This is a genomic window from Saccharophagus sp. K07 (assembly GCF_014336955.1).
In the GTDB taxonomy this organism is placed as follows: Bacteria; Pseudomonadota; Gammaproteobacteria; order Pseudomonadales; family Cellvibrionaceae; genus UBA5868.
Genome location: NZ_QRAI01000006.1, coordinates 1 through 115343, shown reverse-complemented (window position 1 = coordinate 115343; position 115343 = coordinate 1). Strand labels below are relative to the sequence as shown.

Below are 115343 nucleotides of genomic sequence, written 5' to 3'. Positions count from 1 at the left end.
AATTGCAGGCGCGGCGGACGAAAAATCCAGGAAAAAATTTGCAGCGCGCGGCGCAGATTGGTTTTGGGCGTCTGCAAAATGGCGGCGCCCAATGTGCCGCCTATGACGATAAGTGCTGCGGGGCCATTGACGAGCGACTGCCAGGAGCCCCCCTCCAGGAAATTGCCGCCGATCAGCGCGGCAAATCCAATTATGACTCCGAGAATACTGAGCATGTCCATGCTAGAGATCCTGTGCCAACCGAGGCCCTATTTGTGCCAGAGGCAAAACTTCATCAGTCAAGCCTGCACTGGCAACTGCTTTCGGCATTCCGTATACCACCGAACTGGCTTCATCCTGTCCCCAGATTACCGCTCCGCGCTCTTTTAACAAACGTGCACCCTCGCAACCATCCGCCCCCATACCCGTCAGCACCACCCCCAACACAGCGCCGCCGTAAATATTGGCGGCGGAAGCGAAGGTGATATCCACTGACGGCCGATAACTCACCCGGTTGTCGCCGGGGAGAATTTTGATTGTGCCGTGACGATCAAAAATTAATTGTTTACCACCCGGTGCCACCAAAACATGACCCGGTCGCAACATATCTCCGTTAGCTGCCTCGGAAACTCGCACCGAACATACTTTATCGAGACGCTCGGCAAATGCCCGGGTGAAATTTTCCGGCATATGTTGAATGATGACGACTGGCAATGGAAAAGATGCAGGCAATGCCTGAATGACTTCCGTCAGCGCCACAGGTCCACCGGTGGACGCACCAATAATCAGAATTTTGATTTTGCCTTTCAGATTTCTATGCGCGGTAGCAGGCGCCTCTACCTTCCTGTGAAACGGTGCAACGTGCACAGGCTCAGTGAATCTTGACTGCGGCGGCGCAGGTGTTGGAGATGTGGGAACAGGTACTGGTCGAATTGGTGCGGGAGATCGGGGTTGCGCCTGCTTGGCAAAAGTCAACAAGGTGTCGTGCAACTTTTTTTTCAGTTGCGCTGAATCGCGCGAGACTTCCGCAAAATTTTTCGGAATAAAGTCCACCGCTCCAGCGTCCAATGCATCCAGCGTAACGCGCGCACCTTCGTAGGTAAGAGACGAAAACATGACGATGGGAACTCGGCGTTTCGCCATAATGGCGCGCACCGCAGAAACACCGTCCATCAGCGGCATTTCATAATCCATTGAAATAATATCCGGATGAAGTTGTTCGGCCATTTCCACAGCATCGCGTCCATTGGAGGCGACGCCAACAACCTTCAGCTCCGGATGTTCATTAATAATCTCTTTCAGGCGCGCCTGAAAAAAATTGGAATCGTCGACAACTAAAACTTTGTAAACCACAGCCACCTCTGCGTTTGCTGCCGGGGAGGGTTCCGAAACTTTAGCCGATCCTCTTCGCTCGGAGCCGAAAAAATAAAATGGAAAGCTGCCTCACAATTCAGCTGCACGCAGACGTTGATAAAACAAGGTCTAGTGGCCACCAGCGTAACGTTTCAATAAGCTCGGCACGTCCAGAATCAACGCAATAGTGCCGTCGCCGGTAATCGTTGCTCCGGCCATACCCGGAGTTCCATGCAGCATTTTGCCCAAAGGCTTGATGACCACTTCTTCTTGGCCAATTAATTGGTCGACAACAAAGCCGACGCGCTGCGTGCCGACTGTTACTATTACAACATGCGCCGTCGAAGATTGTTCCGGGTCGTATTGACCGCGTACCAACCAACGTTTCAGATAAAAAATCGGCACCGCTTTATCGCGAATCGTGACGCACTCCTGCCCATCTACTACATGTGCTTTGGTCAAATCCATTTGGAAAATTTCGTTGACATTGACCAATGGCAAGGCAAACGCCTGGCGACCGAGCATAATCATCAAGGTCGGCATAATGGCCAAAGTCAAAGGCACTTTAATGCTGATGCGTGTGCCTTCGCCTTTTTTCGAATGAATCTCAATAGTGCCGTTTAATTGCGATATTTTGGTTTTCACCACGTCCATGCCGACACCGCGGCCGGACACATCGGAAATTTCCGTTTTAGTGGAAAAACCCGGAGCAAAAATCAAATTGAAGGCTTCGGTATCAGACAGGCGCGCCGCAGCGTCCGCATCCATAAGGCCCTTTTCCACGGCTTTTTCCCGCAGTTTTACCGGATCCATACCCGCGCCATCATCAGTGATGGATAACAGAATATGGTCGCCTTCCTGTTCGGCGGCCAAAATCACTTTGCCCACGCGCGGTTTGCCGACACTCTCACGTACGGATGGCAATTCAATGCCGTGGTCGACAGAATTTCGCACCAAGTGAACCAGTGGGTCGGCAAGTGCCTCCACCAGGTTTTTATCCAGATCGGTTTCTTCACCGATCAGCTCGAGATTAATTTCTTTTTGCAGATTGCGCGCTAAATCACGCACCACCCGAGGGAAACGCCCGAAGACTTTTTTGATCGGCTGCATGCGGGTTTTCATCACCGCTGTTTGCAAATCGGCGGTCACCACATCCAGATTCGCCACGGCTTTGGCGAGCGATTCATCAGTGGAATCCAGGCCGAGGCGCACCAAGCGATTACGCACCAGCACCAGTTCGCCCACCATATTCATGATGTCATCCAGGCGCTGGGTATCCACCCGCACGGTGGTTTCCACCTGCGCGGCGGCATTGTTAGTAGTCGATTCTTTGGCGCGCGCGCTATCAGAGTCACGCAATTTAGGGGCAGCACTTTCTTCAGAGCCGTCGTGTTCTGCGGATTTTTTCGCCTCAAGCGGTTTGGCTGGCGGTGCTTGTTTTACTGACGGGCCTTTACCGCGACCGTGCAACTGATCAAGCAGATTTTCGAATTCCGCGTCTGTAATGGTATCCGCACTACCTGCTTCAGCATTTGCTGGCGTATCAACTGTTTTTGCTGGCGTACCTGTTTTGGCTATATCAGCGGGCGGCGATGTCTTTTCGCTCTCACCAGCATTTTTGCCCGGCGCTTTGCCTACGCCATGTAATTGATCCAATAAGGCTTCAAATTCGTCTTCGGAAATTTCATCGCTGCCCTTTGTGGAAGCCACTGGGGTAGCTTCGGATTTTTGCGGCGCAGGTCCTGTCGGGCGTTTACCAGGGCCGTGCAGCTGATCCAATAAGGACTCGAATTCATCTTCGGAAATTTCATCACTGGCCGCAGGTGCAGAATCAGCCGGAGCATTTTTAGTAGCAGCTAAGGCATCATGTTTCGGCACGCTGATCGCGTCGAGAAACCCTTCAAATTCGTCATCGGTGAGATCAAGTGGAGCTGCGCTATTCGCTTCAGCCTGCTTCGCCGGAGCAGCGCTCAATTCCACAGGATCTTCCGCTTTGGCGGGAATCTCAGCGGCAGCGCCACCGCTGGAAACCACTTCCTCGCCCGCCACCAAAGTGGCCAAATTGGCTAACAACTCTCGCGGCGCGCGCGACGGCTCTTCGCGTTCGGAAATCTGGCGGAATTGGGAATTAATGGTGTCCAGCGCCTGCAGCACAACATCCATCAAAGATGGTGTCACGCTGCGTTTACCGTTGCGCAGACTATCGAAAAGATTTTCCGTGGCGTGGCAGCATTCCACCATGGCGTCGAGCTGCAAAAAACCCGCACCGCCTTTTACGGTGTGAAAACCGCGGAAAATAGCATTGAGCAGATCGCGGTCGTCGGGCCGCTGTTCTAGCTCGACCAGCTGCTCGGATAATTGATCAAGAATTTCCCCCGCCTCCACAAGGAAGTCTTGAAGAATCTCGTCATCTTCTCCGAACGACATTCTGTACCTCTCAGAAACCTAAACTCGACAACAGATCATCCACTTCATCCTGGCCTTTGACTACATCGGCATGTGCGTGGATTTGCGGACCTTCAGCACTATGGGGTTCGCGAACTTTGGCAGTGCGCTCTAGCGGCGTTATGCCAGTCACTTCTTCAACCTGACCTGCAATACGCACCAGGTTGACCAATTCTTTTTCCACATCGGTAATCAAACCGATCACTTTTTTCAGCAACTGCCCGGTGAGATCTTGAAATCCCTGCTCCAGAATGATGGCTTGCAGATTTTGGTTGAGTACATCCGTGCCTTCACCCATCTGTTCAAGAAATTCATTAAGGCGCTTATACAGACGCGCGAAGTCATCTTTATTTAATTCCCGGCGGCGCAATTTTTCCCATTCGGCTTTCAGAGCATGCGCTTCCTGGCCGAGATTCGCCGCAATAGGTGCAGCGGTTTCTACCCGATCCATGGTTCTATTGGCTGCGTCCTGGGTCATGCGAATGACATATTGCAAACGATCCGACGCATCGCGAATTTCGGATGAAGATGCCTCTGGATATAAATTCACATCAACATTGAAATTCACAATAGCGTCGTGCAGTGCGCGGGTGAGTCTCCCAACCGACTGAAAAATATGCCGGTCGCGAGATGCGTAAAGCGTACGAATCAATTTCGAAGCGTCTTCGAAACGATCATTCTGCAATGATTCGATCAGCAGCTTCGCGCAGTCCTGTAATTCAGCGACAAACTTCTCGTCGCTCTCGGAAAGCCTATTTGTATCCATTGAGGAACCCACTATGCGTCCTATACGGACTTGTGATTATCCGTTGCAGCTGCATAAACGCCCGCAACGGAAATATAACCATCCATAAAAGACTTATAGCTATCCATAAAGGGCTGATGACTATCCATTAAGGATTTACGCCCCATACAAGATCAGCCGCCGACGCGCTCAAAAATCTTGTCGATTTTTTCTTTGAGAACCTGCGCCGTAAAAGGCTTCACCACATAACCGTTGACGCCCGCCTGCGCTGCTTCAATGATCTGGTCGCGTTTCGCTTCCGCCGTCACCATCAGCACTGGCAGAGACGCCAGTTTGGGATCAGCGCGCACATGCCGGAGCAGATCAATGCCGCTCATGCCGGGCATATTCCAGTCGGTCACCAGAAAATCAAAATCGCCGTTGCGCAACATGGGCAACGCCGTGGTGCCGTCATCCGCCTCCTGGGTGTTGGTAAAACCCAAATCCCGCAGCAGATTTTTGATGATCCTGCGCATCGTCGAAAAATCGTCAACGATGAGGATTTTCATGTTTTTGTCCAACGTCGCCTCCACATTCCCACATCAATTGGTTGAACGACGGGTTCTGCAATCCGTTTTCGATCCCGCCCGGGTCCAATTTGGGACTCATCAACAAGTTTAGTTCGTCACCGTCGAATGGTCGGAAAATTTATAAACGAGCCATAACGGCGGATTTTTTTATGCAGCTGAGTTTAGTACGTCCTACCAACCGCTGAGTTTTTTCTTGAGCTTAAGCGCAGCTTGCGAATGAATCTGGCAAACCCGCGACTCGCTCACGCCGAGCACCAGGCCGATCTCTTTCAGATTCATTTCCTCTTCGTAATAAAGAGACAACACCAATTTTTCGCGCTCCGGCAATTCGTCGATCGCGCGCGCCAACGCCGCTTGCATTTCCCGGCGTTGGGTCACTTCCGCCGGACCTTGAAGCATTTCGCTGACGGCAATCTGGGTGGTGTTGATTTCTTCGTCGTGCAGGGTTTCATCCAGGCTGAAAAGCCGTCCGCTCAAGCTGTCGTTCGCCATGGTGTGGTACTCATCCAAACTCACACCCAACTCCTCGGCGATTTCGGCGTCGGTCGCTTCGCGCCCTAGCCTGCCTTCCAGATAATGCATGGCATCCGTAATTCGGCGGGCGTTGCGATGGACGGAACGCGGCACCCAATCACCGCGCCGCATTTCGTCCACAATCGCACCGCGAATACGAATACCGGCATAGGTTTCGAAAGACGCACCTTTACTCGCGTCAAATTTTTGTGCAGCTTCCAATAAACCGAGCATGCCTGCCTGAATCAAATCATCCAGCTGAACACTCGCGGGCAGACGCGCCATTATGTGAAGAGCGATTCGTTTAACCAGGTAGGCGTACTGCTCCACCTGTACCTGCGGTGCAGTCTCGGTGATTTGTTCTTGGGTTCGCCCGTACACCATGCAATTAGCCGTCACACAATTCGCCGTCACTGACTTACCAGAATAACTCGCCTGACTCGTCAGCCGCCAATCGCATTATTGTCACCGGCATTGCCGTGACGGAAATCGTTGCTGGAGACCCTGTTGCAAGAAACAAGGCACCAGCACTTGCGGTGGCAGAACCGGCAGTTCCGTCGCCGCATCGAAGCAAGGAAGAGATAATGTTCATTGGTTTTTCTACTGACTCTTGGCAGCTGCGGTTAGGTTCCCACGGACTGCAACAGCCGTTCGAAGAAGAATTCCAAATGACCGCGCGCAGTGTTTGATGTCGGCCATGTATCAATTTTTTGCGCAATTGCGCGAATGGCTTGCGCGGCTTTGCACTGCGGCGCGAATTCCAGCAACGCTTTGCGTTTTTGTAAGGCTTTGCGCACGTTTTCGTCAAAGGGCACAGAACCGACGTATTGCAGAGAAGCGTCGAGAAAACGCTCGCACACACCATTTAACTTGTTAAAAAGGTTAGCCCCTTCCTGTTGCGTGCGTGTCATATTTGCGATAACCCGAAAGCGGAAAACGTCGTGCTCGGTGTTGAGCAATTTAATCAATGCGTAAGCGTCAGTAATGGACGAGGGTTCGTCGCACACCACTACAATCACTTCCTGCGCGGCGCGCACAAAACTGACGACTGTATCGGAAATACCGGCCGCGGTATCAATCATCAAAACATCGAGTTGATCGCTGAGTTCGCTAAAAGAATGAATAATTGCTGCGTGTTGTGCTGGCGACAGGTTCGCCATTTGCTGCACGCCGGAGGATGCCGGCACGATTTTCATACCGCCGGGGCCCGTCAACAAAATGTCGCGGATACTGCGTTCGCCGCTCAGTACATCAGACAAGGTGTAACGCGCCTGCAGGCCGAGCAGCACATCGACGTTAGCGAGGCCCAAGTCGGCGTCCATCAGAATGACGCGCCGCTGCATCTCGGCCAGTGCCACGCTCAAATTGACTGACAGGTTGGTTTTACCCACTCCCCCTTTGCCACCAGTGACCGCGATAACTTTGACTGGGCGATTTAAACTCATGCAACACCGTTACCTTATGGTGAAACACCCGACACTGCGTCGGGCTGGCCTTGGCCTGTAAATGTTTTCAGTATAGATGCTAAATCCGCTGTATCTGGGCAGAACCTCAAACCGCCGACCCGGCAGCCACAATCCCCTTCTGCGCTTTCATCATGCCCACGGCTTTCGCTACCAATTGCGCGGCGGAGCCGACGGACAGGTCGTTGGGGATAGCTTGGCCATCGGTGAAGTAATGCACTGGCAGGCGCTGTTGGATCACCACGCCGAGCGCCTCGCCCAGACTCGCGGTTTCGTCCAGCTTGGTCAGGACACAGCCGCTGACACCGCCGTAGGCGTGAGCAGAGGCTTTAAGGGTCTGAACCTGGCTGTTGCAGGCCAAGACCAGGATGCGCTCGACACCTGGACAGCTCGCCAGCATGGCTTCTTGTTCTTTCAGCAGTGGATCGCCCTGCCGGAAACCGGCGGTATCGATCAGGATCAAGGGGTAGTTTTTCAAACTGGCGATCACGGAAGGCAGGCTGCGTTCCTGATCCACCACGCGCACTGGCACGTTCAAAATACGGCCCAGTGAGCGCAGTTGATCATGGGCGCCAACCCGGTAAGTGTCGGTAGTCACCAGTGCGACTTTGCCAAGACCGTGTTCTAGCACATAACGCGCGGCCAATTTGGCGATGGTGGTGGTTTTGCCAACGCCGGTTGGGCCGACGAACGCAAATACCCCGCCCTTCTGAATTCGGTCGGAGGAATCGGTCGCGATTTGTTTGGTCAAGAGCGCCAGCGCATCTCGCCAGGCGGCGTTGAGACGTTTGCCGGGTTTGGCGGCCAGAGCCAGTTTTTTGCTCAGAGTCGCCGGCAGGCCGAGAGCGCCGAGGTGCGTCAATAAAGCGTCTTGTACGGGCGAGGTCGCCACCGCAGCTGCGGTAACGGCGCTCTGCTCTTTCATACGCCACATTTGCTGTTCGAGCAGCATGCGCATATCCGCAAGTTCGCTCTGCAGAGATGCCAGGCGTTTATCGTCCACCGGATTGGTGCGAGCTTGCTCCTTCGCCATACGTTGAACCTGCTCTTGCAAGCCGGCAATTTGGCGGTCGGTGGAGCGGGTTTCTACCGGGCGAGTTTCTGGACGGGTGCGGCTTTTGGCGTAGGGTTCATTACCGTAAGCACGTTCTTCACCATAGGCGCGCTCTTCGGCGTAGAAGCGCTCTTCCTCATAGTGACGCTCAGCAGGGCGACTGCGGGTCATTTCCACGCGCTCATCAACATAACGCTGCGACGGTTTGGCAGGCGCTGCTGCGGGAGTTTTGGTTGCCGCAGTTTTGGCTCGGTCTTCCCAGCGCACTGTATCGGTCACCGGCGGAATCGCAACCTTGGCTGGTTGGCTGGTTCGGGGAGCGTCGGGGCCTCGCAGAGTTTCGGGGCGTTGAGCAGCCAGCATGCGCTCGCGTGCGGCTTCAATTTCACGAGCCAACTGTTCACGGCGTTTGCCATCAATGGTTGAGGCGGCATATTGACGCGCGGCTTCCGCGATACCGTCCTGGGTTTTCCAGGCGTTGTCGCTCGCCAGTGGTTGATCCAGTTCTTCGTCAAAACGACGGCCAAACTCTTTACGCTCTTCCGCTCCGCGCACCACCACGTCGAGTTCCGTGGAGGTGATAATTTCCACTCCTTCGCGGGTACGCTGGCTGGACAGAATAATCGCGTCGGGTCCCATTTCCTGGCGAACCAGATCCAGAGCTCGACGCATATCCGGCGCAACAAAACGTTTGACTGTCATTTTTTTCTCCCGGCATGAATGCCATCAAGAATGATTTATTTCGTCAGATCGGCTCCGACAGTCGCTTCAACGGTGATCTGCTTGTTATCCGGAATTTCGTTGTATCCGAGTACATGCAGATCCGGCAGATTGAAGCGCGCAAGTCGAACCATCGTCATTCGCAGTGGTGCAGCGACCAGTAATACCATGGGTTTTCCTGCTGCTTCCTGTCTGCGCGCTGCATCAATTAACGCGATATTTAATTTCTCTGCGAGCCGCGGTTCTATGAAGCTCGTGCTATCTGCGCCAATTTTTTGTGCTTGCTGAACCGACTGTAGCAACAACTGTTCCAGCGTTGGATCAAGGGTAATTACGGGAATATTGGGGTCAGCTCCGACAATGTTCTGCACGATCTGCCGAGCAAGTGCGACGCGCGCATGACTGGTGAGCGTATTGGTGTCCTGGTTTTTATCGCCGTGCGACGCGAGCGCTTCAGCAATCGTGCGCATATCGCGGATCGGCACCTGCTCGCGCAACAGGTTTTGCAGCACTTTCAGCAAGATATTAATGGTGATGGTGTTGGGCACCAGTTCTTCCACCAGCTTGGGCGATTTTTCTCCCAGCAAATCCAGCCACTTCTGCACTTCTTCGTGACCGAGCAATTCATGGGTGTGTTGCTGCACGATTTGGTTGAGATGGGTCGCCACCACAGTAGCCGCATCCACCACCGTATATCCCAGGGTCTGCGCGTTATCTTTTTGACTTTCATCGATCCATACAGCGTCGAGGCCAAATGCCGGATCTTTGGTTTTGGTGCCTTGCAAACTGCCAAACACCTGACCGGGATTGATCGCCAAAAATTTGTCAGGAAATACCTCGCCCTCGCCCAAAGCAACGCCCATCAAAGTCACGCGATAGGCATTGGGCAATAAATCGAGGTTGTCGCGAATGTGGACGGGAGGAACCAGAAAGCCAATATCCTGGGAAAGTTTTTTGCGTACACCTTTGATGCGGCCGAGCAATTCGCCGCGTTGGTTGCGATCCACCAACGGAATCAGGCGATAACCCACTTCCAGACCGAGAACATCCACGGGCGTCACATCATCCCAGGACACTTCTGCCGGTTCCTGCGTGCGATCGGATTTGTTTTCCAGCGCCGGTGGCGGTGACGCAAATCCGCCGCCAGTCGCTCCTGCAGCAGCTGGTGTGATAGTACGAAGCTTGGGCGCCTCCTCCACCACTTCCGCCACGTTTTTGCGGAAGTGAATGTAATAGGCAAGCCCGCCACACAAAGCCGCAAAACCTAAAAACGCCAGATGCGGCATACCGGGAATAATGCCCATGATGAACAGGATCAGAGCCGTTACGGCCAGTGCGCGCGGGGAGTTGAACATCTGCCCGATCACTTGCTGGTTCATATCCTCGGAACTGTTGGCGCGGGTCACCAGAATTGCGGATGCGGTGGACAGCAACAATGAAGGAATCTGCCCGACCAGACCGTCACCAATGGTGAGCAATACGTAGATTTGCGAGGCGTCTTTGAAGGTCAGGTCGTGCTGCATCATACCGACGGCAAGGCCGCCGATAATGTTGATAAACAGAATCAAAATACCGGCGACGGCATCGCCGCGTACGAATTTGCTCGCACCGTCCATAGCGCCGTAGAAGTCCGCTTCGGACGCCACTTCCGCACGGCGTTTTTTCGCCTGCTCTTGATCGATGATGCCCGCGTTCAAATCGGCGTCGATCGCCATTTGTTTACCGGGCATGGCATCCAAGGTAAACCGCGCACTCACCTCGGAAATCCGGCCAGCACCCTTGGTCACCACGACGAAGTTGATGATCATCAAAATGATGAACACCACTATACCAACGGTGTAGTTACCGCCGATTACCACTTCGCCGAACGCTTGAATCACTTTACCAGCGGCGTCGGACCCTTCATGCCCTTCCAGCAACACCACGCGGGTGGAGGCGACGTTCAAAGCGAGACGAAATAAGGTCGACACCAACAGAATGGTCGGGAAAACGGCAAAATCCAGCGGCCGCATGGTGTAGACACTCACCAGCAAAACCACAATGGACAGCGCAATATTGAAGGAGAAAAAAGCGTCGAGCAGGAACGGCGGCAACGGCAAAATCATCATGCCGAGCAGCATCAACAGGAGTATGGGGATCGACAGATTGCCGTGCCATAACTTCCTGGCGCTACGTAGAGAGGACTCGCGGGTCATGGAACCCGGAACCGACTTTAAGTGTTCGAATAAGGTAACTGCCATAGCCTTCCCACGACGGTTTTTTGACTGCGCAGGCTGAAAAAAGCCCCGCTTCGGAGGCTATGGCAAAAAGCGTTCCCGCATTTCCAATCGCTGAAACAAAAGAGTTTTTGCGTTGATTGGCCAGGGAAAAATGAATGATCTTAGAAGGTAAAACTTTAAGCGGTCGGCCGCTCCGCATATTGCGGCAGGTCATCGGTGATGACATCCCAATCAGCCTTGGACGCCACAAATATATGTCCGCGCGGGCGTTTGCCGACGGGGGTATCCAGCGTTCCCAAACGAACCGTCAACATGCGCGGCTCTGTCCGCTCACTGATGATGGGAGAGCCGCACACGCCGCAAAATTTGCGGGTCAGCCCAGAGGCTGGGTTGAAATAGCTTTTCAAAACATCCTGCCCGGTCAGCAAGGTAAATTGCTCCGGGACAATTTTGGCATTCGAAGCAAACGCCGAACCGCTCGCCTTACGGCAGCGCTCGCAATGACAAAAATAGGCGTCGCCCAACTCCCCTTCCACCTGAAAAGTCACAGCGCCACATAAACAGCTTCCGCGATACATAAGTTATCTCCCGAAGGATTGGATAAATGAGGGATTGTATTAATGAGAGGTTGCAAAAACCTCGGGGATTATCCACCAGGCGGGGAAAGAGAAAACAGGAAAATATATTTTGATTTGTAAAAAATTTTTGGAGGTGTCGCCGCTTTGATATGTCTCATACCCGTCGGCACTCGCCACGCAAACAATTCTGCATTTAATACAGGACTTTATTTATGCAAAAAACCTTTTCCACCTGCCTCGCTGGTCTTGCTTTGACGTTGCTCGCAGGATGTAACGAGATAGATTCGACGTCTTCCTCCAGCTCCTCGTCGTCCAGTTCATCTTCATCATCCAGCTCGAACTCGTCTTCTTCCAGTTCAAACTCATCCTCTTCCAGTTCGAGCTCTTCTTCCAGCTCGAGCAGTTCATCGAGTGGCATTGCCGTTTTGGATTGTCCGGAATCCGGCTGTGTTTTGTTTGATGACGCAATAGTGGAAGGACGCGGACATTTGGCAGCGTTCGAATGGCTTGAGTCCAATACAGGCGGTTACCACTTTGACGGCTCCCAGCCCAGCCATGTGCAGTGGGAATTGGTGGAAGTCCCCAGCAGAGGCAACGTCCTTGAAGTCACATTCAATGGCAACGATCCGGATGATCTCGCTGGCGACAACGGCTGGTTTGGTATTACTGCGGGCACAGATGAGACCATTGCGATGGATCTGAGCGCTTTTGCCAATGGAGCCGTTGCTTTTGATATGCGAATTCTGCAACAAGGCGCAAATGCCGATATGTTGGACTTCAAAATGGAATGTGGCTATCCCTGTACGTCAGAAGAGTTTTGGCTGGCGGACCCGGCAGAATTGGGAGAATGGCAATCCTATGAAATTTCCATACAGGCACTGATCGAAACCGGCCTGGATATTACCAAGGTCACCAACTTGTTTGTTTTCAAACCCACCTGGGGATGGCAGCACGGACAATACGTCATACAACTGGATAATATTGAACTGAAAAAAACCTATACGTCCAATATTGAATTGCCAGAAGCACCCAAAACCCGCCTGCAGACAATTTATTACCAAAACGGTCTTGCAGATAATTCGGGATACGGCGTAGCAGGCTCTTCCATTTTGTCTGAACAGACAGAAGCTGGCAGCCGTTATATTGATGCCCTGTTTTTCGAAGACGGGCCAGCGGCGGAATTCTGGGTTTATACCAACCTGCAAAGCGATATGACGAATTATTTTTATGGCGAAATCGTCTTCGACTTGCGCGTAGTCAACTATGGTGGTAATCCGGGAGAATTTACCGTAAATAGCTTCTGCGGCTGGCCTTGCCGCGCAATTCCCCGTTATAGCTTGGGACGTCCAGTGGAAGGCATATGGCAAACCCATCGAATCCCGGTTCGCACTCTGGCGGAAAATGGCTTGCAATTGCATCGAGTGGTCAATCCTCTCGTTCTGCAATTCAATGGTCCCACCCGCGAAGGACTGGAGATCAACCTGAATAATATCCGCTGGGAATACACACCTCCGACGGAATAAATTGTTAAACTTGCGGCCGCCTTATTATTCAGAGAGCGGGCCTGCAACGCCCTCTCCCACTGGGAGAGGGTACCCGCACCCCTTTTATACCCGTAACAGCCCGCGAAAACCCCGCGCTGCATAATAAGACTGAGCGCCGTTGTGATACACAAATACCGTGTTATAACGCCGGTCGCAAAACAGTGCGCCACCGAGTTTGCGAATGTTTTCCGGTGTTTTTATCCAACTCGACGTTTTCTCATCGAATTTTCCCAGCGTTTGCAAATGGCGATATTGAGCCTCGGTCAATAATTCAATACCTATGGTCGCAGCCATATCGACCGCATTGCCATTCGGCGCGTTTTCTTTGCGCGACTCCTGCGCTTCCCGGTCATAACACAGACTGCGCCGACCTTTAGGACTTTCCGCTGAACAATCCGCAAAAAGATATTCACCAGTGTTTTGCTCAAAACCTATAACATCCGGCTCGCCGCAGGTGTTTTCCATCTCTGCCAAAATTTTAAGCTTGGCAGGATTCGCCTGCAGTTTGGCTTGCACGTCTGCCCATTTGATATTGTCGTGACGCTGCCTGTTTTTTTCGAAGCGTGTTTGCAAAATCTGGATGATGTCATCCTGCTGCTTGCTCATATCAGGATCCTTATTTTTCCTCTGAGTGATTTTCGCTGGTGGCCTAACGAGTAGGGATAGCCGGTAAATTCAATCCCCATTTTATGGCCATCAACCTCAAACCAATTACGGTAAATGCGCCAGCCCAAAAGGCAGCCATCCCCGGAATAAACTGACGCAACACCAAATAAACCAAAATGCCGACAATGGCCGCAGTTGCGTACACCTCTTTTTGCAGAATAAGTGGCACTCGGGCGGTAATGACATCACGCAAAATACCACCCATCACCCCCGTCATTACGCCCATGAGCACCACAATCAATGACGAGTGCCCTGCGTCCAGCGTCAACTTGGCACCGGACATGGCAAAAAACCCGAGACCAAACGCATCCGCAATCAGCATCAGCGCTCCCGGCGGAGGACGGCGCGCCAGATAAATCACCATCACCACAACCGCCGCCAGAATCGTCAGCAAATACCCTTGATCCACAATCCAAAAAATCGGGTGACGGTTCAGCAGCAAATCGCGTAGCGTCCCACCGCCAATGGCGGTAAAAGTCGCCACCATCAATACACCGAAAAAATCCAGATTGCGATCGCGTGTCGCCAATACCCCAGTTGCAGCGAACACTGCTACGCCAGCCAAATCCAGATAATAAAGGACCATTTTTAATACCTATTCTCAGAAGCACGCAGAATCGCGTCACAGGTTCAACACAACAGCAAGGCGTTGCATAGCACTCCACGCAGATTTGGGGGATTATCGACCATTGTGAACCGCCCTTCATGGTTTTGAGTTAACTTGGCACGGCGAGCGTCAACTTGTCCTTTTGTAAACCACTGTAGTTATTGAGGGCACTTCACACCTATGTTGAAAGACAGGTCACAGAACCGGCTTTCGTATTATGAAATCATATGATGAATTCACTCTGGCGGAACTCCATTCCGCCAGTGCTCACTGTGGTATTGCAACTGCGCCGAGGTATGCAGCCGCAAATTGTGACTGGTGAATCCCAATTACATAAAAATTACATCAGGTGTCAGAGGAAACGTCACATGAAGTCACTCATCTCGACCACGTCGCTCACGTTCGTCGTATGTGCGAGCTTGCTAGCAGGGTGCGGTGGTGGTACGCCCCAGCCCAGCAGCTCAAGTTCAAGCAGTTCCAGCTCATCAAGCTCCAGCTCTTCAAGCAGCTCCAGTTCCTCCAGTAGCTCAAGCTCCAGTTCTTCCAGCAGCAGCTCTAGCTCTTCAAGCTCCGGCTCTCCGATCAATATGCCGTTGGTGGTAGCCGTTGACGTTGGTTCAACCAAGGACAATACCTTCGAAGGCATTACCTTTATCGCTGATAAATACGGAGTGGGCGGTCAAGCCAATTCCACTACCGATCCTATTTCGGGGGTTGCCGACGGCACTATTTTCCAAACTGAACGCTACGGCGAATTCAAATATGAAATCCCCGTCACCGCTAACGGCCGTTACACCATCAAACTGTTTTTTGCCGAGATTTATCAAACTTCCGCTGGTTTGCGCAGCTTCAGCGTAGCGGTTGAAGGCAATACCGTATTGCGCGATATCGACCTGTATTCCTTGGTTGGCCATGACGGCGCTTACACTTACACCGTGGAAAACGCCCAGGTTAACGACAAGAAAGTCACCATCGAAATGATCAAAGGCGTGGAAAACCCAACCCTGGCAGCCTTCGCCATTTACTCCAACGATGGTCAGCTGGACACCACTATAGTGACGCCTTCGCCAACCAAAAAATTCGTTGGTAACATCACGACTGGCGGTCAAGTACGCTCCGACTTTATCCAGTACTGGAACCAGATCACCCCGGAAAACGAAGGTAAATGGGGATCCGTGGAAGGTACTCGCGACCAGTACAACTGGGCCCCTGTTGACCGCATCTACCAATACGCGCGTCAAAACAATATTCCTGTTAAGGCCCACACCTTCGTCTGGGGTGCGCAAGCACCAAACTGGATTCACAACCTGAGCGCAGCCGAACAACGTGAAGAAATCGAAGAATGGATCCGCGACTACTGCACCCGCTATCCAGACACTGCAATGATCGACGTGGTCAATGAGGCTCACCCGAACCACGCACCGGCTAACTTCGCGCGCAATGCGTTCGGTAATGATTGGATTACGGAATCCTTCAAACTGGCTCGCAAACACTGCCCGAATGCCATCCTGATCTACAACGACTATAACTTTATGACTTGGGATACCGATGCGATCCTTGATCTTATCGCTCCCGCTGTTCGTTCTGGTTATGTAGACGCTGTCGGCTTGCAAGCGCACAGCTTGTACGATCCGAAAGTTTGGACTGCGGCAGAAATCAAAGCCAAACTGGACTTGATCCATCAGAGAACCGGTCTGCCGATGTACGTATCTGAGTACGATATCGAAGCGACTGACGATCAAACTCAGTTGAACTACATGAAGATGCACTTCCCAATCTTCTGGGAGCACCCACAAGTTGTTGGTATCACCTTGTGGGGCTACATTTACGGTTCTACATGGCGTAACGGTACCGGTCTGATCCGCAATGGCCAACCGCGTCCTGCCATGACTTGGTTGATGGATTACATCAAGAACAACTAAGAACCCATAACAGCGCCTAGTGATAGGCGCTCTGCACCAACAAAAAAACCGCTCACCTGAGCGGTTTTTTTGTTGGTGCATCTCTGCCTTAATTCTTTTTAAGTTGTTCCTTAGATTCCTTTTAAAAAGTTGGCCACCTCGCGCGGGGAACGTAGAACGATAACGTTTTTCTCCGCGGACAACGCATTCAACTTCTGCAGGATTTCTGGTCTGTTGTTCTTGGGGTAATCGAAAATCCAGCGGAAGAATTGCCAATCGAATTGTTCTGGACACCCCGCCGGCATATCCGGTCGCGTCTTTCCATAGGATTTGCAAATCCGCCACACCACTCTCGCCAGACACACATATCGATTGATATCGAGAAAAATAATGGTGTCACTGTGCTTTAAACGGATATCGAGGGTCCTGCCATAATTGCCATCGAGAATCCAGGATTCCTGACGGCACAAATCCTCTTGAATGGCTCGCCAATGCTCCCTCTCCGTCGCCACCCATCCAGGTCTCCAATAAAGCGCATCCAGATGGGTTGCCGCGATGCCGGTTTTCGCCTCCAACTTTTTCGCCAAAGTCGACTTGCCAGAACCGGCTGAACCGATGATCATGATTTTTTTCATTTATAAACGATGAAAAAATCGTTCAGAGCGGGGAATGTAGAAGTTGTCGTAATTGAAGGACAGGACCACACTGCGGGAGCGGCCGACGATTTCTTTGCGTGGTACAAATCCAATTACGCGGGAATCGGCGCTTTCATCGCGATTATCTCCCAACGCCAGATAATGCCCTTCCGGTACCTTGATAGCAGAGAAATTCGCCATGCCGGATTCAGCATTGACCAACCTAATGATGTGCTCCACACCGAGCAGGTTCTCCTTTCTATAAATTGCATGGGGATCTTGCTCGACAACTTGATAATCCAGCGCCTTACCATTGATAAAAAGAACCTTATCGCGCATTTCCACCACGTCACCGGGAACACCCACAATGCGCTTGACCAATCTTTTGCCCGATACAGCCGAATCAAATATCACTATATCGCCACGCACCGGATCGCCGAATTTGAACAGAGAAATATGCGTAAACGGCACGCGCAAGTCGTAGGCCATTTTGTTCACCAGAATCCTGTCGCCTTCGATAATCGTCGGCTTCATGGATCCGGTCGGTACTTCATTCCAGTCCGCCACGGCACCGCGGAAGACGAACATCAGGAGCAGGAAAATGATCAGGGAGCGGTTTTCTTTCCATAGTTTTTTCAGATTCATGGGCAATTCCTCACAGTGCGGATTTTCAATATCCGCACCTCAAACTTTGACACTTATTGCTTTAACCGTTCCGCATGATAAGCCACATGCTCGCCAATAAATGTGGCGATAAAAAAGTAGCTGTGGTCATAGCCGTCGCGTATGCGCAAATCCAATGGGTGTTGGTTTTGCGCGCATGCTTGTTGCAATTTTTCCGGCTGCAACTGCTCCACCAGGAAGCTGTCGGCACTGCCCTGCTCTACCAGCAACGGAATTGTATTTTTCCGCTCTGCTATAAGCGCGCAGGTGTCGTATTGCCGCCAGTTGGTTTTGTCCTCACCTAAATAACGGCTAAACGCTTTGACTCCCCAGGGACATTCCATAGGCGCACAAATAGGAGAAAACGCTGACGCAGCGTTGTAAACACCGGGATTTTTTAGCGCGATAGTCAGAGCGCCGTGACCGCCCATGGAGTGGCCCATAATGGATTTTTTGCTGGTAAGCGGAAATTCCGCTTCGATCAGTTTTGGCAACTCTTCCGTAATGTAGGAATACATGCGGTAATTTTTTCGCCAGGGTTCGTTAGTAGCATCCAGATAAAAACCGGCGCCCAAACCAAAATCCCACGCACCGTCTGGATCGCGCGGAATATGCTCTCCGCGCGGTGAGGTATCCGGTGCAACCAGCGCAACACCGTGTTCTGCAGCGTATTTTTGCGCGCCGGCTTTTTGCACAAAATTTTCATCGGTGCAGGTCAAGCCGGACAGCCAATAAATCACCGGAACCGGCGCATCCGCGCTGGCTCCGGGTGGCAAATAAATGGAAAAAGTCATGTCGCAACCCAACACGGGCGATGCGTGTTTATAGCGCAACTGATTTCCGCCGAAACATTTGTTTTGGCCAATTTTTTCCACGCTGATCTCCTCAATACAAAATGACGGAGCGGATGCTTTCGCCCTTGTGCATTAAATCGAATGCTTTGTTAATGTCGTCCAGCGGCATGGTATGAGTAATCAAATCGTCGATATTGATGCGATTTTCCATATACCAGTCGACGATTTTTGGTACATCGGTGCGCCCGCGTGCGCCGCCGAATGCAGTACCGCGCCATACGCGCCCGGTTACTAATTGGAATGGTCGGGTGGAAATTTCCTGCCCGGCTCCGGCAACGCCGATAATACAGCTCTGCCCCCAACCTTTATGACAGCATTCCAATGCTTGGCGCATCACTTTGACGTTGCCGATACATTCAAAACTGTAATCCACACCGCCGCCGGTCATTTGAATTATCGTATCGACAACATTGTCGACATCTTTGGGATTCACAAAGTCCGTCATGCCGAATTTGCGGCCCAAAGCTTCGCGCGCGGGATTGAGATCAACACCGATAATGCGTCGCGCTCCGACCAGTTTCGCGCCTTGAATCACGTTCAAGCCAATTCCACCCAGACCGAATACCGCAACAGTGGAACCTGCTTCGACTTTCATAGTGAACACCACAGCGCCTACACCGGTGGTCACACCGCAACCGATATAACAGACTTTATCAAAAGGTGCGTCTTCACGAATTTTTGCCAGCGCAATTTCCGGCAAAACGGTGTAATTGGAAAAGGTGGAGCAGCCCATGTAATGCAACACAGGCTTGCCTTCGAAACTGAAACGGCTGGTGCCGTCCGGCATTAGACCCTGGCCTTGTGTGCTGCGAATGGCCTGGCAAAGATTGGTTTTGGGGTGCAGACAGTATTCACATTCGCGGCACTCGGGCGTGTACAGAGGAATAACGTGATCGCCTTTTTTCAGGGATTTCACCCCGGGGCCTACGTCCACTACAACACCCGCACCTTCATGGCCGAGAATCGCAGGAAATTGACCTTCCGGATCATCGCCGGAAAGCGTAAAGGCATCAGTGTGGCAAACACCGGTCGCTTTGATTTCGACCAGAACTTCACCAGCTTTTGGTCCTTCGAGGTCAACGTCAACAATTTCCAAAGGTTTTCCGGCGGCAAAGGCCACCGCTGCACGAGTTTTCATCATCATTCTCCAACAAGCGCCACGCGACATGGGCCGCAGGTGGCAAAAACAGAAAGGATAACAGATGGCATTCGCAAATGCGGACTGATATACCGGCGAAAGTGTGCGCTTAGGATTTTTCCGGGAAGATCATATCCTTAGGCACTTTGATATTGGTTGGGAAAGCGGGACGCTCGCCCTTGCCGCGACGGTAATTGCGCAGCTGAAAAACGTAGGCCAATACTTGCGCAACAGCGAGGTACAGACCTTGGGGAATTTCGTCGTCTATTTTGGTGGTGTAATAAATCGCCCGCGCCAGCACTGGTGTACGAACCTGTTCGATTTTATATTCGCGGGCAATTTCGCGGATTTTCATGGCGACTTCATCCGTGCCTTTGGCGAGCAGAATTGGCGTTGCCATGGTTTCCGGATCGTATTTCAAGGCAACAGCGTAGTGCGTTGGGTTAGTGATGACTACATCTGCTTTCGGTACCGATGCCATCATGCGGCGGTTGGCCATTTCGCGTTGCAATTGGCGAATGCGCCCTTTGACTTCCGGTTTGCCTTCCGAATCTTTCATTTCATCTTTAATGTCCTGGCGCGACATTTTCAGATTCTTTTTGTATTCCCATATCTGATAAGGCACATCTACCGCTGCAATCAAAATGGTCGAACAGCTGATCAGCAAGGTCGCGATAATGGCAATTTTCAGCGAGTGCGCAACTCCACTTTCCAGATTCTCCTGGCTTAATCCCAATAGTTCCGTCTGAAACATTCGCAATGTCAAATAAGCAACCAGAACCACCACCAGCACTTTGCCAACGGATTTCGCCAGTTCTACCAGCGATTTAACTGAAAACATTCGCTTGAGACCGGACAGCGGATTCATGCGTTTTAATTGCGGGGTGATGGCTTTGGAGCTGAACAAAAAACCGCCCAAAATCGTCGGTCCAACAATGGCCGCCACCACCAATACAGCAAAAATCGGTATCAGTGCCCACAAAGCCTCAAAGAACGACGAAGCCAGCTGCGCGATCATTTTCTGCGGATCGAAAATAACTTCGCGTTCAATGGAAAAATTAAATTTCATGACGCGGGAAAGGTTATCCGCAACATGCCCACCAAAAGACCACAAAGCCACCGACCCGAGAATCAACACCGCTGAAGTGGTCAAATCGCGCGAACGGGGAATCTGGCCCTCTTCCCGGGCTTTTTCTATGCGCCTGGGGGTGGCCTCTTCGGTCTTTTCTTGTGAGCTGTCGTCTTGTGCCATAAAGGCTTTCGCTCGTTAATTAGAAAATCGCTACTGCAAACGCAGCAATTCGCGCGCAAATAAAAATCCTTCTGCCATATATTCTTCGAAGTGCATTTCAAAGGTGGCAAACCCAAGCCACACCAAAAACATGCCGCAAATCAGCGTAAAGGGAAAGCCTATGGCAAAAATATTCAACTGCGGTGCTGCCCGGCTCATCACACCAAAGGCGATATTCACCACCAATAACGACGTCATGACCGGCAAGGTCATCACCAAAGCACTGGCGAACATCCAACCGCCGAGATTGACCACTTGAAACGCCTGCTCGCGCGTAAAGCTAAAGTGACTGGGCGGCAGCGTTTGAAAACTTTGTAGTAACAATTCAATCAATAACAGGTGGCCATTGACGGCAATAAAAACCATTGTGAGCATCACGAGATAAAACTGCGACAATACTGTGGTTTGCACACCATTGGTGGGATCGTTCATGGAGGCAAAACCCAACCCCATTTTCATCGCCAGATATTGGCCCGCCAGCACAAATATCTGAAATACCACCTGAAATCCAAATCCCAGCGCAACACCGATAAGCAATTCATGCAGAATCAAAATGCCGGTGGCGAGGGAAAGACTGGGCGTTACCTGCAATGGCGGCAACAAAGGCACCACCATCAGCGTTAAAAGAAAGGCTGCAATAATACGCACCCGGGCTGGCACAACACGCGTACCTATAACCGGCATGGTCAACAACAAAGCGCCTATGCGCGTAAAGGGCAAAAAGTATTGTTGCAGAAAGGCGGCAATTTGGCTGTCGGTTATGGTTTCCATGATCAGCCAATAATATTGGGAATCTCGACCATCAGTCGTTCAAACAAGTCCATTAATTGCCGCAACAGCCATGGCCCGGTCAGCATAATGGTTGCGAGAGTCATAATAAGGCGCGGCAAAAAACTCAAGGTTTGTTCGTTGATTTGCGTAGCGGCTTGAAACGTACTGACGAGTAAACCGACCATCAAACTGGGACCGACAATAATCAGCACCATCACCACGGTGAGGTAAAAAGCATCGCCAAAAAGACTGAGGGCAACCTCGGGCATCATGATTTACCATCCTATATGCCGAAACTTGCCGCAAGGGTGCCAATTATCAGCCCCCACCCGTCCACCATAACAAACAGCATGATTTTAAATGGCAGAGAAATAATCAACGGTGACAACATCATCATACCCATCGCCATCAAAACGCTGGCCACCACAATATCGATGACAAGAAAGGGAATAAAAATGATGAAGCCGATTTGAAATGCAGTTTTGAGCTCCGAGGTTATAAAAGCCGGCATTAAAATGCTGAACGGAACATCCTCCGGCCCCTGCACTTTGTCACGCCCGGAAATACGGAAAAACAATTCCAGATCACTTTCGCGCGTTTGCGAAATCATAAAGTCATGAAATGGCACACGGGCATTTTCCAGAGCCTGACGCGCACTGATTTGTTCGCTGATATAGGGTTGAATAGCCTGCTCGTTCACGCGGTCCAGCACCGGCGTCATAATAAAAAATGTCAAAAATAACGAGAGCCCGATCAAAATCTGGTTGGATGGCGACTGCTGCAGGCCCAAGGCTTGGCGCAATATTGCAAACACAATAATGATGCGCGTAAACGAGGTCATCATCATCAACATCGCTGGCAGGAATGACAGCGCTGTCATCAACAACAGAATTTGCAGCGTTACGGTGTAATCTTCCGTTCCATCTGCATTTTTTTGTACGGTCAATACCGGCAAGGCTGGGATAGGTTGAAATCCCGCCGGGGTAGAGCTCGCCGTGGCACTGGGAGCAACCGGTGGCGATGCTGGATCAGAGGACTGCGCCCAGACGTTGGAAACCGCACCCAATGCAACAAGCAGCGTGAACAGCAAAGCGATCAGACGGGGTTTCATTCTGATTTATTTCCCTGATTGAGAAATTCGTGGAGCTTTTGCGAAAATTCTGTGACTGAACGAGCCGCTAAATTTCCGGCACCCTCTGGCGGGACGGGCATGACGGGTTCGTCAAAAACGTGCAGCATGGAGATGCGCCCCGGTGCCACCCCCAACATCATTTGCTGACCGGCAACATCCACCAACAGAATTTTTTCTCTCGTCCCCAAAGGTTGGACGGCGAGAATTTTCATAAATTTTTGATTGCCGAGTCTACCGCCGCTCAAACGTTTACTTACCCAAGCCAGTGAAAGGATCAGACCTACAACAACGGCTAGTCCAAACAAGGTTTGCAAAAGCGCCGGACCTGGTTTGACATTGGCTGCAGCTTCAGAAGCCCAAACGGGGAGAGAAAAAATAACACTGCTAAATAAAATTGCTTTTTTCATAGCCATACCGCGCTCTTACACATGACCAGCTGTTCGGGAAAGCGCTCTCGCGCTAACTTCTCGTTAGCGCAGTTTTTTGATGCGTTCGGATGGACTGATTACGTCCGTCATACGAATGCCGAATTTTTCGTTGACCACCACCACTTCGCCGTGAGCGATCAAAGTGCCATTGACCAACACATCGAGAGGCTCACCCGCCAGGCGATCCAATTCGATAACCGATCCTTGATTCAATTGCAATAAATTGCGAATCGTAATTGGCGTGCGCCCAACTTCCATGGAAATCGTGACAGGGATATCCAGAATAACGTCGAGGTCTGGACGGGGAGCCCCGCTATTATCCGTCGGTGCAAATTCATCGAGCTCGACCTGTTGAGCAGCAGGCTGATTTTTACCTTCCTGCTGAGCCAGCGCCGCCGCCCACTCATCTGCCATATCGTCCTGATTCGTCAAGTCATCACTCATGCTACTTCTCCGCTTACATTCGCCAAATCAATTCGGTATTGATGATTTGCTTAAAAATTACTTTTGAATATGGTGGGCCACTTTACGGTCGATCACATCGACGATTTTCAGAGCCAGATTTTCTTTGGTACGCCCGAGTACAACGCGAAACATAGGAACACCGTTGGCCGTTAATATGCTGCTGTCGGGCATTTGAATGGGAATAACGTCACCCGCACGCAAATCGACAATATCGCGCAGAGTGACTTCGCGCCGCACTATGTCGCACTCCAAATCCACTTGCGCGGCCATCACATCGTCGCGCAAGGCTTTTACCCAGCGCTCATCGCGCTCATCGGTGTCGGTTTGCAAACCTGCGTCGAGAATTTCCCGAATGGGTTCGACCATGGAATACGGCATGGTGATATGCAATTCGCCACCGCCACCGTCCAATTCCACATGGAAAGTGCTGACCACCACCACTTCGCTGGGGCTGACGATATTGGCCATGGATGGGTTGACTTCGGAATTGATGTATTCGAATTCGATGGGTTTTACCGCTTTCCAGGCTTCGCGCAAATCGACGAATGCCTGCTCCAACACCATCTGCACCACACGCAATTCAGTCGGTGTGAATTCGCGTCCTTCGATCTTGGCGTGACGACCGTCGCCGCCAAAAAAGTTATCCACTAATTTAAATACGAGTTTTGCATCGAGAATAATCAATGCTGTTCCGCGCAGCGGACGAAATTTCACCATATTCAAACTGGTGGGCACGTACAGTGTGTGCACGTATTCGCCAAATTTTTGAATCTGAATTCCGCCGACGGAAACATCCGCTGTGCGGCGCAATAAATTGAACATGCTGATGCGCGTATAGCGCGCAAAACGTTCGTTGATCATTTCCAGTGTGGGCATGCGCCCGCGCACAATGCGGTCTTGGCTGGTGAGGTCATAAGGCCGCACGCCGGTGGGGTCAAAATCCCCCTCAGTTTCTATTTCTCCGTCATCGACACCATGGAGCAGAGCGTCAATTTCTTCTTGGGATAATAGATCCTGCACAGTAACCTCGAATCAACTTGCCAAATGGTTGAGTTTTGTCTGCTTAACCAAAACGGTTTATTGCATAACAAAGCTGCTAAACAGCACTTGTTCAATGCCGGGTTTGCCAATTTCCTTCTGCAGCAAACGCTGGATTTCCTGCAAACATTGTTGCCGCAATAATTCTTTGCCTTCAGCAGTTTGCAGCTCTTCAAATGACTGGCCGCCAATCAACATATTCAAAGCATTGAGAATCATGGATTGATGCAGCTCCACTGTGCTGATCACTGACGGGTCGCGCGTCATCAAAGTCAATTCTGCCTGGACAAATCGCGCCCTGCCCCGCACGGAAAAACTCACCATCAGCGGCGGTTTCAGCGGGTAATACACTGCAGGCTGAGATGTCGGAACCGAATTTTCAGCAGCCGCTTGTTGTTCCGCAGCATCCTTGGCCGCCAAAAATTTCAGCACGCCGATAGTAGAGCCGATCGAGATAGCAATGATCGCGATGATAGCGGTAATCAGAATAATGAGACGTTTTTTCCCCGAGGATTGCGGAGCTGCTGCTCCAGCCTCACTTTGTTGTGCGATTGCCATCGTCAAATTTCCGTCATTTATTTATGCGGGTTACTAGGGTTGAGCAAGAGAGGTGCCAAATGTCGGAAATCCGCCAAACCTTAAAAAATCAAACCAGAATGTGCCCCTGGAGGAATAATCCCCCGGATCATCAAAACATTCGGATTAGGATACGGCGCATGGTGGTGGGTGAATTTTTATAGTTCGACGGATTCCTGGCACGCACGATTAAAGATAGCAGACGAATGAAATTAAGCAGGGCGACGACGCCCCGCTTCGAATGAAATCCGGAGGACACTTAGAGAGAATTTTAAAAGCTATACAAAATCATCAATACCGGAAGAATCGGCGACTTCCAAAGTGACCTCAGAAGTTTCATCCGCCTCTCCCGTTATATCGCCAGCCACGCATTCCTCAAGTGCTTGCGCGGCTTCTCCGTTGGACTGACGCTGATCGGAAACACCCGCATCAACCAACTGCATGCCCTGCTCCTGCAACATTTCGCGCAAGCGCGCCATGGTCTGCTCCAGTGCCTCACGCACCTGCGGGTTGGCACTGGCGAAGTTCACCACTGCCTGATCGTTTTGCACGCTGATTCTGACTTGCAGAGGGCCGAGTTCCGGCGGATCAAGCTGTAATTCGGCAGAATTGATCTGCTGAGCTGCCAGCCAAGCAGCGCGTTCCGCTACAGCGTCAGACCATTGTTGATGTCCAAAACTTACCTGCACCGGCACCATCACACGTCCTGCGGCATTGGTTTCCAGTGCTGCCAAGCTGCGGTTGGGTGTGGAGTGAACTGCAGAGGGAGCGTGCTCCCCCTTTACCGCACTGCTAAAGGATTCGAGTGTTTCAGAAACCAGCGAATCAAAGGTATCCGCAAAGGCGCCAGCCTCAGCCGTTTGTGGCGGCTGAGCTGCGACATTCAATCGCGCTTCGTTATCTCCGCCAACGCGGCCATTTTTCAAAGCTGAAGTGGTGGAAAACAAAGTGGTTTCGGCTTCACCATCTTCAAGAACAGCGTCCTGCAGAACGCCTTCACCTTCGACCGCATAATCCATTTTGATAGGTATTTCTACTTTCGCTTTTAAAGGCACGTCGACTTGTACCGAGCCTGCACTTTGCAGCGCTGATGCTCCGGCATCCGGCAATTGCGGCACGGCAAAGATCAGGGAGGAAACGATCGGCATTGTCTCGCTATCAAGAGGTTCATCCGTCATATCGGCGACGGAAAGCGGATGTTCTGGCGGAAATTCGCTGCCGAGCGTCAATAAACTGACAATCTGTTTCAGCGCCAGCGGCTGCTCCGCTTGTTGAATAACCGCGTCCACCATTTCGGGAGCGATTCCCTGCTCTGCCAACCATTGCAATATTTCTGGCGATAGCTCCAAAGCATTGCTCACCGTTATATTGGCGATACCTTCAATATCGCCAATATTGTCGCTAAGCCGCTCTCCGCCATCCGTCATTTTCGGGTTGGTATCCGCCGCTTTTACCTTGGTGTCTGCAGCTTTTCCGTTGTTATCCGCAATTTTTCCTTTGGTTTCCGCGGCTGGCTCCTGTTTTGCCATCACCTGGCGAAAACTTTTCGCAAAATCGCTGTTTGCAGACCTGCCAATCGCCGCATCGCCGGTCGATGTTTTTGCAGCCTCGGAGATAGATGAACCAGCCGCAGGGAGCGAACCGGGAGAAAAGGTATTGGCTTTCGCTTGAGTTGCTGAAGCCTGGTTAGCTGGAGAAAACAAAAACGACGGGAATGACATGCCTGATTTCCGTAAACCTTGGTTTTGTACCGGAAATCAGCAAGCCGCATGCCATTCGAAAAAAACATTGGGATATTGAGGAAATTCACTTACCAGGTGCGCAACTCCGCGCACACAGCGGCAAACTCCTGTTCAAGAGCGGCAAAAACTGTCTGCAACCCTTCGGCTTTGTTCTCTTTGCCCATTTGCTCCAGGTCACTGCACAAACCGCCCAGAATATTTGCGCCAATATTCCGACTGCTGCCTTTAAGGCCGTGAGCTTCTGCATGAATAGCGACAAAATCCTGTGTTTTTAATGCTTCACGCAAAAGACCAAGACGCCGCTCGCCATCCTGAATAAATCGATCGACCAATTCCGTAAAACGCTCTCCCAATAATTCCTTTAACTGTTCCATCATAGCCGCATCAATACGTGCGTCGGTCATAGCCTACTCCGTTAAACATCCTGAAAAATAAAAAACTACTCTTCGTAATTCCAAGAAAACTGCACTCGAACCCGGTTTCCAGGCGGCAATATCTGTAAGGAATCACAAATAGATGCCACCAGCGTAAGACCGCGACCGTAATATTGAGCACTGGCGGGTAATTTTTGCGGGTCGCCAGTTAACGGTAAATCCTGCGGCACAAAACCTTTGCCGCTATCGACTACTGTAATGGTGAGCATGCCGCCGTTTTCCCGCACTTCGTGGCGAAATTCAAAGCGCACAAAGGCTTCCGTCAGCGCCTCCAAACCCTCTTTACGCAGGCGATAATATTCGGCGAATCCCGTGGGCGAACTTTTAATGCTGGATTCCAATCCCAGCACGCCGTGCTCCAGTGCGTTATTGAATAATTCCGACAACACTGTGTAAAGCACACTGCTGTTCTGGCGCAATCCCGGCACTTCCGAGATCACATGAATCAGCAGCGACAGCGGATTAAATGTTTTGAGTGACGAGGCCACCAGCGTCAGCGTTAATTCCCAATCTTCCAGATAACCGTTGCGCATGCCGGATTTGGGAACCAAGCCTTGCACTTTGGAATCGTCTTCCGGAAAGGTGATATCCACCAGGGAAATATCGTCATCTTTTTCTGTGCTGCCAATATGCTCCTGCACGTTTTTCAAAATTTGCGCGTATACGGCGGACGCATCCAGGCTGCTATCCAAGACGGCATTGATATTGTCTTCGCCGAACATCACACCGGCGCGATTGCGCGCTTCCTGAATGCCGTCCGACCACATCAAAAAATGATCGCCCGGTTCCAAATGCAACACTTGGGTGTCGGCTTTGAAATCGCGATTGGACAAAACACCGAGAGGTAAATGACTGGATTTCACCCGCTCATAGGTGCGCGTTTTATGGCGATACAAAATATTATCGGGCAAACCGCCGTTCCACACGCTGATGCGGTTTTTCTTGAAATTGATGTCCACACAGGTGGCACAACAAAATAAACCGACCGGCAAGGTTTGATACAGCTTCTGATTAATTTCCCGCAGAATATCCGCCAGGGAAAAACCTTTGCCGACCATACCGTAAAAGGTTGCCGCCAATGGCATGGAGCCAATCGCTGCCGGCAATCCGTGGCCGGTAAAATCGCCGAGTACTACAAACAAACTGCCGCGCGGACTGACTTCTGCCAATAATACGTCGCCATTAAATACCGCGAGCGCGGACATGTAATAACGAATAATGTCGAGCTTTAAAGCACCGGCGTGGGCAATTTTATCGAATACCTGCTTGGCGACATTTTGCTCTTGAATCAGGTGTTTGTTGTGCAGTGCAATCTGATCTTTTTGATGGGCGACTGTTCTGTGCATTTCGCGCATGCGCGAAAACGCTTTGATTTTCGAATCCAGAACAATCTGGTTGTAGGGTTTGGAGAGAAAATCATCGCCGCCAGCATCGAGACAAGTGGCGAGGGATTCGGCATCCGCCAGGGAGGTCAAAAAAATGACCGGGACCAATTCATCTCCCGCCAGCGATTTAATGCGGCGTGCAGCCTCTATGCCATTGACGTTGGGCATGATGACATCGAGAAAAACCAAGTCCGGGTGACATTCAGAAAATGCGGTAATGGCGCTCTCACCATCTTCGGCCAGCACCACTTCATGGCCGGAGCGCTGCAGCATGGATTGCAATATCAGACGATCGGCAGCTGAATCTTCGGCCACCAGAATTTTCAGAGCACCGGTATTTTCCGTCGCGCTCTCGGCTGGAAGGCGGTCCTGCAAACTCCGCATGTCAGATGCTCCATTGTAAAACCTGTGCATTATCCGCCGCAGCGGATAATGCTTTGTTGAGCGACGTCAGCTTGAACCTTCCAAGCTTTTCATCCGCTGAGGTTCGCCAAAGCGATCCATCAGAGAAGCAACTATTGAATGGTAAACAGCTGTTCAAAACTGGAGATGGAAAAGATTTTTTTGACTTCCGGCGAGCAATTGGAAATGGTGATCTGAGCATTTTCACCGCCCGCGTAATCTCGCAATACCAACAACATGCCCAAAGCGGAGCTGTCCAAATAAACGGCATTTTTCAGATCCACGTTGTAGCGCTCAGGTACACCACCAGACACGTCCTCGTAGCATTTGCGAAATTCATCCAAAGAACTTGCATCAAAACGTCCTTCGACCTGGATGGTCAGAGTTTTGCTGTCAGGGGATAGCGATGAGCTGATCGCCATAGGTTTTCCTCCACACGTAAATGGTCAGCCAGTATTGCCAAAATTATTATCGGTATAAAACCGTCGCCGGTGCACAAGTGTCAGCGTGCAGCGGAAACAGACGGGACGAACATCTTCTCTCCGACTCGAAGCACGGCAAATGGCCTATTTCCATAAGCATAGACTATGTTGCCACGCCAATATGGAAAGCTCTTACTTGAAAGGTCATTGCACTGGGTCGTTTTCTTTGCGAAATGGCACCGGCTTCATGGAGAGACTGAACGCGATGTACGTCACAAAGCGGCGCAAGGATTACATAGGCAATTTGGCAACACAAGTGCGGCAAGCAGAAGCCGCGGGCCCGAAGGCTAAAAATCAGACAAATAGATAATATCGGTGACTTACGACTGACCGTTTTCCGCTCGCCGCAACGCACTTTGACTAAACCATTCGTCCAGCATTTTTTGCTCTTTACGGGTCAGCACTTTTTGCTCGTCTGCGCGCACCCGTTCGATCAGTTCCTGCAGGGCGCGACGCTTTAAATGCGCGGTGCGCCAATCCTTTTGTTTGCTTTCGGCAATCGAGCCGCGGCGTTCAACAATCTGTTCTTGTTGCCGCACAGCCTCCGCCAGCCGCTGCAGGAAACTGCGCTGCTGCATAATGTCCTGCGCCCGCAGCAGCGTCGGCTGGGAAAAACTCTGTTCGTAATCCGCATAATAACGCTGCAGATCCGCCAGCTTGTCCTGATCTTCCTGCAACAGACGCCGCGCCATTTCAAAAGCTTCCGCCGCTTTGTTTTCGGCGCGCTCGGCGATATCCAATACTAAACTCAGGCGTTTCGCTCGGCTCATATCTATCTTTTCGCTCAGCTCATTCTGCTAGCTTTTCACTCGGCTCATACTTGTTGAGTCGGCTCTAAAAATGGACTCATCGCACGCCAGGTTTTTTGGCGACGTTTGCCCTGGCGTTGGCATCGGCTTTTTTGCCGTTGTCCTGCCCGGCCGCCAACAGCGTCTGTAACATGTTCACACTTTCTGCCAAGGGCGCTTTTTGCTGAATGCCCTGACTGACGAACTGCACCAGATGTGGGTAGCGTTCGATCGCGCGATCCGTCACCGGATCGCTGCCCGGGCTGTAGGCGCCGATGGCGATCAAATCTTTGTTCTGGCGGTAGCGCGCAAGCAATTGTTTGAACTGCAAAGCGCCCTTTAAATGGCCTTCGCTGACCACATGCGGCATGACGCGGCTGATGGAAGCTTCGATATCAATGGCGGGATAAATCCCCTCTTCTGCCAACTGGCGCGACAGCACCACGTGTCCGTCCAAAATGGCGCGCGCGGAGTCGGCGATTGGGTCCTGCAGATCGTCCCCTTCCGTCAACACCGTATAAAAAGCCGTAATCGAGCCACCGCCCTTGGCGGCGTTACCGGCGCGCTCGACCAGTTCTGGAATACGGGCAAATACCGACGGCGGATAACCCTTGGTGGCTGGCGGCTCGCCAATGGCGAGGGAAATTTCCCGCTGCGCCTGTCCGTAACGGGTTAGCGAATCCATCAGCAGCAATACACTCGCGCCCTGATCGCGAAAATATTCCGCCACGCGCGTCGACAATTGCGCGGCGCGCAAGCGCATCAGCGGCGCTTCATCCGCCGGCGCCGCGACAACTACTGCGCGTTTTAAACCTTCGGGGCCGAGGATATGATCGATAAATTCCTTAACCTCGCGCCCCCGCTCGCCGATCAGCCCAACCACCACTACATCGGCAACGGTGTATTTGGTCATCATGCCGAGCAGCACACTTTTACCCACACCACTACCGGCGAATAAACCTATGCGCTGGCCTTTACCCACCGTCAACAAACCGTTGATTGCGCGTATGCCGACGTCCAAAGGTTCTTCAATCGGATGGCGGTGCAAGGGGTTGATAAATTCCGGGGTGAGGCTGATGGTGGAGTCGCCCTTTAACGGGCCTTTGCCATCCAGCGGAACTCCCAGGCCGTTGATAATGCGGCCGAGGCATTCTTTACCCATCACCAGCCCTTTGGTGTTATCCACTGGCATCACCAGTGCGCCGGGCTGCAAGCCCTCCATTTTCTGGATCGGCATCAAAAAGGTTTTGTCTTCGGCAAAGCCGACCACTTCAGCGTCCACTTGACTGCCATTGGGCATCAGGACGCGGCACTGCTGTCCCACAGACGCGCGCAATCCCACTGCTTCCAAGGTCAGACCGACCATGCGGGTCAGGCGGCCGCTGGCAACCGGGTTGGTATCCAACAAAGAAAAACGGCGAAAACGGGAGACGCGTTGATCAAGAGTGCGCAGATCAGGAGTTTCCATTTGGCTCCTCCAGCACATCGGATGAATCCCATGTATTGGTCACCGGGGATTCCATTTCCACGCCAGACTCTTGTGGCAGCTCTACTGCGGATGATGTTGTTGCAACCGGCTCTGGCGGCGTGTAATCCGCAATCGGGGTTTCCTCTTCTGCGGTTAATTCACCGAGCAGATTCACTTGGTCGAGCATCTGCTGCAGACGCCGCTCCACCGAATAATCCACCAGGCTTTGATCGGTTTCCACACGGCAACCGCCGCGCCCCATTTTGCTGTCGGGATAGAAGGTCCAATTGCGTCCGGAATTGGCGAAGGCTTCGTGGGCCAATTCCACATCGTCCGGATTTAAATAAACACGAATGTTTTTGGCACCGGCAGGCAACGCGTTAACAGCGCGCTCCACCAAATGGAACAGCGCGGAAGGGTCTTCAATCAGTTCGCGGTTGAGTAAATGACGGGCAATATTAACCGCCATATCCAGAATAACGTTTTCCAGTTTTGCACCTTGGGTAGCGAGCGGTTCCAACAGCGCATCGGCAATTTGCTGAAAACGACACGTCTGCTCTTCCAAAGCGGCTTTGGTTTCCGCATAGGCTTTTTGTTCGCCTTGCTGTAAACCCTTTTTTTCGCCCTCGGCGAAACCTTGCTGAAAACCTTCCTGATAACCGTGCTCGCGCCCTTCCCTCTCCGCTTGCTCGGTAATTTCCGCCAATTGCTCTGCGGTCAAAGGTCTGATCGTAGGCTCGGTAATTTCTTCGATAATTTCTTCCGCGGCTTTTTTTTCCTGTTCCTGTTTTGCCTTTTCTTCTTTTTCCTGCTGTTTTTTGCCCGTCGGAACAACTCTGGTTTTGCCGTCAGACAGCGACGGCAAAGTCCAGACCTGAACAGTCTCTATATCTTCGAACGGAATGCGGTTAGCCAGTTTGTCTGTCATGAAAAATTCTTACAGCATTTCTTCGCCGCTGCCGCCCAGCACAATTTCGCCGGCGTCGGCCATACGGCGCGCGATGGTGAGAACTTCTTTTTGCGCAGCTTCCACTTCGGAAACCCGCACCGGGCCTTTTGCTTCCAAATCGTCGCGCAAGAGTTCGGCCGCGCGTTTGGACATATTTTTGAAGATTTTTTCCTTGAGTTCGTCGTCCGCGCCTTTGAGTGCCAGAATCAGCACTTCGGAAGAAACCTCGCGCAGCAGTGCCTGAATTCCGCGGTCGTCGACGTCTTTCAAGTTGTCGAACACAAACATAAGGTCGGCAATCTGCGCGCCCATGTCTTCGTCGATTTCCCGAATTGCCGCCATCAGCTCGCCTTCTACCGAGCTGTCGAGGTTGTTCATGATTTCCGCCGCTTTTTTGTAACCGCCCATCTGTTTGGTCTGCGAACCGGCGTTTCCGGAGAATTGTTTTTCCAGAATATTGTTCAATTCCTGCAACGCACTCGGCTGTACCGTATCGAGGGACGCAACCCGCATTAACACGTCCAGACGCACTTTTTCCGGAAAATGGGTTAGCACTTCGGCGGATTGGTCAGGATCGAGATAGGCCAACACAATGGCCTGAATCTGCGGGTGTTCATTGCGGATAATGTCGGCCACGGAGCGCGCTTCCATCCACTTGAGCGTGTCGAGACCTGTGGTGTTGCCACCCATCAAAATTCGGTCGATCAAACCGTTGGCTTTATCCTCACCTACAGCGGCAATCAGCATATTGCGAATGTAGCTGTCGGAACCCAATCCCAAACCGGTCTGGGTGCGCACTTCTTCGAGGAAATTCGCCAATACGGTTTCTACTTCGTACTGCTGAATATTTTTTAATTGCGACATGGCGGAGCCGAGGCGCTGAACTTCTTTAGGCCCCATATGCTTGAGCACTTCTGCCGCGGCGCTTTCGCCCAGCGACAACAAAAGCACAGCCGCCTGATCCAAACGCGATAATTTGACCGTCGGTTTGGTCGGGGCCGGAGGTGCGGCGTTGGCTTCGCCACCTTTTACAGCGGGCTTACTCATTCTTCATTGATCCAGCGTTTAATCACTTGGGCGACCCGGCCGGGATCTTCCGCCACCAAGCCTCTAACTGCGTTGAGTTGTTGCTCGTAGCTTTCCTCGGGGCTTGGCAACGCCAGAGCATCGCCGCCGGTAAGGGTTACAGTTTCATCAGAAAGGGAATCGAAGGAGTCGACTCCGGCAGCTTGCAACGCGGCAAGTTGACGAGCTTCTTCCTCCTCCTTGGCACGCGCGCCGGCTGCCGAGAGACTCTTCAACAAGGGCCGCAGGAAACCTACCAGCAGCACCAGGATGATGAGCAGCCCAGCCGCTTGCTTGAGCCAGAATTTGGCTGCGTCGGATTCCCACCATTTTTCGGCATAGTCACCTGTCAGCGGCAGATCGACAAAGCGTTCGTTCAGAACATTCACACTGTCACCGCGTGCGGCGGAAAATCCCACGGCATCTCGTACCAGTATAGACAGGCGTTCCAATTCCTGATCGGTCCAAGGAATACGCACCGGACGACCCTGCTCGTCGAACGTCAGCTTGTCATCGACTACCACTGCCACCGTCAGGCGGCGCAAGCGGCCTTTTTGGTGTTTGGTGTAGCTTACTGTGCGATCCAGCTCGTAATTGCGCGTGGCCTGACTGCGGCTGTTGGAAGGCACGGGAGCTTCAGTGCCGTTAGCATTATTTGGCAGTTGTTCCGGCGCCAAGCCGGTTGCGGGCGGTTGGTTGGTCAGAGCTCCGGGGATACCGCCGGGAGTCGCGCTGCCAATTTGCTGCTCTTCCACCACGGCTTCACTGCGCAGCGCGGGCAAATCGGGGTTGAAGGTTTCGCCAGCCTCTTCGATTTCGGTGAAATCGATATCGGCGCTGATCTCCGCTTTGAATTTGTCCTCGCCTACCACAGGTCCCAACAGACGGCGGACGCGCATCATCATGTCGTTTTCGATTTTGCGGGTGTAGTCGAGATGCTGTGCAGCGGCTATGAGTTTTTCGTCTTCCGATCCCAGGGAAATCAGCGAACCGCGCTGATCCACCAGGGTGACGTTCTGCGGTTTCATTTCCGGAACGCTGGAGGCCACCAAGTTGGTAATGCCTTTGATTTGATGCGGCTCGAGTTTGCGCCCTGGATAGAGTTCGAGAAAAACCGAGGCGCTGGGTTCACGGCCATCGCGCACAAAAACCGAGGTTTTGGGAATGGCCAAATGGACGCGTGCGGAACGCACGGCGTGGACGTTGGAAATCGTTCGGGCGAGCTCACCTTCCAGACCGCGGCGAAAACGCGTAGCTTCCATAAACTGGCTGGTGCCCAGCGGCTGTTCCTGGTCGAGCAATTCATAGCCGACGGAACTTTTGCCCGGAATGCCGGCTTCGGCCAGTTTAAGGCGGGCTTTGGCAAGTTCGTCGGTCGGCACCAGCAAAGCGCCAGTGGCTAGATCGACTTTGTAGCGGATATCGTTGGTTTCGAGGATTTGCACCACATCGGCGGAATCCAGACGATCGAGACTGCCGTACAAGGGGCGGTACTCTTCTCCCTGGGTCCACAACACCACCCAAAAACCGATGGCGACACTGGCGGCCAGTCCGATCATCAAGGCCGCCTGACGCAACAAATTGAGGTTGTTTAAACCCTCAAACAAGTCCGAAGCGCTTCTTTTTTTCTCTGCAGCAGCTGGAGCAGAGCTCTCGAAGTCGCCACTTACATCTTTTGCCACCATAGATTACCGCTCATTAATTCGAAAAATCGGAATTCGAAAACTGCAAAACTGTAACAACGCCTTAAATCGGCATATTCATTACGTCTTTGTAGGCCTCCACCACTTTGTTGCGCACCTGGGTCATGGCCTGGAAGGCAACGGTGGATTTTTGGGAGGCAATCATCACGTCGGTAATATCCACATTCGGATCACCGCGCATATAAGCCGCGGAAGTTGCGTTGGATGCCTGCTGCACCGAATTCACTTTATTGACCGCCTGAGAAAACAGGTCGCTGAAACGCGGCCCGTTGACCTGCTCCGGCCGCTGAGTCGCAATTTGCGACTGGCCGACTTTCTCCACCCCGCCAAAGGCTTGACTCTGAGCTTTAAGTGCACGCATTTCCAACAACAAGCGATTGATATCAACGCGATCTACCATGGCCTACTTTCTCGACGTTTAGTGAATCCTGAAACTCAACCAGTCCTCAGCGGACTGCCAAAAAACCGGCGTTATGCGGTTCTCTGAGGGGGTAATTGCAGAATGCGGGCCAAAAACGGGACGTGGGTATTCGGATGAGAATGAAGGAGAAGAAAATAAATATTCAGCGACTGGTTAAACCGCTTACTGCAGGCATTGAGGGGATGGAATTAAATAAGGGCGTCTAGATAAAGGAAATTGATTCTGCGGCCGGGAGGGCCGAGCCGCAGAACAAAAAATCTGGGCGATCTTTTCGGTAGTTAGCGCCGCCCAGATTGGATAGGGAATGCTTTAAATATCGAAGTCGTACTCGCGCAGTTCTTTCTCTAAGCGTAATTGCTCCAATTTATCCTCCAGACGACGACGTGCGTCTATGTCGGATTTTGGAGGTTTTACAGCAGCGTCGTCATCAAACCTCTCTTCAACCAGTGCCTCGTCTACGACTTCGAGAGTTGAATCAAGCACCTCTACGCCCATACGTCAAACTCCTATAGCGATGAAATCTTCAGTCAACCTGAAAGCCGCTGGAGCAGTTTTTAACGCTTTCCCGCTGTGGTATTTGGGAATCCTCTGTCTGTGAGACTCCGAATCTACCGCAGCGCAGCATAGCCGCCCGGCAGCTTTCGGGCGGAGTATGCCCATGTAATTTGAAAATAAAAAGTATCCCCTGGAAAAATTTTTGGCTTTTTTAAGAACGGTTTTTTCTTAGTTTTTGCCCAGCCCTGACGCTGCGTTTTAAAAGCCGGAAAAACGTCGGAAGATTGACGCCTTTTGCCCCTTAAAGTCCGGCCAGAGCACCGACGTCATAACCTTCTTCTCGCAGACGGGCGAGTTTGTAGCGCAGAGTTCGCGGGCTGATGCCCAGGCGTTCGGCCGTATTCTTTTTGCTGCCTCTTTCCCGGCGCAGGGTTTCGACGATGATCTCGAACTCGCGCCGGCGCAAATCGCTGCCAAGTAAATCCGCACTTTCCCGCTCATCCGCCTGCAGCACATCATCTCGCGCTCGTAGATCGTCTTGAGAGAACTGATTCATAACGAGTGAGCTGTCTTCAAATCTACCCATATAGCCCGGCATCACCCCACCTTGCCCCCCTGCTCTGCGCACGCCATCGGCGGGATATGCCGCCGGACCTGCAAGAGGCTGGGGACTGCGCTCTACCAAAGAGGGTTTGGCACTGTAAGCGGTATGGCTCTGCAAACCGAGATCCGCCGCGCGGATCAGGCTACCCGGCTGCAGAATCAACGCTCTCTGCATCACGTTGTCCAGCTCGCGCACGTTGCCCGGCCAGGCGTAGTTCACCAGTGCCATTTTGGCTTCATCGCTCAGGTGTACGCCTACCCGATGCTGTTTGATGGCATGGCGCTCCAACAGACGATTGGCCAGGGGCAGAATATCCTCGCGGCGATCGCGCAAAGGCGCCCACTGCAGCGGCAGCACACTCAAACGGAAATAAAGGTCTTCGCGGAATTTGCCCGCGGCCACCTGCTCGCGCATATCGCGGTTGGAGGTGGCGATAACGCGCACATCCAATTGAATGCTTTTGCGGCCGCCCAGGCGCTCGACTTCGCGCTCCTGCAACACGCGCAGCAGCTTGGCCTGCAGGCCGAGATCCATTTCCGAAATTTCATCCAGCAACAAAGTCCCACCATTGGCCTGCTCAAATTTACCCGGCGCAGAGCTGTAGGCACCCGTATAAGCGCCTTTTTCGTGACCGAATAACATGGCTTCCAGCATATTTTCCGGAATGGCGGCGCAGTTGATGGCAACAAAAGGTTTATTGGCGCGCGGCGAGCGATTGTGAATATAGCGGGCGAGCACTTCTTTACCTGTGCCCGATTCACCCAGCAACAAAACCGTGGAATCCGATTGCGCAACACGCGATGCCAACAGCAACAACTGGCGACTGCTTTCCGCCACCGCCACAGGTTCGTCGTGAGTGACAGAACCAGAACCGATAAATTTTTTCACCGCCTCAATTAACACATTAGGCTCGAAGGGTTTAACCAGATAATCCACCGCGCCTTCGCGCATGGCTTGGACGGATTCGCTGATGCTGGCGTAGGCCGTAATTAGCAGAACCGGAATATGCGTGTAGTTCTGACGGATAAAGTGCAATAAATCGTGGCCAGAGAGTTGGCCCATATTCACGTCGGAAATCACCATGGCGATGTCGCGCTCGCTATCGAGAATTTCCAAAGCGCGCTCTGCGGATTCGGCTTCCACCACAGCAAATTCCGCCAGCTGCAAGGTATCCACAAGTGCTTCACGCAGATTGGGATCGTCCTCCACTACCAACAACTTTGCAGTGCTTAAAGAATCGATGGTGTTCATGAATTCTCTCCGGTAAACCTAATGCGCTTTGCGCAGGTGCGCCAAAATCAATGTGCGGTTTCGTAGGATTCCACTAAAGGAATCGTCAAAATTCCGCAGGTGCCCTCACCTGCGCGGGATTGCAAACGGAATTCTCCGCCGTGTGCCAGGGTGACGGATTTCACCACCGCCAAACCCAGGCCCGTGCCTTGTGGCTTGGTGGTGTAAAACACTTCCTGCGCCGCGCTGAGTTGCTCCGGTGACATTCCAGGGCCGTTGTCCGCAACCGCTATGGCAACGGCGGACTCACCTTTCAAGGCAGTGCGACAGAACGAGATTTTTAATTTCACACCTTGCGGATTGGCTTCAATCGCGTTGTTGACCAGATTCAACAAAGCGCCGATCAAAGCTTCGCGATTGCAGCGCAAAAACTCTTGCGGCACGGCGTTCTGCCAAATGCAGCGATTTTTCCCCGAAGCCAAAGGCACTTCCGTCGCGGCACGCAGACCGGCTTCGAGATCCTGCAGAGAAATCACATCGTTGAGCGGTAATTCATTGCGCACGAACAACAGCATGTCTTTGACTTGTTCGGCCATATGATTCAAACGGCCCAATAATTTTCCGGCGAAGACTTTGCGCCGCTCTTCAGAAATAGAATCCGCACATAAATGATTGGCATAGAGAATGGCTGCCGACAGCGGCGTGCGAATCTGATGCGCCAGCGCTGAAACCATTTTGCCCATCGCCGACAAGCGCTGATGACGATTGGCCTGCTGTTGCAAACGGCGGGTTTCCGTCTGGTCGGTCAACAAAATAATCTGCCCCTCTTCATCGAGGGACGCCGTTGCCAGACTGACCCAGCGGCCGCTGACTGTGCACAAGTCCAAGTCGTCGTCGCGACTGGGCACAAAACAAACGGAAATCACTCTGCGCCAAAGTTCACCGTCAAGCCTGTGATTGAGCAGCGTCCGCGCAGCGGGATTGCTTTGCACAATAATTCCGCGTGCATCCAGCACAATCACGCCACCGGGTAAAAAATCCAGCATTGCCTGCATCCGGCTGGCCAAGCGGTTTTTCTTTTCCAGCTCTTCGTCTTTTTGCGCGGACACTTCATTCAACTCGCGAGTCAGCTGCGCGACCTTACCTTCCAACAACAAATAGGCATTGGATAACTGGCGCGACGTGCGCTGAAAAAAGTCCATCGCCCCATCGAGATTGCGCACTTCTGTTTCAGAGGGTGTAGGCGCTAAAACGGGTTCGGGCACTCTGGCATTTTCGGCGTCAATAAAAGGCACAGCCTTGGACATGAACATCTCCTGGCGAAAATCCGTCAGTGTTGTCTATTCAACAGAGCCCAAATGCAAGCGCGGTGCCACAAAATAAATCCCTTACAAATCAAAAAGATAAATACCCAATAAAAATAAAAGTCAAAGATTTGGCTTTTTTCTCCGTGCCGACTCACAAATACCTTCTCTTATGTCAGTTATCCCACGATTCACCGGCAATGAGTTTTCTATGATGGTCTGCCACCGAAACGCCTGACCGCGCGTTCCGTCTCGATTCCAGTGGTGGTTTTCCAGTTATTCATTTATTAACTGACGTCGACCGAGGCTCAAAATGCAGAAGAAAAATTCCTTGCTCCAACGCCCACCCTTGTTAAGCGTTGGATTGGTTTGCTTAACCTTGTTGTTACAGGCGTGCGACTCCAGCAGCAACAGTTCAAACTCCTCCCCTCCTCCACAGCCACCAGCCAGTTCATCGAGCAGTAGTTCGTCGTCATCCGGAATCTCCAGTGCGTCATCGAGTTCATCAGGAGCGAGTTCATCCACTTCATCAACTTCGTCCAGCAGTTCAAGCAGCTCCAGTTCTTCGTCTTCCAACAGCTCCAGTTCTTCGTCCTCCAGCAGCTCTTCTTCTGGGATCATTATTTCCAGTAGCTCATCGTCGAGTTCTAGCAGTTCATCCAGCTCAAGCTCGTCATCCAGTAGCAGCTCATCTTCATCCAGCAGTTCGTCTTCAAGCTCGAGTTCGTCATCTTCCAGTTCGAGCAGCTCATCCAGCTCAAGCAGTTCTTCGAGTGGCATTCCTGTAACTGAAGGACTTGTACTGGCGCTCGCAGCAGATCAACTGAGCGGCTCTGGCCCAATCGGCGCTTGGTCAAGCGAGTTGGGCTCAGCGACCCAAGCCGATCCAGCCAAACAACCACTCCTGGTAGCGAACGCCATCGACAATCGCCCCGCACTGCGATTCGATGGTATTGATGATCGACTGGTTTTGGCGGAAGACCTGTTCTCCAGCGCATCCATCCCGCTCTCGGTATTTGCTGTCTACCGCTCCAATGATCACCAGGGGCATTTATTCGGAACCGGAGCGGAAACTGCTGGCGAGTTCACCAAAACAGGTTTTGCAGTCGGACTTGCCGCCAGCAAACCCTTTGTTAAAGCGCGCTCCATCAGCAGTGGCACGTGGTTGCTTTCACCAGAAAATGTCAAACAACAAGGGCCGCAAATCCTCGGTGTAAATGTCACAGCCTCCGGCAGCTCCATCCGCACAGGCTGCACTCTGACGACGGACACGACCACCCCCGCACCGCTGGATCTAGGCACCACCTATATTGGCGGCACTCACGACGGCAGTGAATCCTTCGCCGGAGATATTGCGGAATTGCTCGTATACAACAGAACGCTGACGACAACTGAATACAATTCAGTGTGGAATTATCTGAGCGAAAAATACGATATTGATACCGAAGAACCGGTGGACATCGATAACAACGGTGTTTTCGACGATTGCGATAACGACTCGGTATACCTGAAAGCTCCGGAAATTACCGTCACCCTGGAACAACCCGATGCCTTAAAAGAAAGCTCGCTTGCGAGCGTAATCGACGCGGCTTCACCCACGGTGTTTGACCGTCACACCACATCCAGCCACGTTTGGGCAGAAGGAGAGACAATCTTTTATTTCGATCTGCAAGCGGATTACGAGCTGAACGCGATTCATTTCTGGAACTTCAACGAAGAAAATTACGATGTGGACGCTATTCAATTCCTCTTTTACGACTCATCCGAAACCCTGATATCGCAAATCAGCGTCGAACCTCAAATCGGTTTTGAAGATATTCTGGCGGAGGATTTTGCCGTAGACGTCGACAATGTACGCTACATTCGCGCCATACTCACAGGCTCCAATGGACAAGTGGAGTTTCAAAATATTGGATTTAGTGGGGAGCGGGAGGACATTTCGCCATAAAGATGGACCAATATAATTGGCATAAGGGCGGCATCAGGCCGCCCTTATTTTTTGCGTGGAATTTCCGACATCGACCAGCGCATCAATCTTTTTCTCAGCAAATTTTTCGAGACGCCGCCTCACACAGCGTCGTGAGTTTGCAATACTCTCAAAAACCTTCAGCGACAATTCCTGCATCTGCCTTGACATTTCACCTCACGACAACTAAACAAATATCTTCAAAAGAATATTTAAACTGTTAAACAAACATAATGACCATTACAACGACACCTCCTCCCCATCACCATTCTGAACCGTCCTCAAAAGCGAGTCTTGTGAGAAAAACGGAGAACGCATATACTCCGCTGCGTCGCGCTAACAAATACATATCAACAACTCATTCACTTGTGAATCTTTACAGCAACAATTTAAATGTGTTAGCCGAAATATTGGACAAACCAAGCAGAAACCCTTATCAATAAATCTAATAAAGAGGGAACACGTGCAAAATTCCGACTCTCTTACCCCGTCGGGGACTCATGGCGTATTGATTCAGTCCGTAGGTACCGCCACGTTGACATCGGCAGCCGCCGTGGCAAAAGGACTGGGCATCAGCGCCGCAGAAGTCATCAACTGCCTGTATCGCGCACCAGCCGTGCTGGTGGATAAAGTTGAACAAAAAATCGCAGAACAGCTCTCCCGCCTGCTGACCGATATTGGTTACGAAGTAACCGTTATTGACGACACCAGCGCCATTCCAAAAAACAACGAACTGTTCGACGTTGCGCTCTATTTAAAAGATGCCAGCCAACTGCCGGAAGCCACGCGCAAGCTTTCCAAATTTATTGGCATGAGCGAAGAAGAAGCCAGCAAAATGTTGCTCCAACCACCGGGCATGGCACTCGGTTCGGTTAGTGAAGCAACCGTGAATGCCTTTAGGGAATTTATGGGCGATACCGTCGATATGATCGCCGCCCCGCAAGCCGATGCCCGCTACGATGTTTTTCTCGGTGAATGCCCAACGATTGTGCAAAAACGTCTTCTGGAAGATTTAACAGCAGCGGGAATTCCACTGAGTGCTAATAGCGGTTTGATTGCAACTGGTGTCGAACGCAGCGCGATCGATCCCATCTGGCAACGCCATAAAACCAATGGCGCACTGCGAATTATTCAGCAGGATTTTTTGCGTTTTGATGTGGTTTTGCAGCAGGCACCCAATGCCCCTCTGAGCAACGAACAACGTCGCGTATTGGAAGACATTGTCGAAATCCCGCAGGACATAGCTGATGAAGTCGTCGCCAGCGCGCCTGTTACTCTGCTGGAAAGCATTCCAAGCCGCGAAGTTCCGTGCATTCTCGAAGCCCTTGCACAAGCACAATTAACCGTCGCGGCCGAATTAATTACTTTTCAAGCTCTTGGATTAAAGATCACGGCTTGCGCGCAAACCGCTGCAGTCAATGCCGTTTTGAATGCGTTTGGAATTCCACACACTTTCAGGCGTGCTCCGGAAATTCTGCCCAACGCCTATCCCGAAATTCAGGCGCGCGTTATTCGCGATGCATTGGAACGCGCTGGCGCCTCTGTGGAACTTCTCAAACACTAAGGAATAACTATGCAGGAGTCGACTGACTCAGCGGCTAACGCTCGTCAACGAAAAATCCATGAGATGCATTTCAGCATCGCCGAGTACGGCAAAGTCATGGCGTTGAAAGGCCGTCATGACGAAGCCTTGCGTCATTATCGCGAAGCCATTCGCATGGCGGTTTCTTGCAAAGCGCCGGAAGTATTTTTTCGCCATTACACCCAGTGCGTATTGGAAAGCCTGGAGCTGACAGATTCCTATCGCGAAGTAATGGATTTTTGCCAAAACGCCGATGCCCATCACCAATCGTTAAACAGTGATCTTCAGCTGCACAAAAAGGATCGCGGTTCTGTATTGGAGCGCTGGGGCATCAACGCTTTGAAATCCGGCGATAGAGACCTGGCCCTGGAAAAATTGCGCGCTGCAATTGAATGTGCCGGCAAAGGTATATTGCCGCTGGCCGAAGAATTATTGCACTGGCTACAACGTGGACTCTCCGTGGATAAATCGCGCCTGCTGGCCTTACAGAAAAAACATAAATATTTTGTAGTGCGCCCGGAGCAGGTTGATCAAGCCCAAGCGCGCTCCTTGGAATCCATCAAGCTGCCCAATACTGGCGCCGCGCCAGTACTGGGTATTTAACTCGTTTAATTGGAGGCCAGAATGGCAGATTACGACGGTTTGACTCCTGGACAGGTTTTGGCGGACGCCAGCGTAGCGGAGTTCATTAAAAGCCTCGGGCTCGGTATCGCCGAAGCACAGCGCGCACTGGACGAAAATTCCGTGCAGCAAATTGCAGAATTTATCGAACCGCGCGAAGGCCTCGGCGGCAGAACCCTACTCGACCTCGGCCTCTCTCCAGCGTTTTATCACTACCAACACGCGGATATTACCTGCTCCCTGCAATTGAGCCTGCGTGTCCAAAAAGACACGAGCCTAGGTCTCAATCTCAACGGCTCTTATAGCGATAACAGCAACAACTCCAGCGATAGCAGCGAAAGCGAATCCAGTAGCGAAAGTGGTTCCAGCACTACCACAGAAACTCGCGAAGCCAATGTCCGAATTACCACAGCATCCAATGGTGCACTGGTGGTTGGCGGACGCAATTTTGCGTTGACCGGCTCGTCTCCTGCCGAACGAATTCGCAATTTGCAAAATGCCTTGACCACAACCGATGGCACAGGCATCGATCGCGTGCTGTATCAATTGCAAGGTTCCGATTTGGATATACAAACCGATGCATCTGACAGCGAAGTCAAAACGACTCCACGCACGGTTGCTTTCCTTAGCGGCGGGCATGACCGCGGAATTATTCGGGTTGGCAAAAATGAAGCGACCGATTACACCCTGGACGACTCGCCAGCAACCAGTGCGAGCACTACCGCTCAAGCGGACCTTGCAGCTTATGCTGCTCATGTTGCCAGTACTGTCGCCGCACAGGGATATAACACTCGCCACATAGCGCCAAATGCCCCGGTCTTGCAGCTACTTTTTGAAACCGGCAGACACGACGTCAATCCCAACTCTTATGAATCATTGCGAAACCTCGCGCAAGCAATGCGCGAGTTGAATTTTGCAGTTGAAATCGAGGGTTTTGCCGATCGCCAGGTGTATGCGTCCAATTCAGATGCACTCAACGCTCAATTGGGAAACAACCGCGCTAACGAAGTGCGTTCCATTTTGATTGCCAATGGAGCGCCAAGTAATTTAATTACAGTGCGCCCTTCTCGCGGTGATAGAGCAGCCGCAGATAACGGCGATACACGAGGTCGCGACAATCCAAACTTCCGCAAAGTGGACATTACGACTCCGGGTCGCACCGCGCATTGGGTTTTCGTGCACGCACGTGCGGGCGGCCCAAATTTAAATGGCGTTACCCCCGACAAACGCGGTGATACCGGCAATGAGAACGGCTTTATCCATTTATTCCGTCCGTCACCGTTAAATCTGTCCGGCAAATCCGTCACTATCGAAGGCACTAATTTCCCATTCCGCGGTACTGCTGCGGGTTCCTTTGCGGCCAACTCTCCCGAAGCCTACGCAAAAAATCTGGCCGACGATATCAACGGTCACGCCTCTGCTGATTTACAAGCATCGGCGAGCGCTAACGTCGTAACGGTTAATCGCAAAGGCGACGAGTTCCAATTGACATTGGTTACCAGCAGTAATCGCGACATCAGTCTGTCCGGCACATCCGGTGTTACGGTAACTACGCAATTTTCCCGCACGCGCAGCTCCAGTTTGACGCGGCAAAATTCCGGCAATCGTGCAGTTGCTGTCGGCGCATCACTGGATGTGCGTTACGCGCGGCAATTCGAAATGAATGTCACCGGCAACTCCTCGATTTCGGCGCGCTTGGTATCCATCCCAGCGCCACCGCAATTTTTGGAAACCATTCGCGAATTCCTCAATAAGGAAGGTGAATAATGGCCGAATCCGTTGCGGTAACAAGAGCGCTGGTAACAGCGCCGCTGCCGCAGATCATTGAAAAACTCGGCCTCGCCATTGCTCAGGCGCAATTCGCTTTGGACACCAATTCGGTGGAACTGGCCAAAACCATGGCTGCCACTGAAGTAAAAATTGGTGATGAAACTTACAACCTGTTAAGCCTGGGCTTTATGCCTAGCTTTTATTCGTTTTCCGAAGCGACCGTGGAAGCCAAATTGAGCTTCACCATGACCGAATCCACGGAAACCTCTGTGGCAGTCGGCGTGCAAGCGGGCGTCAATTACGGAGTTTTTATGGCGGCGGCCTCCATCGATGTTTCCTACGCACGCAAATTTTCTGTCTCGACAGAAGGTGCGAGTTCTATCGCGGCGCGTTTGGTGTCGCTACCAGCGCCGGACGTATTTACGCAATTGATCAAGCGGCAATATGAGAAACCTATTTCGTAGTTTCATTTTTTATTTCATAAAAATCGGCATAGCGATTCATCGCCAGTCCAAAATAATTAAATGAGGAATTTTCTATGGCAATCGGTCAGGAACTGTTAAATGTTCCCATGGGGGATATGATCCGGCAGATGGCATTCGCCATCGCCGAAGCGCAATACAAATTGGACGAGAACTCCATTAATGTTGCGGAAATGATGGGCGGTCTCACCACTGTATTTGACGAAGAAGGCAATGTCAGCTTCGACGACAGCCGGGTATTTTTTGGTTATGAATATATGACCGTAAAAGAAGCTCAGGCCTACGCTGCAGTAGACGACGCCTTGACCGGTGGTGATTCCATTAAATTGCACGATGTATTGAGTAAAATTTCCAGCGGCAAACAAGAATCCGATACCATTCGCGTTCCCACTCGCGTTTCCATGATGGAACTCGGTTTTACGCCGGTGTTTTATCAATTTGTCGACACCATTATTGAAGTCAAAATCGCCATCAAAATTACCCGCACCAGCGAATATTCCCGCACCAGCAAAACCTCACAAACCAATACCAGCAACAGCAAAAGCAGCGGTTTTAATTTGAGTAAACGCCTGTTCGGGATCAATACACGCTCGGGCACAGCATCACAGGTCAGCACCTCGCAAGTGGACGCGACTTACGCGTCCAAATATTCCTACTCAGCCGAAGGCGCGAGCCTGCTGCGCACCAAACTCAGCACGGTGCCACCACCGCCCATGCTGGAACAACGCATTCGCGATTTGATGGAGAACGAAGCAAAACGCCGTCAGGCCGATTTGGATAGACGTCTGGCAACTCCATAACGCCTCGGCGGAGACACTTATATGTCCATAGGCACAGAACTGCTTAATGCACCTTTCCCCGAGATGATCAAAACTCTCGGGGTCAGCATTGCGGAAGCTCAATACGAACTGGATCTGGTGTCAATGAAAATTGCCCGCATGATGGCGGGCTACGCTCCAGACCCGGAACCGGAGGACGGGTCCCTACCCGCTTCTCCGGCCACGCCCGAGCGCAATATGCTGGTACCCCTCGGTGACGGCAAACAATACAGTTTGCTGGAATTGGGTTTTACGCCCAATTTTTACCAGTTCGTCGACACGCTGATTGAAATCAAAATTTCGATTTCCATGTCGCGCGAGACGAATTTCAATCGTTCGAGTACCACGGTTAATGCGAATGTAAAAGGCAGCGTGGGATTTTTCTCCGCCTCTGCCTCCATGCGCGTTTCCACGGTCAGCGCGAGCTATGCGTCTAAATACCAGTACTCCGCAGAAGGCAGCTCGCTGATGCGCACCAAGCTCGTGCCGGTACCAGCGCCTGCATTGCTGGAGGAACGCATTCGCGCCATGATCGCGGCCAGCGCAAAAGAGGCATAAACGGTGCCCGGCAATTCCTGGCGTGATCGAGTCGCCCGCCCTGGATCAACGGGCGCGGGCGTTTCACCGCAGGCGCAAAATGCTGGGAATCCTATTGCGCCAACACAAACGGATGTAGCCAACAATTCGCTTTTATCTCCCCAATTAAATCAATTGCTGCAACAACGGCAGCAATTGGAAAACAGAATGCGCAGTTTGATTTCCGGTGGCACTGGCGGTGATCTCCGCGATGCTGCACGTTTTCAAGTTCCAACTTTCGCACAACGTCAGGCGGAATTGCGTCAGTGGGAAGCACGGCGAGAACGTCAACAACAAGCCACGGCAACTGCGCCAAGCTATGACATTATTGGCCCCGCTGCAGCAACACCAGCTTTGCGCACCGGCTTACGCGATTTTCAGCAACCTGTGACCGATTGGCTCGATGCGCGCGATCGTCAGCGTCAACAATTGCGCGAGCAAGCGCGCGATCGTTTAGCGCCGGTGGAACGCGCAGCTCAACCTTTACGAAACCTGAGTCGTCAAACTCAGGACGCTGCGCGGCAATTTCGCGATCTGGATCAGCAATTGGCAAACGAAGGCTTGCACGAAGAGCGCGAAGAACTGCGCAAATTAGGCGCAGATAAATTAATGGCCGCGGACAATTACCTTAGCCGCGCTAACGCTGTGCTGAATACACCTCAGCAGAGCGTGAAAAAAATTGATGAATTTTGGCAGCGGCGCGACAACGACATTCGCGGCGCGATGGATCGTTTTGGGGGTTATGTAGAACGATCCCGCCAGCGCCTGAACAGCGAAACCGGCGGTTCCGGCGATTTATTCGAACGCATGATGCGCAGTCGCGAACGCGCATTAAACCAAAGACGCGAACAACAACGACAAGAACAACGCGATCAGGCGCGGCGCGACCGCGCCCTGAACCGTAAAAAAAATCATGAGGACCATTAAGAATGAGCGACACGCAGTTTGTTGCTGACTCCCTTGCCGAGCTACTCACTGCCATTGCCAATGGCGTGCGCGAGGCTCAGGAAGCGCTGAGCCAAATGCCGGCCTTAGACGCATTTGGCCGCCCTATGCCGACCTACCATTTGCCTTATCTGGATTTCCAGCTGCAGGTGGATATGGAAAACTCAGTGACTGAATCCGGAACGCGTTTATTGCGCATTCTGCCCACTGCCAATAAACAAAAAAACTCTACACAGGAAATTTCCAGCACTTTATCCGGGCGCTTCGTTGCCATTCCTCCCGGCGAAGGCTTGCCCATGCCGGTATTACGCCTGAGCAACACACGCCTGAGCGCGCGCAGCCATACCATACAGGTTCAATTGATCAATACAGCGGGGGAACCTTTGGTTGGCGTACCTGTGGAACTCAATCTCAATGAAGCAGCGTCTATTCAGCTTTCCGCTGCGCAGGGAATTTCCATTGCCAGCTTACGCGACAGCACACTGGAACAGGCATTATTAATTACAGATGAGCAAGGTTTGGCTTCCACCAAATTACAAATCAACGCCCAGTTGCCAGCGGCCGCCACTGTCGTGATCAGCGCAGAATATGGGCAATATCACGTCAACCTTTCCGTTACAGCAGGTAGCGCCGCATGAAATCTCTGCAAGTTTTTGCGCTTCTGTTCACTGATGAAGGAAAACCTTTGGCCAATGCCAAAGTTCGAGTGGAATATTTTCAATTGGCTTCCAATAGCTGGACGGCCTTGGCCAGTGGCGCCACCGATGCACAGGGCAATCTCTCCCTAAAAATCGCACTCGCCAACAACGATACACTCGCACCCAATTTGCGTTTGTGCGAAGACGTCAAAGAAACCCGCGTTCTCGCCCAACATGTGCAATTAAGCTACGACGCGCGCAATCAAGCGTTAATCTGCGATTTCGGTCACGTAGAACAATTGGATGACACCGCCTACAGTTTTACGTCTGTGCAAACATCCAGTATGCCGCTCATTCTCTCTGGACAAAGCAAGCGACCGAATATCACCACAGCTGTTTTAATGCGCACCTTGGCCAGCACCGCAGCGCCTTCCATTACCACGCGCAATATCTCAACGGTGGATGCCGCTATAGCAGCCACACAAGTAAAACAGCCTGTAAATACTCAAACAATCGCACAGGCCACCAATCAAACCATCGCACAAGCTACCACTGCCACCCAACCGGCATTGAGTATTTCGGCAGACGTTTTTAACGCTGAGCTTATTCGCTTCAAAGCCTTGGAGACAGATCTGCAGCTGCAGATCAGCGCCAAAGACCGCGAATTGAGCACCATTAAAGCTGAGACACAGAATCTCAAATTGGAAACGCAGTCATTAAAAGCCGCCTTGGAGCGCGCGCAACAGGCTGAAGCCAAACTCAAGCAGGAAAACGAACAGTTTGTTGCAGAGAGCCAGCGCCTAAGCCCAATTCAAAATATCGCCGCCAATATCGGTGCACAGGTAGCCGCCGCCAATCAACAACTGCGTTCCGAACAACAGCCTTATCAAATTCAAAATATTCAAGTCGAACTGCGCGGCACGCTCAGCCCGGATGGCCAAGCGATTAATTTGCTGAAAATGGCGGAATTGAAAGAAGGTATCGCCAATGCCTCGCTGGTCAAAATGGATTTAGTCACCACACAAAAACCTGTCGCACAAGAGCCCACCAGCACAGTTCCTGACGTGACCGGCTTTACGGAATCAGTCGCGCGCCGCTTGCTCAAATCGGTCGGGCTAAAAATGGAAATGGTCAATCGACCCGTAGGCGCCAATAGCCAATACGTGATTGGTCAAGCCATCACACAATCGCCAGCGGCCGGGACCCAAATCAAACACAGCGAACCTGTCTACGTGGTATTTGCAGTGGAATAACCATACATATTTTTGAACGCATTTTGTGCGCTCACATGAACGGATAAATCTATGAGTGAAATTTCGAATTTAATTAAAGACGTTGTGGCCTCCCCACTTGGGGACATAATCGCTGCGGTGGGACAAGGTGTGGCAGATGCACAACAAGCATTGGATGAAGGATCTTTGACTAAAACCTTGGAAATTTATTCCGAAGGCGGCACCGAAGCTCTGCAAATGCTACGGGAAATCGGCTATAGCCCAACCTTCTACACCCTGCCGGAAACCACCGGCGAAGTGCGCATTGCCATGCGCCTAGGCAACAACCAGCTTTCCGCTACGCCTGCAAACAATACCCAAACTCCCGCCAATGCGCTCCCCACGGTAAAAGCCAGTTTGTCCCGCTTGGGACTGAATACGCCCGCATTAAAAACTAAGTTGTACGCAACACCAGTGGATGCGGGTTACTCCAATCGTTATGGATACCAAGCGGATATCAGCGCAAAACTGACCTTTAAAATCGTCCCGGTTCCCTCGCCTCAAGGTGTCGACGAACTGCGTATTTTGCCGGATTTGACTGGTGCCACAGCAGCCGCTGCACAACAGCGTTTAGCCGCATTGGAATTGGAGGCAATATTTGTCGATGCTGAAGGGAAGGAAGTAACAGAGCTGGATGATTCTGCCATTATCCAAAGCCAAACTCCCCCTATTAATCCTGCCCGACCCACCATTATTCGCCGCGGTGAATCTGTTACTTTGGTGGTGTAGTTTTTCAAGCTAGAGTCTTTGCGGCTCTAGCGCTTCAATTTCATCCGTATTCTTTCCGAAGCCGCTGTTTTTATTTTTCTTTTCCCCAACGAAGCAGAGATTCTTTAATCTCATCAACACAAAAATATTTCGCAAAAATTCATTTAAAAATAGTCTTCAAAACGATTATTGTAATATCGTATATATGATAAATAATCTTAAAATTATCATATTTTTTAAATTTATATGATTAAATTAATTTCATATAATTTAGAAAAAGTCTTTTTGTTCTTTTCTTTTGTAAACGATTCGCTAACAAATTTTTCTCTGCGCCCGCAAAACTTGATCTAAGTACCATAAATAAAGTGAGCCTTCTCACCTGTTGTTCTTATAAGCCCGTGTAGGGTGTGATGTGGCATAGCTGTATTTTTTTATAACCACAACTATTTACAGCTAAAAGCGGGGGCATCGTGTGCAGTGGTCTCCGTGGGTGCACTAATACAAAAAGATGCAATAACCAATAGGGCAATTAACCATGACAATCGAAATGAAAAAGCGGCCATTCCTCATTGGAGGAGTGATGTTGCTGGCGCTTGGCTTAACGGCTTGTGGAAGCAGCGAGCCCACAGAACCAAGCTCCAGCTCCTCATCCTCCAGCAGTTCGTCAAGCTCATCCAACTCAAGCTCAACATCCAGTTCCAGCTCTTCAAGCTCTAGTTCATCCAGCTCATCATCCGGCAGCAACAGTCAAAACAATCCCGGCTTCCCGATGGGTTATTCAATACTGCCTAATGGAAAAGGTGGCGTTAATTACGAGGCGGCGGTTCTTGATGTAGAAGGCCTCGGTTATGACATGGAGGTTTCCAAAGCCGCATTTGAAACCACTCTTTATTCATTCCTGCGCCAAAGCGGTTGCCAACGCTGCCACAACTCGGCGGTCGGCGAAGAATATGGCGGCAATCAAGCGCCTATGCATTCCGATAATGATGTCGATCTTGCTCACCAATATGCGCTGACACGTGTCGATTTCAAAAATCTGGAGCGCTCTAAATTCTATGTGCGCATGAAGATCGACCGGCACAATTGCCCAGGCACCAGTTGCGCTACGGCAGCCACACAAATGCTCGCGGCACTTAATCAGTGGAAAGACAAAGTAGCGCATATGCTGCCGGAAACTCCGCGCGGCGTTCCGGCGAGCACAAAAATCAGCGAAACGGAAATAGAACAGTGGATTACCGATGACAAAGCCAAATTACCGGCGGCCGATCGGCAATATCATATCTACACCTCAATGCATGAATTGCATAACGACGGACTAAGCGCAGATGAACTCGAAATTGTCCGCGTGGGCTTGTCGAAAATTTTAAACTCCACCGCGCGCTGGGCGCCGAAACTGGCGCACCCGGTTGACGTGAACGGCAAAGGAATTCTCTACAGATTCGATATTCGTGATTACTGGGGTTACAACCAAGGCGTTAAACAATTGTTCTTCGGTGGTTCTGATGACGACATGGCGTTTTCTAGCCAACAAGGCGTCACTAAAAAGGACTATCGCGGTAATAATTTGGCAAGTAATACGCAACAACAGAAATACAACTTTACCAACCGCACAGTGGTCGACCCCGAACATGCCCTGCGCATTTGGGAGCGCGTCCTCCATGGCAACGTAGAGGGTGCTGCGGTTAATAGTTCGACACTCTCACCCAACATTGCGGGATTTAAAGGCACGCGAAAAACCAATGCCGCGGGCGAATATGTGGATATCAATGGATTTAAGTGGGTTGAAACCGCTCAGTTGATTTACACCCTATCCCGTCCCGATGTTTACAACGCAATCATGATGAATCCCTTCTACGCGGATGAAATGGAGCGCAACCTGCAAGTCGACATCAGCAAAGGCATGGATTCCTATGATTATTTGATTACCTTCGATGCGATTACCGTTGATTCACGCCTTTCCTGGCGAGCCAAACGTCCGAATGGCCATTGGTACTGGAAAACCTGGGATGTGTTCACCGGGCAATTAGCCAGCGGCCGCGATAAAAGTATTTTTGATGTCTATAACGATCCGACTGGCCAGGATATTCGTTTCCCTTGGTGGGCAAACCCGATACCCAAATTCGTTAAATGGCTGGATGTCGCCAACGACAATTCTGCATTCAGTTTTATTGCAAGCCTGAACCAAACCTACGGCACCAACGGCGGATTCGGTTTTGCAGGCAGCAATGCGCCTGGGTGCGACAACCAGCCAGGGGCAGTACAAGGCTTTGGTTTTTGTCGCCACTACACCGGCCAGGGCGGCGCAATGCAGTCTGCGTCAGAAATCATCTACAGTCTGGAGAACGGCTTGCAAGGTTATTATTTGACGGGCGGATTCAACCAGCGACGCGTCGATGCCTTTACCAATATAGTGCGCGACCCGCGCATTTTGACCGGAGCGGCAGACAATATCGCCAATATGACGGGTTATTCGTACACCAACGGCTCAAGCGGATTCCGCGCTAACGACCCGAGATTGAACGTGGGCAGCTCTTGTATCGGCTGTCACGTCGATGGTATGAACCGTACCAATAATGATCTGCGCCTATGGCTGGATAAAACCCCTCAACGCCTGCCTAAAGGCCCATACGGTGTAGATAAATGGATCAACGACACGGCAACCGTCAATCGTGTCAAAGAGCTATATAAAGACAACGACTACTTCAAAGAAACCATAGAAAATGACCGCCAAGGCTTCCTCGCTGCCATGGGAGAAATTAAACAAACAATGATGATCGGTCCGAATAAAAATATATTCGTCGAGCCGGTTATCTGGACGGTTGAATACGCGCAGCGTGTGAAGTACAAGTATCCGCAAACCACTTCTAACTAATATTAAGTGTTAGAAATGCAAAGGGCGAAGCTGCAAGGCTTCGCCTTTTTTATGCATTCAATTGCCGCTATTTTCGTTCTAAATTGACAAGCCATATTTTTCACCCTACCCAGAAATATCAATCAACCACATGATAGTTGTGAAGCAGCTTAAATCCATGATGCTGCAGCCGCTTTGCGACTGTCAGTTTCCTGTTGCGGGCGGGCCGTGTACCCAGACCAATTTCCTTTCCCGGCCTATCCAATCAGCTTATCAAATTGCTGGTAATTGTTTTTCAGCCACGTGCGCACGCGTGATCGCTCAATAATGTTCATGACGTCACTATTGTTGGCCGCGGCCCAAAAACTGGTGTTATTGAAATCTAAGCGCGCCGCCAATTGCGGTTGCAGTTTTGTCAACGTCATAAAAGTTGCGTCGCGGTCTTTAGCCTTTTTGTAGGTAGAGGATTGTTCGAAATGATCGAAACACTCACCGCGTCCCAAATTGCTCACCACCACAAATTTAATGAACTCCTGCGGATACCGATTCAAGATGCCATTTAATAAATTGACCGAGTCTGCACCATCATCCAATACATGCCATAAATAGACCTGGCTACCAATCTCTTGAAATAATGAGAGGGAATCACTTTCTTCGATCCACTTCCCGAGGCGCGCGGATGTCTGGGCGGCCAAATCAATAATCAGGTCGTAATCTGGATTTTCCTGCGCGAGCAAAACCAATTGATCGAGACTGTCGTAGTCATCAACGACTAACGGCGACGCGTATTCGCTATAAAAGCGCGAAAAAGTACCGTGAGACTGATCCGAATCCAACCCGATAAAGGATGTTCCTGCATCGATTAAATATTGCGCCAAAAGCCGAGAGGTCATGGATTTCCCCACACCTCCTTTTTCACCACCAATAAAATGAATATTGCCCATTGTTGTGTCCTTGAAGAATAGCGAGACGTGTTCGTGGGCGGGACTTTAGCACATGCAGTACGAAAAATTTGATACGCCCTAAAAGAGGGCTTTTTTGCGGGGCACTGATGAATACAAAGCACTTCTTTGATCGTTAATGGCCTTTAATTCATCTTTTTCTCGCTTTTGCGCAAACTATACAGCTACATTTGCACGGATCCTGGATTAGCCACAGTCGGGGGGGTGGCAATGATTCGCCACCCTTCGCTTAAATACGGTCCTTATATTTTTCTGAAAGCACCTCAACCATGGTTTTGTATAACTCAAGCGCCAAGGCGTTATTGCCCGCATCCGCAGCCTGAGCAGCGGGTGCGATATAACCTTCCCGCAGGGTTTGATAAATCTCGCGATGATTAGGCTCCCGGTTGATCAAGGAGACAATCTTCGGCGCAGTTGAATAATACTCTTCAACCAACCGACGCCCTTCCGGGTTATTGAGCATCACCTCATCGCGATACTTTCTTAAGGATTGCAATTCTGCACAATCATCGGGTTTACCCGTATCACGGCACATGGCTGTCGTGATATAGCAGTCGATATCATCTATGGAGGCTGGTTCTTCGCAGGTGTATTTATCACCGTCCCTATAGGCTTCAAAAGCGTTGTATTCGGACTCCCATTCGTATTCCGTCTCTCCGCGAGGCAAAATATAAAACCCTAAATCTTTAATTGAATTTGGAGCCACCAGAGTTGGGTCGCGAACAATATTTTGCTTCCAGTAATCGTTGGAAAGAAAGTAACCGTTGACGTCGATCTGAACACAAACGTAGTCACCACTTTTATTGACCGCGCGATAATCAAGCTGCTTTACATAATCAATTTCACGCATGCCTAACCATATAAAATGGTAGTCATATTTGGGAAGGGCACGATATTGAAACTGCACACCTTCTATTGTCGCTTCCGTTATCCATTCATCCAGGCGCATACTGTAATGAGATGAATTCACCGTACATGCTGAAAGCCCCAAGCTGGAGCTAAACAACAAGCCCTTTATAATCTTATCGGTCATCGCGCCTCCCATCCGGCAACAAACATTATATTCATCGGTCAACCAGACAGGCTGCTAACAGCCCTTAGGCAGACTTCGTGTGCATGCTTTATTGATTGTAGCAAATGGGCTATCAGACGACGGAAAGCAAATGTAGTGGCATAGTGAATTTGGCCACCTAATTGGAAGTGATATTATCACTTCATTCAACCAATAGGTGTCCAATGAGCAAGCGTACTAGACCAACCTTTAGCCCAGAATTTCGCCATGATGCGGCGCAGCTGGTTGTAGCGAAAGGCTACACAATTCGAGAAGCAGCAGAATCAATGGGGGTTGGCCTATCCACTATGAGCAAGTGGGTCAAACAACTTCGATCAACGCCGGATGGCCTGCCGGCTAAAGGGGTAGCGGTAACACCTGAACAGCAGCGTATTCGGGAACTGGAAAAGAGAATTAAGCGCATTGAAACGGAGAATGAAATCCTAAAAAAGGCTACCGCTCTCTTGATGTCGGACTCGCTGAACAATTTGCGTTAGTCCAAAAACTCAACGAGAGCTATTCCATCAAAATCCTGTGCGACTCCTTTGGCATTCATCGCAGCAGCTATAAATATTGGGTCGGAAGACCTAACACCATCGACGCCAAAGATATTCACTTACGGAGTGAAGTTCGTGCTGTTCACGCGGAAAGCAACGGTTCGGCAGGGTCGCGAACCATTGCAAACATGGTAACAGCCAGAGGTACATCGCTGAGCCGTTATCGAGCCAGGAAACTGATGAAACAGCTGGAATTGGTGAGCTGTCAATTGCCCAGGCACAATTACAAGAAGGTGGATCAGGAACATGTTGTCATCCCCAACAAACTGGATCGGCAATTTACTGCGACAAAACCCAATCAAGTTTGGTGTGGTGACGTGACTTATATTTGGGTCGGCACACGGTGGGCGTATCTTGCGGTGGTGCTAGATTTATTTGCGCGCAGACCGATTGGTTGGGCGCTATCCCTATCTCCTGATAGTGAGCTCACGAGGCGCGCATTAACCATGGCATTTGAGGCGAGAGGAAAGCCAATTGGGGTGATGTTTCATTCTGATCAAGGATGCCACTACACCAGCCGGAGTTATCGCCAATTGCTGTGGCGTTATCGCCTTGATCAAAGCATGAGTCGTCGAGGCAATTGCTGGGACAATGCACCAATGGAGAGATTTTTTAGGAGTTTGAAAACGGAATGGGTGCCGACATTAGGCTATCGAAATTTTAATGAAGCTGAATGTTCAATTACGGATTATGTTTTGGGTTACTACAGCCAGACAAGGCCGCATCAACATAATGGTGGATTGCCGCCAGTGTTGGCCGAACAGCGGTATGTAAGTAACTCTTAAATCGTGGCCAAATTCACTTGACCACTACATCTGCCATACAATCAGACTTCAACGAAACAATTTCTTTCAGTTGCCTTTTGTCAAGGCGTTTAACTGAAACTTCGCTATCGAATTTATTACGAATAGAATTTTCTGGAAAGATATCTGAAAGATTCATTTTGAAATCCATTTAATTGCATAACGCCGCCAACACGCGCAGCTTTGTAGTGGAGGCGAAGCCGCAACGAAAAAGCTGTCGCTGTGCTTGGCCTTGTTAAGCATTGACCTCATGGCCACAGTGCTTGCACTTTTTGGCTTTCTTTAGGATAACCTCAGCACAAGCTGGGCATTCTATTTCTTCCCTATCAGTTTTATTAATACTTGTGTCGCCAGCGGACTCTTTGTCATCCGACATTCCCATAACGATAGTTATAATGTTCATGACCGTTGGAACGAATGGAATGAACACCAATATCAGGTCGAAGACACCGCCGACTACTGGAAATGCAAATAGATATTTCTTTCCTGATCCCTTCCCCCGGAAGTAAGATACAACGGCCATGCCCACATAAGAGATTAGCAGTAGTACCATCGCCGTATTATTAAGATTTTCAAAGTCATCCCCACCGTCCATGGCTGACCCAATCAACCCAAACCGCCAGAAATAGGTTGGCACCATTAGAATGATATATAGAATCAAAAACTTAACATTACTCATTTATAACCGCCTTGATTGAGTTTTGATTGTGGGATGCTTAACGCTCAAACTCAGCCGCGGGCTTGCCGGAGCGAGGCGGAGGCAAGACCGTCGGCTGGAGTGCCTTGTTAGGTGACATTTTGCACCACCCTACATTTAGGATAGGCCGAACAACCCCAGAATTGATTGCCAGCGCTGCCGCCACGTTTAGCAGTACGCAAGACCATGCTGCTGCCACATTTAGGGCACTTTCGCTCAGCTAAAGAGTCAGCTCGCATTTTGAGTTGCTGGACATGTTGACGATGTGTTTCCCGTGTAGGCTCAAGGCGAGCTGCCTTAATTTTGGACACCACACGTTGAACTTGCGACTCGCTTAGGACCGGCTCACTAAAAGACTTGATGTAGGTGATGTAACCGCCACCCCTGGTTACATTCGCTGGCATTGGGGATTTGAACGTACTCTCGCCGGCAAAGACAACTATCGAGTGAATAGCCTCCGACGGCACATCAAGCGCCACTTCCAACGCCTTTACGTGTTTGTAGTTCTGGCGAAGAGGGTTCTGAAATTTGAAAGACTTCTTGAATATTTTCTGCGTCCACTGAGCCTGACTTTCGTCCCCGAAAATCCAACCCTTCATGTTCTTCGTTTCCACAACAAAGATGCCAAATCGAGATACGAAAATGTGATCAATCTGCGTAGTCCCGTCAGGTGTCGGCAGCGTTACGTTGTGAATCGGGTGGTAGGTCTCGACAGGAAGCCTGAGCCGTGCTGCAAATTTGACCAGGGCTTCTCCGAGCAACCCCTTAAACCACGGGGTTTTGAAAACCGCGATAACAAGCAGGATGGGGATAACCCACCACAGCTTGAACATCTCGTTGATGATCGGGGAGTAATCCATCACTGACTGTCACCTAACGCCGCCAGCAGAGGCGCGAGCTTGCGAGCGTCCTGCTGACTGGCTTGGTTATGATTTTAGACTATATAGTGCTGCTAATAATTGCTGTTTTCCATCGAGATTTTACCGAGGCTAAACACCCATACCCTTTTAGTTGAGTTTTTGATAGCTTCTTCTTTGTTCCTTTTAGCAGCTTTTTTAGCCACCCTTTAGAGAGGCGAGCTGAACCACCAAGGAGATCTTTAATAAGCTCTTTCATGTTTGCGTTGCACTGAAAATTGGCCTCTACCATTTCCTCAACGACAGATATAGTTGATTCGTTAAAGCTGGGTTTGTAAGCCTTTATGGAATGATCCTCCCCGATAACCGATGAGATTATTTCATATAAATAATCTTTTTCTTCGCTAGTTAACATGTACCACTCCTTTTAGTAGTTCGATAAATTCAGATTGATCATAGCCATTGGAATGCACGGTAAAAATGTGACCCTGAAAATCGTTTTTTACTATAAACGCCAAACACGCATCTGCTTTGCATACATTAAATGTTGTATGTGCTGTTTGTCGGTCTACTATCAAGCTATTCATTTTATATACAGTATTTATCTCTTCACGTGAATCACGAAATAGCTCCTCTATTTCCGCACCTTCACCTTCCACTTTTTTTATGCCTAATAGATACTCTGGATATTGGCGAATATCAAAATCCTCCGGAAGGCCTTCACTCTCAACAGATATGACCTTCCCGGATACAAGCTTTCCTCCACCTGATTTAACAGATAATTCATCTGAGTAGAAGATCGTTCCCCCCGCCAACTGATCCGAAGGCAGAGAAATCTTAAAAATACTGCTGTATGACAATGTTACAGCGGTATTTCCAGCACAAGAAACAATAAATGGAAATATTAGAATAGTTAAAATCTTCTTCACAGGAACTCCCTTAAGATTTGAAACCTAATTGTTTTGTTGACATTCTACCAGAATCCAGAAGATTCATAACGCCGCCAGCACGCGCGGCTTTGTAGTGGAGGCGCAGCCGCAACGGAAAAGCCGTCGCCGTGCCTGGCCTTGTTAGGGCAGACCGCCAAGTGCCACCCGCAGGTTTTGCATGGCTTTGATGGCCCGGTTGTAGTGCTTCATCTCGTATTTATTGTACTCACGGTCGGTGAGTAGCATGATATGAATATTGTTTCGGGTGTCCCACAACCAATCGAGCTCTGCCTGTAGTTCTTGGGTGATGGTGTCATCATCAACGAGCTTCTGGATTTTCTTCTTGAAGTTTTGCTTCCGCCCCCCTCCAGGCTGCCCCTTTAGCACCTCTTTAACTACTGTTTCTGCAACCGAACCGACAAGCGCGATGCCCTGCTTGATTATCATTTCCTTGGCTGTGATCGACAGATCAGTCCGATTTAGAAGCCACCGATAAATATCTGATGTTAGCTTTGCATACGCGATGTTGCTTTTAAGCGTGTGGCATGTAAGGAATCTGTATTTACTTCTGTGCGAGGCACAAGTTCGAATGTAGCCACGAGGGAACCTGATCTTGGCTGCATCCAAGTTTCTCTCGCCTAGATAATCATGAAGGGCTTGCATCCTCTCATTTATTTCGCCGACCACCTTCGGGATATCATCATCAGACTCAATCACTTAAAGTTTTCCTCGTCCTTTCATGACCCTAACCCCCGGCTCATCAGCACCCAAACCGGAGATAATTTTGTGGTAAAGTGAGCGCAGCGAAACCCACAAAAATGCCGTAGGTTTGGGTGTCTGCGTGGAGCCGCTTGTTAGGCAATCACACTAGAATAGGAACTAAATTTCATACGGTTTTTGAGGTACACCCTTCTGTGCTAAGAGACTCCGCTCAACCTCCATCATTATTCGAGCCTCATTCTGCCGACAAAACTCACACGGGCGAGCATATTTAAGCCCCTGAATTCCATGCATCGCCCCGGCTTGGTCCGGGTATTGGTTTGGCTGATTACCGTACCAAACAGTAGTCATACCAGTAATTTTGGCACCAGACGTTGCTGCCGCATGGAGTGCTTTTGGCTCAGCACAATCTCGATTTCCCTGAAATGTAAGCGGCGCTCCATGCCGTGCTAATACCTGACCCCGATCCGGATCGACGAGATGCCCCCTAAGTGGATGAAAAGCCGTTGCCGAATTGTGAGCTCCCGCATAAATATCACCAACGCGCTTACCTAGTCTGTTTAGATTTATTCTGAGTTGCTTATTTGCACGGCCGGCTGTCTTCAACTGACCGATCCAGTGAAGTTTGGTGCGAAGTTCGTCTTCGGCTTGTGCGCGATTTGACCCAGAGAGAGACACAAAACATCGGCCACTATCGGTCGTTACAACAGTGACCATGTAGTTCTGACCAGAATTTGGTGACCCTTGAAGTGCTCGGACAACCAATAGAGCTTTAGAGTCACTTTCGCGGGTTCGTTTTGGAAACTTTAGCATGGTATTTCTCCTTTGATTTTAAATGCCTAACGCCCGCCATCACCGGTGGCAAAACCGCAGCGAAGCGAAGGGTTTGGCATCCGGTGCATGGCTTGGTTATACCGTTCCATCGACAAGCTCTCGGATCTTTCGTGCACACTCTACCGGAGAGCTCATAATGTCAGCTCCCGATATCCGAATAGACCGAATGCCTAGTTTGGTAAGCTCTTGGTCAATGGCTGAGTCCTTGGCCACCGCATCATCAGAAGTATGGTGTGCCACCGAATCGCAGAAGACAGCTACTTTTTCGTTTTCAAAGAAAAAATCTGCCTCTGTAATAGTCTTGGCCAGTTTTTTTGTTCGTAGGCCACCCTCCCACATAGACTGAAGGGATGGAAACGTTGATCCGTCTGGAAATATTAGAGTTTGAATCCTCGGATTTAGACCAAGATGACTCATAGCCTGCAAAAGAAATAGCTCAATCGGCGAGTCACAGCCCCATATTTTAACTGGTTCTGTCGATTTAAACTCCCGGAAGTAACGCGAAAACCGGAATTTCCTATAATCAGCCAGCAAAGATTTACTATCTCCGAGAAGGGAAGTGCACATTCCCGGATCACAAACATCTTTTTTATCGTAATTCGATGCCAGAAAGTATGTGTTGTAGACTAGGCCGATTGTGTCAGAACAAATATTTTCATTTGTGGGTACTGGGCCAACAGCGTAAAAACCAAAGGCATCAGAAAAAGGGTTATACCCCATGTAATGAGGGTTACCCTCCAACACTCGACTCAGGTCCATGTTCTTTATCCAATCAACCCCGACGCTTGATGGCTTTCCTCTTTTCTGGGCTGGGCGCAAAGAAATATGGTAGGGCAAACCATAAAGCTTACCACCCCGTTCTTCGAACGAGTGACAACACACGATTACGTTAATCATTTGGAATGTGTCACCACGTTCTCGATAGAAATCAATAGCTTCTTCGGAAGGGTTGACTTCTATTACCGGATGGCCATCAAAGTATTTCTTGGATAGGCCCAATATTTTCGATTCAATCGGTTGAGTCCCATCCAAATCGAAAATATCTTGCGCCAGGAATTCGCCAATAGCGCTTTCTAAATCGATTTCAAAAGGTCGATCCGGCAAACAGCCATAGTTGGGAAAGTCCCATAGTTCCTTTGGTCTGTTTTCAATGTCGCCTGCTATGTCTGGCATATGATTCTTCCGGTATAACGCCGAAGTACTGCGGCGCGCGGAACGCGCGTCCGACGCCCGAAGGGCGTGTACAGGTACGAATTGTTAGTGGAGCGATGGTTTGCAGTTGAACGAAAGCAGGTTTTCATACCGCTAACCATGGCACCGGTTAATATTGCTGTTGCTGATATTCGCAGCAATTTTTCTTAGTGGCAACTCTACATGCAAGGGCGAGTGGTGTTTGTTGTTGCATTCACTCATTGAGGCTCGACGAGCAAAAACACTACGCTCGAACTCAAACCAACTTTTATAGCCAAAGCTTACCTGCGAAAATAACGCCAAAGCACTGCGGCGCACGGAACGTGCGTCCGACGCCCGAAGGGCGTGTACAGGTGCGTATTGTTATTGGAGCGATAGTTTGCGGTTGAACGAAGGCAGGGTTTTGCAACCGCCAACCATGGCACCGGTTAAAATTACATTTGCTGATATTTACAGCAATTTCTCTTAGTGGCAACGCTATATGCAAGGGCGAGTGGTGTTTGTTGTTGCATTCGCTAATTGCGGCACGAGGAACAAACACGCTAAACCTTGCTTCATGGTATTACCGTTAAAAATATAAAGCGAAAATAACGCTCAGCTTTCCGGCGCGCAGGCGCGTCCGTGAACAGCTGACTGTTATCTGCCCCATACCTTTAAAAATAATGCTCAGTGAAGTAACGGACTGTAGCCATCATCCGAACCTGCCGGGTTGAGTTGATTGAAGGCGTATGCAGTACCCGCATATCCATCAGATAGACATCCCCAGGTCGGCCGGACATCTCCACGAGAGATAACTCGACGCCGCCAATATTTGCACTGCGCTTTCCATCATGGCCAATGAGCTCCGGGATGCGTTGCTTTGCCAGAGATTGGCTATCCAACCGGTGGGAGCCAGCCAAGGCCAAAGTAGCGCCTCCGTGGACCGCCACATTATCCAAAAGGACAAAAGCTTGAACCCCCGGAAGGTCCTTAAGCTGAAACTTGGAGATATCGCGATGCCAGTTTAACCCTTCAAGACTCCATGCAACCTTATGAGGCAGGGAAATGAGCAACTGAGCATCCTGGCCATGCAAGGGTGCATCAGCCAATTGAGACATATGGGAATACAGATTTCGGGGAATAATCTTCCCATTCAGACCTGGAAAACTGATCAGCTGGCCCAATTTTTCGGTTTGCTGGAAAATCGGAACATCTTTCCACTTTTGAGACAAAGCCCTTCCTGCCGACCAGATATTCTGACTCTTGAGCGCTTTGAGCAGATGATCCCTGACGGGCAGAACCACGCTCTTAGCGAGAGCGCCAGGGATATAAATACAACCTTTTTCGCGGAACGCTTGCTTTTGCTCTGGTGTCACTTTCGATCCTACCAACTGGCTCTGACATAACGCCCGCAGCACGGGCAAAATGAAGCGCAGCGGAACTTTTGTCCCTGTGCCTGCGCTTGTTATGGCTTTATTGGTGCCGACCTTCATGATCCCACAGTATGAACGTTTGATTTGATGTAGATGACATTGCTTCGATTAAACGCTCGTTGTTGAATGTAGGGATCTTTTGAAGTCGCTCTAACAATTCACCTGCACCTGTTGCTTCGCTTGGATAGGTTACTACTCCGTCTTTAGTAGCTAGGTGCCACCAAACATCTTCTACAAAGGGCCCTTGATCAGTAGTTTCTACGGCAACACCAATCAGCTCATTCCACGCCGCAGACTGTGGCTCTTTATCCGGCCAGTGTGACCATGCTCTATTTTCATCGAACCAAACTTTAAATGCAGCATAAGGACTCGAAGCAGCCTTAGGTCTCTGGCCATCATCTTCATTATTTTTAGAAAGCAACGATCTTATCCATTTGAACATTGGAGGGTTCCTTCGAGCCATAACGCCCGCAACAGGCGAATTTATGGAGGTGGTTTTTTGTGCCAGGCTTTTCGGCACAAAAAGAGCGCCGGAGTAAATTTCGCATGGTTGCGATTGTTATAGGAACAAACGTAATGCACGTTGAACCACCACCGCACTTTTTAACTACCAAAACCAGGCGAATGAGCTGACACCTACGACACCACCATTTTTATTAACTACCAAACCCACTACCCAAGTGAAACATTGCTGCTAAGCACCACCGATGATATTCGGTATTTCAGAGGGCTTAACGAAACTGCGTTGAAAACGCGCTCCGAATTACGCGCTGAACTAATAAAACAGCTCCGCAAAACCCGGCATGTGAGATGCTGTTGCCGGTTACTACAATATTTATTTTATTCAACCGACACACCTATAACGCCAACCATCAGCCGCGCGAGGTACGAGCGTCGGCTGCATGGTTTTGTTATGCGCATTCCCTACTTCAGGCATCCATCGGGAAATTGGTCACGAACTAGATTAAGCTCAACTCCATACTCTAACCATGCCTTAAGGCCGGCAAGGACCATCGTGTATCCACCCTTGGAGTCAATTGATTGGGCCAATACCTCACTATCATCTCCGCGGAAACCCCAGGTTGATATTCTCACCAATGTTGAATCCTCTCCACGAGGCTCGAAATTCCACTCAACCGTGGTTGCGTCGCCGTCCCACTCAATCAGTATTCTCCGATTCTCCTGGATCTCCTTCACCGTAAGAGTGTCGCCAACACCGAACATTTCCCAGTCCCAGCGCACCTTCTTTCCAGGCTCGAGCTGGCCACTGCTTTTCGTGAACCAGAATCTGGTCGTAATGTGTGGATTAATAAAGGCTTCGAAGACCTCAGGCACTGGTCTCCGGATGAGCATTTGAGCCTCCACGACGGCTAATCTGTCAATTGCCATTCAAGACCTCCACTTTGATGTAGGGGGGAGCACCCGGTGCCTTTTCCGCATAACGCCCCAGCTCAGCCGTGAAAGACCGCGTAGCGGGCTGACATCGGCTGGAGCGCAGTGTTATGCGCAACCTATCCCGTTAAACGTCGGCCTGGAGTCGTGCATCTCGGTACCGCCTCACGACTATGTACCGGGACGACCCACACCAAATGACTGGCTTACCGGTTGCAGCGTAATAGCAAGTCCCCGCGACCAAAACATGAGCACCCGTAAGCTCTTCGAGATCATTTACACCGAACATCTGCAGAAACTCGTCCACGATCTCAGGAAAGATTGCGACACTAACCCCTTGGTGACGATCAGATGAGTTCAGCCATAGTTTCCCATCTGCCGTCATGCCCGCCGATGCGATAGGCCCCCAATAAAGCATCTGACGATTTGCATGCCTCTCCGGGGTTATGTCAATAAAGCCTGCGACGACGTCTCTAACCGCACCGGCCACTAAGACTTCCGTGGCGTTACGGTAAAGGACCACTTGTCTGTTGGAGTTGCGGAACGCCGGACTCTGAACAAGCCTCAGAAGTATCCTCCGCATTGTAAAGTGCTGCGCGGTTTCTCTCTCGCCGCCAGGCACGACAAATGTTCTACCACCTGTACCAACGCCCGGCGTCGGCGGTCGCTGGATCTCGGCCACGTCGATTTGGCCGCCCAGCTCTTGGTCGAGATGGACAATTATGCTGTCACCAGCATTGAGTTCTTCTTCCTGAATAGTTGCGTCGTCGCGCTGTTCGCCCACTGCCACGTACTCAACCCGAAGGCCGCAAGTATTCGAATGGTGAGCACAAAAATGAGGGGGGCGGCCGTGCCTACTTGCCCTACGGAACCAAGCGAATTCGCCGCACTCGGCCTCGGCACACACGAGATTTCGGCGCATATTCTCCAATTCGGGCTCAGGCAGCGCCGCGAAACGTTCGGCTTCCCATACTTGATTATCGATCGTGCATCTTGCGTGCTGCATTCCGTGTCACTCCTGCTTTCGCCCTAATGCATAACGCCCGCCATAAACCGCGCGACGTCAGGAGCGTCGGGCGACCACCGGGAGCGTATTTAATGGCCTTGTTAGGCCTTATATTTTTGCAGCCAGATTTATTTTTGTTCCCAGCCGACGACTTCGTTGTTCTCAATAAACACTCTGAAAGCATACCTATTTTTACCTATTTCCTTATACTTCCAAGTTTCTTTTGTTTTTGACTTTAAAACTTTTTCGTCTACGTCAAGCGGCTTTCCAAGGGCATCCCAGAGCTGCTCTCTCGTTTGCCCCTGCCACACACTACCCTTAACTATTCTGGCGACAAGCTTCTCATCTTTATACTTAGCCAAAAGATATTTGTATCTCTTCCTCTTTTTTGAGTATGCAACTATCCAGTAAATCACTGGAATAATTACCAGCCACCAATACCATTCCATCTCAATTCTCCGAACTGATTTTTATGCCTAACGCCCGCCATAAACGGCGCGAGGAACGAGTGTCCGGCGACCGAAGGGAGCGAATTTGATGGCTTGGTTAGGTTTATTGACCATTTATTAATGCCTCCCAGCTTGTGGAGCTAAAACTACCAGCAGGTCTTGCTGGGCTTGCAGGAGTGGCAGGTGTTGCTGGAGTGGCAGGTGTTGCTGGAGTGGCGGGTGTCGCTGGGGTGGCAGGCGTTGCTGGCGTTGCACCGGGCGAGCTACCCCTCAAAAATGCCACAGCACCCGCACGCTTGTCCCTGAAGATTCCATTAATAAAAAATCCAATATGGCGACTTTTGTTTGTAAATAAGCCGTTACCTCTTATAAATGCAACAAATCGCATGCGAGTATTGAATACATACCCTCGCTCTTGGTTTAGCCATCCAACTAGCGAGCAGCTTTTATCGAAAATTGGTTCCATTTTTTCCTCTCAGCTCTTAAACCTAACGCCCGCATTTGCGGCTGGTTTGAAGCGCAGCGAAGAACCAGTCCGACAACATGCGCTTGTTAGCCTTTTGCCTCATCCAGCATTACCCAATGCTTCAATAATCACTGTATCACCAACTCTGCCTTTAAATTTTATGATTTCCTTTACTGCTTCTTCACCACCAGCTTGCCCCAGTGCTGAAATTATAACTGTATCTCCAACCCTACCTTTGAATTTTATGATTTCTTTTACTGCCTCTTCGCCACCAGCTTTTCCCAGCGCATCAATAATCACCGTATCGCCGACTCGACCTTTGAATTTTATGATTTCGCTTACTGCACTCATCTTCTCGACTCCCTCTTTAATTGCACTTTGTTCTGGCTAACGCCGCCATATGCGGCAGCTTTGGAGTTGGCTTATTTCCTGGCAGCGTAGCGACCGCCAGGAAATAAGGCGACGGAAAAGCTGTCCGGCATGATGGCCTTGTTAACTATTAGTACTTCTTTGGAACGGGCTGCTTTCGATCCCAACTATCTACGACAGTTTCCAGGCTAGAAAAAATCCTAGATTCATTGAGAGTTGCTCTCATGTGTTTTATGTAAGGCAATAGCTCACAATAATGCCTCTTAAATTTATGACTGTACATTTCCCTTGCTGCATCTTCATCCACAGCGCCCATTTCGATCGCAGTACAAAAACTCTCTAATAGATTTAAATAGCTTTTTAGCTTGACCCTTAACTCGCGGTGTTCATCGTCAAAAAGCTTAGAAACCTCAGCCTCGGTAAGCGGCGATGTTCTATCGATAATATTTAAGAAGCTGTTGTTAAGCTCCTTTTCAATTTCAATAAATTCATGCGACTTCGGAAGGTAGCTAAATGCACTATTTAGCTTATTCCATCGTCTAGCGTCGTCCAATGACCTTTTCATTTCTTTTAGCTGCCCCAAAGCTACAAAAGCCACGACTACCCCACATAGTCCACCGACACCACTAAAAAATTGCCACAGAGCAGTCCATTCAAAATTCATACTAAATTCTCAAAGTAGGTATAGTTAACGCCGTGCACACATGAGCCAATGCGGAAGCGTACGCGCACGCATTGGCTTCATGTGATGCACTTGGTTATGTGGCGACACACCGGCTTTTTACAGCACGCAGTTGCGGAGCGGTAGCGAAGCCAATGCCCGAAAACTGTGGCCGAAAAAAGCGCCGAACATGACGCCACAAAATTTACCTTAGTGGCACACCACAAAGAATGCACCACACCTATTTTTTACCTTGATACCGAACGAAGGCACCAGGAACAAAAGCACCGGCATATGAATTACTGCTGATGCTTAGTGCTGGATTGCCCACTACGGAGAAACCAAAATTTTTTTAAAAATTAATGCCCAAAAGCAGAGCCAACATAACGCCCGCAACAGGCGAATTTATGGAGGTGGTTTTTTTGTGCCAGGCTTTTCTGGCACAAAAAGAGCGCCGGAGTAAATTTCGCATGGTTGTGATTGTTATAGGAACAAACGTAATGCACCTTAAACCACCACCGCACTTGTAAACACCAAAACCTGCTGAATGAGCTGACACCTACGGCACCACCTGTTTTATTAACTACCAAACCAACTACCCAAGTGAAACACTGCTGCCGAGCACCACCGATGATATTCGATATTTCAGAGGGCTTAACGAAACTGCGTTGAAAAAGCCCTTGAATTACGCACTGAGCCAATAGAATAGTTTGGCAAAATACTGACATACGACATGCTGTTGCCAGTTACTGCGATGCCTATATTTATAAACCCACACCCCTATAACGCCCGGCTCACCAGCGCCCAGACCGGAGAGGTTTTTGTGGTAAAGTGTAGCGCAGCGAAACCCACAAAAACAGCGTAGGTTTGGGCGTCTGCGTGGAGCCGTTTGTTAGATTATTTATCGGCCCACTGCTCATATACTTTTTTTACATTCCGATAGGGTGTTGCAGTATGAAAATCTTCGGAGAAGTCTTTTACTGCCGAATTTATTATTTCTCTATATTCTAGCCTCATATCTTCGCTGTCCAAAAGACTTTTTAATACGCAAAAGCAAAGGCGGTCCAATCCGTTCAAGTACATTTGCTTTGCCTCATCAAACTTTAATTTACATGAATCTATTTTATTTTGATCCTCTGAGTCTTTAAGCTCGGCCAACTCGATGCCGGCCTTGCTCAAACTAAGGCGCCTATCTGCAATTTGTTGCTCTAGAGATAGAAGCGCATTAAGTTGATTGATTGAGTTTGATTTGACAGCCTGCTTAACTTGATCGGTCAACCCTTTCAATTGGAACAAGGCTATACCCAACATAATTAGCGCAATTAAAGCCGAAATAGAATAGAGCCAAACATTTACCAAATTATAAGTTTCGGCAGTCATTATTATTCCTTAACCTTTTTAGCAATAACCTCTTTTGCAGCAGCAACAATCGCAGATAGTGACGATGAAGCCTGCTTTTCCATCAGCTCATAGTCATCGCCACCAAGGTCTTCATACAAGTCAACCCAAAACTGCTTCTTGGAAGACTCACTTATATCTGAGTCCTTTAGAACTTCATCCGCTGTTTTTAGTACAGATCTTACTTCAATTTCTGAGCTACTAGCCTTCAGGAGATCCAATATTTTCTTTCTATATTCATCAATAGTCATATCACTTCCTCAGTATTGTTTGTGGGAACTTGGAAATCTAACGCCCACAGCAGGCGCATTTATGTAGGTGATTGTTTTGTGCCAAGCTTTTCGGCACAAAACGAGCGCCGGAATAAATGTCGCACTGGCTGTGTTTGTTAGAGCTAGAGGTCCCGTGGCTTGTAAACATACAGCGATCTCTGCTCCACCGACACTACGTTCTTGGCCATACTTGGCTCACACGCTCCAAAAGCAAGGAAATTTGCTCTTGCTTGAAGAATTGTAAGGCCATGATTAGCTCCAGATTCCTGCTCTGGTTCCTCAATACCGAAGTAATCATCTTCCCAAAAGCACACAGGGCAGATCTCATAATCTTGACCCGCAGGTAATGTGAAATAGTCACAGCATGGACACTGGGAAAAATTCATTACTATTTGCTCTAACGCCGCCAACAGCTGCGGCTTTGTAGTGGATTGTTTTGCGGTAGCGTAGCGTTAAACCGCAAAACAAGGAACGAAAAAGCCGTCAGACTGCTTGGCATTGTTATGTGTGTTGTTTGCATACTTGGGCTACTTCCTCCAAGACCATGGACCTAAACGCCGCTTGTAATTTGCTATTTTTTTCAAGAGCTTTGACTAGCTTTTGATGAAGGCTAACCAACTCTTCCTTCTCACAGCGGAGAAGCCAATAATCAGCTTTTACTGGCGCAGATGCTATTTGAGACTTGAGAAGTTTTGATAGCTTTACGTTCTCCTCAAGGACTAATGCCGCCATTTGTGAAATTTGAAATTCGATCAATTCTGCACGTGCTCCTAGTCAATATGCTCCTACAAATAAACCTACGATCGCCGCCAGTGCGAACACATAACATTTATATCGTAGTCGCCGAGACCGATATCTCCTTGACCGTTTTGTCTTGCTCAAGACTTCACCAAGCTACCCCTCGAAGCCCCGCCTCGTCAAGCCTGGAGCAGAGGTGTATCTAGAGTTCTTGTCCACAAAAGTGGTCGCCGCGACTCATATCTCAAATCGGCAGAATTGACCTAACATTTTGAATTCTAGACCAATTTCTCGGGCCCGCAAAAATAACGGTCGCGGCGACCACATTTGCCTGACCATGCACCATGCCGAAACATGTTCATCGCTCTACCGGCGGAGATTGCTCACAAGATCAGCCTGCAAATCCACGTCAAAACCCGCCTCACCCAACGAAATCTTAACCAGCTTACTTTCATGCTCAATCAAAATCACTTTCGCCCCACGATCTCCCTTTAGCTGCTGCAAATCCTTTTTAAATTCTGCCGGAAACAACGCCGGCACCCCAACCGTTCCCTCAAACTCCGCACAAATAATTTTCCCCGGATTTTCCACCCCCAATTGAATAATCCGCTGAATATCTTCAACGGCAATCAGCGGCTGGTCCGCCAACATAATTAACACCGAATTTTCCGCCGGCAATTGCGAAACACCGTAAGCAATGGAATGACCGAGGCCGAGGGACCAGTTGGGGTTGTTTATTAGGTTGTGGGTGGGTGGATATTGTTGTTGCAGGTAGTCGCGGATTGGGTCGTGGTAGGCGCCGGCGACTATATGGACCGATGCGATTGGCAGTTCAGGTTTTTGCAATAAATTTAGCGCGGTATTAAGTGAGTAGGTAATGAGAGGTGCGCCGTGCCAGTCGGCGAGGAGTTTGCAGCTGCCAAAACGGCGGGAGGCGCCCGCCGCCATTATTAGAATATCTATGGCCATTGCAGATAAGTGTTGCTGAGAGGTTTTGCGGAGCTGCCGTGGAGAACTGCGTGGATTTCCGCGAGCATGGAGAGCGCGACGCTTTCCGGCAAGTCGCCGCCTAAGGCAAGTCCGCTTGGGCCAGCGATGGGGATGCGAATATCGCGTTCGTTTAAATTTGCCAAACCTAATACGTCTTGCCAGCGATGGCGTGGGCCTAATAGGCCGATATAGCGGCAGGAGGAATTTTGTAATGCGCCTATGGCGTCTGCATCCAGTTGCATATTGTGGTGAGCAACTATGGCGGCATCGGGTTTATTTAATAATTCTTCTGGCAATTCGCGCGCGGCAATTGCGACGGTTGCAGCGGCTTCGGGGAAGCGGGCTTTTTTTTGCGGGGTCAGGCGGTGATCCACAACGGTTACTTGCCACCCCAGAGTTAAGGCAAGTTCAGACAGAGGCGCCATATCAATTCCGCATCCCATAATAAATAAATGCGGTGGCGGATTGATTAAGGTAGTGAAGGAGGCATTTTCTCCTTCACCCTGAAGGTGACCGAGGGTTCGTTTTTCCCAGGTTTTTTCCGCTGTTTGAATGGTTGCGCTGCTGCCGGAAATATCCAACGTGTAAGAGCAGGCTTTACCACTTTGCAATAATTCCAATACTGCATCCAATTGCAAAAAGTTATTTTCCGCATTGCAGGGCAGCAACAAAATTTCCGCGCGGCCACCACAGCCGATTCCCAATTTCCAGGCAATGCCATCTTCGTCACTTGCGTCGTAAACCACTTTGCGGCTTTTACCGAGGGCAATGACTTTGCGTGCTTGCAGCAGTAAATCACTTTCCAGACAGCCGCCACTCAATAAACCGAGTTGATGGCCTGCATCGCTGAGCAACATCAATGCACCGGCTTTGCGATACACCGAACCCTGAGTTTGAATAACCGCGCCTAATACCCATTGGTGCTGATTTTTCAACAACTGCCATTTTTTTAGGGTGTGGTAAAAATGCAGAGACATTGTGAACCTTATAAAAAATAATCGTTATGAATTTGCAGCTCGGCGAGTACGTCTACCACCGTCATGCCGGCGCGGGTGGCCGCTTCCATGCCGAGTTTGGAATCTTCAAATACCACACAGTGCTGAGGTGGAACGCCGAGTAATTCCGCGCAGCGCAAAAAAGTATCAGGCGCGGGTTTGGGATTGGAGACCTGATCAGCACCGACGACCACATTCAAATATTTATCCAATCCGCAAATTTCCAGAATATGCAGAGCCTCTTCCGTTTGCGCGCCGGTTCCCACCGCCATAGGTTTCACGCCGTGATAGCGCTGCACTATATCCAACAGCGCTGTGGGTTTAATCATGTTTTGTAGATTTTCACGCACAAATCGTTCCTTGAACTGATGGATTTCCATGGCGGAGCTAGTGCTGCGAATCTGGAATTTATCCAACAGCAATTCCACCGTACCGAGTGTCGGCACACCAGCCAGGGAGCGCATAAGTGCGCGATCAATGGGAATGGAATAATGGTTGAGTGTTTCGATCCAGGCCATTTCATGGAGCTGGCCACTGTCTACCAAGGTGCCGTCCATATCGAAAATCAACGCAGCAAAGCCATCGTACATATATTCACCAATATAAAAATTTAAAAACTATTCGTCCGGCCAATGCCACGGCGGCTGGTCCAATAAACCCTGGCCGCGAATCACGGTTTCGCCCAATTGTTTTTCCAGCTCGATCACTTCACGCCCTGGATGTTCACGCAATGGTTTCCGGCCCGGCCCATAAGCTCGATTCCAAGCCACCGTCCTGCGCCAGCGCATTGATCAAATTGCCGGAGGCGGATTCCGCTAATAAACGAAGCGCCTTATATAGGTTGGATTTGCCACTGCCATTGGGGCCGGTCACTACCGTCAAATTGCCGAGCGGCATAATGATCTGGCGCAGCGAGCGGTAATTGGCGATGGCGAGGGTGTGGATCATCTTGCTCTGTTCCTAACTCAATTTGCAGTTACAGTGACAGCTCTTACAATGGCCGCCGACCCGACCGCAGGAATTTCTTGTGCCCAACGATCGCCAGATTCTCACCGTCAGCCAGCTCAACCGCGCAGCCAAAGACCTTTTGGAAACCTATCTGCCCAGCCTGTGGGTTGAGGGTGAGTTGAGCAATTTTTCGGTGCCGAGTTCCGGGCACTGGTACTTCAGCCTTAAGGACAGTGGCGCTCAAGTACGCTGCGCCATGTTCCGCAACCGCAATATGCTGGTGCGCTTTAAGCCCGAGGCGGGAAAAAAGGTGCTGGTGCGCGGCAAGGTCAGCTTGTACGAGGGGCGCGGTGATTATCAGTTGATCGTCGACCATATGGAACCGGCGGGCCTCGGCGATCTGCAGCGCCAGTTCGAGCTTCTGAAAGAAAAGCTCCAGGCCGAAGGCTTGTTCGACCCGGCCCATAAAAAGCCCCTGCCCGCCTGGCCGGGCAAGCTCGGCATAATCACCTCCGCCACCGGCGCGGCAGTCCACGATATTTTGCATGTGCTGCGCCGTCGGTTCCCCGCCCTGCCCGTCATCCTTCTGCCCGTGGCTGTGCAAGGCAATGAAGCCGCACCGCAAATTGCTGCCGCCATTCGCACAGCCAACCAGCATCAATTGTGCGATGTGTTGATCGTCGGTCGCGGCGGCGGTTCGCTGGAGGATCTGTGGGCGTTTAATGAAGAAATTGTCGCGCGGGCGATTTTTGAATCTGAGATTCCTGTGGTCAGCGCCGTCGGCCATGAAGTGGATTTCACCATCGCCGATTTTGTTGCCGACGTGCGCGCACCGACGCCTTCCGCCGCAGCGGAATTGATCTCGCCGGACGGCCAGGCGTTGTTGCATCGATTGGAGCAACAGCGTTCGCGCTTGAGCCGCTCTATCAACTCGCAACTGCGCTGGCTGCACCAACGGCTGGAAACCCTGCGCGCCCGCCTGCAGCATCCCGGCCGCAAACTGCAACAGCAGGCGCAAACGCTCGATCACCTAGAGCTGCGCCTGGAGCGCGCCATGGTGCTGGCGCTGCGCAACGCTCGCCATCGCCTGGAACGGCTGGAGCACAAGCTGCAGCAGGTCAGCCCGCAACGGCAGTTAGGGCAACAAAAACAGCGGCTGGAATTTTTGTTCACCCGGCTGCGCAACGCGCAAAGCCGCCAGCTGGAGCAGAAGCAGCAAAGGCTGAAGAACTTGGCGGGAGTACTCCAGGGCGTAAGCCCGCTCAACACCCTTGCGCGCGGCTATTCCATTCTGTTGACCGCGTCCGGCACTGCCGTGCGCGACGCGGCAGAGGTCAATACCGGCGATCAGTTGACCGCGCGCCTGCATCGCGGTCAGTTGATTTGTGAGGTCAAATCCGTCGATGAGGGTAAATCCTCAGATCCGATTAAATCCTGAATGAGCTAATCCCTTGCGGATGACTTGGCGGGTATCTACACTGCCCGCTCCTTGTCGGGGTGCCACTCTGGCTGAGATCGCAATTCGCGGAACCCGCTGAACCTGATCGGGCTGGGTCTAACAACAGACCCCATTACCTGCGTAGGGAACAAGCCGATGCTGTTTGATCATTCTCTTTCCTTTGCTATCGCCGGCGCCGGCCTTGTGGGCCGCCTTCTCGCCTGGCGCCTCCTACTGCTCGGTCATAAGGTTGAGCTGTTTGAAGCGGGCAGCCTGCAACACTCCAAAGCCGCCGCTCATACCGCCGCTGCCATGATTTCCCCTATGAGCGAAGTAGTGGTTTCCGAACGCTCCATCTACGACCAGGGCATGCGCTCCCTGGAAATCTGGCCGCGCTGGATGGACGAACTCAACGCCGCCAAAGCCCCGCAAGTGCTCTACACCGCACCGGGCAGTCTGGTGGTCGCCCACCCGGCGGATATGGCGGAGCTGGAACAGTTTTACCTCGATTTGAATTTCCACCTGGGAACGGACAACACCGCCCGCTGGCTCGACCGCAACGAACTGCTTGAGCGCGAGCCGGATATCGCCGGGCAGTTCGACCGCGCGCTTTATCTGCCGGGCGAAGCCTATCTGGACAACCGCCACTTGCTGGAGCGTTTGCTGGAAGAAATTGCGCGCCTCGGCGGCCAATGTCATGCAAACAGCCCGGTGGAATTTACCCCGGAAGCCCGGTGCAACGGTCAGCCGTTGCGCGACTTCGATTGCATATTCGACTGTCGTGGCATGGGCGCGCGGCAAAATCATCCGGATATCCGCGGTGTGCGCGGCGAAGTCTTATGGGTGCGCACAGAGGAAGTGAACCTGCGTCATCCCGTCCGCTTAATGCACCCGCGTTACAAACTCTACATAGTTCCCAAACCGGACCATCGCTTTATCATTGGCGCCACCGAAATCGAGAGCCAGGACCGCTCACCCGTGAGCGTCCAGTCCATGCTGGAGCTGTGCAGCGCGCTTTACACTTTGAATCCGGCGTTTGCCGAAGCCCGCATTCTCGAACTGGACGCCAACCTGCGCCCGTCGCTGTGGCACAACCTGCCGCAAATCGAATACATCAGCGTCAGTGTCGCCGGGGCGGAACATCCGCAAAACCAAGTGATGATCAACGGACTCTATAGACATGGTTACCTGCTCGCCCCCACATTGGTCGAGGAGGTCCTGGCACGGCTGCCGGAATTTACCCAATCCTCAAACTGAACGGGGTTTTGACAGATTTATGGTCACCATCAGCATCAACGATGAGCTGCGTCAGTTCGCTCAACCGGTCGCGCTGGAAGAGCTGCTGCTCGATTACCGTCGCGATAATCCCGATCTCGCCTTCGCGGTTGCCGTCAATGGAGAATTCGTGCCGCGCACGCAATACGCACAAGTGCAACTGGGCGACGGCGATACCTTAGACATAGTCCGTCCCGTAGGAGGTGGCTGATGCAATCCGATTTACTAACCCTCTACGGTGAAACCTTTAATAGCCGCCTGCTCCTGGGAACGGCGCTCTACCCGTCGCCGCAAACCATGCTGGACGCCATCAACGCATCCCGCTGTGACATAGTGACCCTCGGCCTGCGCCGCCAAAACCCGAAAGATCGCGACGGCGCGCAAATCTGGGAAGCCATCAAAGGCACCGGCTGCCGCCTGTTGCCCAACACCGCCGGCTGCAAAACCGTAAAAGAAGCGGTGAACCTCGCGGAAATGTCGCGGGAGATTTTCGGCACCCCGTGGATCAAGCTGGAAGTGGTCGGCGACGACTACAACCTGCAGCCCGACCCGTTTGGCCTGGTGGAAGCCGCTGCCGAACTCGTCAAACGCGGCTTTAAAGTCTTGCCCTACTGCACCGACGACTTGGTACTCTGCCAAAAACTGCTCTCCGTCGGCTGCGAGGTGCTGATGCCCTGGGGCGCCCCCATAGGCACCGGTCAGGGCCTGCTGAACAAATACAACCTGCGCACTTTGCGCGAACGTTTACCGGACGTACCGCTGATTGTCGACGCGGGCATAGGCGCGCCGTCACAAGCCTGTGAAGCGATGGAAATGGGCTTCGATGCCATTCTGCTCAACACTGCCGTCGCCAAAGCGCAACAACCGGCATTGATGGCTCAAGCGTTTGGTGCAGCCATCGCCGCTGGCCGAGCGGCTTACAAAGGCGGCTTGATGCAAAAACGTCAAACGGCCAGCCCCAGCACTCCGGTAATTGGCCAACCCTTCTGGCATCAGCAAAAGCAGCAACAATAGATGACCCAATCCTATCTCGATATTCATAAGGCCAAGGTCTATCAGGGCGATACCTGCGTGTTCGAGGATCTCACCGTGGCCTTTCAACGCGGGCAAAACACCTGCGTGCTCGGCCCCAACGGCGCCGGCAAAACCACCCTATTGAAATTGCTGACGCGGGATATTTACCCGGTTGTGCGCGACGGCAGTTACGTAAAAATCGACGGCAGCGAAACTGCCGTTTTGTGGGAAGTGCGCAAAAAAATCGGCTTTGTCTCCCACGAGCTGCAAACGCGGTACGACGCCCATGTGCTCGGGCGCGATGTGGTCATGTCCGGTTTGTTCGGCGCCATTGGCATGCACGGGCATTTTGAGGTGGAGGACTGGCATCACCAACGCGTGGACGAACTGCTCGAACAGTTCGACTTGAAACATTTGCAGGAGCGTCGTTACTGGCATCTTTCCACCGGCCAGCAGCGCCGTTTTTTATTGGCGCGCGCTCTTGTTCATCGGCCGCAAATTTTGGTTTTGGATGAGCCAACCAACGGCCTCGATCTCAAAGCCGCCTATACTCTTTTAACAGACCTGCGCAAATTAGCGCAGAGCGGCACAACCTTGTTGCTGGTCACGCACCATATTCAAGAAATAGTGCCGGAAATTGAACGTGTTGTGATGTTGCGAGCGGGCAGCGTGTATGCAGACGGTAATAAAGCCGATCTGTTGAATTCTGCCAACTTGAGCACGCTGTATGACACCCAGCTCGACGTAGTGGAACGGAATGGCTTCTATCAGGTCTTTCCCCTTTGACTGCCTAAGCAAGTTTGCTAAGGAGACCAATGTTGAGCAGCAAAATTTGTCTTCTGATCGGGTTGTTAGCGGCATCCTCAGCATTCGCGCTGAGCACTGACGAAAAAATAAAACAACTGAGCGACCGGGTCGGCCAACTTAGCGTGCAGATCCGTACTGCCCATAACAACCAAGAGCGCCTTAAAGCCGCACAATTGCGCGATGAGCGCGAACAAATCCAACGCGAACTGCAAGAACTGCGTAACAAGCAGCGCGAAGAAAAAGCCGCTGCAGAGCGTGAAGCGCAGCGACTGGCTGTGGAAAAAACCTGGGAGTCATTTCCACCGCAAAAACGTTTGTGCGCCGCCATCGAATACAACCGCCTGGACCTGGTGGAAAAGTCCCTGGCAGGCAATCAGGTAGACCTGCAGAAACCCAACGAGTATTGCTTCTTCCCGCTCGGGGATGCCGCCGAGCGCGGTCATGCGGAAATTGTCGAATATTTGCTGCAGCAAAAATCCCCGCTTGCGCTCTACTCTCCAGCTCAGCGCCACACCATCAGCGCCATCGAATACGCCGCGCGCAGCAAGCGCGATAGGACCAGCATTCTGAAATTGCTGAAATCGCATGGCGCGACCGCGACCATTAATGAGTCGGACAGCGACAACGAAAGCACGACCGTCACCGTCCAGGGCACAGTGTTGACCCGCACTCTGGAGACTAGCCACCCGAAGAATATTCGCTGGCTGCTGCGTGAAGGCGTCAATCCCAATGCCGCCATTCCCGGTCGCACGGCGCTGATGATCGCGATTGATAGCAACGACCCGGACAAAGTCGGCCTGTTGATTCAGGCGGGGGCGGACGTCAATTTACGCGTGTCGCCGCAACAGACTCCGCTGGATTACGCGGAAAAACGCCATGCCACCGTGCGCGGCAAGAAGAAAGCCGAGATGGATGACATCATCGCTCAACTCAAAAACGCTGGCGCCGTCAAAGCGGCAAATCTGCCGCGCTAAAAAACAACGCAACGCAGTGTTGACGACGCCGTTTTCGCTGTTATAATGCCGCCCACTTTCAACGGCATCAAATGCCGCACTCCTGCCGGAGTGGCGAAATTGGTAGACGCAGCGGATTCAAAATCCGCCGGACTAATCCTCCGTGTCGGTTCGAGTCCGACCTCCGGCACCATTTAATACCCTTCCCCTACTTTCAACTCGCACAGCAAAAAGAATTACTGATTTTGCAAATAAACTCAGAAACGAGTATTCATTTCGTTTGCCGAACAAAAAGCCATGCTCCGGACAACGCTTACCAGAAAGGAAGCTCTAAGAATTAAAGAATATATGGAGTAACAATCCATAGGAGGTGTGATATGCCGACACTTGGCATCAAATCCGATAAGGCACCATGGCGAGTCAGCTCCAGCATAACCGCCGAAACCACATCATCGAAAATCATTAATTCAACCGCCGGACAAATGCCCTAAAAGCCGCAGCCAAAGTCTCTCTCGGCAATAAAAAAGGCACCTCGGAAAAAAATTTCACTCTTAATTTATCGCAAGGACGCTAAAACAAGCATAGGGAAACTGTATGTTTACCGCCATTTTTATTTTTTATTCCTCTGCTCTCAGGCGATATACTTTCCATAACCTGAGAAACAACAAAAATCTCAGCCAAATTAAAAATCTAAAAGACAGAACGGAATTTGAAAAAATCATCATTTCCGCACTGGACAATACCGCCCCAATTCTACTCAGCCTGACCAACAGAAAGGCTTATGCTGGAATGGCTATTTCTGAACCAATCCAAAACCGATGACAAGTACATTAGGATCTTATCGCTGCTTAGCGGGTACAGGATGAGACGACATTAGAAATTGAATTCACAAACAAATACACGGATTACTAATCCGCAACCAATTTGCAAAACTTCGGAATCGTAATTCCTCGCGACCAAATAGCATCAATAAGCCGATTTGACATCGACTCATATCTGGAGATATCCGGAATATCAGAAGAGGAAGAAAAACAAGAGCCCGAGCCGCATGCGCAACAGCTCTAACGCGAAACCTAAAAACAAAAAGGCCGCTCAAAGAGCGGCCCCAAAACACACCACTTAATACTGCTCCCATTTACCAACTAGAAAACTGAATATTAAATCCGCCAGACGCTTCTTTCACAAAGATATAGTGATCGCAATTATTGGCGGAAGTACTCACTGGGATAAAGTTACCCAACTGCTGATTAACATTGCTTACCACTTGGTTATTGCAGTTTCTCACGTCGTATTTAGGTACAACATTGCCACTGAATACACCTATTCGGAGTTGGCCGCCGGTGTGACGGTATTTGAAGCATTTACCAGCTCCGGCACTGACAGTGGTACCACTTGCAGCGGGGGCGGAGTTGCCATCATTACAATCGGCCACGCTGTATGGGCGCGATGTATTGCCGGTTGAACCTGAACCACCTGTGGAACCCGAATTGCCGCCGCTGATGGATTTTTTCACCAGGGTAATTTTGTCAATATTGAAAATTCCCACGCCATTGCGTCCAACAATAAAAATGTCGCGTCTACCGGTAGTTCCATTGACGTTAAATGTGAACTCTTGATAGCTGTCGTAGCTACCTGTGTGTTGCACATTGATGACAGCAAGCACATGACCATCGGGATTATCAGCACGAACATCCGCCAATCCGCCACCCTGGCCTGCGGCATAGCGCAGTTTTATTTGCACCACACCATCCAAATCAACACCGCGGAAGCCGATAAAGTCGCCCGCATCGAAGTAACCCACGATTCCTTCTTGCCAGAAAATATTGATGTTCTGACTCATATGAGCCTGCTCTGCTTCAAGCACGATGTTTGATTCTGACACAGAGCCAGAATTAGAGCCGCTCGAGCTGGAACTAGAGCTTGATGAACTGGAGCTTGAGCTGCTAGGCAACTTGGAATCACTGCCGCTCGAACTGGAACTGCTAGAGGAACTGCTGGAGCTTGAAGAACCCACTTGCGCTGAACCGGAACTAGAACCTGGAGCAGGTCTTGGCTCATCAAAATAAGGCTTCAACCATTTACCCGCTTGCGTTAAATCGCCAGGTCCCCATGGGCCAGCCATAGGCGCGCGCGGTTTTAAAATGGATGAGGTTTCATCTTTATTACCGAGCGACCAGTTAACCCAGCTCAATTTGCGTTGATTCATATACTCCATCCACTGGTTAGCAACAGAGAAATTGGAGCTGGATGTACCTACGTCAGAGCTGCCCCATTCGGATACGAAAATCGCCAAGCCTGCATTCAATGCAGTTTCCACTTTGTTTTTCATAGTATTGAAATCGTGTGTACCAGCGTAAAAGTGGAACGCATACATAACGTTACTGTGAGTCAGAGGATCCTGCGCAGCAGCGTCCACGTCCTGACTCCAGGTTGGCGTACCAACAATGATGATGTTGTCAGGATCGTGTTCACGAATCGCTTTGATTACGGTATTGGCGTAAGGCTTGATACCGCCAGACCAACTGACCGCAACCGGCTCGTTACAAATTTCATAAATGATATTGGGAAGGTGCCCGTACTTTTTGGCGATATAAGTGAAGAAAGCTGTAGCATGCTCAGTGTAATTGGATGGCGTGTTATGAATATGCCAATCCACCAATACATAGAGACCTGCATTAACTGCATCTTCGATTGCTGCTTCCGTACGCTTCAACATGGCGTCGCTATCCGCCATATAACCACCCCAAAAATCGCTGGGATCGGTCGGCGCATAGTCTTCGATATACATGGCCAGACGCACAGCGTCCGCACCGAAAAATTCCGCCATATTGGGAATTGTTTGATTGGCTACCAGCGGGAACCACTGCAAGCCATGAGTGCTGATACCGCGCAACTGAACAGGCTGGCCATTTTTGTCGCTCAATTGGTTACCAACCAGACGCAAATTGCCGTATTTGCCCACTACTCCACTACGATAGGGGTTGCTGATATCAACATTCGGTTCAGGAGCGCCAAGTCCAGTCGGCACATAAGTTGTTGAGTTGGTCAGCAGGATTTTATCGAGGTGTACGCCTGGGCCACCCTCTCTCTGCAACAAATGCAGAGTCTGTGTTCCCTTGGTGAAATACAGACGAATACCGGAATTTGACCATCCCCAATGTTTCACATCGGGACGATCGTCTGACTCCCAGGATTTCCATTGACTACCATCGTTTGGATCGCCATCACCAACGCTTACGTCAAAGGGTTTTGCACCTGCATTTGGCAAACGCACGCGCGCCCATAGAACGTATTCGCCTTCTTCGGGAATGTAGAGATCAAACGTGATTACGCCATTTTCCGCAGAGCGCTTGGAATAATCTGGCCATTTCCAGGGCGCCAGATAAATCGCCTGGGAAGCTCCCAGATCCGATTTCACCACTATGGGGTTGAGTTCCGCCCCACTCTCGGCTTCCAACCAAATAAATTGATCGGCAGCCTGCGCTGATACGCTGAGCCCTAGAGACACCAGCAAACTGACCATGAAGTTTTTCATTCCAAGGACCTCTGACTTCTAAACGCTCGTACTTTTTTATTAAACCGAGACGCCAACAACTTAGGTCGGAACGGGATAGCTGCCAAATCAGCATCCATTCCCGCTTCATATTTGTGCACACAACACGATTTGCGCGCCAAACTTGATCAGAGTGTATGCTACAGACGAATCCAAGGGCAACATGATTAGTACTTTTGGCTGATATGAAAAAACTAAATCAAATCAGGCCGAATTGATTATTTAGAAGCAAAAAAGTTTAATTTTGGTTATAAAAGACAAAATTGTTCAGCAATAAAAGTTAAAAACTTAAAATTTTTATAACTTTTATGCATATAAAATAACTCACAGATCTAAGTATATTTACCCATCTAAGAAAAAAGCAGGGATAATTGATAAGCAGTTCATGCTTTTTTATTACTTATCCATCTAATTGGACGCAATGTATAAAAAAACAATCTAAGCCTCCCCTTAAACCACCAACCATCAAGACATAAAAACGCCAAAAAAAATGATCTTGGTTATAAAAATTGCCAAATCCGCCTTTCTTACGTCATTTTGGCGCCACACTCTTCCTCATGGGGCAAACGCGTCTTAATCGCCAGTTACTGGACGCTTGATAAGTGCCTAGCCCTACTTGTGCGCGACAACTCGAAAATCCCCAAGCGACAGCAACAATGGAAGCCAATTTGGCGCGCAAATTTATGAGCGCGTTATTAATTTCAAGAAATGAATACGCACACTCAACCCAGTAATAGCGGAGAAATGTTTCATTGGGATTGAATTGGAATTTTGCGGGTGAAATTAAAGAAGATTAAAAGTACGGCTCGATTTCACAGCAAAAGAGGGTTTTGCAATTTGCTAAATCGGCGATGACAAATAGCAGGAAAATTCGATTAGTTTTTCAGGCTTCTTTGGAAACCCGTCAATCAATACAGATCAATGACATTATTAGCCTTGAGCACGTTTTCACTCTTTGATTCTGCAGTCTCCGCACAGCGCCGCACTGCATTCTCCAAACGCTCGCACAACTCGTCCGCGGGTAATCCTTCATTGAATATCCGGTTAGTACTGGTGACCAGCCGTGACGTCTGGTTGTAAATAAACTGCTCATCCGCCTCATTCAATGCCAGATGCGGAACCCGATGATCCAGATGTTCAGCCGCTGTTTCTACTTCGGCCACCACCTGACGCTTCAGATTCTGATAGGCATTTTTAAACGAACCCAACGCAGTGCGCACATCGCTCGATAATTTATGCAGGGCTTCTTTTTCCAGCAGCAGCTGGTAGCGATCCTCAAGCGCGCTAATACGCGCATTAATTCCCTGCGCCATATTAAAAAAATTGTCTTTCAGGGAATTGAATTTTGCGAGATCGTGAAGCGGCATATTTTTAATCAATAGCGATACGCGCTCGTGATTGATAATGGTACGCGGGCCAAAATCCACATAACGGCCGCTGTCCTTTAGTTGGTAAAGCAGCTGAGATTCCAGATGCTTTGCCATACCATTAACTTCCATATCCTTTTTCCCCATTTTGCTGCGCATCTGCAAACTGCATGACACGCCATAACTCTGAATGCTGGCAAAAAATTGTTGCCCCAACTGGTCAAGGTTGTCGCAATTAGGAATCTTCAAAAGAAAATCGATAACGGCGTCGCGATTACTGTAATCCGTTTCACCATTACGACTGGTATCCGTTGCGGAGTGGCGTTTATTGAGTTGCGAATTGGCGATCTGGTTAAAAATGCTTTTGGTGATGCGCGCGAATACTTCGTCGGAAGCGGTTTTGGTGTCGATCAGATCATCGCAACCAATTTCCAAGGCGCGAATCTTGTCTTTTACGGAAAAAACCGTCGTCAGCACAACCAGAGGCACTTGCGCCATTTTTTCCAGTTGCAAAAGGGTTTGGCAAAGCTGCAAATCCAATGGGCCGCTCAGCGCCTGATCCAGAACCAGAATGCGGTAGCGCTTCTGCTGCATCAAATTCAACACTTGGTCGATATCAGCAGCAACATCTGCACGAAAAAAATTGACCACCTCGCGCGCCAGAGGAGACAAATTCGAGCTGAGCAGCAAAACCTCGTATGCCATAGGATTCCATCGCCGGCTGGGGGATTGATTTCAACCGCTACCTTTACCGGTTGCTTCTCCGGTAGTTTTTATTCGAAGCAGTCAGTTAGCGGTAACTACAGCCTCTTGCTTAATCACAAACAAGCAAAGCCGCCCGAGGCGGCACCTTCTACAATTTAGTCAACGTGTTCATAAATACCAGTCGGAATTGTACCGTTAGTCCAAAACTCCCGCGTTGGGTCTTGGTTTATGCCCATTTTTTGTGCAAGACGGAATTAACCCACAAATTCATAATAAGAAAGCGTGCAAAACTACATTTCGCGTCTAAATTTATTTAAGAACATAATGATCAAATGAATCTTGAATCATTCCGCCAAACTGGCCCTTTATGGAAAATCCAATCCAACTCCAGGTTATCGCGGCTTCTCTCCACAATCGCTTACACAATTCCGCGGTTCATATTCCCCGTTTACCAAATTTAGCCGGCAACGCGCTGCAATTAGCCCTTACTTCAGGCGCCCAACCTCAGGAGTTGGAAGCGCTTCTGCAAAGCGAACCCGCAATTGCCGACAAAGTATTGCAGAGCGCCAATAGCGGTTTTTTTGGTTCTTATCGCAGTGAAGATTTAACGCAGGTTATCGAGCACCTGGGTTTGAATATGACGGCGAACTTGGCTTTTTGCGCGTCCATACACGCAGGGCTTTTTTACGCGCCCGGATATTCTCAGTGCATTGTCGAGCAGCTGAGATATTCGCTCTTGTGCGCGGCCTGGGCGCGCGAAATTGCGATTTTGCGACGGCGCTGCATCGACAGCGCATTTCTATCCGGCCTGCTGAAAAGCATAGGCCGCCCTGTGGTGATCGAAGCGGCTCTGGATTGCGCCGTGCGTCATCGCATGCACCTCAGCTATGACGACCTCGTGATTTTGGCAGATCAATTCGAAAGCACGGCAACCGAGCGCGTTTTGTCTGAGTGGAATATGCCGGAGACGATCCGCGACGTCGCGCGCCATTGGCTCAACTACCGCGCGGCAGGTGAAGTGCTCGAACCCACCATGACCGTCACCGCTGCCTCCCGTCTCGCCACCCGCCTAGGTCGGACAGGGAAGCAAAACGTCACGACTACAGCTCTGCTAAAAGAACCGGTTTTCCACGATCTGGGAATTCATGAAAACATGTTGGCGCTGCTGCTCGGTCGAGCCGGTGCTGTTTGTAACTTTGCGGATTTGCTGGGTCAGTGAGAAATTGATCAAAGGCAGGAAAGGGTTAGAGAGAGAACGTTACTGCCACTCTGGATAGCGGCCGCGATATGTGGTGCGGACATACTGGCGTATGGCGTGGGCATCGGCCTGGTAATTGCCACTGGTTGACCACACAGTGTCGATCACAAATACCTTGCGCGAGTAATCCCAGGCAGCGACTAACACCGGCACTTCAGCATTGTCTGCGATGCGCAGAAATCCGGTTTTCCAATACTCCACTTTACGGCGCGTTCCTTCGGGGGTTATAGCGAGCCACAGGTGCTCAGAACGCTCATATTGCTGGACGATTTGTTGGACTGTGTCGCTGGTGGAACTGCGGTCCAGCGGAATCCCACCGACCCAGCGAAAAAATCCTGCCAGAGGCCAAACAAACGCTTCACGCTTCATCAGAAAATTCACCCGCACCCCCAAGGCGAGAATCACCGCCACCGCAATCACAAAATCCCAGTTGGAGGTATGGGGGCCGACGGCAATAACCAGTCGCGGATGATTGGGGAGTTCTCCTTGAACGCGCCACCCCAGCAGCCGCAATGCCTGCCGCCCCAGCCAACGGCTGAAGCGGTTGCCTTTACGCGGCACCCGCGGCGGCAGTGATGGAAAAAAATCCCGCATCAATGTTCCCGGGTCGAGCGGAAGACAACGTCTGGATAACGCTCTTGGGTGAGCGAGAGGTTGACTCGGGTCGGCGCGAGATACGCCAAGTGCCCACCGCCGTCGATGGCGAGATTGTCTGCGCACTTGCGCTTGAACTCCTCGAATTTCTTCGGATCCTTGCACTCCACCCAGCGTGCAGTGGTGACGTTGACGTTTTCGTAAATGGCTTCAACCTTGTATTCGTCCTGCAGACGGTAAGCCACCACTTCAAACTGCAACACACCTACCGCGCCGACGATGATGTCGTTGCTGTTTTGCGGGAAAAACACCTGTGTCGAACCCTCTTCCGACAACTGCTGCAAACCTTTTTGCAGTTGCTTCGTTTTGAGTGGATCGCGCAGGCGAATACGGCGGAACAATTCCGGGGCAAAGTGAGGAATACCGGTGAATTTCAGTTGTTCGCCTTCAGTGAAGGTGTCGCCGATCTGAATCGTGCCGTGGTTGTGCAAACCGATAATGTCACCGGCAACCGCCTCTTCCACCGCGCTGCGATCACCCGCAAGAAATGTCACAGCGTCGCTGATACGCACGTCTTTGCCGAGACGGACGTGATGCATTTTCATGCCCTGGGTATAGGCTCCGGAACAGATGCGCATAAACGCCACGCGGTCGCGGTGTTTGGGATCCATATTCGCCTGGATTTTAAAAATAAATCCGCTGAATTTCGGTTCTTCCGCAGCGACCTTGCGCACATTCGTATCGCGCGCCAAAGGCGCAGGTGCCCACTCGACGAATTTATCCAGCATTTCCCGCACACCAAAGTTGCCCAAGGCAGTACCGAAAAATACCGGAGTTAATCTACCGGCGAGATATTCTTCCAAATCAAATTCGTGAGTCGCGCCGCGCACCAAATCGATTTCGGAGCGTACATCTTCGGCATAGATACCAAGCAACTTGTCCGCTTCGGGACTGTTGATTCCTTTGATTTGAATATCGTCGGGAATGGTGTGACCCATGCCGTGTTGAAACACGTGAATGGTGTCGGTGTAGAGGTTGTAGACGCCTTTGAATTCTTTGCCCATGCCGATGGGCCAATTAATCGGCGCGGCGCGGATTTTTAATACTTCTTCGATTTCATCCAACACTTCCACCGGATCGCGAATATCGCGGTCCATTTTGTTGATGAAGGAGAGAATCGGCGTATCGCGCAGACGGCAGACTTCCATCAATTTGATGGTGCGATCTTCCACGCCCTTAGCGCCGTCAATCACCATCAATACCGAGTCCACTGCGGTCAAGGTGCGGTAGGTATCCTCAGAGAAGTCTTCGTGCCCGGGGGTATCCAGCAGGTTGACAATGCGGTCCTTGTAGGGAAACTGCATGACCGACGAGGTCACCGAAATTCCCCGCTCCTGCTCCATGGTCATCCAGTCCGACTTGGCGTGTGGGCCGCGTTTGCCTTTGACAGAACCCGCCAGCTGAATGGCATTACCGAACAACAGCAGTTTTTCAGTAATGGTGGTTTTACCGGCGTCCGGGTGGGAGATGATGGCGAAGGTGCGTCGCCGTTTGATGTCTGCGAGAAGGTCGGTCATTCCTGCTACTGGCTCAAAAAAGGCGCAAGTATAACCAAATTCGCCTGCGCCCAACGCTTCTGATTCGGCAACTTATGCCATTAGAGATGAATAAATCTTCGGAGGCCTACAAATAACGGAGATCCAGGGCGTATAAGAGCGCGTCCTCGCGCCGCCCCTGGGCGGCGGGATAATAGTTCGGTCGAAGGCCCACTTGGTTAAAACCGACCGACTCATAGAGCGCTATGGCAGGCTGATTGGACTCGCGCACTTCCAGAAACACGGTTTCCGCCTTTTGCGCTGCGGCTTTGAGAAGGGCCGCCAGAAACCGGCTGCCGACTCCCTTGCCCTGCCAGGCTTTGTCCACCACAAACAGCAGAATCTCCGCCTCGCCCACCACAAACGACAAGATACCGTACGCCACCCACTCCTCCCCGCGCCGCAGTCCGATGCAAACGTGGGAATCCAATGAACTGCGGAAATTCTCCAAGCGCCAGGGATAGCGGTGGCTGCGCTCTTCAATGGCAAAAATGGCAGGCAGATCGGCAGCGCCGAACGTCGCGAAAGAAAAACGCTCACCTGCGTGCTGAAAGGGGTCAGGCAGGACTAATTCAACGGCCATAAGATCAAGATCAACGAATGGGAAGTGAGCGAATCGCGGCCCAGGTGCAGGCTTTTAGCTCCGGACGCTGCAGCATATCGGCAAGAGATGGCAGGACTACGGCCAGAGTCCCGAGCTGATCGACATTGATGGCTTTGCCGAGATCGTCTGCATAGGACCCGGTCGGTGATATCACGGCGCGATAAGCGCTCTCCCCCATCAACCAGAGGTATTGGGCTGGCTGCAGATCGAGCCGGGCCTGGAGAAACGCGGACACCATATCCTGCGCAGCAGACCATCCGAGAGCCTGCGTCAATCCCGGCGGCGGCCAGGACAATACATCCGGAGCACCGCCACCGAGCGTCACCGACTTTGCCAGCAAAATATTGTGCAGCAATGCCCGTGTCGGCAGAGCATCGCCCAGCTGACGGCTGTCCAGAATCATCAAGGATGCGCAGGGTCGCCATACACTTAAGGCAAAGCGCGCGGGAATTTCCGCCTCAATTGCTTTGTCTGACGCAGGATTGGCTGGGGTGGGAGTCGCGTCTGGACCGCGAACAATGGATTGCACCAAGTCACTGACAGCAATTTTTGGGGTGCTCGATTCCGCTGCCATTTGTCGCTGAGGTAGTGCGACCTCTTGGATCGGAGGCAGATTACCGGCCTCCAACTCAGGCTCTTCCAGTTCAGGCAAAAACGCCGGTTCCGACGCCTTGGCGCCAGCCAATATCCGACGCGGCACAAACTGGATAATGCCGAGTGCGTCGAGATATTCCTGGCGTATGCGTTCATTCATAGCCGATTAAACACCGTGTTGCGGGTGCTCGCGGCGATTGCCGGCTTCGAGCAGATTCAACGCGTGCAAATAGGCTTTGGCAGATGCGACCACTATATCGGTATCGGCCCCTATGCCGTTAACAATTTGCCCACGGCGCTCCAGGCGGACGGTCACTTCGCCTTGCGAATCCGTGCCCTGGGTAATGGCGTTGACGGAGTACAACAGCAGGTCCGTATTGCTCTTGGCAATCACTTCAATGGCTTTATAAGTCGCATCCACAGGACCGCTGCCCTCTGCTTCAGCTGACAATCGCTCATTGTTCACCAACAGAACGATTCGCGCTTTGGGGGTAGTGCCAGTTTTACTGCACACTTCCAGCGATTCCATAGCGTAAGTTTCCACCGCTTCAGCTTCCTGCACTTGAGAAACCAGCGCTTGCAGGTCCTCATCGAAAATTTCGTGCTTTTTATCCGCCAGGGCTTTGAAACGCTCGAACACTTCCGCGAGCTGCGCGGGAGAGTCAAAGGCAATGCCCAGTTCTTCAAAACGCGCTTTTACCGCGGCGCGGCCGGAGTGTTTGCCGAGCACAATCTTGTTAGCATTCCAACCCACGTCCTGCGCGCGCATGATTTCGTAGGTTTCGCGATGCTTGAGCACGCCGTCCTGGTGAATACCGGACTCGTGGGCAAAGGCATTCATACCGACAATTGCCTTGTTGGGCTGAACCGGGAAGCCGGTAATGGTCGATACCATGCGGGAGGTGGCGACAATGTGTTCAGTGACGATTCCGGTATCCACCGGGAATACGTCTTTACGCGTGCGCACCGCCATCACGATTTCTTCCAGAGCGGCATTACCGGCGCGCTCACCCAGACCGTTGATGGTGCATTCCACTTGGCGCGCGCCATTCATCACCGCCGAGAGAGAGTTCGCCACGGCAAGTCCGAGGTCGTTATGGCAGTGGGTGGAGAAAATCGCTTTGTCTGAATTGGGGACCGCTTCGATCACCCGCTTGAACATGGCACCGTACTCACCCGGCTCACCGTAACCAACTGTGTCAGGGATATTGATGGTACTGGCACCCGCAGCAATCGCCGCTTCGACGATACGGCACATAAATTCGAATTCTGAACGGCTGCCGTCTTCCAGCGAAAACTCCACATCATCGGTGTACTGGCGCGCGCGCTGGATGGCCTTGACCGCCTGCTCAAGTACTTTTTCCGGCTCCATATTGAGCTTGTACTTCATATGGATGGGAGATGTGGCGATAAAGGTATGGATTCGCGGCGCAGTCGCGCCTTTTAACGCCTCAGCCGCGCGGTCGATATCGGCAAATACCGCGCGAGCGAGACTGCATACTCGGGATTCTTTAACCGCTGTCGCTACTGCTCTGACCGCTTCGAAGTCGCCCTGACTAGCGATGGCGAAACCGGCTTCGATAACGTCGACGCGCATTTTTTCCAGCATTTTGGCAATGCGCACTTTTTCGTCTTTGGTCATGGAGGCGCCAGGGCTTTGTTCTCCATCGCGCAAGGTGGTGTCAAAAATTACAAGCTTGTCGCGAGACATAAGCGGCTCCTGAAGGGTGGGTCTATGAATAGCTGCGGGATTGTAGCTAGGCGCCTGACGCTGTACCAGCAATACCTGATACGCGTGCGGGAATTACACATAACCATAGCTGATATAGATCGCCTCAATGGAATGCGACTCCCAAGGACTACAACTTTTTGTAGTCAATTTCCTACAAACCTCTCAGTCGTCCGCCACTATTACGTCACAGGGCAAACGGGAATAATGGCCACATGTCAGCAAGGACATGGATGAACCTCAGACGATAGGGACTTCGAAGGAATATCAGCAAGAAGCCGTACGGAACAAAGGGCAAAGGAGGGACGACGCCCGTGGCAGGATGCCCTGGAAGAGGTGCTGACCCAAGGATTAGTGACGGGATTCAAGGACAAAGGGATACGGATAGAGCCTTAGGGATGAGAAGGATTGGAACGCAGGGACTGCAGGAAAAGATCGATAGGAAGTCGTCTATATGGATGTTTAAGGGATCAGGATCAGATAGGACATCAAGAACCATTGGAGCGGTAAGCCAAGCGGGAATGGCAAATTAGCCATAGGGATGGCTAGATGGATGTACTCCCACGGATCGGCATAGACTCAACGAATTCAAGGACAACTTCACCACGGACAAGGTCTGCACTCCACACATTGTCGCCCCACCGGGCAGCAATGTGTTTGAGTGCATTATTTTTTTCCCCACACAGTCTGCTCGCTTACCCTTCCCGCTCGTACAAGCCGAATTGATGCTCCGCCCAACAATGCCTATAGTGCAGCGCAGCTGTGCGACACAGCTATAACTCATCGCACAGCTCCACCAGCGCACACCTTTATCCCAGGCGCATCCATAAAAACCTTGGAGCATCCATGAAAGTCCTACTCCACAGTCTTTGGGCAAGTTTGATCACCACCTTGTGCAATGCTTCTCCCGCGATTCCGTCGCAGGAAATTTCGGCAGACAGTACTCACTTTGAATACCTGGGGCGCTTGGATTTCAGCCGCGAAAAAGCCGTCGGATTTATCTGGCAAGCCTCTACTGCCACTACCGAATTTACCGGCAACTATTTGGCTATAGGTTTCGCCAATCTGCATGGACAGGTTTATTTCGATGTTCATGTGGACAATCAAACCCACATCATCGCCGCGCGCAATGGCTGGATCGAAATTCCCGTGACCTCGGGCTCTCACCGACTGCATTTATTCAAACGCAGTGAAGCCAATGCCGGACGCGTGGATTTTCTCGGCATTCGTATCGCTGCCAATGCCACCATCCAGCGGCCGCAAAACGTCGCCAAACAAACTAAATACATTTTTTATGGAGATTCCATCACCGTCGGTGCGTGCAATGAAGACGGCGCAGAAGATCAATGGGAAGATCGCCGCACTCACAACTCCGCGCGCAGTTATGCTGCACTAACTTCAGCTGCGATGAATGCAGATCACCAAAATATATCCGTCAGTGGCGTTGGTATAGTGACGGGCTATGAACCTTATACCGCAGGTCAATTCTGGAACCGCATGAGCTACGCCCCACATGCACCGCTCGCACCATTGCAGAATTGGCAACCCGATGTGGTTTTTCTTAATTACGGAGAAAATGACGACTCCTACTCAAAAAAACAGGGACAACCCTTCCCCGCAAATTACACCGAAGACTACGTTGCACTTGTGCGTGCCATGCGCAAGGCGTATCCAAATAGCCACATAGTTCTTCTGCGCGGAGGAATGTATGGTGGCGCGCGTAGTGAGCGCTTGCGACCAGCATGGGAAAAAGCAGTAGCTCAATTAGAAAAAGAAGATCGCAACTTATCTCACTACATCTTCAAACATTGGTCGACACTGCATCCGCGAGTTTCCGACCATGAAAAAATGGCTGAAGAGTTAGTTGCCTGGTTGCGCACAGCGCCTTTATTACCCCGCAAATAGTTCTGCTGGCCGAAGAAAGGACTCTTCGGCGCACAAATTCGCACGTCTTCCGATCCTGTCTATACTCCATAACATAATTGCCCTTGCTGGGCCCGCCATAAAACCAATTGCTATTTGACGTGACCTCGCTCTCTATGGATGCCTACGCAGCCCATTTAGCCCAAGTGAATGAAGTTCAAGATGTCATCGCCACCGACGACATTTACAACTCGCAAGGGCAAGTCCTCGTCAAAAAAGGGTCCCGCATCAATCCACAGATGGTGGATAAAATCACCCGCTTCAAGCTTCTCAAACCACTGGAAAGTTCAGTCGCGATTGAAAATGAACTGACCGCAAAGATTCTGACGGAATATTTTTCCGTTTTTCTCACCAGCAGTGAAAGCACTGCCTTCCTTCTGCAACAATTCACGGACACTCGTGAGCTGCGCGACTACTGCGAATACTTTTGTGAATTCCCGCTACTGCGGCAAAAACTGACGGTCCTTTCCCTAGTGATGCCTGGAGTTTTTGAGCAAGCTATGTTTTGTGCCTGGATGGGTACGATCTTGGCGAACCAGATGCCCAAAGGTGAAATCAATCCGCGCGAATTTTTTATCGCAGCCTTGTGTCACGATATCGGCATGGTCCATATCAACGCCGCCATTCTCAATAAAGAGAACGAATTGTCGGTGGAAGAATGGCGACAAATTCAGTCGCACCCGATCATTGGTTTCAACATCGTCAAAGAAACACCTGGCATCAATCCAAACATTGCCAAAGCGGTTTTGGAACATCACGAAAATATGGATGGCACAGGTTATCCCAGAGGCAAAATCGGCTCGATGCTGGGTATCGAAGGCCAGCTGCTCAATCTGCTCGATAGCGTCAATGCCATTTACAGCAAACATTTCAAACCGAGTAATCGGTCATTGCGCGAGCTTATCCCCATTATTCAAATGAATCAGCACAGCCGTTTGGGGCTCGCGGCAAAACATCTCATTCTGCTATTAAAGGAATTACCGCTAACTGACCGACACGATATTCCTGCCGATATAGCCGAAGATGTCATCGACATGGTCAAACAACGTAATGCGTATATTTCGCGCTGCGTGGACACCTGCTCGGATATTGCCAATGCCATTGGCTTTCGCCATGACGATCCCAAATTAACCAGTTTGCAAAACGCCATTATTCACATCACTATGTCCATCACGCAATCGGGCATTATTAACACCGCCTACTTGCACTGGCTGGACCAAATACATGCAGAAGCACTGGCTCATGCCTACAAAGAAGTGGAAGAAGCTTACTTGATGATGCAGGAAGTGATTTACCACATAGATAGATTAAAGCGGCAGATTCAGCTCTATCTTGAAAAAGATCTGCCCGACGACCTCAGCGTAACCCTGGCGCAAGGACTCGCCCGACTCAGTCAAGAACCACTCCCCAAAATCAAACACAATCTCTCCCGCATTTGGATGTTCACCGTTTAAGCAATCCCTCCGATCCATACGTCATACATTTTCATAAGTGACATTAAGAAATGCTGCCGCTATAATGCCGCGCCCTCACCGAGAAAGCGGAAACTGAATCAATGGGAATTAAGGATGATGAATCAGATGGATTTTTCTGGAAACGCCACTCACCTGTCGAAACCCCAAACCAAGAATTCAAATCCGCGAACACCAAGACCAAGCCCAACAAAGTTGACCCAAATTAATTTCGATATGCCCCATAATCGACGATTAATCCTGCGGCACAATAGCACTCCGAAATTATTCACCGAAAATTTCGGCTTTTTTATCTGCACCTCGCTCGCAATTAAAACCTTTTATGGCTCCGATTTTCGCGATATTTATTTATGAAAATCGCCCCACTCTTTAACCGAAACCAAACAAAACTCATTATCAATTATCAATCAAATGTTTAAATAATATTCAATTTATTTTCAGAATTATCACTCGTTATCTAAGTGACACAAAGGATTTCGCTCTATATAATGCCGCCGCCTCGGCCTTGCTCAACAAGCGCTGAAAAAATCAAAACTAACGGAGATTATGGATGAACATGAAAAAACTGAGTGCAGCAATCCTTCTGGCTTTAGCATCTACAACTGTTATGGCGGATTACCAAGCTGAAGGTACAGTTACCTATTTAAGTGCAGACAATGACGTCGATTTATTCACTCTTGGCGGCGTGTACCACTTCAACACTGTTAGCACAGATTCACACCCCTTGGCTGAAGCTGCATTTCTGGAGCGTTCCAACAACGTCTCACTGACGCTCGGCAAAAAATCAATGGATGCCGGTGATCAAGACACAGCGATTGCAGCTGTAGAAATCTATATCCCAGAAGCAATGCTTTACATCGCACCTTTCTACCGTTATGACAAATACAAGCCTGATGGCGGTGTAAATTCAAGCGAAAATGATTGGGGCGTCAGAATCGGTTTGACTCCTATCGAGGGCTTCCGCGTAGCCACTACTTGGTCTGACGAGGTCGATTACGAACTTAATTTCGATGTGAAATATGTTTTGAAATTGGCAAACGATACCGCTCTTAATCTTGAGTTCGGCTTCGCCGAAGCTCTGGAAGGTGGCGACGATCTGGTCTCTGCTGCTGTTGATTATTACTTCAACCGTACATTCAGCGTGGGTCTTGGTATTGAAGATCAGTACGACACTATCTACGAACTCAGAACCAGAAAATTCTTTACTGATAGCTTCAGCGCCTTTGCTTCTTATTACAACGCAGATGACGCTGACGCATGGAAAATTGGAGCGTCTCTGCGCTTCTAATTATGTTTAGCAAGGCTCCTTCTGGAGCCTTGCTGCTTTTGAAGTGATCCGAAGCTCTTAACTGCTTAGTAATCGCCCCTCTGCTTTCGTCTCGTTTGTCTGTATACATGGCTTATACAATGCCGCTCGCAAGCACCTAACGGCTGCTAAATAAAATCAATGGAGATTTAAGAATATGAAAAAACTCAGCGCCGCCGTAGCTTTGGTTTTAGCGTCGACAACAGCTATGGCCGATTACCAAGGAGAAGTTTTTGCAAGCTATGAGAATAGCTATAGTGGCGATACTGATTGGTATTTTATTGGCGGGACATATCACTTCAGCTCTGTCAGCACAGACTCACACCCTTTTGCTGAAGCCGCGTTCCTGGAGCGCTCCAACAACATTTCTTTGGCATATAGCCAAACATCTCAGAAAGACGCAGACGACGAAGATGCCGTTAGTGCAGAAGTAGCGATCTATATTCCGCAAGCAATGCTCTATGTCGCGCCTTTTTATACCTATACAAAATCCAAATTCGAAGGCGATAGCAGCAGTGACAATTATTGGGGCGTTACTGCTGGTCTGACCCCTATAGATGGCTTACGAATTACCACAACTTGGGTAGACGACATCGATTATGATCTTAATTTCGACGTGAAATACGTTTTGAAATTAGTAAACGACACCGCCATTAATCTTGAATTCGGCTTCTATGAAACTGACGAGGGCGGCGAAGATTTTGTCTCCGCAGCTATCGACTATTATTTCGATCGCACCTTCAGTGTCGGCCTTGAAGTTGAAGATCAGCACGAAAGCGTTTACGGAATCCGCACTCGGAAATTCTTTACCGAAAATTTCAGCGCTTACGCTGCTTATAGAAATGGCGACGATAACGACTCCTGGTTAATCGGGGCATCTTTCCGTTTCTAATCCTTGTTCATCGAGGCTCCTCCGCCGGAGCCTCGATGCTTTCATCTTAGTTTGCTATAAGTCCCTTCCGACGCCTCGCGCCATAATTCGTCACAATTTTTTTCTTATTAAGTCCCTTTTTCCGTTTATCCTTCTGTATTGCTCATTTGTTCTGAGGACTCTCCATGACTGCCCGTTCCTGGTTGTCACTTTGTTTTTTTGCTTTGATTCTGCTCGGCTGCCAAGCCGAACGCGAGCCTAATGAAGCGGATTCGCCCTATCAACCTGCCGGACAGCCGCCGGCCACTCAGGCTGCAGCGGCGCCGAATAATCTGGAGATGGCAGTATTGGATATTGCCGAACGCGATCGCTCCGGCCGGAACTCCATTGCCATGACACTGACGACAGAGGTCGACGCCAGTCAGGATATTCAGCCCTATCTGCTGATCCATGACAAAGACAAACGCAAGGTGACCGGAGCATGGGTTGTCGGTGAAGATCGCAAACAAATCTGGTTTGCCAATATAGAGCCGCAAACCGAATACCAGATTACAGTCAATCCTGGTTTGCGCGGTTTGAACGGCACCGTGCTGAACGAAGCCAAATCTGCGACTATAACCACCCGCCCGCTGCAGGCATCGGTTAATTTCGAAAGTAAAGGCACAGTGTTGCCACAGGGGTATGACTCCGGCCTGCCGGTAGTCACCGTCAATATTCCCTCGGTTGATCTCGATTTTTTCCGCATCCGCGAAAACCAACTGGCGGAGTTTATCAACAGCACCCGCGATTCCGGCCGTTACGGCTGGTACGCCAATTACCTCAAACAGCACGGTGACCTGGTTTATTCCGGACGTTTTGACTTGAACCCGGAACGCAACACGCGCACCAAACGCGATATTCCGATTCACAGCATCGATGCGCTTAAACAAGCGGGTGTGTATTTCGTCGTCATGCGAGCTGCCGGGGAATACGATCAAAGACAAATCACCTGGTTTACGGTTACCGATATTGGCGTGCAGGTGCGCCGTTATTCCGATCAATTGGATGTGCGCACCAATTCGCTGGCAAGCGGAAAAGTCCTCAGCGGCATCCAAGTGCAACTGCTGGGCGAGAAAAACAAGGTTTTGCAAGAAAACACCACAACCAACGAAGGTATCGCCAGTTTCACCACAGATTTAAAACAGGCGCGCCTGCTGGTTGCACGCAAAGGCGAGCAACTGACCTTATTGGATTTGCGCAGTCCTGTTCTGGATTTATCGGAATTTGATTTAGGCAAGCGCCCGCAATTGCCGGTGGAATTATTTTTGTATTCGCCGCGCAACCTCTACCGCCCAGGCGAAACCGCCATTTTCAGCGGCATTTTGCGCGACTTTGACGGCAAGATGACGCAAACCCCTGTGTTGAATGCCTCCATTCGCAGTTCCGACGGCAGCACCTTGAAAGAATTCCGCTGGCAGCCGGGCGAATTGGGCTACTACCAAACCGAATGGACCATTCCCACGGATGCGCCGACCGGTCGCTGGCAATTGGTTGTCGGCGGCTCGTTGAAACAGCCGGTGATTTACCACTTTAACGTCGAAGAATTTTTGCCTGAGCGTTTAAAACTGACGCTTGCCGACAGTGCTGAACGCACAACGATCACCTCCGCGATGAATCCTATTGCGATTCCAGTGCTCGGCGAATATCTCTACGGCGCGCCCGCCTCCGGCAATCGACTCAGCGCCTATTTCCAAGTCCAACATTGGCGCTCGCCTCTGGATACGCTCAAGGACTACCAATTCGGTCATGTGTTGGACGAAGCCTTTTCCGCGCAGCAAGAATTGGCGGATATCAATCTGGATGCTGAAGGCAAAACGGTTTTGCAGATTCCTTCCCACTGGCAGCAAAGCCAGTCGCCACTGAAAGTGCAAATTACCGCCAGCTTGTATGAATCCGGCGGCCGCGCCATTACCCGCTCTCATCCGGTTTTGATCTGGCCTGCCGGCGCTTTAATCGGCATACGCCCTACTTTCGGCAATACCAATCCGGAGGCCAATAGCGTCGCCAAATTTGAAGTGATCAAAGCCAATTTGAAAGGCGAATTGCTGGCCGCGCCCAATTTGGAAGCCACTTTAATTAATGAAGATCGCCAATATTTTTGGGAATACAACGACCACCAGGGCTGGCATTGGGAATGGACGGAAAAAGAATTTCCGGTGGCGAGCGAAACCTTGAGTGTGCCTGCGGGCAAATCCGCAGAAATCGGTTTTCCGGTTTCCTGGGGCAACTATCGATTGGAAATTCGCGATCTCGATTCAGGCCACACCAGCAGCATTCGCTTTTTTGCTGGTGAAGATTGGTATCACGATTGGGAAAACGCGCAGGATCGCGGCGCGGCGCGGCCGGATCGCATCAACCTAGCGCTCGACAAGCCGCGCTATAAATCTGGCGATACCATTCAGCTCAAAATCGTTCCCCCTGCTGCGGGTGAAGCACTGATCCTCGTCGAAGGTGATCGCCCGCTGTGGAGCCAAAAACTGAGTGTTCCGGCTGAAGGAACCAGCATCTCCATTCCGATCGCCGATTCCTGGGCCAGCCATAATCTCTACATTACCGCGCTCTTGATTGAGCCCAGCGGCAAAACCCGGCAAATCACCCCCAAACGGAGTTTGGGCCTAATTCATCTGCCGCTGGATCGGGAATCCCGCCGGCTTTCCGTAGAGCTGGAAGCCCCAGAAAAAACTCGTCCTTCGACCACGCTAACCACCCGAGTCAAAGTCGGCTCTGAGGCTGCCTTTGTGACCTTGGCTGCGGTCGATGTGGGGGTTTTGAATATCACCAATTTCAAATCGCCCGATCCGTTTGAATATTTCTTTGGCGCCCGCCGTTACGCCGCAGAAATTCGCGATATGTACAACGATGTGATTGAAAGTCACCGCGCCGATAAAGCCAAATTGCGCTTCGGCGGTGATGCCGATTTGGCGCGCGGCGGCAAAGCGCCGCAGTCCGATGTGCAGATCGTTTCCCTGTTCCAAGGCCCGGTTACACCCAATGCTGAAGGTATAGCGGAAATTCCCCTGAGCCTGCCGGATTTCAACGGCCGCCTGCGTTTAATGGCCGTCGCTTTCGGCAAGGAACATTACGGCAGTTCTGAAATGGAAGTGACGGTGGCAGCGCCGGTGATTGCCGAAATTTCCATGCCGCGTTTTCTCGCCTACGGTGATCGCGCTGAGATCGCACTGGATGTGCAGAATATGACAGACGAGGCGCAAACACTGGACGTCTCTTTGACTGCAGATTTCCCCCTGGAAATGAAAGCGCAGCAACTCTCGGTCAGTTTAAAACCGCGGGAAAAAACCATCGTCAAAACGCCGATCAAAGCCGCCGGTTTTGACGGCAGCGGCACAATCAAAGCGATTGTGGAAAATAACGCAGTGGGGCGTATTGAGCGCGAATGGCATCTCGGCGTCCGCCCTGCCTATCCCGCTGTGACAGTCCATAAACAGCAGGTTCTGCAAAATTCCGCAGAAATGCACATTTCTCTGGCGGATATTCCCAATGCCATTCCGGAGACCGTTCAAGGCGCAGTGGAAGTCAGCCCAACCGTAAATCTGCAAATTGCGACGCACCTGCGCGAATTGCTGCAATATCCCTACGGCTGCCTGGAGCAGACCACCAGCCGTGCGCATCCGCTATTGCAAGCCTCGCCCGCTAATCAAGCGCGTTTCCATTTGAATCCGATCGCCAATGAAGAACGCCTCAAGCGCATGCAAGCTGGCGTGGATCGCATTGCGCAATTCCAAAAATCCAATGGCAGTTTTGGCTTGTGGGATAAATATTCCGATGAAGATCAGTGGTTGACCGCTTATGCGACAGACTTTTTGCTCGACGCGCAAACTCAAGGTCTCGATGTGCCAAGTGAAGTCGTGAAAAAAGCGCTCGATCGTTTAGGTTTTTATCTCAACAGCAGCGGCTCTTTTGTCGGTCAAACCTGGTCGCAGGATCCTCGCCACTACGCCTTCGCCAGCCGGGCTTACGCCGCGTATGTTTTGAGCCGCGTTAAACAAGCGCCGCTCGGTTCACTGCGCACCTTGCAGCAACGCGATTTCGAGCACGCCCAATCCGGTTTGCCGCAAGTGCATTTGGGGCTTGCGCTGCTCAATATGGGCGATCAGAAATTAGCGAAAACCGCGCTGGAGCAGGCCGTCAAAAATCTGCCCAAGCGCGATCAGTATTTAGGGGATTACGGCAGCAATATCCGCGACCTCGGCCAAATGATCCATCTGCTGCTGAGCAACGGCCAATTAACCGAGCAAGCTGTCGATCTCAGTTTGAAATTGCGCGACGCCGTGCGCGGCCGTCAATGGTTCAGCACGCAAGAACGCACCGCGCTGTTTTTTGCGGGAATTGCGCTGGAGCAGAGTTTGGACACCTCGTGGAGTGCCGAGTGGCAGCTCGACCAATCCGCCGCGCAAACGATTCAAGCCAACAACTCCTGGCGCAAATACCTCGACGCGGCCGATATAGCACAAACCTTCAAACTGATTTCACGGCACGACAAACCTTTGTATGCCGATGTCCTGCTCAACGGCTACGGCAAAGAGCCGCCTGCGCCACAGGAGCTGGGCATGACCATTTCCAGCAATTGGTATAACGCTCAAGGGAAATTGGTGCGGCCGGAAAAAGTTAAAGTCGGCGAATTATTCCTTGTGCATTTGAGCATCAGCGCCAAAGAGCGAGTGCCTGATGCACTGGTGGTTCATTTGTTGCCCGCCGGTTTCGAGCTGGAAAATCAGAATCTGGAACACGCCATCAAGCTGGACGATTTCCGCATCGAAGGCAAACGCATTCCCGAGCTGCAACAAAATACTCAAGTGAAACACAGCGAATATCGCGACGACCGTTTTGTCGCCGCGCTGGATCAACAATCCTGGGGCAGCAGCCATGTATTTTTTATGCTGAGAGCGGTAACTCCAGGGGTCTATCAAGTGCCGCCTCCATTGGTCGAGGATATGTACCGTCCAGAAATTCGCGGCATTGGTTACAGCTTGCCAGCAATCGAGATTGTCAATCCTTGAGCCAAAAATCCAATGGGTCGCATCGGCGATCCATTGGTCTTGAGATGTGCATAAATGCGGTGGAAAAACTTAAGCAATTGGCTCGCGCTTTTGATAGCGCCATTTCTGCTGTTCTTTATTCTGGATTTTGTATTTCCACTGCATCTTCCCCATCAGGATCATTTATTTGCGCTCGTGGTAGTCGACCGGGAGGGTCGTCCGCTCCGAGCATTTCCGGATGAAAAAGGCGTGTGGCGTTATGAAGTCTCACTCGATGAAATTTCGCCGCTATACCTCGAAGCTTTATTGGCCTACGAAGATCGCCGCTTCTGGTATCACTTCGGTATTGATCCCATAGCGCTGCTTCGCGCAGCTGCGAGCAACTGGCGCTACGACCGCACCGTTTCCGGTGGCTCCACCATCACTATGCAGGTCGCGCGCTTGCTGCATCCGCACGACCGTACGATCTCAGGGAAATTGCGGCAAATGTTTCGCGCGCTGCAATTGGAATGGCATCTCGATAAAAAAGACATTCTTACGCTTTACTGCAATATCGCGCCTTTCGGTGGCACTATTGAAGGCGTACAGGCAGCGAGTTTTACTTATTTGGGCAAGCCCGCAAGCGAACTCACCCATGCAGAAGCAGCACTTCTCGCAGTACTGCCGCAATCGCCTACTCGTTACCGCCCCGATCTTGCACCAGAGCTTGCACAACAAGCCCGCAATAAAGTGCTCGACCGCATGGCGAGTTTTCACATCTGGCCCACTGATGTTGTGGAAGATGCGAAGCTCGAACCGGTCTACGCAATGAATAAAAGAATTTCGCCGCGCGCTGCATTATTGGCGGAACGTGTTATTCGCAATAATCCGGCACGGGTTGTGCGCACAACCATTGATCTCAATTTACAAGACGCACTGGAAGATTACGTTCGCCATTCAATTTCGACACTGCCGGAACATATGTCGGCTGCCGTTTTGGTGGTCGATAACGCAACGGCGGAAGTGCGTGCATATCTCGGCGCTGCGGATTACGGCAATTTAGCGCGTTTCGGCCATGTGGATATGGTGCGCGCGCGGCGCTCTCCCGGTTCAACGCTCAAACCATTTCTCTACGGTTTCGCCCTCGACGAAGGGCTTATTCATTCCCAGTCATTATTGGTGGATGCGCCTTTACAATGGGACGAATATCGCCCTACGAACTTCTCCGGCGCATTTGCAGGACCTGTCAGTGCAACCGAGGCCTTGCAACGGTCGCTCAACGTCCCAGCGGTTGATCTCCTCGACCGCTACGGTCCCACTCCCTTTGTTGACCGCTTGGCGAATGCCGGCTTGTATCTGCGTATTCCGGGAAATAAAGCCAACCTTTCCATTATTCTCGGCGGCGCAGGTACCAATCTGGAAAGTCTGGTCGCTGCATACGGAGCCTTTAGCAATAATGGCAAAACCCGCCCGCTGCGCATGCTTGCCGATCAGCCACCGACGGCCGAAACCTTTTTGCTTTCACCAGAAGCAGCGTGGATCGTTTACGACATTTTGAGTGGCGTTCCCGCCCCCTCCTCCTTGCGCCAGGTATCCGCTATGGCAACCCGCCCCGCCTTCGCCTGGAAAACCGGAACAAGTTATGGAATGCGCGACGCCTGGGCGATCGGCATGGACAGCCGCTACACCGTCGGCGTGTGGGTCGGCAAACCGGATAATTCCGCAATTTTTGGCAACACCGGGCGCGATACCGCTGGCCCTCTGCTGCATACCATCGCCACTTATCTTGGCGCGCCAATGCGTATCACCCGACCGGAAGGAGTAGAACAACACACCATTTGCTGGCCGCTCGGCACCAGCGCAGACCATCAATCTGACGATCTTTGCCATCGCCGCCTGCAAGCCTGGACCATCAACGGCACCATTCCGCCGACGCTTCCGGATCGGCAAATACCACTGCAATCTAATCCGCTCACTTTTTTGCAGGACGCAGCGAGCAAACGCCGCGTTTTGAGTCACTGTTTAAGCAATTCCTACGAAGCCAAATCCGTTGCGCTTTGGCCGTTGGCGGTAGAACCCTGGTTGTCCTCTTCCCAACGCCGCCGTAACCAAGTGCCACCGTTTGCAGAAGGCTGCGGCATAACCAATGCAATTCCCGTAAAAATCGAACATACCGCGCATAACACGATTTATCGACGCGCCGGCAGTTCTGCATCGGCTCCGGTGATTCCCTTGGTTGCGAGCGGTGGCGACGGGCGCTATCACTGGTATATGGATGGCCGTTATCTCCACACATCTCCGCCAACACAAACGGTGGAACTCTCCGAGCCTGGCAACCACCAAATTCTAGTAGTGGACGATGCGGGCAATTTGGATAAGCTCGATATTACTGTGGAATAGGAGACACATATGACCCAAATCCGCGCGATTCAGGCCGACATCACCACACTGGATGTCGATGCAATCGTCAACGCAGCAAATAATTCGCTATTGGGTGGCGGTGGTGTCGACGGCGCCATCCATCGTGCGGCCGGTCCCGATCTGCTGAAAGAGTGTCGTACCCTCGGCGGATGCTTAACAGGCGAGGCCAAAATCACTAAGGGCTATAAATTGCCCGCACGTTATGTGATCCACACCGTCGGGCCAGTCTGGCAAGGAGGCAACAATTCCGAAGCAGAATTGTTGCAAGATTGTTACCGCAACAGCCTTGCGCTTGCGCGAGCACACAAGCTACGCAGCATTGCTTTCCCTGCGATCAGTTGCGGTGTTTACGGATTTCCCTTGGAGCCTGCGGCGCACATTGCGGTAGACACGGTATGCAAATCCCTTGCGGAAGAAGGTGGTTTTGACGAAGTGATTTTTTGTTGTTTCAGCGCCGAGATGGCGGCGCTCTATAACAAAGTTCTCGCTCGCCACGCGTTATAAAAAAATCCCGCCGAAGCGGGATTTTTTTCGTTCTGCATCGCGCATCACGCGTTTGGCTTTTTCTCTTCTTTCACATGCAGACGGATATGCAAATCGCGCAGCTGTGTGAAATCCACTGTGCCGGGCGCATCGGTCATGACGCACGCCGCGGTTTGTGTTTTCGGGAACGCGATCACATCGCGGATCGAGCTGGATCCTGTCATCAACATGATGAGACGGTCCAAACCGAACGCCAGACCACCGTGCGGCGGTGCGCCGAATTTCAAAGCATCCAACAGGAAGCCGAATTTTTCGCGCTGCTGCTCCGGCGTAATGCCGAGGATTTTAAACACGGTTTGCTGCATGGACTGGTCGTGAATACGCACAGAACCACCGCCCAATTCAGTACCGTTCAACACCATGTCATAAGCGCGGGACAAGGCTGCAGCCGGATTGGCTTCCAGCTCTTCCGGAGTGCATGAAGGCGAAGTAAACGGGTGGTGCAACGCTGCCAAACTGCCGTCTTCCGCTTCTTCAAACATGGGGAAATCCACCACCCACAAAGGCGCCCACTGACGGGTGTACAAATTCAGATCCGCGCCGAGCTTGCAACGCAGTGCGCCCAAGGCTTCGGAAACTACTTTTGCTGAATCCGCACCGAAGAAAATCAGGTCGCCATTTTGAGCGTCGAGGCGATCCAACAGAGACTTACGCACTTCCACCGGCAGGAATTTCACGATGGGCGACTGCAAACCTTCCTCGAGGTCATTGCGATCGTTGACCTTGATATAGGCCAAACCTTTCGCGCCATAGATGCCGACAAACTTGGTGTAGTCGTCAATCTGTTTACGAGTCAAAGTCTCGCCACCGCCCGGTACTTTCAACGCAGCTACGCGGCCTTTCGGATCTTTAGCGGGCGCAGAAAACACCTTGAATTCCACATCCTGCATCAAATCTTTTACTTCCACGAGTTGCAAAGGAATGCGCAAATCGGGTTTGTCTGAACCGTATTTTTCCATGGCCTCGCTGAACGGCATGGTGGGGAAGTCACCCAGGTCGACATTCAGCATAGTCTTGAACAATTGGCGGACCATTTTTTCCGTAACCGCCATGATTTCCTTTTCACTCATAAAAGAGGTTTCGATATCGATCTGCGTAAATTCAGGCTGACGATCAGCGCGCAAATCTTCGTCGCGGAAACACTTGGCGATCTGATAATAACGATCGAAACCTGCCACCATCAGCAACTGCTTGAACAACTGTGGTGATTGCGGCAGAGCAAAAAAGTGACCTTCGTGCGTACGAGAAGGCACCAGATAATCGCGCGCACCTTCTGGAGTCGCACGAGTCAGAATCGGCGTTTCCACGTCGATGAAACCATTCTCCGCCATAAAGTTGCGGATAAAAGTCGTCACCTGAGAACGGAAACGGAGATTGCGCTGCATATCCTGACGACGCAGGTCGAGATAGCGGTATTTCAACCGCACCTCTTCGCCGACGTTAGCGTAGGAATCCAAAGGAAACGGAGGTGTTTCAGCGGTGTTCAGAATGGTCAGACCCAAACCGTAAACCTCTATTTCGCCAGTCGCCATGTTGGGGTTTACGGTTCCCGGTGCACGAGCACGTACACGGCCGCGCACCTGCAATACATATTCGCTGCGCACTTTGTCAGCCAGCGAAAAGTCCTGGCTGTCTGGGTCAAAAACAACTTGGACCACACCTTCTCGATCGCGCAAATCGATAAAGATCACACCACCGTGATCGCGACGGCGATCGGCCCAGCCACAAAGAGTGACTTCTTTATCGATGTCGGCGGAGCTGAGAAGTCCGCAATAATCAGTGCGCATAGTTTTTACCCGTTTGTAGTCATTTAATCGGAAGAAGTCGCCGACTTACTGCCTGCGCTTTTTCCGCCTGTTTTTGTGCTGTCCGCTTTCGCTTCGCCCTTGCTACCGCTATCGCTGGTTCCGCCATCGCCGGCCAGATTCTTCTTATGACCAGACTTTTTAAAATCAGTCTCATACCAGCCACTACCGGAAAGCCGGAAACCAGCGGCGGAAATTTTCTTTTTAAGACTCGGCTCGTGGCACTCGGGACAATCCGTCAGAGGAGCATCGCTGATCTTCTGAAGGATTTCGAATTCGTGCTGACAGGATTGGCAATGGTATTCGTAGATTGGCATGCAACAGTCTCCACCAAAATCAAATAGCCCCAGCGGGGCTCACCGAGAGCCTGCGCCACAGGCTCGTCCGGAACTGCTAGATGGGAACAAATTGCTGGAATTCAACGGCAAGCGCCAAACCATCGGTGTCCGCCAAAAAAGCGCTGCATTATACATGACGCCCCTGTACGAAAAACACCCCGAGGGGTTCGCATAAGGGGAAATACCCCCTGCCGGGAATCTCTAAGCACAAAAGAGCTAAAAAATACGGGTTTTTTTATATCGAATATTGCCGCTGGAGGGTGAATACACTATATATTATGAGTCGCACGCGTTAGGTGGTTATAAAACCCCTGGTTGAGCAGTACCCAAAACGACCAGTGCCTAACGAAAAGGGCGTTTCTGCGATAACCGAATGCTGAATCGGCAACAACTTCAACATAATTGACTACAACCATAACCACGAGGTTTATTCAATGGCCGCATCTAAGGAGCCTCTGGTTAAGTCCAAAAATTTGGCATAATTAGCACAGCTCAACTCTTAGGGTAATCGATTATGAATCAGCTCACTTTTGCCGAAGCCGAATATAACGCAAAGAAGCGCAAAACCCGGCGGGAAAAGTTTCTCGAACAAATGGATACGCTGATTCCCTGGAAGCAATTGGAGCGCAAGATCCAGCGGCATTACCCCAAAAATGGCCAAGGGCGCCATCCCTACCCGTTAAATGTCATGCTGCGAGTTCACTGCATGCAGCTGTTTTACAATCTCAGCGACCCAGCTATGGAGGATTCACTGTACGAGATCGAATCCATGCGCAGATTCGCAGGCTTGAGCTTGAGCGGTTCCATACCGGACGAAACCACTATTTTGAAATTCCGCCATTTGTTAGAGCGCTACAATTTAGGCGAAGCCCTTTTTAAAGAAGTGAACCGCCATCTCGACAAACAGGGATTAATACTGAAAGAAGGTAGTATTGTTGATGCCACTATTATCGAAGCGCCCACCTCGACCAAAAATGAAAATGGTGAGCGTGATCCCGAAATGCATCAAACCAAGAAAGGCAACGAATGGCATTTTGGGATGAAAATGCATGTTGGCGTGGATGATACTTTGGGTGTTGTTCATACGCTAACTACCACGTCTGCCAATGAGCACGATATAACGCAATTGTCGGAACTGCTGCACGGCGAAGAGGGTACCGTTTGGGGCGACGCGGGATATCGCGGCGCAGAAAAAAGACCCGAGCTAAAAGATGTGGAAGTGGATTGGCTAATTAGTCAGCGTCCCGGTGTTCGCAAAACATTAAGAGGAATTGCCGCACGGGCAGAAAAAGCCAAGGCCCAAGTGCGAGCGAAAGTAGAGCACGTATTTTTAAAGATCAAACAGCAGTTTGGCTATGCCAAAGTGCGTTACCGGGGACTCGCCAAAAATACCAACCGGCTTTATGTTTTAGCGGGTTTTGCAAACCTGCTTACCTGCAAGAAATTCTTGCTGACCTAGGGTCAGTGCGCCTTAAATCTGGCAATTGGCCAGATTTAAGGCAAAACAAGTAGGAAAAACGGGAAAAATCATGCCTTTTCCGCCATGAATGAAATTGAGAATTATTCAAAAAATATGAGTGAAAAAATTTGAACTTAATCAGAGCTTCCCTAAAGCCACCGCTAAAAAATCTTCTGCAAAAGCGCCCGCCAAAAAAGCGGAAGCTCCAAAAGCAGCTAAGAAATCTAGCCTGTCCGTTAAAGAGCGTTTTTCCAAATCCGACATCCTCAACCACATCTCCTCTCAAACCGAACTGAGCCGCAAGCAAGTTACTGCGGTATTGGATGAGTTGAACAACCTGATCGAAGCTCACATCAGCAAAAAAGGTCCTGGTGAATTCGTTCTGCCTGGCCTGCTGAAAGTTGTCACTGTGAAAAAACCAGCTCGTAAAGCTCGCAAAGGTATCAATCCATTCACTGGAGAAGAGACCACTTTCGCAGCTAAGCCAGCGAGCATTCAGGTAAAAGTTCGTCCGCTGAAAAAACTGAAAGAGATGGTGGCGTAAGTCTTACATCAAACTTTTCTCGACGACAAAGCCGGATTTAATCCGGCTTTGTCGTTCTTGCCTCTTATTCAGACAAATCTGCTCTAAACCCCTCTCCCGCCAGCGCGTGACGCAAGCGCTTCAATCGTTCCTTTAATACTTCTTCTGTATAGGGCACTGGCGCAACCCTCCCCCAAACAGGCTGAGGCCAAGTCGCATCACTCGTAAAACGAGCCACGTGATGCAAATGTAATTGCGGAACCAGATTGCCTATCGCCGCAATATTCATTTTGTGAGGCGAAAACAGATCCACCATCACCTCCGCAACGCGGCAAGACTCAACCATCAATTGTTGCCTGTCTGCCAGCTCCAAATGATGAATCTCTGTGACCTCGTCTCGCTGCGGAACCAGAATGACCCAAGGAAACTGGCTGTCCTTATGTAATAAAACAACACTCAGGTCCAGATAGCCGACGAGAAACGTGTCTTGCTTTAATTGCGGATGCAATTCGAACATGTCGTACCCCCTTTGCTGGATAAAAGACAAATCAGTGCTAAAGACAGCCAAACCGGTTGCTACTAGAATAGCGCCTCGTCATTTTTCCCGAACTTCAAGACAGAGACCACTATGCGCGCTACTCAATTTCTCCTCGCCACTCAGAAAGAAACGCCAGCCGACGCGGTTGTTGTCAGCCACCAACTGATGTTGCGGGCGGGAATGATCCGCAAATCCGCATCCGGCCTTTATTCCTGGCTCCCTCTCGGCCTGCGAGTACTGCGCAAAGTAGAACAAATCGTCCGGGAAGAAATGAACAAATCCGGCGCATTAGAAGTGTTAATGCCGGTTGTTCAACCTGCAGAACTGTGGGTGGAATCCGGTCGCTGGGACCAGTTCGGCCCCGAACTTACTCGTTTTAATGACCGACATGATACGCCATACTGCCTTGGCCCTACGCACGAAGAAGTTATCACCGACCTGATTCGTAACGAAATCTCCAGCTACAAGCAGCTGCCAGCCAATTTCTATCAGATTCAAACCAAATTCCGCGATGAAGTCAGGCCGCGTTTCGGCGTCATGCGCGCCCGCGAATTCATCATGAAAGATGCCTATTCGTTCCATCTGACGCGCGAGTCACTGCTGGAAACCTACGCCGTTATGCATCAAACCTACTGCAACATTTTTAACCGCATAGGCTTGGATTTCCGCGCCGTCTTGGCGGATACCGGCTCCATCGGTGGAACCGGCTCACATGAATTCCACGTGCTCGCCGACAGCGGCGAAGACGATATCGTCTTTAGCACTGCCAGTGATTACGCCGCCAATATTGAAATGGCCGAAGCACTTGCACCTACGCAAGTCAGCAATGAATCCCCCAAAGAACTGCAGAAAGTTGCGACTCCCGGACAAAAAACCATTGAAGAAGTCGCCAGCTTTTTGCAAGTTCCTGCGACCAGCATTTTGAAAACACTGATCGTCCTGGGCACTCCAGACGAAAAAGGCCATCAGCCGCTGATCGCTTTAGTGATTCGCGGCGATCACACCTTGAACAAAGTAAAAGCCGGCAAACTGCCCGGCGTTGCCAACCCGCTGACATTCGCACCCGACAGCCGCATTGAAAAAGAACTCGGCGTAGAGCCAGGTTCCTTGGGCCCCATCGGCTTGCAAATTCCGGTTTATGTCGATCGCTCAGCGGCGGTGGCGGTGAACTTTGTGTGCGGCGCCAACGAAACGGGCTTCCATAGCGTAAATGTCAACTGGCAGCGCGACGCTCAGTACACTGAGGTGGTCGACATCCGCAATATTGAGCGCGGCGATCCAAGCCCAGACGGCAAAGGCGTTGTGGAAATCAAACGCGGTATTGAAGTGGGTCACATCTTTCAGTTGGGCGATAAGTACTCCAGCGCCATGAAGGCGAAGGTATTGGACGACACAGGTCGTGAGCAAACCATGATCATGGGCTGCTACGGTATCGGCGTCTCCCGCGTGGTGGCGGCAGCTATCGAGCAAAACCACGATGAGCAGGGCATTATCTGGCCGGAAGCCATTGCCCCCTTCCAGATCGCTCTAGTGCCGATCAACATGCACAAATCGGAAGCCGTTGCACAAAAATGCGAAGAGTTATACCGACATCTCAGCCAGAGTGGCTACGATGTGCTATTCCTGGATGAACCCAAGGCGCGTCTTGGGGTTATGTTGGCGGATGTGGAGCTGATCGGTATTCCACATCGTTTGGTTGTCGGCGACCGCGGCATAGAAGGCGGTACTGTTGAGTACAAAGGCCGAAGGGATAGCGAAAGCACCAATGTCCCTCTGGCAGAGCTGGATAACTTCTTGGCTGAGAAGATCGCTCGTAAGGCGTGAGTTAAAGAGTTTCGTGAGATCGAAAGTTTCTGGTTTGATACTGGCCCTGTTTCTCAGCACAACGCTGACGAAACCGGTCAGCGCTATGGCGCCTCAGTATGAGGTGGACGACGTCATGCGCTTGGCGCTCAAAAACTCGATTGAGCAGGCCGAAAGTTTTCAGGATCGCTTTGATGCGGAAGTCTGGCTGCTGTCCAAATCAGCCTCATTACAAAGGTTCATCAAGGATCCTGATGAACGCTTCCGCATTCTCCGTCTGGTTCATAGAGAAGCCACCCGCGTCGGCCTGCCCGCAGATCTGGTTCTGGCGGTTATCCAAATCGAAAGCGCCTTTGATCCTTATGCAGTATCCCGCGTCGGAGCTCAAGGCATGATGCAGGTGATGCCATTTTGGAAAAAGGAGATCGGCCGAGAGCAAGACAATCTCATCGACCTTGAAACCAACCTTCGTTACGGCTGTACGATCCTCAAATACTATATCGACAAAGAAAAAGGCCGCTGGGCCGAAGGTCTCGCCCGTTACAACGGCAGTTATGGCAAGTACTGGTATCCGGAAAAGGTCTTAACTGCCTGGGAAAAGCACTGGAAACGTTAAGTTTTCTGCGGTTTTATTGCAGTTTTACAAGGCGGTCTTTTGCTTATAAAATGTCCGCTCATTCAGGCAGCAAAAGCTGCCTGTTTTATTTTGGGCCTCTGTCTTTTCAGTAGCTGCTGGACTTGGATATGACTCTAATGAACACCTATGGCAACAGAACCACCACTCTCGTCAAAGGGGAGGGTCCCTATGTGTGGGATTCTGAAGGCAAACGCTATCTGGATGCTTTAGCGGGAATCGCCGTTTGCGGTTTGGGGCACGCCCACCCTGCTGTCACCAAGGCTATTACAGAGCAAGCCAGCAAACTGCTGCACGTTTCCAATCTATACAACATCGAGCCGCAAATCGCAGCCGGCAAAGCGCTGGTTGAAGTATCCGGCATGGATAACGTCTTTTTCTCCAATTCCGGCGCGGAAGCCAACGAAGCAGCCATCAAACTTGCGCGCAAGTTCGGCCACGAAAAAGGCATAGAGATGCCAGAAGTCATAGTCACTGAAAACAGTTTTCATGGCCGCACCATGGCAACCTTGACTGCGACCGGCAATAAAAAAGTCAAAGTCGGTTTTGCGCCGCTGGTCTCCGGATTTGTACACGTTCCCTACGACGATATTGAAGCCATAAAAGCTGCAGCAACACCAAACACAGTTGCCGTTATGGTGGAGCCGGTACAAGGCGAAGGCGGCGTGCGAGTTCCCTCTTCTACTTATCTTCCAGAATTACGCAAATTGTGTGATGAGCGCGGCTGGTTATTAATTCTCGACGAAATTCAAACCGGCAATGGACGCACAGGAAAATACTTCGCCTATCAACATTCCGGCATTCTTCCAGACATAGTGACCACAGCTAAAGGACTTGGTAACGGTGTTCCAATTGGTGCGTGCCTCGCGCGCGGCGTCGCTTCGACCTTGTTCCAGCCGGGCAATCACGGTTCCACCTTTGGTGGCAATCCACTAGCTTGCGCCGCAGCCTTATCAGTCATTAACACGATCCAAAATGAAAATTTGACTGCTCGCGCTGCGCAGTTAGGCGAACGCATGCTGAAAAACTTCACCGAAGCATTGGCAGGCAATCCCAGCGTTGTCACCGTGCGCGGAATGGGTTTGATGATCGGCATTCAGCTCAATCAAGATTGCCCAGAGTTGGTGGAAAAAGCCAAACAGCTAGGCATTTTGATTAATGTAACTGCGGGCAATACGATTCGCTTGCTTCCACCACTCATCATCAGTGACGACCAAGCCGACGAGATTGTGCAGAAAGTGGTAGAACTGATCAAAAACCGCTAGAGGAGTAGTTATGGCACTAAGACATTTTTTGACCCTGCGGGACCTTTCAAGCGCAGAACTCAATAGCATTATTGAAAGAGCCATAGCCCTAAAAAAGTCCTGGCGCGCTGGTGAAGTTATCGAACCGCTGAAAAATAAAGTGCTGGGGATGATTTTCGAAAAATCATCAACCCGCACTCGAGTTTCTTTTGAAGCTGGCATGACGCAACTCGGAGGAGCTGCGCTTTTTCTGTCTCCGAAAGATACCCAGTTGGGTCGTGGCGAACCTATCGAAGATTCTGCGAGAGTTCTGTCGCGCATGGTCGATATGATCATGATCCGCACGTTCGAACATGAAAAAATCGAACGCTTTGCTCGCTATTCTTCCGTTCCTGTCATTAATGCGCTGACCGATAGTTTTCACCCATGTCAGTTACTCGCTGACGTTCAAACCTATGTAGAACATCGCGGCAGTCCAAAAGGCAAAACCGTGGCGTGGATTGGCGATGGCAACAACATGTGTCAGTCCTACATTAACGCTGCAGCACAATTTGATTTCCAACTGGTTATTGCCTGCCCTGAGGGCTATGAACCCGACGCGAAATTGGTAGAACAAAATCGCCAGCGAGTTACTATCGTTCGCGACCCGCGCGACGCTGCGCGCGACGCGGACTGGTTGGTTACAGATGTATGGGCAAGCATGGGCCAAGAAGAAGAGCAAAAAGCTCGCGCAGAAAAATTTGCCCAATACCAGGTTAATCACGAGTTGATGAGCCTGGCAAAATCCGACGCAGTATTTATGCACTGTCTGCCTGCTCACAGAGGCGAAGAAGTCAGCGCTGAATTGTTGGAAGATGAAAAATATTCCATCGTTTGGGATGAGGCAGAAAATCGTTTACACGCGCAAAAAGCACTGATGCTTTTCCTAGCGGAAGAGGCAGCTCGTTAATTCATGACTCACCTTCTCCAGGTGCAGAACATTATCTGCAGATACGACACCAATGAAGATATTCCACCGGTTGTCGACAATCTCAGTTTTGTCCTGGAGCAAGGAGAAATCGGTTGCTTATTAGGGTCGAGCGGTTGCGGTAAAACCACGGTATTAAGATCCATTGCTGGTTTTCATCCGATCAGCGCAGGCTCTATTACCCTATGCGGAAAACTTCTGAGTTCCGACACGCACCATCTGGCTCCAGAAAAGCGCAAAATCGGCATGGTGTTTCAAGACTATGCGCTTTTTCCTCATCTAACCGTCGCGCAAAATATTACTTTTGGTCTTCATAAGCTTTCCGCAAAAGCCAAAGAGCTTGTTTGCGAAGAATTGCTTGAGCTTGTGAAGCTCGTTGGTTTTGCGAATCGCTATCCGCACGAGTTATCGGGCGGCCAACAACAGCGTGTTGCCTTAGCACGAGCGTTGGCGCCATCTCCAGATCTTTTGCTGCTCGATGAGCCTTTATCTAGCCTTGATACTGAACTTCGCCGCGGCCTCGCCATGGAAGTCAGAGAAATTCTGAAAAAGCGTGGCATAGGCGCAATTATCGTGACTCACGATCAAGAAGAGGCCTTTGCTTTCGCAGACAAAATCGGAGTTTTACATAAAGGAAAACTGGAACAATGGGATGTTCCTTTTAACCTGTACCACCAGCCCCAAAGCCGTTATGTAGCGGACTTTATTGGCCAGGGAGTCTTTCTTCCAGGATTTTTACGCAGCAGCAGAACGGTTGAAACAGAACTCGGGACACTGCAAAGCCACAAAGATTATCCGTGGGTTCCCAACACCGCTGTTGAAGTGCTGCTGCGCCCCGACGATGTGGTAGAAAACCCCGCAAGCCCCTACCAAGCGACTATCCATCGCAAGCTGTTCGTCGGCACCTCAACCCTTTATACCCTACAGCTTCCCACTGGCTCCTATATCGAAGCCGCTCTCCCCAGTCATCACAACTTCGAGATTGGCCAGACAATCAATATCAGCGTGGAAGCAGATCATCTAATCGTATTTACCCGCGAATCCAATTCGGCACCAGCTGAAACAGCTCTCTCCTGAGCCCTCTATCATCCCTATCTAGCTGAGCTTATTAATCGCAGCCCACCAAATAGGCCTAGGCTATTGTCTCGATATGAACAATATACTTTTCTAATGAATGATAACGATTATCATTAAAGAAAAGGCGTTCGGGAGAATTAGCCATGTTGAAGACAATGACTTTTGCTATCACCC

111 protein-coding genes, 1 tRNA gene, 1 pseudogene and 1 riboswitch (1 of these 114 running past the window's edge) are annotated in these 115343 nt (G+C 50.8%); of the genes and pseudogenes, 38 read left to right on the top strand and 75 right to left on the bottom strand.

Annotated features, from left to right (window positions below; genetic code table 11):
• The 12 genes from DWB84_RS16685 to DWB84_RS16635 form a co-directional block, all read right to left on the bottom strand.
• Window positions 1-221, bottom strand: partial view of a flagellar motor protein gene (locus tag DWB84_RS16685; protein WP_187410950.1) — the 5' portion only. Its footprint begins 520 nt before the window's first position; 221 of the gene's 741 nt are visible here — the first part of the coding sequence; the start codon lies at window positions 219-221; its stop codon lies off the left edge, out of view.
• Between the two features lies 1 nt (window position 222).
• Window positions 223-1332 carry a chemotaxis response regulator protein-glutamate methylesterase gene (locus tag DWB84_RS16680; protein ID WP_187410949.1) on the bottom strand — a complete coding sequence of 370 codons (1110 nt, stop codon included), beginning with the start codon at window positions 1330-1332 and terminating at the stop codon, window positions 223-225.
• A 129-nt stretch (window positions 1333-1461) separates the two neighbouring features.
• Window positions 1462-3759: a chemotaxis protein CheA gene (locus DWB84_RS16675; RefSeq protein ID WP_187410948.1), complete on the bottom strand. Its 2298-nt coding sequence runs from the start codon at window positions 3757-3759 to the stop codon at window positions 1462-1464.
• Window positions 3760-3769: 10 nt separating this feature from the next.
• Complete coding sequence (locus tag DWB84_RS16670; RefSeq protein WP_187410947.1) at window positions 3770-4543, bottom strand: protein phosphatase CheZ; 774 nt, start codon at window positions 4541-4543, stop codon at window positions 3770-3772.
• A 20-nt stretch (window positions 4544-4563) separates the two neighbouring features.
• On the bottom strand, window positions 4564-4689 hold the full coding sequence (locus DWB84_RS19180) for a hypothetical protein (RefSeq protein ID WP_255429044.1): 126 nt from the start codon (window positions 4687-4689) through the stop codon (window positions 4564-4566).
• A 6-nt stretch (window positions 4690-4695) separates the two neighbouring features.
• Window positions 4696-5082, bottom strand: coding sequence for a chemotaxis response regulator CheY (gene cheY, locus DWB84_RS16665; protein ID WP_187410946.1), 387 nt, complete (start codon window positions 5080-5082; stop codon window positions 4696-4698).
• Window positions 5083-5262: 180 nt separating this feature from the next.
• Complete coding sequence (locus tag DWB84_RS16660; protein ID WP_187411010.1) at window positions 5263-5988, bottom strand: RNA polymerase sigma factor FliA; 726 nt, start codon at window positions 5986-5988, stop codon at window positions 5263-5265.
• A 239-nt stretch (window positions 5989-6227) separates the two neighbouring features.
• The gene (locus tag DWB84_RS16655) at window positions 6228-7049 is read right to left on the bottom strand and encodes a MinD/ParA family protein (protein WP_187410945.1); all 822 of its coding nucleotides are present in this window, start codon (window positions 7047-7049) and stop codon (window positions 6228-6230) included.
• Window positions 7050-7155: 106 nt separating this feature from the next.
• Entirely contained in the window at window positions 7156-8823 is a 1668-nt protein-coding gene (gene flhF, locus DWB84_RS16650) for a flagellar biosynthesis protein FlhF (RefSeq protein WP_187410944.1), read from the bottom strand.
• Between the two features lie 35 nt (window positions 8824-8858).
• Window positions 8859-11081 (bottom strand): flagellar biosynthesis protein FlhA, encoded by a 2223-nt coding sequence (gene flhA, locus DWB84_RS16645; protein WP_187410943.1) that lies wholly within the window; start codon window positions 11079-11081, stop codon window positions 8859-8861.
• Between the two features lie 155 nt (window positions 11082-11236).
• Window positions 11237-11638 (bottom strand): GFA family protein, encoded by a 402-nt coding sequence (locus DWB84_RS16640; protein ID WP_187410942.1) that lies wholly within the window; start codon window positions 11636-11638, stop codon window positions 11237-11239.
• Between the two features lie 193 nt (window positions 11639-11831).
• Window positions 11832-12056, bottom strand: coding sequence for a hypothetical protein (locus DWB84_RS16635; RefSeq protein WP_187410941.1), 225 nt, complete (start codon window positions 12054-12056; stop codon window positions 11832-11834).
• 34 nt (window positions 12057-12090) lie between these two features.
• Between DWB84_RS16635 and DWB84_RS16630 the strand changes: the two genes are divergently transcribed.
• On the top strand, window positions 12091-13161 hold the full coding sequence (locus DWB84_RS16630; protein ID WP_187410940.1) for a putative glycoside hydrolase: 1071 nt from the start codon (window positions 12091-12093) through the stop codon (window positions 13159-13161).
• 84 nt (window positions 13162-13245) lie between these two features.
• Here DWB84_RS16630 and DWB84_RS16625 read toward each other — a convergent pair whose 3' ends face one another.
• Together DWB84_RS16625 and DWB84_RS16620 are read right to left on the bottom strand one after the other, a co-directional pair.
• Window positions 13246-13788, bottom strand: a complete 543-nt coding sequence (locus tag DWB84_RS16625) for a DUF4256 domain-containing protein (RefSeq protein WP_187410939.1) — start codon at window positions 13786-13788, stop codon at window positions 13246-13248.
• A gap of 43 nt (window positions 13789-13831) precedes the next feature.
• Complete coding sequence (locus DWB84_RS16620) at window positions 13832-14434, bottom strand: trimeric intracellular cation channel family protein (protein WP_187410938.1); 603 nt, start codon at window positions 14432-14434, stop codon at window positions 13832-13834.
• Window positions 14435-14910: 476 nt separating this feature from the next.
• On the opposite strand from DWB84_RS16620, the pseudogene DWB84_RS16615 reads away from it, so the two are divergent.
• Window positions 14911-16377: pseudogene (locus DWB84_RS16615) on the top strand (endo-1,4-beta-xylanase); the annotation flags it as partial.
• 110 nt (window positions 16378-16487) lie between these two features.
• Here the strand turns inward: DWB84_RS16615 and DWB84_RS16610 are convergent.
• From DWB84_RS16610 to DWB84_RS16485, 26 genes are all read right to left on the bottom strand, one after another.
• Window positions 16488-16979 (bottom strand): DNA topology modulation protein, encoded by a 492-nt coding sequence (locus tag DWB84_RS16610; protein WP_222868235.1) that lies wholly within the window; start codon window positions 16977-16979, stop codon window positions 16488-16490.
• Between the two features lie 12 nt (window positions 16980-16991).
• Window positions 16992-17636 (bottom strand): signal peptidase I, encoded by a 645-nt coding sequence (gene lepB, locus DWB84_RS16605; protein WP_187410935.1) that lies wholly within the window; start codon window positions 17634-17636, stop codon window positions 16992-16994.
• Between the two features lie 53 nt (window positions 17637-17689).
• Window positions 17690-18529 carry an S-formylglutathione hydrolase gene (fghA, locus tag DWB84_RS16600; protein WP_187410934.1) on the bottom strand — a complete coding sequence of 280 codons (840 nt, stop codon included), beginning with the start codon at window positions 18527-18529 and terminating at the stop codon, window positions 17690-17692.
• A 10-nt stretch (window positions 18530-18539) separates the two neighbouring features.
• Window positions 18540-19646 (bottom strand): S-(hydroxymethyl)glutathione dehydrogenase/class III alcohol dehydrogenase, encoded by a 1107-nt coding sequence (locus tag DWB84_RS16595; protein WP_187410933.1) that lies wholly within the window; start codon window positions 19644-19646, stop codon window positions 18540-18542.
• Window positions 19647-19755: 109 nt separating this feature from the next.
• Window positions 19756-20898, bottom strand: coding sequence for a flagellar biosynthesis protein FlhB (gene flhB / locus DWB84_RS16590; protein WP_187410932.1), 1143 nt, complete (start codon window positions 20896-20898; stop codon window positions 19756-19758).
• Between the two features lie 30 nt (window positions 20899-20928).
• Window positions 20929-21708 (bottom strand): flagellar biosynthetic protein FliR, encoded by a 780-nt coding sequence (fliR, locus tag DWB84_RS16585; RefSeq protein WP_187410931.1) that lies wholly within the window; start codon window positions 21706-21708, stop codon window positions 20929-20931.
• Window positions 21709-21710: 2 nt separating this feature from the next.
• On the bottom strand, window positions 21711-21980 hold the full coding sequence (locus DWB84_RS16580; protein ID WP_187410930.1) for a flagellar biosynthetic protein FliQ: 270 nt from the start codon (window positions 21978-21980) through the stop codon (window positions 21711-21713).
• 11 nt (window positions 21981-21991) lie between these two features.
• Window positions 21992-22819, bottom strand: coding sequence for a flagellar type III secretion system pore protein FliP (gene fliP, locus DWB84_RS16575; RefSeq protein WP_187410929.1), 828 nt, complete (start codon window positions 22817-22819; stop codon window positions 21992-21994).
• Window positions 22816-23247 (bottom strand): flagellar biosynthetic protein FliO, encoded by a 432-nt coding sequence (gene fliO / locus DWB84_RS16570; protein ID WP_222868234.1) that lies wholly within the window; start codon window positions 23245-23247, stop codon window positions 22816-22818. The genes fliP and fliO overlap by 4 nt, the downstream gene beginning before the upstream one ends.
• A gap of 63 nt (window positions 23248-23310) precedes the next feature.
• The gene (fliN, locus tag DWB84_RS16565; RefSeq protein WP_187410927.1) at window positions 23311-23712 is read right to left on the bottom strand and encodes a flagellar motor switch protein FliN; all 402 of its coding nucleotides are present in this window, start codon (window positions 23710-23712) and stop codon (window positions 23311-23313) included.
• Window positions 23713-23769: 57 nt separating this feature from the next.
• Complete coding sequence (gene fliM / locus DWB84_RS16560; protein WP_187410926.1) at window positions 23770-24753, bottom strand: flagellar motor switch protein FliM; 984 nt, start codon at window positions 24751-24753, stop codon at window positions 23770-23772.
• A 57-nt stretch (window positions 24754-24810) separates the two neighbouring features.
• Window positions 24811-25329, bottom strand: a complete 519-nt coding sequence (gene fliL, locus DWB84_RS16555) for a flagellar basal body-associated protein FliL (RefSeq protein WP_187410925.1) — start codon at window positions 25327-25329, stop codon at window positions 24811-24813.
• Between the two features lie 296 nt (window positions 25330-25625).
• The gene (locus DWB84_RS16550; RefSeq protein WP_187410924.1) at window positions 25626-27068 is read right to left on the bottom strand and encodes a flagellar hook-length control protein FliK; all 1443 of its coding nucleotides are present in this window, start codon (window positions 27066-27068) and stop codon (window positions 25626-25628) included.
• An 89-nt stretch (window positions 27069-27157) separates the two neighbouring features.
• Window positions 27158-27493, bottom strand: coding sequence for an Hpt domain-containing protein (locus DWB84_RS16545; protein ID WP_187410923.1), 336 nt, complete (start codon window positions 27491-27493; stop codon window positions 27158-27160).
• Window positions 27494-27528: 35 nt separating this feature from the next.
• Window positions 27529-29292, bottom strand: a complete 1764-nt coding sequence (locus tag DWB84_RS16540) for a fused response regulator/phosphatase (protein WP_187410922.1) — start codon at window positions 29290-29292, stop codon at window positions 27529-27531.
• Between the two features lie 131 nt (window positions 29293-29423).
• The gene (locus tag DWB84_RS16535) at window positions 29424-29732 is read right to left on the bottom strand and encodes an STAS domain-containing protein (RefSeq protein WP_187410921.1); all 309 of its coding nucleotides are present in this window, start codon (window positions 29730-29732) and stop codon (window positions 29424-29426) included.
• A 380-nt stretch (window positions 29733-30112) separates the two neighbouring features.
• Window positions 30113-30562: a flagellar export protein FliJ gene (gene fliJ / locus DWB84_RS16530; RefSeq protein ID WP_187410920.1), complete on the bottom strand. Its 450-nt coding sequence runs from the start codon at window positions 30560-30562 to the stop codon at window positions 30113-30115.
• A 76-nt stretch (window positions 30563-30638) separates the two neighbouring features.
• On the bottom strand, window positions 30639-32048 hold the full coding sequence (gene fliI, locus DWB84_RS16525; RefSeq protein WP_187410919.1) for a flagellar protein export ATPase FliI: 1410 nt from the start codon (window positions 32046-32048) through the stop codon (window positions 30639-30641).
• The gene (locus DWB84_RS16520) at window positions 32035-32976 is read right to left on the bottom strand and encodes a flagellar assembly protein FliH (protein ID WP_187410918.1); all 942 of its coding nucleotides are present in this window, start codon (window positions 32974-32976) and stop codon (window positions 32035-32037) included. The genes fliI and DWB84_RS16520 overlap by 14 nt, the downstream gene beginning before the upstream one ends.
• A 9-nt stretch (window positions 32977-32985) precedes the next feature.
• Entirely contained in the window at window positions 32986-34044 is a 1059-nt protein-coding gene (gene fliG, locus DWB84_RS16515; protein ID WP_187410917.1) for a flagellar motor switch protein FliG, read from the bottom strand.
• On the bottom strand, window positions 34041-35747 hold the full coding sequence (gene fliF / locus DWB84_RS16510) for a flagellar basal-body MS-ring/collar protein FliF (RefSeq protein WP_187410916.1): 1707 nt from the start codon (window positions 35745-35747) through the stop codon (window positions 34041-34043). The genes fliG and fliF overlap by 4 nt, the downstream gene beginning before the upstream one ends.
• Window positions 35748-35808: 61 nt before the next feature.
• Window positions 35809-36165: a flagellar hook-basal body complex protein FliE gene (fliE, locus tag DWB84_RS16505; protein ID WP_187410915.1), complete on the bottom strand. Its 357-nt coding sequence runs from the start codon at window positions 36163-36165 to the stop codon at window positions 35809-35811.
• A gap of 330 nt (window positions 36166-36495) precedes the next feature.
• On the bottom strand, window positions 36496-36681 hold the full coding sequence (locus DWB84_RS16500; protein ID WP_187410914.1) for a PA3496 family putative envelope integrity protein: 186 nt from the start codon (window positions 36679-36681) through the stop codon (window positions 36496-36498).
• A gap of 301 nt (window positions 36682-36982) precedes the next feature.
• Window positions 36983-38536 (bottom strand): sigma-54 dependent transcriptional regulator, encoded by a 1554-nt coding sequence (locus tag DWB84_RS16495; RefSeq protein ID WP_187410913.1) that lies wholly within the window; start codon window positions 38534-38536, stop codon window positions 36983-36985.
• 47 nt (window positions 38537-38583) lie between these two features.
• Window positions 38584-39822, bottom strand: a complete 1239-nt coding sequence (locus DWB84_RS16490; RefSeq protein WP_187410912.1) for a PAS domain-containing sensor histidine kinase — start codon at window positions 39820-39822, stop codon at window positions 38584-38586.
• Window positions 39823-40095: 273 nt separating this feature from the next.
• Window positions 40096-40599 (bottom strand): hypothetical protein, encoded by a 504-nt coding sequence (locus DWB84_RS16485; protein WP_187410911.1) that lies wholly within the window; start codon window positions 40597-40599, stop codon window positions 40096-40098.
• A gap of 82 nt (window positions 40600-40681) precedes the next feature.
• On the opposite strand from DWB84_RS16485, the gene DWB84_RS16480 reads away from it, so the two are divergent.
• The 12 genes from DWB84_RS16480 to DWB84_RS16425 all read left to right on the top strand — a co-directional run bounded on the left by DWB84_RS16480 (window position 40682) and on the right by DWB84_RS16425 (window position 54068).
• Window positions 40682-41767 carry a hypothetical protein gene (locus tag DWB84_RS16480; protein ID WP_187410910.1) on the top strand — a complete coding sequence of 362 codons (1086 nt, stop codon included), beginning with the start codon at window positions 40682-40684 and terminating at the stop codon, window positions 41765-41767.
• A 481-nt stretch (window positions 41768-42248) separates the two neighbouring features.
• Window positions 42249-43349: a pectate lyase gene (locus DWB84_RS16475; protein ID WP_187410909.1), complete on the top strand. Its 1101-nt coding sequence runs from the start codon at window positions 42249-42251 to the stop codon at window positions 43347-43349.
• 9 nt (window positions 43350-43358) lie between these two features.
• Window positions 43359-43970, top strand: a complete 612-nt coding sequence (locus tag DWB84_RS16470; RefSeq protein ID WP_187410908.1) for a peptidylprolyl isomerase — start codon at window positions 43359-43361, stop codon at window positions 43968-43970.
• 21 nt (window positions 43971-43991) lie between these two features.
• Window positions 43992-45755: an OmpA family protein gene (locus tag DWB84_RS16465; RefSeq protein WP_187410907.1), complete on the top strand. Its 1764-nt coding sequence runs from the start codon at window positions 43992-43994 to the stop codon at window positions 45753-45755.
• Window positions 45755-46222 carry a hypothetical protein gene (locus DWB84_RS16460; RefSeq protein ID WP_187410906.1) on the top strand — a complete coding sequence of 156 codons (468 nt, stop codon included), beginning with the start codon at window positions 45755-45757 and terminating at the stop codon, window positions 46220-46222. The genes DWB84_RS16465 and DWB84_RS16460 overlap by 1 nt, the downstream gene beginning before the upstream one ends.
• A 74-nt stretch (window positions 46223-46296) precedes the next feature.
• Window positions 46297-47040: a hypothetical protein gene (locus DWB84_RS16455; protein WP_222868233.1), complete on the top strand. Its 744-nt coding sequence runs from the start codon at window positions 46297-46299 to the stop codon at window positions 47038-47040.
• Window positions 47041-47061: 21 nt separating this feature from the next.
• Window positions 47062-47616, top strand: coding sequence for a hypothetical protein (locus tag DWB84_RS16450; RefSeq protein WP_187410905.1), 555 nt, complete (start codon window positions 47062-47064; stop codon window positions 47614-47616).
• A gap of 3 nt (window positions 47617-47619) precedes the next feature.
• Complete coding sequence (locus DWB84_RS16445; protein ID WP_187410904.1) at window positions 47620-48561, top strand: hypothetical protein; 942 nt, start codon at window positions 47620-47622, stop codon at window positions 48559-48561.
• Between the two features lie 2 nt (window positions 48562-48563).
• Window positions 48564-49217 carry a hypothetical protein gene (locus tag DWB84_RS16440; protein WP_187410903.1) on the top strand — a complete coding sequence of 218 codons (654 nt, stop codon included), beginning with the start codon at window positions 48564-48566 and terminating at the stop codon, window positions 49215-49217.
• Window positions 49214-50470 carry a PASTA domain-containing protein gene (locus DWB84_RS16435; RefSeq protein ID WP_187410902.1) on the top strand — a complete coding sequence of 419 codons (1257 nt, stop codon included), beginning with the start codon at window positions 49214-49216 and terminating at the stop codon, window positions 50468-50470. Before DWB84_RS16440 ends, DWB84_RS16435 begins: the two co-directional genes overlap by 4 nt.
• A gap of 51 nt (window positions 50471-50521) precedes the next feature.
• Entirely contained in the window at window positions 50522-51217 is a 696-nt protein-coding gene (locus DWB84_RS16430) for a hypothetical protein (RefSeq protein WP_187410901.1), read from the top strand.
• 526 nt (window positions 51218-51743) lie between these two features.
• Window positions 51744-54068, top strand: a complete 2325-nt coding sequence (locus DWB84_RS16425; RefSeq protein WP_187410900.1) for a hypothetical protein — start codon at window positions 51744-51746, stop codon at window positions 54066-54068.
• 236 nt (window positions 54069-54304) lie between these two features.
• Here DWB84_RS16425 and DWB84_RS16420 read toward each other — a convergent pair whose 3' ends face one another.
• Window positions 54305-54991 (bottom strand): mobilization protein, encoded by a 687-nt coding sequence (locus tag DWB84_RS16420; RefSeq protein ID WP_187410899.1) that lies wholly within the window; start codon window positions 54989-54991, stop codon window positions 54305-54307.
• Window positions 54992-55238: 247 nt separating this feature from the next.
• The gene (locus tag DWB84_RS16415; RefSeq protein ID WP_187410898.1) at window positions 55239-56042 is read right to left on the bottom strand and encodes a CFI-box-CTERM domain-containing protein; all 804 of its coding nucleotides are present in this window, start codon (window positions 56040-56042) and stop codon (window positions 55239-55241) included.
• 203 nt (window positions 56043-56245) lie between these two features.
• Here DWB84_RS16415 and DWB84_RS16410 point away from each other — a divergent pair.
• Window positions 56246-57402, top strand: a protein-coding gene (locus DWB84_RS16410; RefSeq protein WP_187409740.1) for an IS3 family transposase whose coding sequence is annotated in 2 segments (ribosomal slippage) — window positions 56246-56504 and window positions 56504-57402 — 1158 coding nt in all. Because the reading frame shifts where the segments join, the coding sequence is not laid out codon by codon here.
• 253 nt (window positions 57403-57655) lie between these two features.
• Here DWB84_RS16410 and DWB84_RS16405 read toward each other — a convergent pair.
• From DWB84_RS16405 to DWB84_RS16300, 23 genes are all read right to left on the bottom strand, one after another.
• Window positions 57656-58099: a hypothetical protein gene (locus DWB84_RS16405; protein WP_187410897.1), complete on the bottom strand. Its 444-nt coding sequence runs from the start codon at window positions 58097-58099 to the stop codon at window positions 57656-57658.
• 107 nt (window positions 58100-58206) lie between these two features.
• Window positions 58207-58977: a nuclease-related domain-containing protein gene (locus tag DWB84_RS16400; protein ID WP_187411008.1), complete on the bottom strand. Its 771-nt coding sequence runs from the start codon at window positions 58975-58977 to the stop codon at window positions 58207-58209.
• Between the two features lie 79 nt (window positions 58978-59056).
• Window positions 59057-59389, bottom strand: coding sequence for a hypothetical protein (locus DWB84_RS16395; protein WP_187410896.1), 333 nt, complete (start codon window positions 59387-59389; stop codon window positions 59057-59059).
• Window positions 59379-59903 (bottom strand): hypothetical protein, encoded by a 525-nt coding sequence (locus DWB84_RS16390; RefSeq protein WP_187410895.1) that lies wholly within the window; start codon window positions 59901-59903, stop codon window positions 59379-59381. Before DWB84_RS16390 ends, DWB84_RS16395 begins: the two co-directional genes overlap by 11 nt.
• Window positions 59904-60044: 141 nt before the next feature.
• Window positions 60045-60620, bottom strand: coding sequence for a hypothetical protein (locus tag DWB84_RS16385; RefSeq protein ID WP_187410894.1), 576 nt, complete (start codon window positions 60618-60620; stop codon window positions 60045-60047).
• Window positions 60621-60782: 162 nt separating this feature from the next.
• Window positions 60783-61436, bottom strand: a complete 654-nt coding sequence (locus tag DWB84_RS16380) for a hypothetical protein (protein ID WP_187410893.1) — start codon at window positions 61434-61436, stop codon at window positions 60783-60785.
• A gap of 96 nt (window positions 61437-61532) precedes the next feature.
• Complete coding sequence (locus tag DWB84_RS16375; protein ID WP_187410892.1) at window positions 61533-62630, bottom strand: hypothetical protein; 1098 nt, start codon at window positions 62628-62630, stop codon at window positions 61533-61535.
• A gap of 671 nt (window positions 62631-63301) precedes the next feature.
• Window positions 63302-64120: a phytanoyl-CoA dioxygenase family protein gene (locus DWB84_RS16370; RefSeq protein WP_187410891.1), complete on the bottom strand. Its 819-nt coding sequence runs from the start codon at window positions 64118-64120 to the stop codon at window positions 63302-63304.
• Complete coding sequence (locus tag DWB84_RS16365) at window positions 64101-64502, bottom strand: hypothetical protein (protein WP_187410890.1); 402 nt, start codon at window positions 64500-64502, stop codon at window positions 64101-64103. Before DWB84_RS16365 ends, DWB84_RS16370 begins: the two co-directional genes overlap by 20 nt.
• Before the next feature lie 482 nt (window positions 64503-64984).
• Window positions 64985-65449, bottom strand: a complete 465-nt coding sequence (locus tag DWB84_RS16360; protein ID WP_187410889.1) for an SRPBCC family protein — start codon at window positions 65447-65449, stop codon at window positions 64985-64987.
• Between the two features lie 130 nt (window positions 65450-65579).
• Window positions 65580-66242: a hypothetical protein gene (locus DWB84_RS16355; RefSeq protein ID WP_222868232.1), complete on the bottom strand. Its 663-nt coding sequence runs from the start codon at window positions 66240-66242 to the stop codon at window positions 65580-65582.
• Between the two features lie 344 nt (window positions 66243-66586).
• The gene (locus tag DWB84_RS16350) at window positions 66587-66907 is read right to left on the bottom strand and encodes a DUF2845 domain-containing protein (RefSeq protein ID WP_187410887.1); all 321 of its coding nucleotides are present in this window, start codon (window positions 66905-66907) and stop codon (window positions 66587-66589) included.
• Window positions 66908-67010: 103 nt separating this feature from the next.
• The gene (locus DWB84_RS19440) at window positions 67011-67373 is read right to left on the bottom strand and encodes a 4-fold beta flower protein (protein ID WP_370589739.1); all 363 of its coding nucleotides are present in this window, start codon (window positions 67371-67373) and stop codon (window positions 67011-67013) included.
• Between the two features lie 99 nt (window positions 67374-67472).
• A complete protein-coding gene (locus tag DWB84_RS16345) occupies window positions 67473-67724 on the bottom strand; it encodes a hypothetical protein (RefSeq protein ID WP_187410886.1) in 252 nt (83 codons plus the stop codon).
• Window positions 67725-67872: 148 nt separating this feature from the next.
• Window positions 67873-68406 (bottom strand): DUF4760 domain-containing protein, encoded by a 534-nt coding sequence (locus DWB84_RS16340; RefSeq protein WP_187410885.1) that lies wholly within the window; start codon window positions 68404-68406, stop codon window positions 67873-67875.
• An 894-nt stretch (window positions 68407-69300) separates the two neighbouring features.
• A complete protein-coding gene (locus DWB84_RS16335) occupies window positions 69301-69783 on the bottom strand; it encodes a hypothetical protein (protein ID WP_187410884.1) in 483 nt (160 codons plus the stop codon).
• Window positions 69784-69785: 2 nt separating this feature from the next.
• Window positions 69786-70052 carry a hypothetical protein gene (locus DWB84_RS16330; protein ID WP_187410883.1) on the bottom strand — a complete coding sequence of 89 codons (267 nt, stop codon included), beginning with the start codon at window positions 70050-70052 and terminating at the stop codon, window positions 69786-69788.
• A gap of 143 nt (window positions 70053-70195) precedes the next feature.
• On the bottom strand, window positions 70196-70459 hold the full coding sequence (locus DWB84_RS19435; RefSeq protein ID WP_187410882.1) for a CPCC family cysteine-rich protein: 264 nt from the start codon (window positions 70457-70459) through the stop codon (window positions 70196-70198).
• Between the two features lie 115 nt (window positions 70460-70574).
• Window positions 70575-70829: a hypothetical protein gene (locus DWB84_RS16320; protein ID WP_222868231.1), complete on the bottom strand. Its 255-nt coding sequence runs from the start codon at window positions 70827-70829 to the stop codon at window positions 70575-70577.
• 348 nt (window positions 70830-71177) lie between these two features.
• Window positions 71178-71780, bottom strand: coding sequence for an NTP transferase domain-containing protein (locus DWB84_RS16315; protein ID WP_187410881.1), 603 nt, complete (start codon window positions 71778-71780; stop codon window positions 71178-71180).
• Window positions 71771-72778 (bottom strand): XdhC family protein, encoded by a 1008-nt coding sequence (locus DWB84_RS16310; protein WP_187410880.1) that lies wholly within the window; start codon window positions 72776-72778, stop codon window positions 71771-71773. The genes DWB84_RS16315 and DWB84_RS16310 overlap by 10 nt, the downstream gene beginning before the upstream one ends.
• Window positions 72779-72786: 8 nt before the next feature.
• A complete protein-coding gene (locus DWB84_RS16305) occupies window positions 72787-73386 on the bottom strand; it encodes a beta-phosphoglucomutase family hydrolase (RefSeq protein WP_187410879.1) in 600 nt (199 codons plus the stop codon).
• A gap of 133 nt (window positions 73387-73519) precedes the next feature.
• Entirely contained in the window at window positions 73520-73744 is a 225-nt protein-coding gene (locus DWB84_RS16300; RefSeq protein WP_187410878.1) for an AAA family ATPase, read from the bottom strand.
• A 79-nt stretch (window positions 73745-73823) separates the two neighbouring features.
• On the opposite strand from DWB84_RS16300, the gene xseA reads away from it, so the two are divergent.
• The 8 genes from xseA to DWB84_RS16260 all read left to right on the top strand — a co-directional run bounded on the left by xseA (window position 73824) and on the right by DWB84_RS16260 (window position 80053).
• Window positions 73824-75182: an exodeoxyribonuclease VII large subunit gene (gene xseA, locus DWB84_RS16295; RefSeq protein ID WP_187410877.1), complete on the top strand. Its 1359-nt coding sequence runs from the start codon at window positions 73824-73826 to the stop codon at window positions 75180-75182.
• 45 nt (window positions 75183-75227) lie between these two features.
• Window positions 75228-75347: riboswitch (TPP riboswitch) on the top strand.
• The gene (locus DWB84_RS16290) at window positions 75339-76439 is read left to right on the top strand and encodes an FAD-dependent oxidoreductase (RefSeq protein ID WP_187410876.1); all 1101 of its coding nucleotides are present in this window, start codon (window positions 75339-75341) and stop codon (window positions 76437-76439) included. (Overlaps the previous riboswitch by 9 nt.)
• A 19-nt stretch (window positions 76440-76458) precedes the next feature.
• On the top strand, window positions 76459-76668 hold the full coding sequence (thiS, locus tag DWB84_RS16285) for a sulfur carrier protein ThiS (protein ID WP_187410875.1): 210 nt from the start codon (window positions 76459-76461) through the stop codon (window positions 76666-76668).
• Window positions 76668-77471, top strand: a complete 804-nt coding sequence (locus tag DWB84_RS16280; protein ID WP_187410874.1) for a thiazole synthase — start codon at window positions 76668-76670, stop codon at window positions 77469-77471. Before thiS ends, DWB84_RS16280 begins: the two co-directional genes overlap by 1 nt.
• Window positions 77472-78257, top strand: coding sequence for an ABC transporter ATP-binding protein (locus DWB84_RS16275; protein WP_187410873.1), 786 nt, complete (start codon window positions 77472-77474; stop codon window positions 78255-78257). It begins immediately after the preceding gene.
• 29 nt (window positions 78258-78286) lie between these two features.
• On the top strand, window positions 78287-79252 hold the full coding sequence (locus DWB84_RS16270) for an ankyrin repeat domain-containing protein (RefSeq protein ID WP_187410872.1): 966 nt from the start codon (window positions 78287-78289) through the stop codon (window positions 79250-79252).
• 84 nt (window positions 79253-79336) lie between these two features.
• Window positions 79337-79424: transfer RNA gene (locus tag DWB84_RS16265), tRNA-Leu, on the top strand.
• A 401-nt stretch (window positions 79425-79825) separates the two neighbouring features.
• Window positions 79826-80053 (top strand): hypothetical protein, encoded by a 228-nt coding sequence (locus DWB84_RS16260; protein WP_187410871.1) that lies wholly within the window; start codon window positions 79826-79828, stop codon window positions 80051-80053.
• A 313-nt stretch (window positions 80054-80366) separates the two neighbouring features.
• Here DWB84_RS16260 and DWB84_RS16255 read toward each other — a convergent pair whose 3' ends face one another.
• Together DWB84_RS16255 and DWB84_RS16250 are read right to left on the bottom strand one after the other, a co-directional pair.
• Window positions 80367-82766, bottom strand: a complete 2400-nt coding sequence (locus tag DWB84_RS16255; RefSeq protein WP_187410870.1) for a cellulase family glycosylhydrolase — start codon at window positions 82764-82766, stop codon at window positions 80367-80369.
• A gap of 926 nt (window positions 82767-83692) precedes the next feature.
• A complete protein-coding gene (locus DWB84_RS16250; protein WP_187410869.1) occupies window positions 83693-84856 on the bottom strand; it encodes a DNA-binding response regulator in 1164 nt (387 codons plus the stop codon).
• A gap of 367 nt (window positions 84857-85223) precedes the next feature.
• Here DWB84_RS16250 and DWB84_RS16245 point away from each other — a divergent pair, with 367 nt between their 5' ends.
• Window positions 85224-86075 (top strand): HDOD domain-containing protein, encoded by an 852-nt coding sequence (locus tag DWB84_RS16245; RefSeq protein WP_187410868.1) that lies wholly within the window; start codon window positions 85224-85226, stop codon window positions 86073-86075.
• A gap of 39 nt (window positions 86076-86114) precedes the next feature.
• Here DWB84_RS16245 and DWB84_RS16240 read toward each other — a convergent pair whose 3' ends face one another.
• From DWB84_RS16240 to DWB84_RS16220, 5 genes are all read right to left on the bottom strand, one after another.
• Window positions 86115-86708, bottom strand: coding sequence for a lysophospholipid acyltransferase family protein (locus tag DWB84_RS16240; protein WP_187410867.1), 594 nt, complete (start codon window positions 86706-86708; stop codon window positions 86115-86117).
• Window positions 86708-88285, bottom strand: coding sequence for a peptide chain release factor 3 (locus DWB84_RS16235; RefSeq protein ID WP_187410866.1), 1578 nt, complete (start codon window positions 88283-88285; stop codon window positions 86708-86710). Before DWB84_RS16235 ends, DWB84_RS16240 begins: the two co-directional genes overlap by 1 nt.
• Window positions 88286-88391: 106 nt before the next feature.
• The gene (gene rimI / locus DWB84_RS16230) at window positions 88392-88886 is read right to left on the bottom strand and encodes a ribosomal protein S18-alanine N-acetyltransferase (protein WP_187410865.1); all 495 of its coding nucleotides are present in this window, start codon (window positions 88884-88886) and stop codon (window positions 88392-88394) included.
• A 10-nt stretch (window positions 88887-88896) separates the two neighbouring features.
• On the bottom strand, window positions 88897-89661 hold the full coding sequence (locus tag DWB84_RS16225; RefSeq protein ID WP_187410864.1) for a hypothetical protein: 765 nt from the start codon (window positions 89659-89661) through the stop codon (window positions 88897-88899).
• Between the two features lie 6 nt (window positions 89662-89667).
• Entirely contained in the window at window positions 89668-91212 is a 1545-nt protein-coding gene (locus DWB84_RS16220) for a 2-isopropylmalate synthase (RefSeq protein ID WP_187410863.1), read from the bottom strand.
• Window positions 91213-92076: 864 nt separating this feature from the next.
• Between DWB84_RS16220 and DWB84_RS16215 the strand changes: the two genes are divergently transcribed.
• The 7 genes from DWB84_RS16215 to DWB84_RS16185 all read left to right on the top strand — a co-directional run bounded on the left by DWB84_RS16215 (window position 92077) and on the right by DWB84_RS16185 (window position 104742).
• Window positions 92077-93135: an SGNH/GDSL hydrolase family protein gene (locus DWB84_RS16215; RefSeq protein ID WP_187410862.1), complete on the top strand. Its 1059-nt coding sequence runs from the start codon at window positions 92077-92079 to the stop codon at window positions 93133-93135.
• A 134-nt stretch (window positions 93136-93269) separates the two neighbouring features.
• Window positions 93270-94607 (top strand): HD-GYP domain-containing protein, encoded by a 1338-nt coding sequence (locus DWB84_RS16210; RefSeq protein WP_187410861.1) that lies wholly within the window; start codon window positions 93270-93272, stop codon window positions 94605-94607.
• Window positions 94608-95175: 568 nt separating this feature from the next.
• Complete coding sequence (locus DWB84_RS16205) at window positions 95176-95913, top strand: putative porin (protein WP_187410860.1); 738 nt, start codon at window positions 95176-95178, stop codon at window positions 95911-95913.
• A 175-nt stretch (window positions 95914-96088) separates the two neighbouring features.
• Window positions 96089-96823: a putative porin gene (locus DWB84_RS16200; RefSeq protein WP_187410859.1), complete on the top strand. Its 735-nt coding sequence runs from the start codon at window positions 96089-96091 to the stop codon at window positions 96821-96823.
• 164 nt (window positions 96824-96987) lie between these two features.
• On the top strand, window positions 96988-101859 hold the full coding sequence (locus tag DWB84_RS16195) for an alpha-2-macroglobulin (protein ID WP_187410858.1): 4872 nt from the start codon (window positions 96988-96990) through the stop codon (window positions 101857-101859).
• Between the two features lie 54 nt (window positions 101860-101913).
• The gene (gene pbpC, locus DWB84_RS16190) at window positions 101914-104217 is read left to right on the top strand and encodes a penicillin-binding protein 1C (RefSeq protein ID WP_187410857.1); all 2304 of its coding nucleotides are present in this window, start codon (window positions 101914-101916) and stop codon (window positions 104215-104217) included.
• A 9-nt stretch (window positions 104218-104226) separates the two neighbouring features.
• Complete coding sequence (locus tag DWB84_RS16185) at window positions 104227-104742, top strand: O-acetyl-ADP-ribose deacetylase (protein WP_187410856.1); 516 nt, start codon at window positions 104227-104229, stop codon at window positions 104740-104742.
• A 44-nt stretch (window positions 104743-104786) separates the two neighbouring features.
• Here the strand turns inward: DWB84_RS16185 and aspS are convergent, their stop codons facing one another.
• Window positions 104787-106568: an aspartate--tRNA ligase gene (gene aspS, locus DWB84_RS16180; RefSeq protein ID WP_187410855.1), complete on the bottom strand. Its 1782-nt coding sequence runs from the start codon at window positions 106566-106568 to the stop codon at window positions 104787-104789.
• Window positions 106569-106591: 23 nt separating this feature from the next.
• The gene (locus tag DWB84_RS16175; protein WP_187410854.1) at window positions 106592-106903 is read right to left on the bottom strand and encodes an FmdB family zinc ribbon protein; all 312 of its coding nucleotides are present in this window, start codon (window positions 106901-106903) and stop codon (window positions 106592-106594) included.
• Window positions 106904-107438: 535 nt separating this feature from the next.
• Here DWB84_RS16175 and DWB84_RS16170 point away from each other — a divergent pair.
• A complete protein-coding gene (locus DWB84_RS16170) occupies window positions 107439-108383 on the top strand; it encodes an IS5 family transposase (RefSeq protein WP_187408337.1) in 945 nt (314 codons plus the stop codon).
• Between the two features lie 118 nt (window positions 108384-108501).
• Window positions 108502-108927: an HU family DNA-binding protein gene (locus DWB84_RS16165; protein WP_187410853.1), complete on the top strand. Its 426-nt coding sequence runs from the start codon at window positions 108502-108504 to the stop codon at window positions 108925-108927.
• A gap of 64 nt (window positions 108928-108991) precedes the next feature.
• Here DWB84_RS16165 and DWB84_RS16160 read toward each other — a convergent pair whose 3' ends face one another.
• Window positions 108992-109423 (bottom strand): HIT domain-containing protein, encoded by a 432-nt coding sequence (locus DWB84_RS16160; protein WP_187410852.1) that lies wholly within the window; start codon window positions 109421-109423, stop codon window positions 108992-108994.
• A gap of 111 nt (window positions 109424-109534) precedes the next feature.
• Between DWB84_RS16160 and DWB84_RS16155 the strand changes: the two genes are divergently transcribed.
• From DWB84_RS16155 to DWB84_RS16135, 5 genes are all read left to right on the top strand, one after another.
• The gene (locus tag DWB84_RS16155; protein ID WP_187410851.1) at window positions 109535-111268 is read left to right on the top strand and encodes a proline--tRNA ligase; all 1734 of its coding nucleotides are present in this window, start codon (window positions 109535-109537) and stop codon (window positions 111266-111268) included.
• 13 nt (window positions 111269-111281) lie between these two features.
• Window positions 111282-111863, top strand: coding sequence for a lytic transglycosylase domain-containing protein (locus tag DWB84_RS16150; protein ID WP_370589738.1), 582 nt, complete (start codon window positions 111282-111284; stop codon window positions 111861-111863).
• A 128-nt stretch (window positions 111864-111991) separates the two neighbouring features.
• Window positions 111992-113146 carry an acetylornithine transaminase gene (locus DWB84_RS16145; RefSeq protein ID WP_222868230.1) on the top strand — a complete coding sequence of 385 codons (1155 nt, stop codon included), beginning with the start codon at window positions 111992-111994 and terminating at the stop codon, window positions 113144-113146.
• A gap of 10 nt (window positions 113147-113156) precedes the next feature.
• A complete protein-coding gene (gene argF / locus DWB84_RS16140; protein WP_187410850.1) occupies window positions 113157-114074 on the top strand; it encodes an ornithine carbamoyltransferase in 918 nt (305 codons plus the stop codon).
• Window positions 114075-114077: 3 nt separating this feature from the next.
• The gene (locus tag DWB84_RS16135; protein ID WP_187410849.1) at window positions 114078-115169 is read left to right on the top strand and encodes an ABC transporter ATP-binding protein; all 1092 of its coding nucleotides are present in this window, start codon (window positions 114078-114080) and stop codon (window positions 115167-115169) included.
• Window positions 115170-115343: the final 174 nt, after the last annotated feature.

Bases quoted from the DNA above. Each gene is read 5' to 3' on its own strand.
- DWB84_RS16550 (WP_187410924.1), bottom strand. From the start codon at position 27,068: ATGTCATTCCCGTCGTTTTTGTTTTCTCCAGCTAACCAGGCTTCAGCA.
- DWB84_RS16365 (WP_187410890.1), bottom strand. From the start codon at position 64,502: ATGTTCAAATGGATAAGATCGTTGCTTTCTAAAAATAATGAAGATGAT.
- DWB84_RS16360 (WP_187410889.1), bottom strand. From the start codon at position 65,449: ATGGCAATTGACAGATTAGCCGTCGTGGAGGCTCAAATGCTCATCCGG.
- DWB84_RS16300 (WP_187410878.1), bottom strand. From the start codon at position 73,744: ATGATCCACACCCTCGCCATCGCCAATTACCGCTCGCTGCGCCAGATC.
- DWB84_RS16310 (WP_187410880.1), bottom strand. From the start codon at position 72,778: ATGTCTCTGCATTTTTACCACACCCTAAAAAAATGGCAGTTGTTGAAA.
- DWB84_RS16460 (WP_187410906.1), top strand. From the start codon at position 45,755: ATGGCCGAATCCGTTGCGGTAACAAGAGCGCTGGTAACAGCGCCGCTG.
- DWB84_RS16400 (WP_187411008.1), bottom strand. From the start codon at position 58,977: ATGGATTACTCCCCGATCATCAACGAGATGTTCAAGCTGTGGTGGGTT.
- flhF (WP_187410944.1), bottom strand. From the start codon at position 8,823: ATGACAGTCAAACGTTTTGTTGCGCCGGATATGCGTCGAGCTCTGGAT.
- DWB84_RS16335 (WP_187410884.1), bottom strand. From the start codon at position 69,783: ATGACTGCCGAAACTTATAATTTGGTAAATGTTTGGCTCTATTCTATT.
- DWB84_RS16625 (WP_187410939.1), bottom strand. From the start codon at position 13,788: ATGAGCAAGCAGCAGGATGACATCATCCAGATTTTGCAAACACGCTTC.
- DWB84_RS16235 (WP_187410866.1), bottom strand. From the start codon at position 88,285: ATGACCGACCTTCTCGCAGACATCAAACGGCGACGCACCTTCGCCATC.
- fliE (WP_187410915.1), bottom strand. From the start codon at position 36,165: ATGGTAGATCGCGTTGATATCAATCGCTTGTTGTTGGAAATGCGTGCA.
- DWB84_RS16210 (WP_187410861.1), top strand. From the start codon at position 93,270: ATGGATGCCTACGCAGCCCATTTAGCCCAAGTGAATGAAGTTCAAGAT.
- DWB84_RS16350 (WP_187410887.1), bottom strand. From the start codon at position 66,907: ATGGAATGGTATTGGTGGCTGGTAATTATTCCAGTGATTTACTGGATA.
- flhB (WP_187410932.1), bottom strand. From the start codon at position 20,898: ATGGCACAAGACGACAGCTCACAAGAAAAGACCGAAGAGGCCACCCCC.
- DWB84_RS16220 (WP_187410863.1), bottom strand. From the start codon at position 91,212: ATGTCTCGCGACAAGCTTGTAATTTTTGACACCACCTTGCGCGATGGA.
- fliF (WP_187410916.1), bottom strand. From the start codon at position 35,747: ATGGTGGCAAAAGATGTAAGTGGCGACTTCGAGAGCTCTGCTCCAGCT.
- DWB84_RS16170 (WP_187408337.1), top strand. From the start codon at position 107,439: ATGAATCAGCTCACTTTTGCCGAAGCCGAATATAACGCAAAGAAGCGC.
- rimI (WP_187410865.1), bottom strand. From the start codon at position 88,886: ATGGCCGTTGAATTAGTCCTGCCTGACCCCTTTCAGCACGCAGGTGAG.
- DWB84_RS16465 (WP_187410907.1), top strand. From the start codon at position 43,992: ATGGCAGATTACGACGGTTTGACTCCTGGACAGGTTTTGGCGGACGCC.
- DWB84_RS16455 (WP_222868233.1), top strand. From the start codon at position 46,297: ATGGCAATCGGTCAGGAACTGTTAAATGTTCCCATGGGGGATATGATC.
- DWB84_RS16490 (WP_187410912.1), bottom strand. From the start codon at position 39,822: ATGTCCAAGGCTGTGCCTTTTATTGACGCCGAAAATGCCAGAGTGCCC.
- DWB84_RS19440 (WP_370589739.1), bottom strand. From the start codon at position 67,373: ATGGAACCAATTTTCGATAAAAGCTGCTCGCTAGTTGGATGGCTAAAC.
- DWB84_RS16135 (WP_187410849.1), top strand. From the start codon at position 114,078: ATGACTCACCTTCTCCAGGTGCAGAACATTATCTGCAGATACGACACC.
- DWB84_RS16260 (WP_187410871.1), top strand. From the start codon at position 79,826: ATGTTTACCGCCATTTTTATTTTTTATTCCTCTGCTCTCAGGCGATAT.
- DWB84_RS16430 (WP_187410901.1), top strand. From the start codon at position 50,522: ATGAGTGAAATTTCGAATTTAATTAAAGACGTTGTGGCCTCCCCACTT.
- DWB84_RS16290 (WP_187410876.1), top strand. From the start codon at position 75,339: ATGCTGTTTGATCATTCTCTTTCCTTTGCTATCGCCGGCGCCGGCCTT.
- DWB84_RS16175 (WP_187410854.1), bottom strand. From the start codon at position 106,903: ATGCCAATCTACGAATACCATTGCCAATCCTGTCAGCACGAATTCGAA.
- DWB84_RS16250 (WP_187410869.1), bottom strand. From the start codon at position 84,856: ATGGCATACGAGGTTTTGCTGCTCAGCTCGAATTTGTCTCCTCTGGCG.
- DWB84_RS16240 (WP_187410867.1), bottom strand. From the start codon at position 86,708: ATGCGGGATTTTTTTCCATCACTGCCGCCGCGGGTGCCGCGTAAAGGC.
- DWB84_RS16500 (WP_187410914.1), bottom strand. From the start codon at position 36,681: ATGGGCGTAGAGGTGCTTGATTCAACTCTCGAAGTCGTAGACGAGGCA.
- aspS (WP_187410855.1), bottom strand. From the start codon at position 106,568: ATGCGCACTGATTATTGCGGACTTCTCAGCTCCGCCGACATCGATAAA.
- DWB84_RS16545 (WP_187410923.1), bottom strand. From the start codon at position 27,493: ATGACCGACGCACGTATTGATGCGGCTATGATGGAACAGTTAAAGGAA.
- DWB84_RS16420 (WP_187410899.1), bottom strand. From the start codon at position 54,991: ATGGGCAATATTCATTTTATTGGTGGTGAAAAAGGAGGTGTGGGGAAA.
- DWB84_RS16345 (WP_187410886.1), bottom strand. From the start codon at position 67,724: ATGAGTGCAGTAAGCGAAATCATAAAATTCAAAGGTCGAGTCGGCGAT.
- DWB84_RS16620 (WP_187410938.1), bottom strand. From the start codon at position 14,434: ATGGTCCTTTATTATCTGGATTTGGCTGGCGTAGCAGTGTTCGCTGCA.
- DWB84_RS16595 (WP_187410933.1), bottom strand. From the start codon at position 19,646: ATGAAAACTCGTGCAGCGGTGGCCTTTGCCGCCGGAAAACCTTTGGAA.
- fliI (WP_187410919.1), bottom strand. From the start codon at position 32,048: ATGGAAACTCCTGATCTGCGCACTCTTGATCAACGCGTCTCCCGTTTT.
- fliR (WP_187410931.1), bottom strand. From the start codon at position 21,708: ATGGAAACCATAACCGACAGCCAAATTGCCGCCTTTCTGCAACAATAC.
- DWB84_RS16280 (WP_187410874.1), top strand. From the start codon at position 76,668: ATGCAATCCGATTTACTAACCCTCTACGGTGAAACCTTTAATAGCCGC.
- DWB84_RS16485 (WP_187410911.1), bottom strand. From the start codon at position 40,599: ATGCCACTCGAAGAACTGCTTGAGCTGGATGAGCTGCTCGAACTGGAA.
- pbpC (WP_187410857.1), top strand. From the start codon at position 101,914: ATGCGGTGGAAAAACTTAAGCAATTGGCTCGCGCTTTTGATAGCGCCA.
- DWB84_RS19435 (WP_187410882.1), bottom strand. From the start codon at position 70,459: ATGAATTTTTCCCAGTGTCCATGCTGTGACTATTTCACATTACCTGCG.
- DWB84_RS16440 (WP_187410903.1), top strand. From the start codon at position 48,564: ATGAGCGACACGCAGTTTGTTGCTGACTCCCTTGCCGAGCTACTCACT.
- DWB84_RS16520 (WP_187410918.1), bottom strand. From the start codon at position 32,976: ATGACAGACAAACTGGCTAACCGCATTCCGTTCGAAGATATAGAGACT.
- DWB84_RS16675 (WP_187410948.1), bottom strand. From the start codon at position 3,759: ATGTCGTTCGGAGAAGATGACGAGATTCTTCAAGACTTCCTTGTGGAG.
- DWB84_RS16255 (WP_187410870.1), bottom strand. From the start codon at position 82,766: ATGAAAAACTTCATGGTCAGTTTGCTGGTGTCTCTAGGGCTCAGCGTA.
- DWB84_RS16405 (WP_187410897.1), bottom strand. From the start codon at position 58,099: ATGAGTAATGTTAAGTTTTTGATTCTATATATCATTCTAATGGTGCCA.
- DWB84_RS16670 (WP_187410947.1), bottom strand. From the start codon at position 4,543: ATGGATACAAATAGGCTTTCCGAGAGCGACGAGAAGTTTGTCGCTGAA.
- fliO (WP_222868234.1), bottom strand. From the start codon at position 23,247: ATGAAAAAAGCAATTTTATTTAGCAGTGTTATTTTTTCTCTCCCCGTT.
- DWB84_RS16415 (WP_187410898.1), bottom strand. From the start codon at position 56,042: ATGACCGATAAGATTATAAAGGGCTTGTTGTTTAGCTCCAGCTTGGGG.
- DWB84_RS16225 (WP_187410864.1), bottom strand. From the start codon at position 89,661: ATGAATGAACGCATACGCCAGGAATATCTCGACGCACTCGGCATTATC.
- DWB84_RS16160 (WP_187410852.1), bottom strand. From the start codon at position 109,423: ATGTTCGAATTGCATCCGCAATTAAAGCAAGACACGTTTCTCGTCGGC.
- DWB84_RS19180 (WP_255429044.1), bottom strand. From the start codon at position 4,689: ATGGGGCGTAAATCCTTAATGGATAGTCATCAGCCCTTTATGGATAGC.
- fliG (WP_187410917.1), bottom strand. From the start codon at position 34,044: ATGAGTAAGCCCGCTGTAAAAGGTGGCGAAGCCAACGCCGCACCTCCG.
- DWB84_RS16380 (WP_187410893.1), bottom strand. From the start codon at position 61,436: ATGCTAAAGTTTCCAAAACGAACCCGCGAAAGTGACTCTAAAGCTCTA.
- DWB84_RS16155 (WP_187410851.1), top strand. From the start codon at position 109,535: ATGCGCGCTACTCAATTTCTCCTCGCCACTCAGAAAGAAACGCCAGCC.
- DWB84_RS16330 (WP_187410883.1), bottom strand. From the start codon at position 70,052: ATGACTATTGATGAATATAGAAAGAAAATATTGGATCTCCTGAAGGCT.
- DWB84_RS16205 (WP_187410860.1), top strand. From the start codon at position 95,176: ATGAACATGAAAAAACTGAGTGCAGCAATCCTTCTGGCTTTAGCATCT.
- DWB84_RS16435 (WP_187410902.1), top strand. From the start codon at position 49,214: ATGAAATCTCTGCAAGTTTTTGCGCTTCTGTTCACTGATGAAGGAAAA.
- fliJ (WP_187410920.1), bottom strand. From the start codon at position 30,562: ATGAGCCGAGCGAAACGCCTGAGTTTAGTATTGGATATCGCCGAGCGC.
- DWB84_RS16640 (WP_187410942.1), bottom strand. From the start codon at position 11,638: ATGTATCGCGGAAGCTGTTTATGTGGCGCTGTGACTTTTCAGGTGGAA.
- DWB84_RS16195 (WP_187410858.1), top strand. From the start codon at position 96,988: ATGACTGCCCGTTCCTGGTTGTCACTTTGTTTTTTTGCTTTGATTCTG.
- fliL (WP_187410925.1), bottom strand. From the start codon at position 25,329: ATGGCAATCGCACAACAAAGTGAGGCTGGAGCAGCAGCTCCGCAATCC.
- DWB84_RS16425 (WP_187410900.1), top strand. From the start codon at position 51,744: ATGAAAAAGCGGCCATTCCTCATTGGAGGAGTGATGTTGCTGGCGCTT.
- DWB84_RS16370 (WP_187410891.1), bottom strand. From the start codon at position 64,120: ATGAAGGTCGGCACCAATAAAGCCATAACAAGCGCAGGCACAGGGACA.
- DWB84_RS16535 (WP_187410921.1), bottom strand. From the start codon at position 29,732: ATGGCGATCAGCTCATCGCTATCCCCTGACAGCAAAACTCTGACCATC.
- DWB84_RS16275 (WP_187410873.1), top strand. From the start codon at position 77,472: ATGACCCAATCCTATCTCGATATTCATAAGGCCAAGGTCTATCAGGGC.
- DWB84_RS16540 (WP_187410922.1), bottom strand. From the start codon at position 29,292: ATGCGGAGTTTGCAGGACCGCCTTCCAGCCGAGAGCGCGACGGAAAAT.
- fliN (WP_187410927.1), bottom strand. From the start codon at position 23,712: ATGAGTGATGACTTGACGAATCAGGACGATATGGCAGATGAGTGGGCG.
- lepB (WP_187410935.1), bottom strand. From the start codon at position 17,636: ATGAATCTGAAAAAACTATGGAAAGAAAACCGCTCCCTGATCATTTTC.
- DWB84_RS16215 (WP_187410862.1), top strand. From the start codon at position 92,077: ATGAAAGTCCTACTCCACAGTCTTTGGGCAAGTTTGATCACCACCTTG.
- thiS (WP_187410875.1), top strand. From the start codon at position 76,459: ATGGTCACCATCAGCATCAACGATGAGCTGCGTCAGTTCGCTCAACCG.
- DWB84_RS16395 (WP_187410896.1), bottom strand. From the start codon at position 59,389: ATGTTAACTAGCGAAGAAAAAGATTATTTATATGAAATAATCTCATCG.
- DWB84_RS16470 (WP_187410908.1), top strand. From the start codon at position 43,359: ATGCAGGAGTCGACTGACTCAGCGGCTAACGCTCGTCAACGAAAAATC.
- DWB84_RS16495 (WP_187410913.1), bottom strand. From the start codon at position 38,536: ATGAACACCATCGATTCTTTAAGCACTGCAAAGTTGTTGGTAGTGGAG.
- DWB84_RS16245 (WP_187410868.1), top strand. From the start codon at position 85,224: ATGGAAAATCCAATCCAACTCCAGGTTATCGCGGCTTCTCTCCACAAT.
- DWB84_RS16375 (WP_187410892.1), bottom strand. From the start codon at position 62,630: ATGCCAGACATAGCAGGCGACATTGAAAACAGACCAAAGGAACTATGG.
- DWB84_RS16610 (WP_222868235.1), bottom strand. From the start codon at position 16,979: ATGATCATCGGTTCAGCCGGTTCTGGCAAGTCGACTTTGGCGAAAAAG.
- DWB84_RS16580 (WP_187410930.1), bottom strand. From the start codon at position 21,980: ATGATGCCCGAGGTTGCCCTCAGTCTTTTTGGCGATGCTTTTTACCTC.
- argF (WP_187410850.1), top strand. From the start codon at position 113,157: ATGGCACTAAGACATTTTTTGACCCTGCGGGACCTTTCAAGCGCAGAA.
- DWB84_RS16340 (WP_187410885.1), bottom strand. From the start codon at position 68,406: ATGAATTTTGAATGGACTGCTCTGTGGCAATTTTTTAGTGGTGTCGGT.
- DWB84_RS16450 (WP_187410905.1), top strand. From the start codon at position 47,062: ATGTCCATAGGCACAGAACTGCTTAATGCACCTTTCCCCGAGATGATC.
- DWB84_RS16200 (WP_187410859.1), top strand. From the start codon at position 96,089: ATGAAAAAACTCAGCGCCGCCGTAGCTTTGGTTTTAGCGTCGACAACA.
- fliP (WP_187410929.1), bottom strand. From the start codon at position 22,819: ATGAAACCCCGTCTGATCGCTTTGCTGTTCACGCTGCTTGTTGCATTG.
- DWB84_RS16185 (WP_187410856.1), top strand. From the start codon at position 104,227: ATGACCCAAATCCGCGCGATTCAGGCCGACATCACCACACTGGATGTC.
- flhA (WP_187410943.1), bottom strand. From the start codon at position 11,081: ATGGCAGTTACCTTATTCGAACACTTAAAGTCGGTTCCGGGTTCCATG.
- DWB84_RS16305 (WP_187410879.1), bottom strand. From the start codon at position 73,386: ATGTACGATGGCTTTGCTGCGTTGATTTTCGATATGGACGGCACCTTG.
- DWB84_RS16635 (WP_187410941.1), bottom strand. From the start codon at position 12,056: ATGCCACTCGATGAACTGCTCGAGCTGGAAGAAGAGCTCGAACTGGAA.
- DWB84_RS16655 (WP_187410945.1), bottom strand. From the start codon at position 7,049: ATGAGTTTAAATCGCCCAGTCAAAGTTATCGCGGTCACTGGTGGCAAA.
- DWB84_RS16660 (WP_187411010.1), bottom strand. From the start codon at position 5,988: ATGGTGTACGGGCGAACCCAAGAACAAATCACCGAGACTGCACCGCAG.
- DWB84_RS16145 (WP_222868230.1), top strand. From the start codon at position 111,992: ATGACTCTAATGAACACCTATGGCAACAGAACCACCACTCTCGTCAAA.
- DWB84_RS16270 (WP_187410872.1), top strand. From the start codon at position 78,287: ATGTTGAGCAGCAAAATTTGTCTTCTGATCGGGTTGTTAGCGGCATCC.
- DWB84_RS16315 (WP_187410881.1), bottom strand. From the start codon at position 71,780: ATGGCCATAGATATTCTAATAATGGCGGCGGGCGCCTCCCGCCGTTTT.